Raw genomic sequence first — 115343 nt, 5'->3', positions numbered from 1 at the left:
AACACACTTCAATCCCTCAAGGCTCCGCCTGAGGCGCCAACACTGAAACCGATACTACCGTTCAAACGTGCGGAACGAAAAGAGAGCCCAGAACCACACACTGAAAAACTTTCCGACTCTTTTCGAAAGACCTTTCAATCGGTCAAGGTTCCGAAGCTCCGGAAAAGGTCAGTGACAAAGAAAACCCCCAAAGAACTGAAGCTGGCCGTGCCTCCAACTCACACACCTTTTACAAAAGCTGATCCGACCGAGAAAAAAGTTCAAAAACCTCCCATCAAACAGGAGCGTCTGGCCGATTCATTAAAGCAAGTTCTTGGGACAGTGAAAATCCCAAAGCTGCGACCAGTCCCAACTAAAGAGCCAAAACAAGCACGTGCGATTGAACCCAAAGCGCAAGCTCCGCAACCCAAACCCGACCCCACACGGACTCAATCATTAAAGTCCGAGATCGACCAGCAGCTTGCCAAGCTGATGATTCCGGACGTGGCACCAATCGAATCACTGAAAGAACGATTGCAGGTCCAGGTCGAGGCTGCGCCAGAAGCGGACTCTTCGTCTAGCGGATCGGGCACACCCAAAAGTTCCGCCGGCCAGAATCGGTATCTGGCATTGATCGAAGCCAAGATAGAGCAGCAGTGGGTTGCGCCCCGCGTCTCACTTAACGAAGATCATCCACAAGTCATCTTAAAGTTTCGAGTCCTGCCATCAGGCGACGTAATCAATCTTGGCATTAAACAGGGGTCGGGAAACGGATATTACGATGCGGCTGCCAAACGAGCCGTCAAAGCCGCAAGTCCGTTACCTCCCTTCCCTAAAGATATGAATTCATCATATCTCGACGTTCTTTATAAATTTAGAATAGGAGAGTCTCTCTCATGACTCGAATTGTCATCAGTCTTATACTCTTTCTTGCTGTATTGACCGTTGGGAAGTTCTGGATGATCCCTTCATCTCTTGCACAAGATGCGCTCCTCGAAGCCTCACGATCAGACTTTCAACGTATTCCAATCTGGGTCATGCAATTTGGGAGCGGCAACTTAGATGGCGCAACATCCCCCAAGATTCATCAGCAAGTCGTACCGGTACTCAAAGCTGACCTCACACGATCTCAGATATTTTCCCCTGTAGACCTTCCCCTCACCCCTGGGAAATTTTCTGAAAGTCAATGTGTTGGCCCAGAAAATCACGCTGAAGCGTCAAAGCAGGGAGTGACCGTTTCGACGTGGGGACGGGTTGGAGTTGGTCGAACCGAAAATGGTGGAATGGGCCTGGTGTTTGACGCCTGCGCTCATGATTCGGGTACAAAAGAGTTTCTTCTTGGGAAACGGTACTTTTCGCTCAAAGTGACGGATCCCCTCGTCCGTCTGATGGCTCATCGGTGGGCTGATGAACTGGTCTATCGTTACACTGGAGAGCCAGGGATCGCGAGAACCAAAATTTCCTACGTCTCCGAAGAGGGAAATGGACGAGAACTTTTTGTGATGGATTACGATGGGTATGGTCCACAGCAAGTCACAGCAGATGGTTTTTTAAACCTGATGCCCACATGGGCTCCCGATCGAAAATCCTTAGTCTACACGGCCTACCGCGAACGAAAACAACAAATCCTCCAGCGAACCTTATCCTCAGGCAAGGAAAAGGTCTTGGTTGAGCCAGCCAGCTTAAATATTACACCGGTGTTTTCTCCAAATGGGAAACACCTCAGCTATGCTTCGGCTCAAGAAGGAAATTCAGACATATTTATTCTGAACCTCGAGACCACGGATATTCAACAAATCACCTCTCATCGAAGTGCCGATCTCTCCCCCTCTTGGTCGCCAGACGGGCGAAAAATTGCCTTTACATCGGACCGTGGGGGACGTCCACAAATCTATGTGATGGATGCCAATGGATCAAATGTACGGCGATTGACGTTTAAGGGTGATTATAATGCCGCGCCAACGTGGTCACCCCGTGGCGATTGGATTGCATTTGTGTGTAGAATTTCAGGAGAAGGGTTTAAGCTGTGCCGCATGACTCCAGATGGCAGTCGGTACGTTCAGATAACCTCGGGACAAAGTATTGACGACTCTCCATCATGGTCCCCCAACGGTCGGCACTTGGTATTTAGCTCAATACGAAAAGGAAAAAGCCATATTTACCTCATTAATAGTGACGGGACAGGAGTCGAACAGATAACATCAGGTGGAACTCATCATAGTTCTCCAACATGGTCACCATTGTGACCGTTATTCAGCCATCGGAGTGATCTTCAGCAAAAGGAGCACAGATTATGCGTCCAACGTACCAAACATCATCAATCATACTTATTTTAGGCATACTGTTCCTCATCAGTTCTGGTTGCGGAAAAAAGCACCTTCACGTCTCGACGATGTCCGGTTCACCCGGAGAAGAAGAAGTGGCCATGGATCTGGATACATCTAATGATCAGAGTGGCATGGAAACTTCAGGACTCGATGAATCGGGGTTGGGAAATCAAGACGTTGACGATACGGCCTCTTCAGATCAAGAGATCGATGTGGCCGCCTCTCCAACCGACGACCTTGAGCCCCTGGATTTCACTCATGATGTCGCGCCGTTAGAGCAACCGTCAGACTCTCAATCGGAGAACGACCTGTTTGCAGGCCTTAATGACGGGACAACTTTACCTGACGACAATCAAGGACAAGGATTCGAAGACCCAGGACAAGGATTCGAAGACGCGGGACAAGGATTCGAAGACGCGGGACAAGGGATTCAGTCGCAATCTCCTTCATTCGACGATGGACTTGGCGGTTCAAATCTAAGCGATTCTGACTCTGACGACCTCCCACCTCTCGTCGAGTTCGATACACCAAGTGACTCAAACTCCTCAGCATTTGACAACCAAAATGAAGAATCCTCGTTACCGATCGAAAAAATGCCGGAAAATATCGCTGTGGCAAAAGCAGACCCGTCTGATACCTTTGGTGAACAATTTGAAAAAATTAAAGCTGAAGAAGCCGCAACCCTGGCCGCTGGTCTCACAGACATCTTTTTTGAGTTTGATAGCTGGACACTGACCTCAGAAGGACGACACGCATTGGAACAGGGAGCTGAGTGGCTTGAAGAAACTCATGCCGCCAAGCTTTTAGTGGAAGGGCATTCGGATATCCGCGGCACGCAAGCGTACAATCTTGTGTTAGGGAAAAAACGAGCTGGTGCCATTCGTGACTATCTCGTCGAGTTAGGCATAACACCGGAACGAGTTTCTATTATTTCGTATGGAAAAGATAAGCCATTTTGTTCAGACTCTACGGAAGTCTGCTACCAACTGAATCGTCGAGGCCATTTACTTGTTCAAAACCCATAATACAATTCGAGCCTATGTGGAGTAATACGCACTCATGATGAACTCGAGACTGATACCTGCACAAACCTATCAACTGTGTCCCAAACCGTATTCCTACCTCGTCGGATTTGCAGTCATCTTTTGGGCTCTACTGTTTTCGGGCTGCGTGGCTCAAAAAGCCGACCTTGCACGAGTGCAGAAAGACTTGGAAGAGCAGATCAAACAGTTAAATCAGGATAAGCAGGAACTCGAGGAAATCATTTCCACTAATCGGGAAGAAGCCGAATCATTACAGACGCAACAAAGTGCGGCCATGAAAGATTTATTTCGTGCACGCGCTGAAATACGGCAAGAACTCAAAGCCTTACGAGAGGCCGACCTCACGACATTGACTGGTGACATTGAAGAACTCAACTTTCGAGTCAAAAATGTCAGGCAAGATTTCGATGCGCAAACGTCACAAGCCAATGATCGATTTCAAACACTCGAAACTCAGGTTGGTGAACACGAAACGACACTTGAATCCAAAACAGGCTCCACCCAAGGTCAGCTAACCGCCTTGATCCAGCAGATTGACGAAGATAGTCAAACTCGAAACCAACAGCTCTCTGACTTTCAAACGTCTCTCTCTTCGTTCAAGGATTCGATGGAAGGACTTGGAAGTCAACTGGTTCAGGAAACGGAACGAGCCAGTCAAGCAAACACCGAGCTCCGCAATCAGCTAGATCAAAAAATCGATGAACTCAACACCTCAATCACCAGTCTGGATAACAAGTTCACCAGCTTGGATGACAAGTTCACCTCTTTGGAGACAGAGGTGCAAACTCATAAAACCAACCTTCAAGATGTATCTGAGTCTGTCGGGCAAATCCGTGGAGCACTGGAGAAATCCGGGACCCTTGTGGGAGGACAGGTTACGACCCTGGAAACGAACCTCAAGCAACTCGAAACCCATGTGAACTCACTCACGGAAAAATTAAATGCCGACACCCAAGCCTTGCGGGGGTATTTGGAGAAAGATGTCAAGGCAAGTATCAATTCTATGAATCAAACGCTGCAAAGTCAGGTTGAAAACATTGAAACTCAGACGCAAAGTAATACGGGACAAGTTGATGAGTTAACACAGTCAGTTCGCTCACTCAAAGAAAAGCAAGAATTTGTCGGGGGGCTTTTAGGTGAGCGAGGTGACAAATTTATGCAAGAGTCCGGACGGTTAAACGAACGGCTTAATCTGATGGAATCACATCAGTCAGACCTCACGCAAAAAATTGAAAGCAACACGCAAAGCGTGTCAAAACACCTCTCCGAGGTAAACTCGAGCGTCGCTTCCGTCACACAAGCTCTGGAGAATACCAATGCCTCATTGCATACACGACTTGAAAGCCAGGAACAGAAAATTCAGGATCTTTCCAAAACCATTGACTCGATTCAAAAAGTCAAAGGCGACCTTGAGGCCAATCTCTCTACTCTGGAAATGACTTCTCAATCCTCAAACGAAATGCGAAAAGCGTTACAAAAGATGAATACACGCCTTCAAGAGCTTGAAGTTCATCAATCAGGGTTAGTAGGCAAGCTTGATGCCGATGGGCAAGCCATGAACAACCATCTCTCCGAGGTCAATGCCGGTATTCAGTCTGTTGCGTCTGCCTTAGAACAAGTTGATAAAAATCTCCGATCAAAAATCAATGTACAAAGCAAAAAACTCAACCAAGCCATGACGGACTTCCAGAGTACTCAGGGCTCATCGGAAGACTCGCAAGCCAATATTGCGCATTTAAACCAGCTCACGAAAAGCCTCAATCAACTTCGAGATGTCGTCACGACGATTGGAACGAAGCTCGGTGGACGCGTCGATCAACATGAGTCTCGATTGTCCGAATTAGCAAAACGCGTCAATCTTCTTAGCAGTCGGGGCAAGAAGTAATAGTAGTAAGTTTCTATATTTTCCGTCGTGTTTTGGCATGAATGCCTCAATCCTTGAGCAAAGCACGGTGGATGATCTGCGCCATCCAATTGAGAGCCCTTTCTCTTTCTAATATCTCCTGCTAAAATCTTTATATACGGGCTTTTTTCATAAGACCAGCGCTTTTTTCATGAAACGATGGTGAAGAGATGAACTGTCAGCTAGACACACGCATAGGTCGATCCCTAAGCATACTTAGCAGCGCACTCTGTTTACTCGTAGGGCTAAGTGGGTGTGCGGCTGATCTCAATCTTTCTGATATCAAAAAACAAGTCGAAATTTTAGAGACACAACAGGGGGACTTCAAAAAACGGGAGCAGCAATACATCAATCGAATTGAGACCCTTGAGTCACAAGTCGATGAACATGATTTCTTGGTAGGAGAGTTGATAAAGACCGAAGAAGAGGCCAGTGTCGACACTCGGAATTTACTCGATAAACTTGAACGGACGAGTTCAAGCCTCCGAGAACAAATCGAGCAGTCTCGCGCTTCGGCTCAACGACGAGATCAAGATCTTTCCATTCGTGCCAAAGCCCTAGAATCCCGAATCGACAACATGCTTCAACAACAACGTAATGTTGCGACCAAACCGGTTGTTCTGTCTGACAAAAAGAAAAATTCTTCCGACCAGCAGACCGACCAAACGAACAACCATGTTAATGGGCAAAAAACCAAGCAAGGGCCTAACAGTCAAGCGTCGGTTTTTCGCTCTGCATACAAAGTATATTTGAATGGTCACTATGAACGTGCGACGGTCGAGTTCAGTCGTTTTTTAAAACAATACCCCACAGCGGTCTTAACCCCACAAGCGTATTATTACCTTGGCGATTCACATTACATTCGAAAAGAATATGATGCCGCCACGCAAGCACTTCAGCATTTACTGAAGGAATACCCAGAGAGCAAGTACGTGTCAATCGCTTTATTAAAGTTAGGTCTCGTCATGAAGGACAGTGACCAAAAATCGCAAGCTAAAGAGGTTTGGAGTCGCGTCATTCGTGAATACCCAGACTCGTCGGAAGCCGCATTAGCCAAAGAGCAAATTGAGAAAATCCAGTGAATCACAGACCAAAGACACCTCTATTCCTCATCTAACCTCTACCCTTCGTTACGACATCGAACACTGTGAAGACGACATCCTCTTGTCACATTCAGATTCTACCTGAAACCGTTTCCAGTCGTATTGCCGCTGGTGAAATCGTCGAACGTCCGTCTGCCGTCGTTAAAGAACTTGTTGACAACAGCCTAGATGCGGGCAGTAGCTTAATCACGATTACGGTCGAGCAAGGGGGACGGCAACTGATTCGTGTCACGGATAATGGCTCCGGAATGAGCCCAAACGATGCACAACTAGCCTGTCACAGATTTGCCACAAGCAAGCTGCGCCAAGAATCTGATTTACTAAACATCCAGACGTTAGGCTTTCGCGGAGAAGCACTCCCCAGCATTGCCTCCGTTTCAAGGTTCCGACTTCTTACGCAGTCCTCGGAAGCCGTCGTAGGAACGGAAATTCAATCGGAAGGGGCCGTTGCCTGGTCAAACCAAGAAAAACCGGCACCCCAAGGTACACAAATAGAAGTCAAAGATCTGTTCTTTAATACACCTGGACGATTAAAGTTTCTCAAATCTGTCGGAACAGAATTTTCCCGAATCTGCCTCGCCGTTCAGCAGGCAGCCATGGTCCATCATTCAGTGCATTTTCGCTTGATACATAATGCGCATACCGTCTTCGACTATCCTGAAACGCCTACTCGTCTTGACCGGCTCGTTCAAGTTTACGGTACCCGTTTGATCGACCGGATGCTGCCCATTCAATATGAAGAGGCCGGCATTCAAGTGACCGGATTGACCGTCAGTCCCTACCATACCCGGTCCAGTCGAACACCCCAAGAAATTTTTGTGAATCGAAGGGCGATTAAAAATACCACCATCACCCATGCAGGGTATGAAGCATATGGCTCATTTTTACCGAAAGGCCGACATCCAGCGTTTGTGCTCTTTCTTGACATCTCTCATGCTGCGGTCGATGTCAATGTTCACCCCGCAAAACGCGAAGTCAGGTTTTCTCAGGCCGATGTGATCCATGCGGTCATCAAATCGGCCATACGACAGCCATTAAAAAATCAGACGAATGCCAATATCGGACTTGAGCCTGCCGAGCCACCTTCTGGCCCGACATCTGCGATTCAACACACCACGACACCAGTTTTTTCTCGAAAGCCTGAACACGCGATAAATACTGAGGCAACGGCTTCCTTGTTCATGCCTGAGATGGTCAAAACCGTGACGACAAGCGGAGAAACGCTTCAAGAGATAACATCCCAGGAGTCTCAGCAATCCTATGCACAGAATCCAGATGAGCTACAGGTCGTGTCGCTTGGTCAAATTCATCAAACATTTCTCATCGCACAGGTTAATGGGGAACTTCAGATCATCGACCAGCACACGGCACATGAACGCGTCCTATTTGAACGGCTATGGGAAGCATGGCAGCATCGCCGAATTGAGACCCAACCCTTGTTGATTCCAGAACCCATCGATCTTCCACCACATCAGTGTGATCTCTTAGCCGAATACCTATCGGAATTGGCAAAACTGGGGTTAGAAATCGAACAATTCGGAGGCCGTTCGTTTGTCATTCGAGCCGTACCTGCCATATTCAGTGCAATGTCCTACGACACACTCATTCAAGATGTGCTTGAAGATTTAGCAGAATGGAAATCGCAAGACTCAATGGATGCCAAAGTTCGACCCGTCCTGGCCTCAATGGCCTGCCAAAGCGCAGTACAAGCCGGCCGGCCAATGAGCGAACCTGAAATAAAGGCCTTGGTCATCGATTGGGCCAGAGAGGGACATCCGATGACCTGCCCACATGGCCGTCGAATTGCTTTGCGATTTTCTCCCCACGAACTTGATAAAATCTTCGGTCGTGCATGAGAACTGCTCTTCACATGTGTTACAAACGATAATGTACTCCGTTTCATCTACACCCACATCGAAGCCCGTCATCGTGCTTCTGGGGCCAACGGCTATTGGCAAAAGTCGAATCGCTATCGAAATCGCCAAGGCCCTTGGGACGGAAATTCTGACCGCAGACTCCCGGCAAGTCTATCGGGGGATGGATATTGGGACGGATAAGCCGACCATGGCAGAACGCCAAGGCGTGGTTCATCAATTGATTGATTTGATCGACCCTGATGAACATTTTAATGTTGGCGATTATCGAAGACTGGCGGCATCGTCAATTGAGCGACTTCACCAACAAGGCAAAATTCCCTTGATTGCAGGAGGGACAGGCCTTTATATTCGAGCATTACTACACGGACTCTGGTCTGGACCAGCCGCCAATTGGAACTTACGAAAACAGCTCGATACCCAGGCGCAACAAAAAGGCGTTGCGTACGTCCATCAGCAACTGTCGCTGATTGATCCTGTCTTAGCCAAACAACTGCACCCTAATGATTACGTGAAAGTGCAGCGAGGGATCGAAGTCTATTACGCTCTGGGAATCCCACTTTCAGAAGCCCATCAACGTCATAGATTTCAAGAAACGCCCTACCAATCACTCGTTGTCGGGTTGAACATGGAACGCGAACATCTCTATCAACGCATTGAGGAACGTGTAGAATTAGAAATTAAAAAAGGCCTCATTCAAGAAACAGAACAGTTGCTGAATCAAGGGTTTCATCCTGGTCTAAGTTCCATGAAGAGCTTAGGCTATCGACAAATGGCAGAATTCATCACCGGCAACTGTGACTACAATGAAGCCGTTCTCACGCTCAAACGCGACACACGGCACTTTGCCAAACGTCAGATGACCTGGTTTCGAAAAGAACCTTTCGTCACGTGGGTTCACCGACAGAAACAGGAATCGACAACTCACATGACCGACCGTATCCTCGAACAGATACGAACATTTTTATCCACACTCAATCAGAGAGAGACCCAAGGGGCTCAGCACTTGGCTTCGTCAGCACGCTAGCGCCTAGCCGTCTATCTTTCGGCACTTCCTCATTATGGCTAAAAAATCTCAAGCAGATATCGCGATCATTGGCGGAAGCGGACTCTACCACATGAAAGGGCTTCAACGAGTTCGGGAAGTCCGGGTCAAAACACCGTTTGGCTCACCTTCCGACCGTATCGTCCTTGGCTTCGTTGAAGGTCGACGCGTGGCATTCTTAGCCCGACACGGTCGCGGCCACAAAATTTCACCAACCGCCATCAATTATCGCGCGAATATCTATGCATTGAAGTCGCTCGGAGTCACACAAGTTTTTTCCATTAGTGCTGTGGGAAGCATGAAAGAAACGATTAAGCCTGGGGACCTGGTCTTACCAGACCAATTCATTGATCGAACCACGCAACGTTTGAGTACCTTCTTCGAGCAGGGGGTCGTCGCCCATGTTTCGTTCGCTGAGCCAATCTGCTCAACGCTCTCATCCACACTAGGTAAAGCCTCACAGGAGGTTGGGTCCACGGTACACCGGGGAGGAACCTATGTGTGTATGGAAGGCCCACAATTTTCGACCAAAGCCGAATCAAAGCTCTATCGCCAATGGGGTGTTGATATCATTGGCATGACCAATATTCCAGAGGCTAAACTCGCACGGGAAGCCGAGTTGTGTTATGCCACATTGGCGTTGGTGACAGACTATGACTGCTGGCACGAAACAGAAGAAGCGGTGTCAGTGGGCGCCATTCTTGAAATCATGCACAAAAACGTCGAGGTCGCCCAGCAAGTGTTAAAAGCTTCGATCAGATTAGCTCCTGAAACGCCACAATGTTCATGTCAAACGGCATTAGAGCATGCACTTGTGACAGCACCAGAATCCATTACCACATCAGTCAAAAAACGATACCAACTTTTCTTTGCTCGACAATGGAGTAAAGCACAGACTACGAAGGGATAAGGTTATCATGGGAAATTTATTAGTGGTCGGTTCAATGGCATTCGATACGGTACGGACACCCTTCGGAGAGGCCAATGATGTCTTAGGCGGGTCCGCAACCTACTTTTCCACGTCCGCGAGCTTTTTTACAGACGTAGATTTGATTGCCGTTGTGGGAGAAGACTTTCCCGAAGAGCACCTCACGTTCTTGCGAGAACGTGGCATTAATCTGGCTGGCTTAGAAAGACGAGATGGGAAAACCTTTCGTTGGAAAGGTGAATACACCTACCAACTGAACGAGGCCCAGACTCTCGAAACTCACCTCAATGTCCTTGAAACATTTCGCCCTAAAATTCCAGAAGCCTATTGTAACCCCAATATGCTTTTTCTTGGGAACATTGACCCCGATCTCCAAATGGATGTGCTCAATAAGGTCACGCGGCCATCAATCGTCGCCTGTGACACGATGAATTTTTGGATTGACGGGAAACGTGATGCACTCTGGAAAGTTCTCGAAAAGATTGATATTCTAATCATCAATGACGGCGAGGCTCGCGCACTTGGGGAAGATCCCAATCTCGTTCAAGTTGCCAAACAGATTCTTTCGAAGGGGCCTAAACACCTGATCATCAAGCGAGGTGAATACGGAGTGTTGATGTTTACCGGCAAACAAGTTTTTGGCGCTCCGGCGTTTCCACTTGAACAAGTCAAAGACCCAACTGGTGCGGGCGATACATTTGCCGGCGGATTTATGGGACACCTGGCTTCAACGGGAGATCTGACGGACGAAGGGTTACGACGCGCCATCGTTTATGGCAGTGTCATGGCCTCTTTTAATGTCGAAGCTTTTAGCTTGGATCGTCTTCGTCATTTAGACCGAAAAGAAATTGACGACCGGTTTCGAGAATTTAAACGGCTAACCCATTTTGACGACCTTTCATGACGCCGTCGCAATTTTTGAGTATTTCTTGCCTTCTCTTTATCGACGAGAGATTGGCAACGTATACCGGGCCTAAGCACCGCAAAGTCCTAGCATGAGCAATCTCCAAGATGAACCTACGATGACCTCGTCCGACTCAATTGGGGTCCATCTCAAAAAAATTCGCGAAACCCAAGGTCTGAGCCTTGATCAGGTTGCCTCGCTCACGAGAATTCAATCCAAATTTCTTCAAGCCTTAGAAGACGAAGAGTTCCAGTTATTACCGGAACGAGTCTTTACGCGAGGATTTGTTCGAACGTATGCGCGGTCTCTTGGGATCAGTGAAGACGATACTTTACGTCGATTCTCGGAAAGCTCCAGTGAATATTACCAACAGGGGCAAAAGGCCCAGCATCAAGCTCAACTCCAAATTCAAGAAGAAAAGCGAGGAAAGCTCAATCGAAATCTGGTCATTATTATCTCTATCATTATTTTAGTTGCTTTAGGCTTCTTGTTACCCAGCCAGCAACAAAGCCTTCCACCGAGCCCATCACCAGATCAAGAACATTCGGAAATGGCTTCTCCCGATCTAGCCAATGTCGAGAAACCCAAGATTCAGCCAGAGGAAACGGAACTCAACAGTTTACCGCTGGAAGAAGAGAAGTTCCCCCTCACTGATCAAGAGTCTCAAGCTGATCTCGACCTGAGTCCCCTGACTCCACCTCCTGCCATTCCAGAAACGCCAACACCCTCTGCAGCCCCTGCAGAATCAATCTCGACGTCAACTGATCCTATTCGTCTTGAAATTCAGGCCACTCAACTTACGTGGGTTGTGGTCAAGTCTGATAACGATGATCCAAAAGAAGCCCTCTTACAACCTGGGCAGACGGCCACTTGGGAAGCACAACAGCAATTCACGCTTACATTGGGCAATGCAGCCGGATCTGTCGTCAAGCTTAATGGAGAACCTCGAGGACCATTCGGCAAACCAGGTCAAGTTGTACGTGAAGTTGTCCTGAAACCCTAAATGACGAGTCAGCCCACGACCCTCAGTATTAGCATTCTTTTCACGAGCTTCACGCTATTCGCTTTCACCACGGTCTTCGCCCTACCACCGGAACACAAACCACTCAAACCTCGCGTTCCAATCGAGCACCGTGCCTATTACAGAAGCCTGCATGCCCCGATGTATCAGGATTCACACGATGCCACAAGCGAAATACTTGAAGCCGGCTCAAACATCTACCAACGTGTCTGTGTCAACTGTCATGGGAAAAACGGCAAAGGCAACGGGATTTCCGCAGGATTCCTCCCAGTGCTCCCGCGTGACTTTACCAACTGCCTCTTTCAACATAAGCGAACCGATGGCGAATTATTCTATGTCATCAAATTTGGAAGCTGGCCAATGCCTCCCATGGTACCTTCAATTACCGAAGATGAGGCTTGGAGCGTGATTCCGTATATTCGAACCTTTTGTCCAAAATAGCCAAAAATCCTTTGAGAATTGGTTATTATTACTTATGAATAGTCCCTCATTTGCACGCAAAACACCACTGGTTGCATATTAAATTCAATATCGCAGCTCACTTTTAGATCTTTCCTTGACAGCAAGAAAATATGGTTGATATATTGGAAAGCCTGTGAGTTTTTCACGACTTACAAAGTCCTCATCTGACTCTAGACTTTGTGATGAAGTAAGATTTTATTGCTAACGTTGTTTCTATTTTTTAATGTTAAGTTAAGGAGGCCTTCATGAAGCTCTTTTTGCGTGCGACTGGGTTCTTGACTGCTGTGTTGTTTCTCTCTGCAGGTATGGCCATTGCCGGCCCTGAAAAGGATCCACTTAAGCCCCGCGTTCCAGCAGACCAACGCGGAGCGGCTAAAAAAATGAAAACAGATTTGTACAAAAGAGCCGCCAAAGCATCCGACGAGATTATCGCCGAAGGAAAGAAAATTTTTGAAGGAAAAGGCACATGCGTCAACTGTCATGGTAAATCAGGAAAAGGAGACGGACCAGCAGGAGCCGTGTTAACCCCAGGGCCTCGTGACTTCACGAATTGTAAATTCCACAAGAAACGGAAAGATGGTGAAATGTTCTGGGTCATTAAGAATGGCAGCCCTGGAACCGGGATGGTCTCCTTGAATCCAAGTGCCATCAACGATGACGAAACCTGGAAAGTCATTGCTTACGAGCGAAGTCTTTGTAAAAAGTAAAAGAATACTTTAATCGAGAATTGAAATCACGACAATACCCTCGGTTGAAATACGTTAAAAAAAACCCTGCCCAGTAATGAAGCTGGGCAGGGTTTTTTTATTGACTGTAACTCAAAAAATGTCCTCTCCTACTTGCCGATATTGACAGGTCCTGAATTTCTTGATTAGACTGCTAATAGTGCTTTCATTCGTCTCAATTCAATGTAGCTAAGGGAGTACCACACTCGTATGACTAAATCCAAGACACGCTCACTGGATGAAGACAGGCAAACGTTGCAAACGAAGATCCAAGAGCATAAAACAAATAATCAAGACACACAGGGAAACCGGACAGTTCGCTCACTTCGAAAACGCCTCAAGCGTATTCAACGAAAAGTTCGAAGCACAAATGCGAGAGAAGCCAAAGCGGCTGCCAAGAAAGCGCCAGCCGCAGAATCATAAATACAGGCGCGTGTAACGGCATCACGGATCAGAACAATCAAAGTTCATCTCAAAGAGAAGGTCATAGGACCATCACTAGCGGTAACAGATAGGGTGAAGGAAGGAATTTCACATGAGTGACGAAATTAAAGATTCACAAGATGAACCAGAAATAACAGAAGCTCAAGCAGACCCTACCGATCTCAATGTGAGTGACGAGTTTGTTGACGAAGTCGCTGATGCTGTCACTGCTGAGGACGACACGCCCCTCACCGAAGCCAGTGCGACGGAAGAGGGATCTGAGGAAGAAGCCGAGGAGGAATTTGAAGAAGAAAAAGTCAAAGATGAAATTGATATCCAGATCGACTTACTTCAAGACCCCGAATGGGTCGTTCGCCAAGAAGCCGTCATTACCCTCGGTGAAATGGGTGATGAGCGATGCATCGAACCACTCGCCCGATGCTTGCGAGATGGCGACTGGCAGGTCAGAGAAGCCGCAGTTGAAGCCGTAGCCATGATCGGTTCACCCGCGGTCGACATACTGCTGAGATATTTACGGGATTGGGACTCACGGAAATATGCGATCAAAGCCCTTGGCAAAATTAACGATGAACGTGTTCTCGACCCACTTATTTCTATGCTGAAGAATGATGAATTTAAAGATGACGCCACCAATGCGCTTGCGGAACTTGGACTTCCAGCGGTAGAAAAGCTCATTAAAGCACTCAATGATAAAGATGAGTTTGTACGAAAACAGTCGATTCTCGCACTGGGAGAGATCAAAGACCCAGCAGCAGTCGATCCCCTCATCGAAAACCTCAAAAATGATGATTGGTGGATTCGCTTAACCTCTGCGGCCGCCTTAGAAAAAATCGGTGACCCGCGGGGACGCGACGCGATCAAACCACTGTTGAAAGATCCTGATGTCGTAGTCCAAATGCGAATCGAGCGAATGCTGAGTGCTTGGAAAAAACAACCAGTGAATGCATAAGACAGGAAAAGAAAACTCAACAAAGGTGAACGTCAAATAGATACAGGTCCACCTTTTCTTCAAGAGAAACTACGGGAGTAATTCATCAAGCTTGGCCTGAACCAGGTCAAGCGTTTCTCGTGAAACACCCTCCCCTTGAACTAGACGTTGTTGCGCCTCAAGTATTTCGTACATAAGTTCTTCCACTCGTTTCCCTACGTGGCCATTGCCTTCAGCAGCTTTCGCATTACCTAAATGTTCAAACGCTAGACCCAATTCCTTAGCTGCATCCTTGTACTGATGGTCCAACAATTTAGATTTCCCTTCGATAAGCCGTGCCTTTGCCTGAAGAAACTCTCGTCGCAACGAAAGTTTCTGGTCTAATCCTATTGTCTGTTCAATCACGTCTCCTGATAAATCCCGTATCTTCTGCTTAATCTCGTCGGGACGTTGCCCTGTGTAGTATCCAAGGCTAAACACCGCGGCCAATACGACCAAAAAGAGCAACATCTTCACAAGACACCCCCGCATTACAGGACATTAGAGAAACGTGACATCATAATACACCATAAAGGGCCGTTATTTAGCGTTATCATGAAAATCTTAGAGGAATGGTTTTGGGAATGGCCACCATGAACTTCAGAGATTTGAGGCGCGAAATTACGCTGTCTTGGCTACTTTAGATTAGCTCGTTAGATGGGGACAGAGGCCTCAACATTAGCTCTCTCTTCGGTACATACAGGATTACCGAGTAAAGTAGCCAAGCTTCCTGACTCTTATAAATTAATTAGATTCGTTACAGATGTGTGAATTCAAGTATACCAGTATTAATTCGTCTATCAAGAATCCACTTCGAGAGCAGGACCAAGCACAATGCGATAACGACAAATCTCTTAGGAGGGCTAAGCATGCCCAACTGGTTGATCCCCGCTTGATTGAGCTAGCGATGCGACCACAGCAAAACGTTCTCCAATAATGCGAGTCACACGATTCATATGCTGAGTCAACTCTTTGGCTTCCTGTGGCTGAAGATCACGCTGAAACTGAGGGTGAATGCCCCACCACGAATCAATTTCTTCTCCTGAAACTTTTGACATCACACGAACGAGTTTAATGGTCTGAGTTCGCTCTGACCCATCCTGGGGAATCGTCGAAGACGAATCTGAAGGTTCACTGACTTCTGTCTCTACAGACTCTGTGCTCTTGGACTGAGACGATGAAGCTGTCGCATCTTCAAATAGTTTGCTCAATGCTGGAACAACGGAACTGACACATAACAACGCGGCAGATGTTAGCCCCTCACTACCTGAAGCTTCCATTTTGCCCGTAACTCGGACGGCAAAGGCTTGAAAAAAGGCATCACGCTCCTTACTTTCTTCAGTCACCACAAATTTATGTCGCTCATAAATCTGCCGACTTTCGGACACCGTCTTGCCAATCGCTAACGTCACCTCCATATCATCGATTTCAGTGGCACTCATGGTCGGTGCTAAATTCGTGCGCAACTGCGCGCTCACAGAATCTTCCAGACTATTCATAAACTCCGGTTGATCTTGAATAGGGATATGGAACGCGGACAAACGATCAATAAGATTAAATTGCACGCGGAGGAACTCTAAATAGACTTCCCACTCTTGCGTGCGATTAAGCTTCAACGAATGCTTCTGGTCGGTTCGCTTCATCAACGCAACCGACTCTCTAGCAACACCAAGCATGGTATCGGCAAGGTCCTTCAAGATAGGTCCATAGGTTTCAGTTAATTTCATAGCGCCGCCTTACATGAGAGATAGTAAAGCAAAAGTATACCGCATACTTTCTGGACCTGTCCAAGGTATCACGAATCCGTGCATTGAAGGCAGAGTTATGTATTTCTTCTATGACTCTCACGCTGATTTCCCGTGGAAATGGGTAGGCATCGTCGATGATACTGGACAGAGAAAGAATTCTTCGCCATAAATGAAATGCCCGAGAAAAGCCTGGTTATTCAAAGAGTATGGCTAGTATCTCATTGAAACTTTTAGGGTTCGCGGCAAGAATGACCAATCATTGCAACCCCAGAACTCGTATGCTATACACGCCACTAGAAGGAAAAAACGTATTTTGTCGCTTGTGGAAGAAAAAAATGTATCTCGTTGTTCGTATCTCGCATTTCGTGAGAAGATTTTTCTATTTTTTCTTTACGAGATACGATTCATGGGCAACGAACAACGCATGTCGAGACGAGCATCGATTTCAAATATTGGGGTCTTCATGACACGCGAGGCCTCACCCTTCACTCAATTCAGCATTTACGAGTATTTATGGATTCAGTAACTCCGGGCTCAAAACTTTATGTATTGAAACGTCCGGCGGCGGATGCCCCAGCACCAACACTATCTCTCAATTACGCCGAGGAGTTGAATCCTCAACAATTAGCTGCCGTCGAAGCCGTTAACGGTCCGGCATTGGTCATCGCTGGAGCCGGAAGCGGCAAAACACGGACGCTTGTCTATCGGGTGGCTCGGCTCATTGATTTAGGCATCCCCCCCGCCTCAATTCTCTTACTCACCTTTACACGAAAGTCGGCACAAGAAATGCTCGACCGAGTGGGGTATTTAATTGGAGGCAGAAGCGAACAGGTGGCTGGAGGCACCTTCCATTCCGTCGCCAATATTTTATTGCGGCGTTACGGTCGCTCCGTGGGACTCGAGCCAGGCTTCACCATTCTCGACCGTGGAGACTCAGAAGATCTCATCAACCTACTTCGCGGACAACTGGGCTTAAATGATGTCGGAAAACGGTTTCCCCGAAAACGCACGATCGCCGATATCTACAGTAAGAGTGCGAATACGCTTGAAAGTGCGGAAGATATTCTACTGAATGACTATGCTCACTTTGGTGAATTTTTAGAAGAACTCACCAAACTCCAGCAAGCTTATGAAACAGCCAAGCGTCAGCGTCAATTAGTAGATTATGATGATTTACTCGTCAAACTTCGTGAACTTCTCCACACTGACGAAACCGCTCGTCACAATATTTCTCAAGTTTTTCGGTATATTTTAGTTGATGAATACCAAGACACGAATCGGCTACAAGCCGATGTGGTTCGAAAACTGGCAGCCACTCACGACAACGTGATGGTCGTTGGCGACGACTCTCAATCGATCTATGCCTTTCGGGGAGCGACATTCCGAAATATTATGGAATTCCCGACATTATTTCCCGATACCACGATTTACAAACTCGAAGAAAACTACCGTAGCACTCAACCCGTGTTACAACTCGCTAATCGCCTCATCGAACAGGCTCCAGAAAAATATACAAAAGAACTCTTTACGAAAAAACTAGAAGGACCGCTCCCTGTTCTGGTGCAAGCCACTGGAGAAAATGCCCAATCACGATTTATTGCGCAAAAGATTTTGGAACTCAGAGAAGAAGGCATCGCGCTTGATGAGATCGCCGTCCTCTTTAGATCCAGCTTTAATGCCTTCGATCTTGAGTTAGAACTCACTCGTTGCAATCTTCCATTTGTGAAACGAGGCGGTTTCAAATTTATTGAGACCGCCCATGTCAAAGACCTCTTGGCGCATCTCAGAGTCATGCATAACCCACTTGATACGGTCAGTTGGAATCGCATTCTCCTGTTGATCGAAGGGGTCGGCCCGAAAAAAGCCAAAGATGTCCTCGTCGCACTCCTCAATACCGCGCGGCCTTACGAAGTCCTAAAAGGCGGAACAGGACGATCAGCTCATGGCCTTCGGCAACTGGCATCACTGCTCGAAGCTGTCGCTGAACACGACACCTTGACCCCAGCCGAACTCATTGGCGAAACCATGGAATACTATCTGCCGGTGCTCAAAGATCAATACGATGACTATCCTAAACGGATTCGAGACTTAGAGCATCTGAGCGTCATGGCTGAACGCTACCACCAATTGAGTGATTTTTTAGCAGACCTCACGCTCGAACCGCCAAATGAAAGTATCATCGACATCGAAGCCCCGGATCGTGACAACGAACGCCTCGTCCTCTCGACCATCCATTCAGCCAAAGGCCTGGAATGGCGATGCGTGTTTGTCATCTGGCTCGTTGATGGACGATTTCCTTCCGCCTATTCATTCGCTGAAGACGATGAACTCGAGGAGGAGCGTCGGCTCTTGTATGTCGCGATCACTCGTGCCAAACAAGAATTATTTCTCACCTATCCCATTAATGTGTACGACAAAATGACCGGATCGGTGCTATCAAAACCTTCACGATTTCTTGATGACATTCCGTCATCGTTTATGGAAACCTGGAATCTCATCGAAGAAGATCAATCGTATCATTGGAGCTAAGAAGAGGATGTGGAGACGACAAACAACCGCAATCATTCTATTCGCAATAACAACAAGCATTCTCGTGACAATTGCCCCTCAGTCCATATGGGCTGAAGAAGATCAGACGTCAGCTCGAACTCAGGCCCAACACCCATGGCCCGTACTCGTTGAACAGGCCGAAGCCCATGGTCTGCCAACGGAATTCCTCAAAGAAATTGACCCAAAATTTGTCACCGTGGTTTTTGAAGACCTCCGAACCTATGCCGCGGAATATCACCCGGAAGACCATCGGATGATCCTGAATATGCGGCTCTCGTTTAACAAAGCCGGCGGCGTCTTAGCCGAACTGAATCGTATGACTCACCATGACCTCGGCCTGCTGTATCATGAATTATTTCATGCATACCTGGACTTTCTTTTTTCCGCGCCCGATCCCCAAGCGCTCAGCCCGACAGGTCAAGCAATTCTCAATTTAGCCAACGATCAATTGCGCTGTCACTATCGTTTTGTCCGCATTAACCCCATTCGCCAACGAAAGGCGGCAACTGAACTAAGGTTTCTCTCTAAAGAAGATGCCTGGGAAGTGCTCAACGAAACATGGGCGGTCTTTGTCGGGTGGGCTGTCTGGAGTAAATTGGAAATCTTCAAAGGCGATATGACCAACGCCACCTGGAATCCTGAGGCAGTAAGAAACTGGAGCCAGCGACTGACACAAGCCTCACAAAGCGGTGAACTGCTCGGGTACTATGAACCTGACGACCCTGAAGAGCGTCGCGTAGCCAGAAAACGATTCATCGCCCCATCAAACGGTATGACTACCCAGGACGTCGAACGAATCCTGACGGATATTCTCAAATCGCCGCCAGAGATCGTCCAAGCCTCAACCGCCGTCATGGAGCAGGCCCAAGCCGCAGGCGAACCACCACCGTCATGTGAGTAAAGCGAAACCCAATAATACCAATCCGAACAATGCTGTCCGACACAACGCAGGTCATACAACAAAAGTTCGAAGAAATTTAGTCCGGCTTTAGGAATCGCATCTAGCTAGACTTCGATATTTAATCCATGCTAGCTTCAATTTGGCTTGGTCAAGGAATTTTGCGCCTGTAGCTCAGTGGATAGAGCACTGGCCTCCGGAGCCAGGTGCCGCAGGTTCAAATCCTGCCAGGCGCACCACAAAAGCGTGAAACGTTGCTCGTATCTCGTAAAAACTCTCTTTGCTTTTCACGAAATACGCTTCACGAATAACGAGATACGTTTTTTTATCCCTCTCGGTGGGTCGTTAGCTCAGCTGGTAGAGCAGCTGACTCTTAATCAGCGGGCCACAGGTTCGATCCCTGTACGACCCACCAATTTTTCAACGTAAGCGCAAGACACTGCCTGAGCATATAATAACTTAAGGTATGGCTGTCATATCGAAACACGCTGAAGAACTCCTCCACGACTCTATCCTCACTGAAATAATACAACGATTAACAAATGCATTTCACCCGGAAAGCATCTACCTGTTTGGTTCTGTTGCACGCGGAGAAGCAGGACCGCACAGCGACTACGACTTGCTTATGGTGCTTAAGGATTCATCGCTGCCGCGGTATCGGCGCGATCAAGAAGCATTCAGAGTCCTTACAGGAGTAGGGGCATCTAAAGATATTCTTGTTCTGACGAAAAAAGAGTTCGAGAGTCAACGAAAAGCGCCCTCTTCCCTCCCAGCCACTGTCGAGCGGGAAGGGATTCTTCTCTATGCAGCCTGAAACTACAGCCGAAGCGAAAGCGTGGTTTCAAAAAGCAGCCAACGATCTTCGCGGGGCCGATATCGATCTAGCGGCCAACCCACCACTTATCGAGGATGCACTTTTCCACTGCCAACAGGCTGCAGAAAAATCTATGAAAGGCTTCCTTGCAGCCCACGAGCAGGTTTTTCGAAAAACCCATGATCTTGATGAACTGGGCCAAAAGTGCGAAAATATTGATCCCAGTTTAATATCCATACTCACAACGGCTCGCGACCTTACAGTTTTTGCTTGGGAATTCCGGTATCCAGGAGACACCGAAATTCCAACAGAGGGGGAAGCTAAAGATGCACTTGCTACCGCCCAGTCGGTATTTGATGAAATCTTGTCGCGTCTACCTGAAAGTGTTCGACCCTAGCAAGTAATTGTGTGTTAACTAGATTACTTTTTGCATTTAAGGCGTCTCCAAACGAGTAAGGCAACGAAAAGGGAGAGAACACAGTATGGCGAAACACTCGGGAGATGAGATGCGTGCCGAATATGACTTTTCCCAATTGAAGGGTGCTGTCAGAGGAAAGTATTACTCCAGGGTGAAAACGGGCACGAATCTCATACTTATCGATCCCAATCTTGCAAAGCTTCCCAACAGCGAATTTGAAAAATGAATACGTCCCCCTTGTCCTCTTTGGCATTGTTAATTTAAGGTATATACGATAAACTCGTCTCCCTCACCTTATCATGGAGGCGACTATGCTGAATTGCCCTCGGTGTACGAGTCCCGACAAAGTGAAAAGTGGCTTCAAGAGCGGACGGCAACGCTACAAGTGTAAAGCGTGTGCGTTCTTTTTTACCGTTGCCCAGAAATCCGATACGGCCACTCCCGCCCAACGCCGTTTGGCATTGACCCTGTATTTGGAAGGCTTGGGGTTTCGATCTATTGGGCGAATCGTGGGCTTTAGCCATGTCGCAGTCTATCAGTGGGTGAAAGCGTTTGGGGAAACCGTGGAGTCGATCAAGCGACCGGCCGCTCAGATTGTCGAACTCGATGAATTGCATAGCTATGTGAGACATAAAAAAACTACTGTTGGGTCTGGCTTGCTGTTGATCGACTTGGCAAACGCTTCCTCGCTGCTGTCACTGGCACGCGAGGCGTCGTGACCGGAGCCCGTTTATGGAAGACCATCAAGCACCCACGGATTGCGCAAGTGATGACCGACTATTGGGAACCGTATGAACACTTCCTCCCGCCGACGAAGCATGTGCAGTCCAAAGCGGAAACCTTCACGGTCGAGGGCTACAATAGTTTGTTTCGACATTTTCTGGCTCGCTTCCGTCGGAAAACCAAATGTTACAGCAAAAGCGAAACGATGTTGCGGTATTCGGTGCACCTCGTAATGGCAAAATGGAACGGTGAGCTGAAAGATATCTTAATTTAACAATGCCTCCTCTTTATTATTCATAAATGGTATTTCGTGGGAAGTAAAGAAGCTCTTTATGCGAGATACGAGCGACGAATAACGAGATACGAATCTTAAATCAGCGGGCCACAGGTTCGACCTCTGTACGACCCACCAATTTTATCGATGGCTTATGTCTGTTTGACCTAATCCATTTTTATTGAGGCGGGCGAATCTGGGTTAGATCTTGCGCTGCAAAACAGCTTAGTGAGTTGACTCAACATCAAATCGAGTTTGACGTTTCCCCACATCCTTAACAGGCCTTTTCCGACCATTCGAGACTCCGTTAACGATAAGAACAATCGCTTCATTTAACTCTGACACGGTTCATTCCATATCAGCGGCCTTACATTTCATAAATCTTGATGGATTCACTTGACATCGTAAATAATTCTGCAAAAATTCTTATCCATATCTACTGTAGTTGGGGTTATCCAAGTTGTTTGAACCAGAGTAATTGCCATTTTTCAGCTCGACGTAAAGTAAAGAAATGACCAAAATCCAACTTCCAGCTGCACCGAAAATCTTTCACAGGAACCAGCGTTCGTCAGCTTGGAGCTCGCTTAGCATAAGATTAGAATTGCAAAATCTTCTAAAACCGATAAAACTAGATCTGACCCTAAGACTGTACACAAAACTGCTCACAAAGATCAGTTCAATTTCCAACAAATTAGACATAATCAAGAAAAAGTTACCGGAGAGTCTGTCCAACTAATTTTTCCAATTTTCTTGAATTCAAGTCAATCGCATCGAAAATTTATTGATCAACCGACCGCCGAAGTGCTTACAGTATCGGGCGCCCTACGAAGTCTTTCGCGAAGCCCGTGGTACACTTGACGGTTGAATGTGGGATCAGAGCAAAATCCATAAACAGATCCTACAACAGGTTTTCTCAAGAACTGGTGCTTATAACATATTAGAAAGTTGTTCCTTTAGTTCCCGTCACCTACTGACTCCTGAGCCTCTGAGGAAAACCAGGAAAAAGCTTATTCTCTTTTGTTGAAGAATCAGAAGAAAAGGGAAAGTATGGACTTAAGACTAGCAGATATTGAAATTCCAGAAGATAAACCGTTCAAAAATGATCAACTAGGTCGTAATAGAGAGATAGCTCAGCTTACCCAAATAATTTCTACTCTTGACCAACCTTCTGTCCTAGCCATTGATTCCAGTTGGGGAACAGGAAAAACAACCTTTCTTCGTATGTGGCAGGCTTCTATAAGAAAGGAATTTCCCTGCCTGATTTATAATGCTTGGGAAAACGATTTTACCGCAGACCCCTTAGTCTCTTTCATTGGAGAATTAGAAAAGGAACTTGATCTATTTGAAATAAGCGATCCTAAAGTAAAGAGAAAATTAAAGAGGGCACTGGGTGAAACGAAAAAAGCAGGTGGAACATTTCTAAAAAGAGCCCTTCCACTTATGCTGAGAGTTGCCTCAGGAGGCATCTTATCAGTAGATGGAAAAGTTTTAGATCAATTGACAAACCTCACCGAAGGACTTGCTGAGGATTTTTTCAAAGAATACGAAAAAAGTAAAAAGAGTATTAGCGCCTTTAAAGAAAAGTTGGAGGATTTCATTAATTATCTTGGAGAAACTAAATTCGAGGGAAAACCTTTTATTGTATTTGTCGATGAGCTTGATAGATGCCGACCGCCCTTTGCCATTCAGCTTTTAGAAAGAATAAAGCACTTTTTTAATGTTAAGGGAATGGTCTTTGTTCTGGCCATAGACAGAAAGCAACTTGGGGAATCTATGAAAGTCGTCTATGGCAGCGGAATGGATGTCGCAGGATATCTTAGGCGGTTTATAGACATTGATTACAAATTAAAACAGCAATCTGGACCTGAGTTTTCCAATTATCTCTTTCAAACGATGGGAACTAATTCTCTATTGAGCAGGCTGAGAATTGATGAACACAAAAACGAATTTTTGAATGAATTTAAAGACCTTTCTCAGCTTTTATCATTATCTTGTCGGGAACAGGTTCACTTATGTTCTCGGTTCAATTTATTCTTGCGAATGACCCAAGACGACAGTTTTCACCACTCATCATTCGCATTGGTACTTATAGCCATAAGGGTTAAAGAGGAAGATTTTTATCAAGAAATTGTGAAGGGAACTACTTCTCCGTATGACATACTGCTTAAAATAAATTCCCTTTCAGGTAGGGAAGATTGGCGTTTCAACTTGCAATGGGGCAGTAGCTTAGACGCCTTCCTCAGATCAGCCAAATACACCCCAGCTGCAATTAGGGAGGAATTGCAAAGATTTGAGAAAACACAAAAAGAAGAAAACTATCTCCAAAAACTGCAAGAAAACTTACAGTTAAGATACCAGGAAGGTGTATATACTACCTTGCGTAAGCTAGGTTCTAATGGGAAACAATTATTCGTTCAATTAGTCGATAAAATTGAACTCATTGGAAGGTTTGACTGGAATGATTAGGACTTGAAAGATGAAAAAATGTGCACTAATTATTCAAGTCCTTTAAAGGCTTAGGCGCTAATTCTAAGTGCAACACTTTCAGCTGGGATCGCTTAAATGTAAATGGGGTCAAATCTAAATGGGGTCAAATCTAGTTTTATCGTATAGAAAAATGTATACTGACGCATTATGGCTAGACCGTTACGAATAACATTTGACGGGGCGTGGTACCACGTGATGAATCGCGGGGCTGGGCGCAAGGCGGTCTTTACCAATAACGAGCAGCGCGAGTACTTCTTGGCTTTATTGGCCGAAACCTCTGACCGTTTCAACGCAGAGTGGCATGCCTACTGCCTGATGGACAATCATTACCATTTGCTGGTGCGCACGCCAGAGGCCAATCTGCAACGGATCATGCGGCACCTGAATGGGTTGTATACCCAGTTCTACAATCGAACGGAAGGACGAGACGGTCCCTTATTTCGAGGGCGGTATAAGGCCATCTTGGTCGAAGCCCAGGCGTATTGGACGCAATTATCCCGCTATATTCACCGGAATCCATTGGAGGCCGGACGAGTGAAACGGCTTGATCAGTATCGATGGTCCAGTTATCTCGCCTACATCGGCACACACACACGTCCGCCATGGCTTACCTGCGCCTATATCCTAAAATCCCTGTCCTCCAGGAGACCGATTGAGGCCTACAAAGCCTTTGTCGCGGAAGGCATTGATGACGAAATATTAGAGTTTTATGCCAAGAGCAAACAACCGCCGGTTCTGGGAAGTGATGCGTTTAAACAGACCCTTAAATTACGGAATAAAAAGGTTATTGATGTGCCAGATTTGCGAGAGGCACGGGTCAAGCCAACGGTTACACGCATCATCGAAGTCGTCGGTCAACGTCTGAATGTCAATCCCAAGAGCATAAGGACATTAAAAAGGGGGCGAACGTCAAACAACCCGGCCCGAGGACTCGCGATGTATCTGTGTCAACGGGAGGCGGACATGAGATTGGGAGAGATTGCCCAGCGATTTGGATTGAAACATTACGCCAGTGCGAGCAGCAGCATTCGTCAGTTTGAGACGCGGTTGGCCGAAACCCAATCGTTACAACGGCATGTGAGGCGTATTAAACGGGATTTGGCTCGTTCTTCCTCTCGAGACACGCGATGAAAGCTATAACCTTTACAGAACCCGGCGGCCCTGAGGTGCTGCAAGTGACTGACGTGCCAGACCCTCAACCGAAGGCCCATCAACTTCTCGTGCGCGTTCACGCTACGGCCCTGAATCGAGCCGACCTCCTCCAGCGACGTGGCCAATATCCGCCGCCACCAGGAGAATCTGACATTTTAGGCCTTGAGCTGGCAGGAGAAATTGAGGCATGTGGAAAAGCCGTGGAGGGATTTGCTCCAGGTGAGAACATTGTTGCCTTAGTCGGAGGCGGTGGGTATGCGGAACTCGCGGTGGTTGATTACCGGCTCGCCATGAAAATTCCTGAAGGGCTCTCGTTCAACGAAGCCGCCGCCATCCCTGAAGCCTTTTTCACGGCTCAGGAAACGGTATTGACTCTTGGAGGGCTTCAATCCAGAGAAACCGTGTTGATTCATGCCGCAGGCAGCGGCGTGGGGACCGCTCAGGTACAAATGGCAAAATCCATTGGCGCATACGTGTTAGTCACAGCGGGGACTACAGAAAAATTACAGATGGCCGCACAGCTCGGCGCTGACGCCGGCTGCAATTACCAAGAGCAGGACTTTGCCGAATGGGTACAAATGCAGACCGAGGGGAAAGGCGTCAATCTAGTCGTAGATCCCGTCGGTGCCGTGAATTGGCAAAGAAATTTGCACTGTTTAACACCGCTGGGGCGACTGGTGATTTTTGGACTGCTGAGTGGAGAGAAACAGGAAACCGACTTGAGACCGTTGCTAACGAAGCGGCTGACCGTGAAGGGCACAGTGTTACGGACGAGATCTGTGGATGAAAAAATTGCTATGACTCAACGCTTTGTGAAACGGTGGCTCGCGCATTTTGCCAAGGGCACGATTCGTCCCGTGATCGATTCCGTCTTTCCACTATCCAAGGCATCCGACGCGCATCGTTATATGGAAGCCAATCGGAATATCGGAAAGATTGTATTGGATGTCCGAAACTTCGAATAGCAAGCCTCTTTAACTATAGCGAATCCAAATAAGTTTCAGCTGGGCATGCCACCTCACGCAGTGCAAGTTTTCATCTCAAACATCCGAAGGTTCTACACGCTTGGATTATCGCGAATCCACATACGTTCAGCGAAATTATGAGGAATTTCACTGCGGTCCCCACGTTCATGGAATCGGCGATAACTGACCATGACCGACGTCTTCTCACACCTATTGGATCTCAAGATTAGACAAGTTGGCGCTTTATCGTTTCGGTATAACTGAGCCGGCTATAGGCTAACGAACATCTGTGAGAAACGAGGAGTCTAATTGTAGGGCGGCTGGTTTGGTGCTAGTGGGGAATCGAGCAACTGGGTGAGGCGGTCATACCACACATTCGCCATCTTGGTGTAACCGCTTTCGTTGGGGTGGAAAGCATCGACAAAATCTCCATCGGCATCTTGAAGATGGTAATCAATGTCTGCACCATTCTCCATGTCGACAACCAGGAGTTTATCGCCATTTGCTATACGAGTTTCTGCCATCGCTGTAAGCTGGGTATTATAGTGTGTGTAGATCGAGCTTATAGGCACCTTATTGATTATAAGAGCAAGGATCACAGTCACGTCTGAGCTGTACTGGTCAATTTCATCGAGGAGCTGACTCACTTCCATAACGATATCGCTTGGTTCTTGGCCAGACCTCAGATCATTCGTCCCGATGTGCAGAAGTACGATTTTAGCTGGATTCGCCTGAAGAAATACCCTGACTCTATCTCTAACCCAGTCAGCGGTCTTGTCATAATATCCTTCGTGCTCCCGGTCAAAATCAAATGGGATATCAGATGAGGCACAATCGTCTTGGGGATGCGTCTGACTTCCAACAAAATTCACCACATGATTCGCCTGACTCAGTTTGCGATAAAGAGAATACCTGTATCCGAGGTCACAAGCGGGAGGAGGAACGGGGCAACAGCCTTTCGTGAGAGAATCGCCAAGAGGCATGATAGTGTATTCTGCCGAAATTGAGTCCTTCCAAGATATGACTGCAATACTCGTCAGAAAAACCAAGCACATTACCAGAAGCACAATGGATACTCTTCCAGTCATGACTCCTCTCTCGTGTATGCGCGTCTAGTTTTTACGATCTACTAAGGATCTAGAAAACCTTACCCTCTATTATCTAACCCTCTTCAACACCGAGACAGTACGTCAGATTTCACATGGTCAACAAGCATTTGAGCCTGACGAGACGATCCGCTGCACCTTCATGTTGGCAAATTGGGAAAGATCAAACAAGACCTTTTTCACGGAACTTACCGATAATAGCGATCAACAGTTTCAAGTGGGTTTTATGTCGAATTGTTTTTTCTGATTTTTGTTCATAGTAAACAGACCTTTTCGGCTAATTCATCGATCAAGACTTTTTGATTTTCAGAATAATCAACCGGTACGTCAACCAAATGGACCCCACCCGTCTCAAACGCTTTTTCTAATATGGGAATCAACGCATCTGCCGCCTCAACACGATGGCCAGCGGCTCCGAAACTTTCTGCATATTTCACAAAATCGGGATTACCAAAATCCAGCCCCCAGTCCTGAAATCCCGACCCAGTCTGCTTCCAGCGAATCATCCCATAGGCGTTATCATTCAATACGACCACCACAAGACTCAGCTTTAACCGCACGGCGGTTTCCAACTCTTGACTATTCATCATGAACCCGCCATCACCACAAATGGCCATGACGCGACGATCCGGGAACAGCATGGCCGCCATCATCGCCGACGATAATCCCGCGCCCATCGTGGCCAAGGCATTATCCAAGAGCACGGTATTGGGTTGATAGGCTTTATAGTTTCGCGCATACCAGAGTTTATACATCCCATTATCCAAGGCAATAATGTCGTGTTCACCCATGACTTTTCTCGTATCGGCGACAATACGCTGTGGAATAATTGGGAAACGCGGGTCATGAGCGCCTTCGGTTATATGCGATTCTATTTCAGCACGGATTTTCTCGAAATAGGATGTCTCGCATGGCACTTCACCGCCAAGTTTGTGTTGTAGGCGCTGAATGGAACGAGCCAAATCGCCCACCACCTCGACCTGCGGGAAATACACTTGATCGACTCGCGCCGATTTATAATTCACATGAATGACGTTCTTCCCACCTACCTTCATAAAGAATGGAGGTTTTTCAACGACGTCATGCCCAACATTGATAATCAAATCGGCACGTTCAATGGCACAATGCAGATAATCTCCATCAGACAACGCCGCTGTGCCCAGGAACAGCTTCGAACGTTCATCGACCACGCCTTTACCCATTTGCGTGTTAAAGAAGAACAGACGCGTTGATTGCACAAAATCACAGAGTGCGTGACGCGCATGTTGGCGGTTGGCGCCAGCTCCGATCAGAATCAGCGGCATCTTAGCGTCGTGAATGAGCTCCACGGCTTTATCCAGCACCGCATCATCGGCGACGGCATAATAACGCTCATGGGGTTTCACGACTTGTTCGTCGGTCTCTTCCGCAGCAATATCTTCCGGCAACTCGAGCAACACGGTGCCAGGACGCTCCTCTTCTGCTAAACGAAAGGCTTCACGGACAATGGCAGGAATAGTATTGCCATGGACGATTTGTTTTGACATTTTGCAAATCGGCTCAAACAAACTCACAATATCAATAATCTGAAATTGACCTTGTTTGGATTTCTTAATTGGCTTTTGGCCGGTAATCATAATCAGTGGCATCCCGCCAAGATGTGCAAAAGCTGCTGGTGTCGTTAAATTTGTTGCGCCTGGCCCGAGGGTCGCTAAGCACACACCAGCCTTACCGGTGAGGCGTCCGTAGGTTGCCGCCATAAAGGCCGCACCCTGCTCATGACGCGTGAGCACAAGCTTGATACTCGATGACCGCAATGATTCCAGAAGGTCCAAGTTTTCCTCACCAGGAAGAGCGAAAATATATTCCACACCTTCCGCTTCCAGTGATTGAACAAACAAATCAGATGCCTTGACAGACGTACTCGACCGACGACCCTTGTGAGTGGACAAACCCATATGACTAGTCCTTCCTCGAACAGTTGCTACTCAGATGAAAAAAAGATAGGCATCCAATTATTCCGATCCCAATCGCGGTCTGCCTCGCGGGAGAGGAGACACGCGCCGATTCATTTTCTTAGCCAATCGGGTTTTAAAACGGTCACTGCCTAATACCCAAGCTTTATTGGTCGCCTCTCGGATTTCTTCTAACGTTTCCCCGCTCAGATGATGCCGAAACAATGCACGGTAGGCTTTCTGTCGTTCCACCGCTGTTCGTCCTAACCCGCGATATAACGCGTGAGGCGTCAAGAGCGGATCTCGTTTGCCATTCGCATGAGCATGATAACTCGACCACAGGTATTCTCGCGGATGAACGACCATGTCCGCTCGAACGGGGTTCAGCTCAATATACCGACAACAGGTGAGAAAATACGAATCACCATCGATCAACGTGGCTCGATAACGACCTTCCCATAATGTACCCGTCCGCTGATGGCTGGCATTCACATGCTGGACATACCGCCTTCCCAGCGATTGCAACGTCTTGGGCAAACTTTCAGGCTGATCAGGTGTCAGGAGCAGATGCACATGATTCGTCATCAACACATAAGAATGAATGGCACACCCGTATCGAGTAGCCGCCTCTGTTAGGAACTCCAGGTAGAGCGGATAGTCAGATTTTTTGAAAAACAGGGCTCCACGATTGTTCCCCCGCTGAATCACGTGAAGAGGATAGCCTGGAGCAAAAAATCGAGGCAAACGCGCCATAAAATCCCCCCTTAGGTTAAAGCCAAGACGGAGATATAACATAATGCATCAATCAAGTCGAGTCTGACCCCACTTATATTGTATTGTGCGCAGACTCATGGTATAAGAATAGAGTTGGATTATTGCTCACTTTCCGATCCTGACCTCCATGGCTAAGGCAAGTAAACGGAAACACTCAGACGCTTCAGGACGTGCGACAAGCCATGCCTCAACTGCTGAGTCGAAATCGATTCCCCCACTCAATATCGCCCTTCTTGTGCTGGTAACCGCTGGCATTCTTTTGACCTCTTACCTTACGTACGTCGCATGGTTCGAAGACCATCCGGCCTTTTGTAGTGAGGGATCTGGCTGCGATTTAGTCCAGGCCAGTCGCTGGTCGACACTACTCGGCATTCCCATGGCCTTCTATGGCCTGCTCACCTATATCTTGCTGGCTAACATCATCTGGAACAATCGAACTAAGTCCAAACACGGGCGGCCATTGGTGTTTGTCACAATCTGCGGGTTTGCCATTAGCGCCTATCTGACGATCGTGTCAGTGGTAGAGATTGAGGCCACCTGCCCTTACTGTCTCGCCTCGTTTGCCATCATTACGACCATGATGGTTCTGGCAATTGCTCAGCGATCGACCAACTGGGTGAATTCCGTCAAAGAGGCTTCTGTGGTGGCTCTACTCATTGTTGGAGTTCTGCACTTGCACTATAGCGGTCTTTTTAGTGCGGCAGCAGGGCCAGAAGATCCACAACTGCAAGCCCTGGCGGTTCACCTCGACAAAACAGGGGCCAAATTTTATGGTGCGTACTGGTGCCCTCGTTGTCAGGAACAGAAAGAAGTGTTTGAAGCCTCGGCAAGGCGGCTTCCTTACGTCGAGTGCAGCTCTGGCGGACGCGGAAGCGCTCTGACCCCACCTTGTGCCAAAGAGAAAATTCGAAGCTATCCCACATGGATTATCGGCGACCAACGCTACACGGGCCTACAGACCCCTCGCTCACTCGCCTCCGCCTCCGGCTTTACCTGGAAGGATGACTATAGCGAATCCAAATAAGTTCCAATTGAGCCATGGGATTTTCAACGCGGTATCTAACCCGTCAAGGGTACGGAAATTATTGAGTCGGCTATAGCTCAAGCCAGAGGCATTCTAAAAAACAACACGCAAGTATTAGGACTTACTGCTAGGTCCGTCAATTCTCTTATCCACGACATATGGTCGAAGACCGCCAACTTTTTTCATGACCTCATCAAACTCTTTCTGAGGGACCTTAAATTCCTTGAGGGTATTGGCGATATGTTTGGCCACAATATCAAATTCTTTGTCCGTGATCCCAAGACCTTCATGTGTCAGTTCCAACGGACGATTGATTTTCTTACAAGGCCCACCGGTATTGAAACAGAGTAAGTTCTTGTTCTTTTGTCGTAATTGATTTCTGGTATCGGTTCCCATACCAATAAAATACCGTCCAACGACCGGATCATCCCATATTCTTTCAAGAAACTCGTCAACGACAGCTGAAATCGCGTCGTAACCGCCAAGACGATCATAAAGTGATTTTTCTTGATCAGCAAAACTCACGGACTGAAACGCCCCTCCAATTAGACAAACTGCACTCAAACACACAATGATTCGATAACGGCGCAGAAAACTGTCAGTCATAAACATTCTCCTTAGATGAAAAAATAGGTTGCTCATGGATATATCATGACTCAGGGGAAATACATCATGTCTCCCTGTAAACTGTTGGATTTTGTCCAATAAGAGACCACAACACATGTGGTAAACCTCTATACCTTCATCGTACCATACAAATCCTCGTACTTTCCCAATCCTCGACTGACCTCACCGAACCTCTGACGGTTATCCGTGGGGCTCTCTTTAAAACCAAGGCGACCGTTCGGATGCGTGATCCCCCACCCAAACTATGACGTTCGAGCCTTTGCGAACGTGAGATAGAGCGACGCGGATATCCCGGATGATCCGAAAATCATACACATGACCATGATCTGATATTTCGTCGCCACAAGTGGGGAAACACCCGAGAGAATTTGCCCGGTCATCATCCCTGGCAACGACACCAAACCAACGGCAAATAACGAATTGATGACAGGAATCAGCGAGGAGTGCAAGGCCGCATTTCTCGCCTTGACATACGAACAGGCCTTTTCATATTCAGCCTCAAACCGTTCAGCGGCCAGGCTCACGGTATTCATACAACTGGCAAAGATCATTCCTGCAAGCGGCACGACATAACGAGGGAAAAACCACGGTTGCACCTCCAACACCAACTGACTCACTAGGACGAGCGTCGAAACTCCACCGATCACAATGGCACCTAAAGCATTTCGATACAAGTAGGGTTGCTTGTTCTTGAGAGGACGCAAGGCAATCCAACTGGCCGCACCCAGCATCACCATCAATACAAACACGATGACACCTGACTGCTCTGCCTCGAAAATATACGTCAGTACATATCCAATAAGCAGCAATTGAACGAGCATTCGTGCCACCGCATACACCGCCGTTTGTCCATCCATGGTCCATCGATACAAAATGACAATCACGATTATCGCTGGCACGAATGCCCACAGTAACCCCGAAAATGAGACAGCTTGGATAGACGTATTCATACGTATCGCACCTTTCGGCGTCAGGAAGTGGTCCAATGATTGCTTAAGATTGTCTTCTTGTCACTTGAGAATTCAATGAATCATTTCGCATATCTTTCAGGTAGAATTTCAAAAATTGCGAAAGTATCGATGAGTATGAAATTAACAAATGGTCGACTCATCTTAACGAAACCTATACTCTAGACGACTCACTCCCCAATCACTAGAGTATAGCGAAACCAAGTTAATGACCGGCCGAACTATATATCTTTCCAATATGCCCAATATGCGATGACAATTGCTCAAGAGGGAGTCTTCTCTGTGCGTTACCAATGTGACGGATATAGCCAGCTATAGTCGACCAATATTCATGTTATACAGCCAAATTACTTGCAGGCAGACGTTTGGCGAAAGAATCATACTCAACAACACAATAAATCAAACACCATGAATGACACGACCACATACCATGGCACAGCACTTTTGTCATACGGGTTTCGACCGTTCTTTTTATTGACCGCTTTGTTTGCCGGCCTCGCCATTCCTGCCTGGGCACTCATCCTTTCCGGTGCAACTGATATTGAATTTCTTTATCCATCCCGTGATTGGCACGTACATGAAATGGTCTTTGGGTTTCTGCCTTGCGTGATCACAGGATTTCTTCTCACAGCCATTCCCAACTGGACCGACCGCCCTCCAATAAGCGGGCTCCCATTAATGCTGCTTGTGATTGCATGGCTGCTGGGTCGTGCGGCCATCGCCACACACTGGCTTTATCCTCTTTTTGTCGCCATCACGGATGCCGCCTTTCTGACTATGGTGGCCGGAGTTGTGTGGTATGAAATCGTGACAGCGAAAGCCTGGAATCGGTTGCCGATAGGGGTCATCATCAGTCTGTATGCAAGTGCCAATATCCTCTTTCATGTATTAGCTCTTAGCCAAACCAACACTGACCTGGCCGCAAGAATCGCACTCGCGCTCATGATGATGCTCCTTACGCTGATTGGTGGACGTATCACTCCCAGCTTTACCGAAGACTTCTTTGATCAACATGGCTTATCAAATCGACCAGCACCTTTTTCTTATATTGACAGCATCTCGATTGCGCTCGTTGGGATCGCCGCATTGGCATGGGTTATCTCTCCAGAATCACTGGTGACTGGCACTGCATTGGTATTAGCAGGATTGATCAATAGCGTTCGCCTGATGCGCTGGCAAGGATGGGTCACATGGCCTGAACCACTTGTGTGCATTCTTCATATTGGATATGCATGGCTCGCGATCTCACTGTTCATCTTGGGAATTTCAACTCTTGGCATTGGGCTGTTGATCGAAGATGCCCTGCACGCGCTCACGACCGGAGCAATCGGGGTCATGACCTTAGCAGTCATGACCAGGGCCAGCCTCGGTCATACCGGTCGGCCCAAACAGGCAAATGCCGTAACCGTCCTGATCTACCTTCTGATCAACATCGGAGCAATTCTACGGGTATTCGGACCAAGCCTCCATCTACCGGAGCCCTTTTTGCTCAATGTCGCGGCAGCATGCTGGAGTGGAGCGTATGTGGTGTTTGCCATCGTCTATGGACCGATTCTTTTAAAACCGAGTCTGGACGAGCCATAACCCAATCCCTGATAATAGAGGTGTGAGTGCTTGAAAATACTATATAAAATGGCTACAAAATGAACCCCACTCACAACATTTAAAATATGGAGAAAAGCTTCAAGTGGATAATGGATGCCGCGTTCCCCCGTTCCATTCATGAAGCTTTCGGAGAATGACCTATGTTAACCCCATACAACCATCCATCACCTTGGGTTTTAAAATTTCTTTTCCTTCCCCTCGGTATGATCCTGCTTCTTGGAGAGAGCGGCTTAGCCTTTACGATTCTGGAGCCCACAGATTCCAGCACATTCAAGTCAGGGCAAGACATTACCGTTCGACTGGACCCGAACGATCTCAGCAACCTCATCCAGTCAAAATTCTATTGGTATCGGGAACATGAAGACATGCTTCTGGAATCAGTCGATGAAAATCTTGCGCGAACATCCACGCAAAAAGACGATCCGCCTTTTGGAGGCACGATCAAAATTCCAGAGACCGCTGTCGGGAAACTGCGTCTACTCGCCGTTGGCGAAAGGAAAGGCGGGCAGTTTCACGAAGAAAAATGGGCAATTTTTGATGAAGTCTTTTTGACAATCAAGCCGGAAGCCGAGTTAGTTGAAATAGATTTTGAAACCAATAAACCCCTTGCCTTCGGTCGGGCCGCTGCCGCGACTGTTTATGACAAAGTCGACTTCCTCGGAACCATCGCCGAGCTTCCAGTCATCGGCATTTTTGCTGACGGCATTACACGACCTCTCCGCTTTCAGTCCTCCGGAACCACCTATCATTCGTCCAACGAGAAGGTCGTGTTGATCAACTCAGACGGCCTCATGCAATTGGTTGGTAATGGAACCACAACGATTACAGTAAAGAACCGAGGAAAAGAAGCGACACTCGCCGTCATCGTTGAAATACAAGATGACCCCAATGAATCTCCAGAAGCGAACCCGGGAAAGAATCGATCAGTGCCATCAGGTTCGCGAGTCCAACTCAATGCCCTGAGCAGTTATGACCCAGAAGGCGGATCGCTTCAGTACTATTGGTCGCAAATTGGTGGGAGTAATGTCGCTCTTCTTGATCCATATTCAGCGAAAGCCAGCTTTCTTGCACCGTACGTCGAAGATACCAAAACATTCCGGTTCAAACTTCGAGTTACAGACATTCAGGGCGCCGATAGTTTTCCAGCCTTTGTCGATATTTCCGTCGAACCGTAGGGCCGTTTTTCGTCGCTCGTATTTCGTATCTCGTGTAAAAAGTTTTTTGTCTGTATGTTACGAGATATCGTGAAACCAAATTGACAGTAGCTCAACAGTCCAATGGCTCATGAACTCCAATTCTCTGATTGAAACAATCGACAGCATGACCGTTGGAATGATGAGAGTCAAAGTTAGCGCAATAATCCCAGACAGACGTTCGAAATTTTATTGAAACAGCTATATGCGTCGCGCCTGTGCTCCGTAGCGCTACTTCACACAGCTACGAGCAACAATTCAGGAACGACAACAGCTAGGGAATACCCATCACAGTGTTACTTATGTTGTTCTATTGGAGGGGTGAGAATTGTAAAGCGAGCCTCGCTGTTCAAAGCGAGACTCACCTACTACGATGAGAGTAAACTACGGAGCACTTTCGTGTTCGACATCCAAGATTTTCACATCAAAATTGAGGGTTTTACCAGCCAATGGATGATTGAAGTCTAAGACCACCACTTGGTCTTTCACCTCCGTCACACGAGGATGAACGACGCCACCCTGTGCATCTTTTCCCTGGAGCGTGGCACCAACTTTTCTCGCCTCAGGTGGAATTTTGTCGATTGGCACCTCTTGGATCGCTTCCGGTTGTGGATCTCCATAGGCATCTTTTGGCTCAATCGTCACTTGCTTACTATCACCTTTTTTCATGCCTTCAAGAGCCGTTTCCAATCCGGGAATAATTTGGTGGGAGCCTTGAGTAAACTTCAAGGGCTCTCTCCCGACATTTGTATCGACAACATCTTTATTTTCCAACGTTAACGTATATTCCATCGAAACCGTTTTTCCGTCAGAAACCGTCATCGCTGAACCGTCTTCTGCTGTTTCGGCCTGCACTGATGTCGCTAATGTTCCGGCTATGAAAATGGAACAACAGGCTACTCGAATGGCCAATGAATGCAGTGACATGATATGAGTCCTCCGTATTAAGGTGTGAATGTCGCGTAGACTGGAAAGGATCGCGGATTGGGAGTGGGGAAGGCGAACGGATCCAGACTAGGTACGATTAGATACACCAATTTATCAGATAATTTCGGGTATAGCTATGTAGGCAAATGAGGTCAGTCAGGTCTACAAGTCAATCCAAATTGGCACGAACGCAGGCTAACCGCATCGGCAATTTCCCTTATTTTCCTGTTGGATAGGAATACGTCACACAGAAAATGAACCTCTGATAAGATGGTGAACAAGTGACAGTATTCCCCTCAAGATGGATATAGGGGATTCTTGATAGGACAAAGGGATTTATATGGATTCGGTTACCCAACTGGCACTCGGGGCTGCAGTCGGAGAAGCGACCCTGGGGAGAAAAGTTGGCAACAAGGCGATTTGGTGGGGAGGAATCTGCGGCACCATTCCCGACCTCGACGTCTTCATTCCATTTAATGATCCCGTTACATCTTTTATTTCCCACCGATCGTTTTCTCACTCTTTGGTCATTCTGGGGCTCCTCACTCCATGTGTGGCGTGGATGATTCGTCGACTTCATCCACAATGTGCTGCACACATACGAGCCTGGATGGTCTTGGTGTATCTCGCCTTTGCGACACATGTTCTGCTGGATAGTTTTACGGCGTATGGCACACAACTATTTTGGCCTCTGTCCAATCATCCAATCATGTGGTCCACAATTTTCATCATTGATCCTTTGTATACAACACCCTTGCTCCTTGGAGTCATCGGCGCACTCGTGTTGAGTCGAGAGAAAGGACTGGGACATACAGCTAACACACTCGGCCTCATACTCAGTACGCTCTATTTATCATGGACTATCGTCGCTAAGTGGCATGTGGAGCACTTCGTCCAAGAACGTTTAGCCGCGCAACAAATACCCTATACACAGATACTCGTCCAACCAACTCCAATCAATTCGCTTCTCTGGAGAGTATTGATTATGGAAGAAGATGGCTACGCAGAAGGATTTTACTCGATTCTCAATCGACCCACAGATCTGCAACTCACACATTATCTGAGTGACAGACATTTCTTAGACACACTCACCGACCATGAACCAGTCAAAGGTCTTCATTGGTTTACACAAGGGTTCTGGGGGATCAGGCTGCAAGATAATCTAATTGTCATCTCCGATCTACGTATGGGAATGGAGCCAAATTATGCGTTTAGCTTTAATATCGGAGAAAATCGTGAAGCACAAATTTTGCCCATCACCAGCGAAAGACGAGTCTCGACCACCAATTGGGAACAGGTACTACGCTGGGTCTGGAAAAGACTATGGGATGCGTCCGGGGAGGATCAAACTCATCCTAAAAAATAAACTTTGGACCTGATGGGCAAATGCGAATGAGTGCGCATCTTACTTCAAGGGTCGACTGCGATTCTCATGTGAAACTAAGACATCAAAACCATCAAACCAAGCCCGACCACTTCATTATGACCTATTATTAAAGATAGTTGGTTCTTCTTAAACAAATCTTCGGCAACGGAAGCAGGAGCAACTAGGCGCCTCACAGCAAAGTTGACAGCGACCTGCGATCCTGACATTTTAGAATTAACACCTCTATCCTAGAAAAGGAGAGAATCGATGGGAAACAAACTTGACGGAAAAGTCGCAGTCATCACGGGAGGAAACAGTGGCATAGGGTTAGCAACCGCCAAGCTCTTTCAAACTGAAGGAGCGACCGTGGTGATCACGGGCCGCCGGCAAGAAGCCGTTGATAACGCCGTCAAAAAGATCGGGGGAACGAGTGCTGGGATTGTCTCGGATGCCGGCAATATGAATGATATTCAAGCACTCTATGCCTACATACAGAAGGACGTTGGGAAGATCGATGTGCTTTTCCTCAATGCTGGAGTGGCCACCTTTGGGCCCTTCACATCAATGGATGAAGCCACATTCGATCACATGGTCAACGTGAATTTCAAAGGCCTGTTCTTTAATGTACAAAAAGCCTTGCCACTTCTGAACGAAGGTGCATCGGTCATTTTCAATACGTCCATTGCCGATCAAAAAGGATTTCCCTCGACCAATGTCTACGCTGCCACCAAAGCCGCCGTGCGCAGTCTCGCCAGAACCTTGTCCGGCGAACTCTATGAAAGCAAAATCCGAGTTAATGCCCTCGCTCCGGGTCCGATCGATACTCCGATTTTTGAAAAAGTCGGAATTCCTCAAGAAGCCGTTGGAGATGTGAAAGGTGGATTTGCCAAGGAGAATCCTATGAAACGCATGGGTACCTCCGAAGAGATCGCCAAAGCTGCCTTGTTTTTGGCCTCAGATGATTCTTCCTACATCATGGGAATTGACTTGACCGTCGATGGGGGAATGACACAGCTCTAAAGAGGAAGGCAATCATTGAACTTGGATCAAAATCAATCATTAATCCAACCGGGATTTTTTAAATCCAATTCGAGATTGACTTTACCTATTAGAGAACGCAAGTTCCTATCCTTGACAAATTGTCTGGGTAATCCCCTTCCCAGTGGCTCGAATTACACAGGCGAGGAGGTCGTTCGGAACTTGGAGCGTGATTTTTTTGATTTTGCAACCATACCCATTCCTTCTTTGGGGAATCACCAACAATCTATATAGCAATAAACCATATACAACCCGTATCTTTTCACGGAATATTTCCGTATTGAGTTCAGCCCCAAACGGATCGTATCGAGTTAGCGACTTGACCTACCAATAATTATCTGCCTAGCAACACTCAGCAAGAACTGTAGCTATTTGCTGATGCAGATAATTTAATCGAGTCTGACCCCAAAATTAAATTCATCTCGAATTACTTCATTCCTAAGGCCTGCCGTAATGTGTCCACATCAGGGGTAAACGACTGCAGTGATGTATTATGTGCCTCGAATTGCCAAAACAACGCTTGAAGTCGTTCCTTGCCGGTTTCGGTCTTTGCTGCCTCTCGTGGAGTTTGAGATTTTAGGGCGGGCAGTGGTGTATCCAACCATGTCTGCCAATGATGTTCTGACATCTCTTGTAACTGCGCCTGAACTTCCGGCGTTTCCTGTAATTCCTTATCTGACTCATCACTCAAACTCGTATCCGGCGAATGGTTAGCGATTTCCTCAAGCATCTTTTCCGATGACTCTATCACCGCGTTGCGGAAGATCGCCTGATTGCCTAGGAGGAATTCAAGCTCTTGCTTGATCATATCGGCCCGTTCCTGCGAATTGACCTCAATGGTGAGCTGGTCGTGGTTAATGACAATGTGGCCCAAAACAGTGTTGTCCCAGCTCGCATGTTGCTGGCCCCCTTTCTTCAGCCAAGGAAACTCAATGGAAACCAGTTCTCCACGCTCATCCTGGTTCCCGTCTTGGGCCAACTCATCAGCGTCCTCTATCATTGATAGGGTGATAAGGGCATCTAAAGCCTGACGCGGTGTGCATGTCAGAGTGTAGGAAAGCTTGGTCAACTGCAAGTAGTCACCATCGGTATTGTGTAGTTGAGGTAAGGAAGGGTGAGAGAGTTCCTCCCGAATGTCGTAATACATGGTGCGCAGCTCTATGTCATACTCAAAGAGGAAACTTTGATCATCATTAGGAAATTTTTCTGCCAGGTTTTCCCGAACGTCAATGAAATCGCTATGGTAGATAGGCGGAATCACCGTGGGCGCACAGCCCACCATGATGGAGGCATCATCCATGGTGATGATTCGTGTGAAAATAATCGAGGCTTTGGGCAATGTAGATGAAGCTTGACGCTCGTGAACCGTCACCTCCCGACCAAGAATCAGATCGCGTAGCGTAAGAGACTCGCCTGGTTCAACATCCGTGACCATAAAGAAACTGTAGGCCTGTGAACAGATTTCCTTGATAAAACACTGTTGAAATTCATCCAGTCGTGAGCCCTTTGCCTCGAGATAATGCTGAGCCACCGGCATTTCAGGAATATGTTCTGTCTCCTCTATCTCCGCATTGTCAGGTATCCAGTTGAACACGAACCAAGGAAGAAACGCCGTGTCTAGTTCAGGCTGAGAACTCGGGTCCAATGGTACGTCGTCCCACAGGGAAAACTCATCCCATGCCTCCACAAGAGCTTCTGGGCCATAGTATTTGTCGGCATGCTTCAGCAGAATCGGGATAAGCTCCCCTTCCGTCCTGCGCATTTTCAACCAGGCTAAACTGGCAATTGGCGCACTCTCCTTGGTAAGGCAACATTTTTTGTATTTTTTCCCGCTGCCGCAAGGGCAGGCATCATTACGACCAAATTTCGCCATACGCACCTTTTAACCTACAGTTCGTCGGCTTACCCGAAAAGAAGAAGCCTCGCCCATATAACACCAATAGCTTGTCGATGCCCTGTTGCCATTTTCACTATAATGCATCCTGTTCCGCAACCATCAGCTCACTAATTTTCCCAGCCTGGTTCCTGAGAGTAGAAAGCGAAATGGGTCAATAAGTCACGATTCGTCGACGGAGAAATCACGTAGCTACAAATGAGAGAATCCTAGATCCTCGAACTTTTTTCAATGACAATAACGGTGAGAAATGGAACGTAGCTGATGCTTAAAGGAAAGTGAAGACATTCGCAAATAATAATAAGCCGTCATCTCATGAAGACAAACTTCGAGGCATGAAAGCAATTGGGAAGGCCTTTCCAGTGAAAACCAATAGATTTACCCCCGGCATGGCATGAATCCGTTCTTCAAGAAACGGAACAAAGAGTTCAATCTGGAAGTGATCAGGTACTTGATTGGAAAGAGGCTAAGCAAGAACTCCGAAAGCAATTTGAATGAAAATCAAGATCCCTATCCTCTGCCCTAGTAGAAGACTTGCACTCAAAACGACAGTTTTACGAATAAGTAAGGGGAGGGGGGTTGGTGAATACTACTTTGATGCCCTATTTTCTGATATCGACTCTTTAGCCTTTATGTAGGCTTCCCGAGCAAGCGTAGGATCAGTGACTGTAGGCTTTTTTAAGAAACTTCAAAATTGTCAGAATAAGGTAAAGTAAACGTATGGCTTGTATGTTTCCAGGCCAAGAAGACATTCATAAAACAGTAAATTGAGAATTTACTTTTGAGCAAGTAATCATTGGAAATATTGGATTTTTACAACTTCATCCCAATTTATTGACTCGGTATCTTTTCTTTTTTTGAGTCCGCAACCTAAATGAGGCTGGCAGGTCACTGTGCAGCCAGGTCGGCATAAAAATCCTTGCCCTCGTGATTGATGACGATGAAGTGGGGAAAAGTCTTCGACTTCAATTTTCCACACGGCTTCCATGCCTAGTTCTTCGTATTCCAGGACTTCGACTTTTTTGATGCGGTGTTCGGCCAAGCGGGCCGCGAAATCACTTGGCCCTTCAGAGGCTAATTGCTTTGTTGGGGCTGATAGCTGAGACTTGGTTATTCAACAAAGAGAAGGCAATTTTCTCAAGAGGTGGTAGATATCTTCTTTGGCTTGGTATCGAATTGAAAGTCTGAAAGGTTTATTGCGTTCGGACGTTTTGACAAATATAGCAACTCAACACCCACGACGTGATTGGAATCATCATAGTCGACGATCACACCAGGAGCAACTTCCTCTGACTCCTCTACCGGAACATCTACCAGTTGCAAATGCAACGCATCGGCATCTTCGTCAATTTTCAATCTCATAATTGATTCCTCATCTTACGATCGAAATACAAGGTAATGATCCGTAGCGGGTTGGAGTCTTTTTTGACCACCACTCGCAGTACCTGATTTTCATAGGCTTGAATACGGCCAAGACGGTGCTCCAGTTCAGGATCAATGCGGTCAGGTTCCACTTTTTGAGGTTTGTGATTACTTGTTCCATCCATCTATACGAATTGGTGATCGTTTTCTCAAACTTGCTTGCGCATGTTCGGTCAATTGATAATCCACTATTTTCTACCTATTGGCCACATTGGAAAGCATTTGCTTCTCATGTTTGACCTACTTCTTCTCCAGCTCTCCAACCTGCACCAACGCTGGAGGACGTTGGGCTGCAAGGTCCGCATAAAAATCTTTGCCTTCATGATTGACAACGATGAAGGCGGGGAAGTCTTCGACTTCGATTTTCCATATGGCTTCCATGCCTAGGTCTTCATATTCGAGGACTTCGACTTTTTTGATGCTGTGTTCAGCTAGGCGTGCAGCGGGACCGCCAATGGAACCTAGATAAAATCCGCCATATTTCCCGCAAGCATCCCGCACCTGTTTGGAGCGGTTGCCTTTGGCCAACATGATCATGCTGCCGCCTTCAGACTGAAACTGATCGACGTACGAATCCATGCGACCGGCCGTGGTGGGTCCGAAAGAACCTGAGGCATGACCTTCGGGCTTTTTGGCTGGACCAGCATAATAGACCGCGTGATCTTTCATGTATTGCGGAAGACCTTCACCCGAATCCAGTCGCTCTTTGAGTTTGGCATGGGCAATATCTCGTGCAACGACTAGAGGTCCCGTGAGCGACAGTCTTGTCGCAACCGGATATTTGCGAAGTTCTGCAAGAATTTTTGGCATGGGTTGCTTTAAATTAATCTTGACGACTTCTCCTTCGAGATCTTTTTCCATCACTTCCGGAAGATATTGTGCAGGATTGGTCTCAAGCTGCTCGAGAAACACACCATCTTTACAAATTTTTCCAAGGATCTGACGATCGGCTGAACATGACACGCCCAACCCTACAGGACAGGACGCCCCGTGACGTGGAAGTCGAATAACACGAACATCGTGGGCAAAGTATTTTCCTCCGAATTGTGCACCGATGCCCGTCTCTGTGCAGAGTTGTAAAATTTCCTGCTCCAATTCGAGATCACGAAATGCGCGACCCAAGTCGTTTCCAGATGTTGGAAGATCGTCCAGATAATGACAGCTGGCCAGCTTCACCGTCTTGAGTGTGAATTCTGCGGACATGCCTCCAATCACCAACGCCAAATGATAGGGCGGACATGCCGAGGTCCCGATCGTACGGATTTTTTCGGCGACAAATTTCATCAAAGATTTCGGATTCAGCAGAGCTTTGGTTTCTTGATACAAAAATGTTTTATTCGCCGAGCCTCCACCCTTGGCGATAAACAGAAACCGGTACTGCGAACCCGACTCGGCATAGAGATCAATCTGCGCCGGTAAGTTATTGCCAGTATTTTTCTCGGTGTACATGTCAATCGGAGCCATCTGCGAATAGCGCAAATTCCGCTGATCGTACGCCTCATAAATTCCACGAGAGAGCGCTTCCGCATCTTCACCAGTCGTAAAAACCTGTTGCCCCTTATAGCCAAGCGCAATCGCCGTCCCGGTGTCCTGACACCCGGGCAACACGCGGCTGGCTGCAATGTTGGCATTTTTCAGTAACTCAAGCGCGACAAACCGATCATTGTCCGAAGCTTCAGGATCATCTAAAATTTTGGCCAACTGCTGAAGATGACTTGCTCGAAGTAAATGCGAGATGTCATCCATGGCTTCGCGCGCCAAGAGGGTCAATGCGACCGTATCTACTTTCAAGATTTCTTTATCTTCAAAAGTCGTGGTGGAAACATAGTCAGACGTGAGTTTACGATATTTAGTTTTATCAACTGTGTGCTCAAAGATTTCTTGATAGTGAAATTCGGCCATAGTCGTGACTCCTTCAATAGACGTACAGATATGAGCTGCTGAGATTCTCTACGGTAATGGCTATCTAACATGCTTGGCAAGGCAGGGCGGAGATGAAACTCACGTTATGTCTATCGTGTAGAATGAAGAGAGTCTCGGAATCAAAATGTTTGAGAATCTCCTATTCCCCACTGCCATGACAAAATACCTTAGATTTATTGTTTTGGGCTCACTGCTGTGTTTTATCGTCCTCATCGCAGGGACGTATTGGACTGGAGCCTGGCTCACTGCTCCTGCCCCAGCCACGGTCGTTACGCCCTCGACTTTGTTACCGGCTCAATCCGTACATTTTTCTAATTCCAGAGGAAAGCGTCTGGCTGGCTGGTACATACCAGGACGTTCCGATTGTGGCACCGTGATCCTGACGCATGCAATTCGTAGCAACCGTGCGAGCATGGCGGGCAGAACGCCATTCTTACACAAAACCGGGTACTCGCAATTGTTATTCGATTTTCAAGCTCACGGGGAAAGCGAAGGGCAAACCATCACGTTTGGATATCTGGAGCAAGACGATGTCAAAGCCGCAGTGCAATTTGCCTTACAACAAAACTCATCGAATCCGGTCGGTCTCATTGGGTTTTCATTGGGAGGTGTCTCAGCAGTCTTAAATGGCCCCACCCTCAACGTAGATGTTCTGATTCTCGAGGCGGTAAATTCAAGACTCGAAAACGCTGTCATGAACCGCATTCGTCAGCGCGTTGGCACATTTGCGCCATTCCTAGCCTATCCCCTGCTCTTTCAGCTGCAGCTGCAATATGGTCTAGACCTAGAAGAACTTCGTCCTATCGATTCCATTCGTTCTCTAGAAGTCCCTGTCTTTGTGATAGGAGGCACACGCGATCAACATACACTCCCGTCAGAAACAAAAGCCCTCTTTACGGCGGCCAATTCTCCGAAAGAACTCTGGCTCGTAAAAGGAGCCCACCATCAAGACATATACCAGTTTGCACCGGCAGACTACGAAGCCCGAGTCCTGTCGTTTCTCAATACGCATTTGGCCTGTGCCTCTCCAATGACTAAATAGGAAATCTAGAGAATGTTGAAAAAGGCCTCCAGCGACGGTGCAGGTATGTCGTTCCTGAATTGTCGCTCGTTGCTCGTGAAGCGTATCTCGTGAAGAAAAGACAAAAGATTCTTCTTACGAAATACGCCTTTTCTTTCACTTGAAAGATATCCGAAGTGACTCATCGGCGGATGAGCGTGTAAACCCTTGAGCCACCACAACCGTACATTCCCGGCTGTACGTCAAAATGGACCATTTATGCACATCCACCTTGACATCATATAATCCTATTAGATCTGGATGCTGCTCTTTGATATGGAGCAGTGCTTTCTTGTAACTTCCGTCCCCCTTAGCCCCTGAAACACTCAGACGGTCTGTCGCGGAAAAGATAATGGGAATGGAGAGCCCATGCTGACAACTATCGCCCATGACTTCTCCTACTGAAACCACATCGTCAGGCCTCTCATTGTGCGTTAGGGTTTGATAGGATAGCGGTGCCTCAGAGTCATAATACAACACGAATCCTCCAACAAAAATCAGGCCAGAACGAGCTTCGTAGGCCGATCGTTGCAACGGGGAACATCCAGAGGCAAGCACACACAGCCCCATCAGCATGAGAACGACTTTCATACGGAGCCCACTTTTCCCGTCACGACAGTACATGTCTGCGTATACAAGCCAAAGACATACGCCGTGGCTTTGACATCGACATGCACATCATAAAGAATGGAACCAGTGGGTTCGTTCGCCAAGGCATTCTTGATAGCTCCCACATATCCGCCATTACCCCAGGCCACTAAAAATAACACGGCTCGATTACAACTTTCCCCAATCACCACGTTATCTGTGGCTTTGGCTTTTACATCGATCGGACTTGCCGAACGATACGCTCTCGGCACCTGAATATCGGTGTATAGACACCCACTTAGAAACATCGATGCACTCAAGATGACAAACATTTGTGTCAATTGTCGTTTCAGCATGATGCAGAACCTCCAAAATATAAAATCATTTCATCATTCCGACTTGGCCGTTCACCTGATGTTGTCCCCGACATCCCTTCCTACATATCGCTGGAGTGCTTCCTAGCTTAATTGAGAAACGGGACTGAAGAAAGTCCAATTTTAAAATCCTTCTACACTATATGACTAAGTAATTTAGTAAATGAACCATGTGAATACGGCTTCATCTTCACAAGCACTTGACTCCCAACACTTCCCATGTCAAATTTGAGATTCTTATTGGCCTCAGTCATGCAGCAGGACAAATTTCTAATTCGATAGAACACACATGAACTCCAAAAGAAGCAGAAGCCATCGATCGACCAATATTTGGCCTCGACGACTGGCGTGGTGCCTCGGAGTTCTCTTGTCCATAGGAGGCATGCTACCTCACATAGAAACAAGTCACGCAACAGACATCAAAGAACAAGCTGATTCCTCAACGCAGCCGAAACACCTTCATATCACACCTCAACCACAACAGCCAGCAGATTCACGCACACCTCACCCCGAAACCTGTCAGGGTAATATTCCCTGCTACAAAAATAAATTAGAAACCGTATTAACAACACAGGGGACCGAACAGGCACTTCATCTGATCGAGGAAATCGTCGGGAAGGACCTCGTGGCCTTACGTGAAGCCCATAATCTCACCCATTATGTTGGACGAATGTCTTATCACCACCTCAAAGACGTCACGACAGTGATGACCCAATGCACGCCCGCTCACCAATCAGGCTGTTATCATGGTGCACTGGAAGCCTATCTCACCAGTAAGCCGCGTATTCAATCAGACGATGTCGTCGCCATTTGCAGCCCCAATCTTGAGAAAGAAAAGGGTCGGTTCGCGTACTTCAATTGCTTTCATGGCTTAGGGCATGGCCTGACGATGCATCTCAATCATGACATTAAACAGGCGTTAGCCCTGTGCGACACGTTAAACACGGCTTGGGATCAACAATCCTGTTACGGCGGAGTCTTCATGGAAGGCGTGGTCACGGGCATTAATGGTTCGCAACAACATAGCGGACATCATGGAAAGGAGGCCCAGCACCACAAAACTAAACTCGTCGACCCGAAGAACCCTTTGTATCCATGTTCTGAACTCGATGAGAAGTATTTGCGAGAATGCTACATGATGCAAACCTCTATTATTTTACACCTTACGCAGTACGATTTTGCTAAAGGGTTTGGTGTATGCGATACCGCGCCGGAAGGCATGAAGCCAACCTGCTACCAAAGTATGGGACGAGACATATCCGGTCACACGCTGCGAAATATTGACGAGTCGATTCGTCTCTGTCAGTTGGGAGCGGCCACAAACCAAAATCGTTGTTTCATAGGTGTCGTTAAGAATTTCCTGAACGTTTCTGGTCGAGCCTCGGACAACGCCTTTGAATTTTGTCGACAAGCTCCCGAACAACATAAGCAAGATTGTCACAACGCCATAGGAGAGGAACTGCTCGTCCTCTATGCAGAACCCCAGCAGCGGACTCAAGCCTGTGCCCGGTCAGAAACTCAGTATATTCAGGATTGCCGTCAAGGAGCCCGCCTTATACACGAGCAATCTTCAACGTTGATCAGCCGTGCGTCACCTGTATCTTGAACGTTCTCTTCTACCCTTTCCATCTCTGCCATGAACGCACCCTGCGTCAGCTGTTAACAGAGTACCAGCACATCCATTTCCGAGATTATATGGCCTTGCAGTTGTCACCGATGATGGGGACGCTCGCGTTCCCTGACCGAATGGGCGATGACTATCCGGAACTGCTGAACGCCGGCCGAATTGTTCAGGGACATTCAGTGAGTGGAACTATGAGTCTGGACGTTGTCGAAGCCGTCGACCGAGATTTAGCTGATCAACTGTGGCGATCGTCTTTTCATGAAGCGTTAACGGGTAACCAGCAATTTCAGCGAGGGCTCGTGACATTTGCCCAAGACCGTCAAGGCAACAGTACCAAACCCGCAGATCCCACCAGCCTCTTGAAGCTACAACGGACAGAATGGGAGTCTACGCCATTTAGCGTTGAAGCGATCAAAGTCTTGAGCGGAAAACGTCTGTCTCAAGAAGAAGCCGATCACTATGATTACGGATTTGCCTTAATCAAAACTGCAGTCTCACTGATTTACACGATACAGCTCTGTCAGCAAATGAGTCTAGATGCAGCAACCGATTCGGTCTCCCATCATCGCTTGCTCACAAGGACATGCGGACGGGACAACGTGACTCTCACCAATCGACATATAAAGCGGGAAGGCTATTAGCTTCGCAAAACCGGGAAACTGACTCGGCATTACTCGGGTTGTTCATTTCGAATTCGCAAAAATACCGGAAAGCGGGGAACACCATTTTTTGTCAACCCTTGATAGCGAAACGTGATTCGGCTTTGCAAGGGCGGCGGATGGCTTCGTTGTTCATTCGTGAGTCCACTCCCGACATACAAATCTACGCCTTCATCGGTACGGACTTTGAGTGACCCCACTTGTCCAGCAAACTGACCTTTGCCTGGCCGATATCCAATCACCGTCGCTTCGGCATCCATAAACGGCTTCAGCTTCAGCACATCGTGCGTTCGACCACTCGCATACCGAGCCGTCTTTCGATGAAGCATCAAGCCTTCTCCGCCTTGGTCAAGAACTTCTGTTAGCCGCTGTTGTAATTCTTCTTCATTCTTTATCGTTTGCTGCTCAATCATGACGAGAAACGGGGAATGCGTGGGCTCTACCAGACGCTTCATCGCACTCACTCGCTGATCAAAGGTGCCACCATGCTCAGGCAGATCAAACATCATCAAACGAATATCTCGCCACCCTTCATGAGGCATGTGTTTTCTCACAATCGAAGAGGTCTCTTCATATCGTCCTCGTGCTATCCAGAGCTCGCCATCCAACGAGATATTCGGAAGGTCGGCGATAAACCAGGCGGGAGCCGCAAATGCATGTCCGCCTCGTGAAATGAGATGATTTCCATCCCAGCGAACTCGCACCCCATCAAGTTTTTCACTCACCCAATACTGACTGACATCAACCCCTTGCTGATACACTTCAGCCAACATCACCGACGGCTTATCTATGGCCTCAGCGACTGACCAAAACAGAACACCAACGAAGAGTACCGCTAACGCTAACAAGACATTCGCTAGCGGACGATGACATCGTGCAAGAGGTATCATACATTGAGAGACGACTGGGTAAATCAAACAGCAATCATTTCGATACTCTGGACTTCCTCCGTGGAGAGTTCAAACCGCTCGATATCGAGATCCTCTTTCATATGTTGCTGATTCGTCGTACCGGTTAACGGAAGCATGCCAATTTGCTGCGCAAATCGAAAAATCACTTGTGCGGGGCCAGTTCCTAACCGCTCAGCGATGGTTCTAAGCTGAGGATCGGCCCAAATATCCTGATTGGCCGTCAACAACGAAAACCCTTGGTAGATGATCTTGTGAGCTTCACAGATTTCTCTGACTTCTTTATCCCAACCCAATACGGCGTAGCATCGATTCTGCACGATCATGGGTTTGTTTTCCGCTTTCTCGCAGAGCAGACGAAGCTGTCCGGCATTCACATTACTCACACCAATGATCCTGGCTTTTCCTGATTGGTAGATGTTCTGGAGAGCCGCCCAGACTTCCCAATCTTCTGCACCTAACCCTCCGCGGGAATAGGGTCCATGCAAGACATACGAATCGACGTACTCCGTATGCAGATGCTCTAACGAACTCTGAAAGGATTGTGTGACCTGTGTGGTGATGTCGGTAGAAACATCATAGGGTGTCCGATGATCTTGTCCGCCGACAGGCGTAAATTTAGTTTGCAAGAAGAGCGTCTCCCGTTGGACTCCTTGCTCGGCCAACGCCAATAAGGCCTCACCCACTAAGGCTTCCTGATAATGAATAATCTGATTGGCTGTATCAATCGCCTTAAAACCTGATGTCACAGCTAACTGCACAAGTTGAGCCGTGGCATCTTTTTTCCACGCGGTTCCATACATGAACGACGGAACCGTGACATCATTATAGGCTGTACATACACTCATGAGTCCTCCATTCGTGTTAACTTGATCAGATGACGTTCGACATGTCTTGGACGACAAAACCCTCACGCATCGATAAAAGTTTCATTCATCATCGAACACAAGTATCTGATTTCGCCGGAGTCGAGGTCAAGTGAAAGAAGCGTGCGCTCCGTACATCAGGGCTTTGAAATTACGCATGATCATGGCACAATAGATTTCAACGCTTGCTTAGGTACGGTCCATTATCTCACCTGTTCAATCAAAGGAGAATTCCTATGGCTATGAAGCACCCGAAGTTTGAAGTGTTTAAGGGAAAGAATGGGAAAGCGTATTTTCGCTTAAAGGCTCGGAGTGGAGAAATTATTCTCGCGAGCCAAGGCTATCATTCACCATCGGGTGCTCGTCGGGCCATCACGTCAGTCAAAACCAACGCGAAGCTGTCCAAGCAATACGAAGAGAAGGTTGCAAAGAACGGGAAACACTACTTTGTCTTGATTGCCAAGAACATGCAGCCGATCGGTAAGAGCGAAATGTATGCCTCGAAACCCTCAATGAAGAAGAGTATTCAGGCCGTGATGACGGCTGCACCTGCCGCCGTGATTGAATTGGCTTGACTATAGCGAATCCAAATAAGTTCTAGTGGTGCCTAGGACACGAACGCTCAACACACTATTGACCTTGACGTTTCAATCTTTACTGAGAATCGCTAGAGTCACTCACTATAGTGGTCATAGTGGCCCTAGACCACGAACGCCCAATGGACTACGGGCCTTGTATGTTCAATTTTTACTGAGAATCGTTAGGGTCACTCACTATTGTGCTCATAGATGGCCTAGGACACGAACGCGTATCACACCAGTGCTCTTTGTCAGTCCAACTCTTACTGAGACGCACTCGGCAGACGAACCATGAGGGTTACAGGTGTCCTAGTAGCGACGATTGTTGTGTGATCCTACGTAACCTCAATAGGGAGCCGACGTCCAACGCGGTCTTGCCTTTGAGGTATAGACTTGAGGCCGCCAAGCCCGCGTGATGACTCACTTCAAACATTGGAAGGTTATACCAGCTTGGATTATAGCGAATACAAATACGCTCCAGCTCAACCATGAGGACTTTCAACGCGATATCCAATGTTTCAAGAGTACGAAAAATCATTGAATCGGCTATAACTGACAATGATTGACGGTTTCTCTCACGTATTGGATATCAAAATTGTACAAGTTAGCGCTTGCTCGTTTCGGTATAACTGAAACGGCTATAGCACCTATTGAGAATCATCCGCATGTGCCCATCCCTTTTCACTATTGGAAGAAAGGGGATCGAAGCCTCTCATGAGCGTGCACGTGAGAACGTAATAACGGCCGCCTCACGTTCCCAGAATAACAGAAGTCGTTTCTTTTCGATCACCATAAATGTCACTTCCCAACCCTGCCGACCGAGTTCATTCATGCGTTCTTCCATTCTTTCGATCGGTAATTTACTGGCCCCGAACAGTAAGCTGCCCAGAACGCCTTCCGTAATCACTTCAACCTTGTACTCACGAGCAATCGCCATAGCACCTGATTTCCTAGTTAAAACCCGTCAACGCACAATATCCTGCATTAGACTTTAACCGGCCTCTGGCCCTAGCGGTTTCCACACAAGAAGCAATGCCGCAAGTAATGTGAGATTGCTCATGAGTGCCGTGAGCATGGCCACCCCTGTCAACACACCAAAATAAATCGTTGGAATAAAACTTGAAAAAGCCAAGATTGAAAAGCCCGCTGTAATAATGAGTGACGTATAGTACATCGCGATACCGATACTATTATGACAGGCTTTGATTGTTTCTCGATAATTCTGATAGGTGGGATACTCCACTTGAAACCGGTGAACATAATGAATGGTGTCGTCCACTCCGATACCAATGGCAATGGCCGCAATGGTAATGGTCATCATATCCAGCGGAATACCAAGCCAACCCATGACTCCCAACACGACCCCCGCCGCTAGAATATTGGGAACGATGGCAATGAGAGAAATAGCTAGATTACGAAAGGCAATCATAAACATCACCAAAATACTGACAAACACCACTCCCAATGTCAGAATCTGAGATGTATAGAGACTCTGAAGTAAATTATTATAGAGTACGGCCATTCCCGTCAGATGTACATTCTTTTCAGAGAATTCCATCTCATCAATAAGATAGGATTTAATCTGTTCAATGAGTTGTTTTCGTTTAAGCGTAGGCGCCGATTCAATAAGACGCATGCTAATTCGAACCTCATTCCCATCGGGAGAGAGGTAGGGATTCATTAATGCGTCCTTCACATCGTCTGGGGTCCATTTTCGTAGAACAGCTAATTCATAATCCTCTGGAATTTTCTGATCGTTGAGTTGTTTAAACACTTTCATGCCGGTGGCGATCGAGAGAACTTTCCCAACTTCAGGCAGCTGCTCTAAGTAATCATGGATTTCTTCGACCACCGCTAACCGATCACCATTAAACCAATAGGTAATTTTTTCAGTATTTCCTTCTTCGGCAAAGGGATCGTCAAACGGATCATCTTGTTCCTGGCCTTTCCCTTGTGACGCATAAAATTCATCATCCGCTTCAATGATAATATCAAGAGGAATCGTCCCGCCTAATTGTGAGTCGATCAATTCCATGCCCTGATAAATTTCGGTCGAACTTTTAAAGTGGTCAATAAATCGGTTCTCCACTTCTAATTTCAAAATACCCATAATTCCAAGGAAAACGAGAACGGCACACCCAACAATCACCAACTTCGCATGATCAAGTGTCCATGACGCAATGCTAGCAGTGAATCTTCTGGTTAAGTCCCGCCGTGCAACAATCTTCTCAGGTTGAAGGAGGGATAAGACGGACGGGAAATAGATAAAATTGAGGACAAAGGCCACGGCAATGCCCATCGTCATCATCCAACCAAAATCAATGACCGGCCTGATATTACTGACGACGAGAGAACAAAAGGCCACAATCGTGGTCATCGCGGTAAAGAACGACGGCATGAGCATCGTGTTCATCGTCTCGAAGACAATAGCTTTCTGACTCTCTGCCGGTTGCTGTTCACGGAAAATCCGATATCGCACAATCAGATGAATGCTCAACGACATGGTGACAATGAGCAGCAGCGAGGTAAAGTTTGACGAAATCACCGTCACATGCCAGTCAAAAAATCCAAGTAACCCCACCATAAGACAGACAGAAATCAGACATGACGACATCGGAATAAGCACCCACCTAATTTTTCGAAAAAACAGCGCTAACGCACATATCAAGAGACCAGTCACCCCAAATCCAAATACGACAATATCGTGTTCAATAAAGCTAATCATATCCGACGTGATCATCTGAACTCCGCCGAGATACAGTTGAGCCTGATCACGGAATGGTTCCATAATTTCCCGTATGTGCCGAACGTTCGAACTTTGCATATCGACGATTTGTGCGTGGGCATCAGCAAATTCGACAGACAGGGCTTGGAGCTTGCTTTGCTCTTCAGCCGATAGCCCCGAGGCCACGTTCTTTTCTCGAAGCTGATTTCTCGCATTAAGCAGATTCTGGTACTGTTCATTCGTTTTAAAATTGACCTGAAGCACTGTTGTTCGTCCATCAGGGCTGACGAGATTGTTTTGATAAATGGGGCTTTCCAAGAATTCCTGACGAGCCAGCTCGATATCGACTCCAGGCGTTTCCAGCGTTCGAATCGGCGCTCCATCTGTCAGATCGGAAATCGTGACTTTCGGACTATTGAGTAACGGCACATCTAAGATGGTCACCACGGACTCTACGCGTTTGAGTTTCGACAATACATCACGCAGTGCCTTGAGTTGCGCAAGAGACGTTTCTGAAAACAAGTCCGCTTTAGGCGAGTAGGTAATGATGAGAAAGTCATCTGACCCATAGGTGTTGAGGGTTGAACGGTAATATTTCAAGTCTTGATCGTTTTCCAACACGATCGATTCCGATGAAGCATCAAGTTTAAGATCAGTACTGTATACGATGAAAAAAGAGAAAAGCAGAAAGACCGCCGTTAATGCGAACCACGGCTTTTCAATGACAGTCTTTTTGTAGAACCTCACGAACGTAGAAATCATAGAAGCGAAAATCTAAGCCCTCTTCTTGGAGTTAATGAAATTTTAAAGAGAAAAAAGGCGGAGCACACACGACCCTAAGAGTTCAAACTTGAGAACGCAGACTGCATTCTTTACCCACACCTTGCCATCCTCAATGACGGATGAACAACAGAAACGGCTAAGAGAGCATACATGCTGGAGAGTTTACTGTAACAGAACATTGCTCAAAACAGGGAATCTTGACACAAATAAATGAGAATATTTTCTGAACCCGATACTGTCCAGTCACTCCTAATATACACTAACGGGTCCATGCTTAATGAACACTTCTTTGCCTTCAATATAGGCACGGTCAGACCCCCACCAGTATTGAAATCGCTTCCAGCCATCACTTTTCGGCATGGGGATTTCGACACGAATTTGAGCCTCCGTCGTTGCGGCCAGGCTCGGCTTGAGCAGGATCAGTGTCAAATTTTTGTCATCCGAAATATAGGCCTTGAATTGACATTCCTGCGGAGCAATGTGAACAGGCTTGTAATCATATGCTGTCATCGTTGTCCCACCATACAGATAGGCAGCAAATAAGCAGGGTATAAGTGTGGAAAACATGATGTCCCTCACAGAGTAGGTGGATAATTCATGTTGTATTACTCACCAATGCGGCATGGCATTTTGAAACGAGAGGGGCAGATATTGTGTTAACCCCACCGTCCTCGTCACAGGTGTTTCCTTACAAGTGCATAAAGTGAACCACTTGAGCGGATCTCACTCGACTTCCACAAATTCTGAAATTCTCTTCATCACGATACCGCTATGCCGAAATACGCTATATTGAATGTCTACAAAGTAGAGATTGTCATCTCTCATTGGGACAGCAGTTGTATCGAATCAGATACACTCTCGTATGACAACAGATATTCCAGTGACATGAATAATGAATCAGTCAAATAGTCAAACACTGAAGATAAATCATCTTGCCCCCATAACTAATGAGAGCAATTCCTTCTGTAGCATAAAGATATGGATCTATTCTGCTGGGAAAAACAATCATAAAAGCTGCAGCGTTCCTTGACCGATCCATTACATAAACCACTGAGAGTTGAAAGGAAATTTAGGTCACAAGCGTGTAAGAATTTTCACCATACCTTCGCATTCGCGGCGCCCATCGTCCCTGCTTGACCAACCCGAACGTATCTCCTACCTCCCACACACAGAATGCCTCAACACTTCTTGGCACATGGGTTGCTCTGTACATACATTAGCGCGCATCAAGTTTCAGACTACGATGACATACACCAAGATCTGCATATTCGTTAAAGGAAGGACAGCATCATGAGACAGTCAAATCATAAAAAACATTTCGACACCTTCATCGGAATATTCTTTGGAGTCATATTGGTCACCGCCGTCCAAGGGCTGGAGTCAGCACGGGCCGGACCGGATGATTCATACGATCGTCACAATCAATGTGCTTGGGTCCATACATCGGACACGCAGACGTGGACGTCCGTTCGCAAGACCTTACACCCAGAACCAGAAGAAGATTTCCTAGTCAACGAAGATGTCAATATCATCACGGGCTTGTATACGAGATCGTATTCTTTGCAGCAAAATGGAACCATCGATTACAAAACCGCCCGTCAGATTGTGATTTCAGAATACAACGAATATTGGAATACCGTCGTCGAAACCAAAGAGTACCCTCTATTATATTGGGAAGATGGCGATCGTGACGGAGCATTTGATATGTGGATTGATCAACAAGGTGATGGATCTCCCTGTGATATTGTGCCGTATCACATCTATGAAAAGAACCAACTCACTCAGTCAGCAGGCTTCTAAGATTCTCTTTCACACTCACGTCTACCTCAATGTGAGTAGATGGTGGTGCCTGGACCAATAAACAAGATGTGAGTCATGTAAGAGATTGGGAATGATTGAACAAAACCAGTTTATCCTGAAGCGTACCCTACGGCTTACATCCCTTGTGGACGTAAACTCCACCCTTTTTTTTGCAGACAGTCTCTCACTTCATCTTTATAGCGTGGGATAAAGAAGACTAGGATCTGCGAAGGATCGATACGACTCTCTCCTCCCAACCCCAGACTTCTCCGGCATTCAGTTTCATCGCGACTAAAGTCTTCCTCTGTTCCTCCAGGTTTGTACAATCCGAAATCAACGCTGGCACAACTGCTGTTCAGCAGCGTCATCACCACAAGAGGCCAAAACCACTGCGGATAAATCTTGATTCGATGCTCGACTCGATATTTAATATGATTCCTCATCACAGCCATGCCTGCCATGAAGAAATCACAAATTGAACAACCATGATAAACATTGCTGGTCGTCTCGCACACATTTGTCTGCTTTTGGATAAATAGGTTTCAAAAACTTCCCCCACGACCAATGACCCTGTTGGAAATTTAGGAGTAACAATTCTTCATCGCTACGGGCGAACTCTCTTCACGCATTTGCTCAAAACTTAGGCAGTTTGCTAATCGAAATTTACGAGACATGATCGACCCTCTTCTTGTGACCAAGAGGAACATGCGGTTTCGAATAGCCAAGCACATGAAAAATAAAGTATATTTAACGAAACACGTGGCAGGCATTCTTCATGGTCCCTATCACAACGATTTGACGAGCACATAGGATGGTCCGTCATACTGAACATAGGAAAAAGCGAGTCCTCATCGTTGACGATGAACCTGCTGTTCGAAGGACTGTTCGAGCAGCGCTCGAGTCTGCTGGATATGAATGCGCGGAATCTGAGAATGGGGCCACAGGATTAGCCTGGATAGAAGAAAATCACGCGGACCTCATTATCGCCGACTACCACATGCCAGTGCTCAGCGGATTACGATTACTCGAACGACTCCATGGAAACCAAAATGGGACGGCCCCACCAGTGATTATGCTCAGTGGAGTCCTGAAGTCTAAAGATAAACAGAAGGCTTTAGAACTCGGGGCTTATGCGATTGTCGATAAACCTTGTAATTTTCGAGAACTGGTTCTCACTGTGGATGAAGCCATTGAATCTTCATCAACCTGACCTTCACAAAAAGACCTTCGACACAGCAAAAAGCTAGCACTTCCCAACCTCCAGCAGGCATGGCATCCTCGCCACCCTTTCGAGGCCTCTCAACACCGTTGATCCCAACGCCCTTCAAGGGCACTAGCGGGGCGGGCTAATTTGACGTATCCAACCACATGATGACTGGACAATTCCCTATAAAAATATTATAAGAGGCAATTAGGGTTAAGTCTGTACCTATTCATTACCTCCCCACTCGTTTCTCACAATTAAACAGTTCTTACCACCGAATACCGTATATGATGCATGTTTGTCGTCAACCAAGAACCTTCAACGAGATAACAGAGCCTGGTCACTCGCAACACGATCCTTTTGAGCTTTACACGATAGGCAAACTCTCGTCATGAGAAAATTTTTACTCCATGTTCGTCAAATAGGATATACATCGGCACTCTTGATAGTCTTTCTCCTGCCTTATAATATTGTCTACGCTGAAACACCTGCACCGCACGCTCATTGGGGCGGGCTCGCGTATCCAGACCAACACCCAACCTTGCAATTGGGACTCACATTAAATCGATTTACTGAATTTAATGGAGAAGGCGAGCGATTCAATGACATTCGAGAAACCATCGGCCTTAATCAAATCACATTCAGTTGGACTGAACATTTCGAACAGTTCAACGGTTGGAGCACGAACCTGACGGTTGGGGCAGGGCCAACCCGAGATCAACCCACGCGATATCTCCAAAACGAAATCGTTCATGAAGGACTGAAGAGGATTCCTAAAGTCCCAGTCGGTGAAAAACGACGACAAACAGATTTCATGATTACTGGGTCAGTGAATAAATGGATGTCGCTTGGCTCGCTCGACAGGATTGCGTTTGCCGGCCTAGGAGTGTCCTCCGGCAGTTTGTATCATGAAGTATTTGGACGACTTGGTATTCGCCGATGGTCACCCATCGAAATGCTTCATGGATCATCAAGCTCAGAAAAACCCTGGTGGGTTTCAGTTTTTGGACCGTTGCGATTTTCAGGGATGTATCGCTACTCACGGATATGGGAAGGGGCTGCGTTTCGTGCCTTAGCTCCAGAAACACACATCGCACAGGGCTCAGTCAGTTATGGGTGGATGCGGGATGATCATTTTCCACTTTTTGAGGTTGAAGTTGGTGTGACACTGGACTCCGGCATCTTCTTAGACGTATTTGGCGATTCGCTAGAAGAACGCTTTTACACACTTGCCATTCGTGCTCATCCCTTCACTCTTGAAACCTGGAACGATCAGCTCAATAGAAAAGACTTTGGCCCCACATATGGAGCTCGTTTAATGATCGAGCTATACACGTTTCTCCCTGATAGTTGGCAATGGCGCTAATCGAGAACTTTCGTGAGTCAAGTAGGATGACGCTCTCATTCTAAAGGATGACCCTTCAAGCAGCTATCTACTAACTCTTTCCCCAATCAATGAACCATTGAATCAAGATTATATGATTCATGGCGTCCGATCCTCGCCTTCGATTAATCGATTGATTCTGGTATCCGAAATCCACACTGAGAGAATCATTGAACCGGTGATTCATGCCGACAAAAAATCGATTTTGATCAAACCCGGACTCCGGTCCACCAAGGAGCGTATTGAGATTAATAAACACTTCATCATACACCACCACTCCCCATTGTTTGTTCGAATCAATAGGAAAATCTCCACGCACCATTTCACGAACTCTAAGAGCCGTACCTCTCGCATTCCGGATGAATCGCTCCTCTAAACGTGTACGACTAGATATCTTTAAATGTGTAAAGGCATGGCGATAGCTCAGTTGTTGATATAAACGATGCTCATCACGAAATCCCGGTTCATAATTCGTCACCCAGGCATACCCTTGCCAGATCGAAAAGGACTCGGAAAGCTTATAACCAAGCGCCGGGCGAAGAAGAAGTTGATCAATTTCTGACACGTTGTCACCAAATCTTGGATTCACTTCAACCCACCCCAAGAAGTTTCCTGGCAAGTGAAATCGATTATACAGAGGAAACCAGAGTTGTCCGTCATGCTCAGTTTCTGCATGTGAAACTCCCCCACCGACACTCCCAAATACGAGAAATGCCAACACAACAGACCGAAAGAACATCTTTAAAAACTTCCGATGCATATTCAATGATTCTCTCCTTTTCGAAAATATCGACTGGTGGATACAACCTCTAAATCTATCAGCCATTCAATTACACATCCCCAAGCAATTCCATGCATGCGATCATGAAGTGTCTCCAAGAACATTGCTGGCGAAAGATTCCTTTGAGTTACCTTATTCTTTTCGGTTACGAGAACTTTTTTAAAAGTCAGGCATATCAGTTTTTTCTGCACGAAACACATATTCCCTACTGAAATTGACGTAAAATCACAAGACCATGCACAACGGCAAACGTGGATATTTCTGTAAGTGCAAGCAGCTCTCTAAAGAAGAATGCCCATCAACGCTAGGAAATCAAGGAACTTCTGAGATGACGATAGAGGTGAGGCATTCGCGTATTGATGTCAGACATGGTCAGAGTCCCATGTACTGTCACCGCAACCGCACGAGCCGAACGAGGATTTGCCGAACAGCCCACTGAGAAAAACACCTTTACTGACCTCAATGCAAATTGACACAATACCTGCAATGTGAAGCATGAATGAATTTGTTGAATATCTCAAAGAAGTCTTCGTACATTTTGGCGCAATTGAGGCGCGAAAGATGTTCGGGGGATACGGAATCTATCACAAGGGAACGATGTTCGGACTTGTCGCCCAGGAGACACTCTACCTCAAGGCCAACGGTGGCTTGATCAAAAATTTCGAGGCGAGAGGGCTGAGGCCGTTTGAATATGAAAAAGGCAACAAGGCGGTCAAGATGTCATACTACCTGGCTCCTGATGAAATGCTTGATGATCCAGACGAAGCAGCCGTATGGGCTAAGCGCTCTTATGAAGCTGCCATTCAAGCGAAGACAAAGAAAAAACGAAATTCTTCCAGACGCACAAAGTAATTTCCCTCCCTTTTGTCTGAACTCATACCGGAACACCTCAGGAAAGCTGCCGAACTCCTAACGATCTAGCCACGGAGGTTGCGTGCTTCTCCACATTTTTTCTCTGGACAGGTTAGTTGGACTCTGCCAATAGCCGTTGGATTTCTCTCTCGGTTGTTTCATATTCTCCTTCACCTATTCGCGTGTATTGGATGACTCCTTTTTTATCAACCAAATAGAGCGTCGGCCAATAGCGATTTCGAAATTTACGCCATGTATCAAAATCATTATCAATCGGTACCGCATAGGATAGTTGTTTTTTCTTGATATACTCCTCAACTCGATTTACATCATGTTCATATTGAAACTCTGGCGAGTGGATGGCAATCACCACTAACCCCTGCTCTGCATATTTTTTATGCCAGGCCTTGACGTAGGGTTCAATATTACGGCAATTCCAACATCCAAAAGTCCAGAACTCGACCATCACCACTTTTCCGCGAAGATCCGCCAGCCGAAGCGGCTCCGAGTTTAACCACGTTTCATTGGTAATCTCAGGAGCTTGAGTGCCAACTCGTGCATGGACTTGCGGACTACTGGTCAACCCCATCACGGCACAAACACAACTAGCTAAGAATATTCCTGTCAACGTCAACCCTTGAGATCGCATTGCCAGTTCCTTTCATCATCTTTTAGGCTCCCTCGACAACCTGGGAAATTGACCCGATCGTGTCCAAGATGTTCAATACCGCCTATGAACCACATTCTCTGAGTATGGTCAAGAAAAAGGAAAATCCATTACAGACCTGCCGGAGTCTTAAGATTTTCCGATAAGGCTTTTCGCCTACGGTTCAGTCCTTTCCACTCGTGAGTCAACAGGATTCACCGTTAACACCTACGTATATAAACTCACTAAAAACAATAGACCTACGTAATTCCAATGACTGTGAATCCATTCAAAACTTGATTTTTATGAAGGGAGATCACGTACACCGCTCACACCACAAGCACCAACCAATACACTACATATCGTAGGCTTTAGCCTATTTTCAAACAATATCATCCGGATATTCACTTTCCTGACCGTGGTATTTAACTTGCTTTTGATTATACGTTGATACGAATTTGCGGGCCCCTCCTCTTTAGAAGATCGACAGCATACTCCAATTTATTCCCAGAAATGGATTGCAACAGCGTTCTCGTTCACATAACTTCTTCAGCCTTCATTCAAACATGATAACCACAAATCACACGTCTCAACTCAATGATGGCCCTTTTTCTCCTCCGCAATTACTACATTTCATTCAGGGGGTGTTGTCTTCATGCTTTTTCATGATCCCATTTTATCATTTCGCTCAGAGCCAAATAACGTTCCTTTACCTCCATCAGCAGAAGTAGAACGACCACGGATTCATGGGAAGTTTTTATACAGGGGCCATACCAAGTTATGGATTCGAGGGATTACTTACGGCACGTTTCGGCCCAATATGGAAGGGGACTTATTTCCGAATCCCATCGCGGTAGAACAAGACTTCATTCGTATCGCTTCGCACGGGTTCAATGCCATCCGAACCTATACATTACCCCCTCGGTGGCTACTGGATCTCGCGTATCACCACGGATTGCTTGTGCTCGTTGGCCTGTGGTGGGACCAGTTCGTCACCTTCTTAGATGATAAACAACTTGTCCATTCCATCAAACACCGTGTCCGAGAATCAATCCAACGTTGCGCTGGACATCCTGCTGTGCTGGCCTATTCATTAGCCAACGAAATACCTGGCCCGATCGTTCGCTGGTATGGTCAACAAAAAATAGAACGCTTTCTGGAACAGCTCTACACTATCGTCAAATCTGAAGATCCACAAGGGCTTGTTACCTATGTCAACTATCCCACAACTGAATACTTAGAGCTGCCCTTCCTCGATTTTATCTGCTTTAATGTCTACCTCGAACAACAAGACACGCTCATTGCCTACCTCGCACGCCTGCAGAACATTGCCGGCGATCGCCCTCTGGTCCTCGCTGAAATCGGGTTAGACAGCCTACGAAACGGGCAAGACAGGCAAGCCGAGGTGCTGGACTGGCAGATTCGTACGGTTGGAGCTGCCGGAGGTGCTGGAGCATTCGCCTTTGCTTGGACAGACGAATGGTATTGTGGAGGCCAAGAAATAGAAGATTGGGACTTTGGGCTAACCGACCGCTTAAGACAACCTAAGCCAGCCCTTGCGTCAGTTGAAGCCGCGTTTCAAGCTTTCCCGATTCTTCCCAAACAGGAATGGCCAAAAATTTCTGTCGTCGTCTGTAGCTATAATGGATCGCGGACGATACGTGATTGCCTCGAAGCCCTTCAGCGGCTGGACTATCCGCAGTATGAAGTCATTGTCGTCAACGACGGGTCAACGGACAATACAGAAGATATCGCGAATGAATACCCTTACCGCGTGATCAGTACGACCAACCAAGGACTCAGCAACGCCAGAAACACGGGAATGTATGCCGCTTCGGGAGAGATTATCGCCTACACCGATGACGATGCCTACCCCGATCCTCATTGGCTGACCTATCTCGCACATATGTTTCTCACAACGTCACATGCCGCCATCGGTGGACCTAACCTTCCACCAAAAGACGACGGCTGGATTGCAGAATGTGTGGCGCACGCTCCTGGTGGCCCCATTCATGTTCTACTCGACGACCAGCTTGCTGAACACATACCAGGATGTAATATGGCCTTCAGGAAATGTCACCTTCAAGCTATAGGCGGATTTGATCCACAATACCGAACAGCGGGCGATGACGTTGACATGTGCTGGCGCTTACAAGAACAGGGATGGACGATCGGGTTTCATGCATCCGCCCAGGTCTGGCATCATCGGCGAAACTCCATTCGCACCTATTGGAAACAACAACGCGGATACGGTCGGGCCGAAGCGTTGTTAGAAAAAAAATGGCCCCAAAAATACAATGTCGCTGGACATCTATCATGGAAGGGTCGGCTCTATGGCAAGGGCAGTGCAAACGCCTGTTCGTGGAGGGCATCACGCATATACCATGGCGTGTGGGGAAGTGCACCATTTCAACTGCTGTACCAGGGAAGTCCGTCAACGACCCTCTCCCTCGTACAAATGCCTGAGTGGAATTTAGCCGTCGCGGCACTCGCCATCCTTTCAATATTTGGCTTGATATGGACTCCACTTTCCATTGCCATTCCTCTTCTCGTCGGGGCGCTTGGCACCGGAGCGTTCCTGGCCTTTCGACAAGCCCACAAATGTCCGTTCGAAGTCCCACACTCACCGTTTCTTCGTCTTCGATCAAAATTCGTGACGGCAGGACTGCACCTGCTCCAACCGATTGCACGCTTAACGGGACGACTGTCTTCAGGCTTAACTCCCTGGAGAACACATCTCACAGAAAAATTGCTCCTACCATCAGCTCATAGATTTACCGCGTGGAGTGAACAATGGCAGGCTCCCCCTGATCGATTGGAGACAATAGAGAATATTATTCAGGAAAAACGAATGGCGGTACAGCGGGGAGGCGACTTTGATCGGTGGGATTTACATATCAAGCCTGGAGTGCTCGGAGGAAGCCGTGTTCGAATGGTGATTGAAGAACATGGCAAGGGGAAACAGCTGATTCATTGCCGAACCTGGCCAATCTATTCAAAAATTTCCGTCGCATGTATTGCCGCATTAGGACTGCTGGGAACATGGGCGCTGATTGATCATGCATGGATATTTGGCACTATCTTGATGAGCTCGTTCCTTTTACTCATGCTGAGAACTCAACAGGAATACTCGTCTGCGGCACTTGCCACCAAGGAAGGCTTGATGGCAACCATCGAATGTGATATGCGTCCGGAATCGGACGTGGACAATCAAGATTCGTTATTTCCTGAGCCTGCCGTACTTGTCAAATAGCCCGAGAGCTTCCTGAGAACCCACAATTGTTTGCCTATCCGCACATGAACCTATAGCCGCTTCTAATAACTTCCGATGCTTGAGGCGTAGTATTACGCTGTGGCAGTCTTAATAATTCAGCTGAAAATTAATTGGATTCGCTATAGATAAAAAATATATGTTCAACCTCATGGCTATCTGACAAATACACTGATGACGCAACACGATCACCCTCACACACGCCAGCACGCCAGCACATGGAAACTCTCCATCTGGCTCCTTCGTCTCTGTGGTCGTGGAGAAGAAGTCAATATCGTGCTGGGAGTTCTGCTTCTGCTTGGCGGATCCGCGTTTGCACTCCTGCAACCATGGCCCTTGAAGCTTGTCGTTGATTCAGTGCTCGGAAATCACGATGCCCCGGCGGCAGTCACCCACGTCACCACTTGGATCACACATTTGATGCCATGGCTATTGACAAACAACGAAATGGCTCTTCTGCTTATTCTCTGCACTGGAATTTTGCTCATTCAGCTCCTCATGGGCGGATTAACGGTCTTGAGCACCTATATCCTCGTGGCGATCGGCCTCCGTATGGTGTTTCGATTGCGATGTCGTCTGTTTGATCACCTTCAGAGACTCTCACTCACCTTCCATGATACGACAACAGTTGGGGACTCCCTGTATCGAGTGACATGGGACACCTACTGCGTTCAGGCCCTATTTAACACCGGCCTCATTCCGGCACTCTTGTCCTCATTCACATTACTCGGCATTACCGGCATCATGCTCTATGTTGATTGGTTGCTGACGCTGGTAGCCTTAGCTATCGGGATACCGCTCCTGATCCTGATTCGCCAATTGGATCGTCCCATGCGTGATCGATCATTACGAGCGGCACAACGAGACAGCGACATCAGTACCCGAGTCCAAGAAACCTTATCATCCATCCGTGCGGTACAAGCCTTCGGACGAGAAGCCTCAGAGAGCCAACGCTTCGGTCACGACGCAGACGCCAGTCTTCGTGCCAAATTACGATTGACGGTATTGCAGAGCGGCTCGCAAGCCATCGTTGGACTATTACTGGCTGTCGGGACAGCAGCCGTCATCGGCATCGGGGCATGGCGGGTTCTTCAAGACGTGCTTACCGTTGGAGACATCGTCCTGATCGTCTCCTATCTGGCCATGTTATACAAGCCACTCGAAACCTTGGCCTATACCGCAGCCACTGTGCAAAACGCCGCGGCAGGTGCAAGCCGGGTCTTGAATATTCTGAATCAAACCCCAGAAGTCAGAGATCAAGTCGGCGCAACCCCTCTTCCGGTAAAAACGGCAGGCCCAATCACATTCGACCATGTCAGCTTTTCCTACAACACGGGAAAGCGCGTGTTGAACGATATCTGCCTGGAGATTCCAGCAGGACAGACAATGGCGCTCGTCGGCCATTCAGGCGCGGGAAAAACTACATTAGTGAATCTCGTGATTCGATTTTACGATCCGACACAAGGGCATCTGCGACTCAACAGCACTCGCTTACAACATGTGACGTTAGAATCCTTACGGCAAAACATTGCCTTGGTGTTACAAGAGCCCGTCTTGTTTTGTTCAACCATTCGCGAAAACATTGCGTACGGTCGCCCACAAGCCAAGAATGACGAAATCGAAGCAGCAGCGCGAGCTGCCGGAGCCCATGACTTTATTCTGTCTCTTGAACATGGCTATGAAACACAAATTGGCGAGCGTGGCGTCACACTTTCTGGCGGTCAACGACAACGTCTCTCGATAGCGCGTGCATTTCTAAAAGATGCTCCAATCCTGATTCTGGATGAACCAACCAGTGCCTTAGATTCAACAACCGAGCAACAAGTCCTGGAAGCACTGCAACGACTCATGAAAGACAGAACAACACTGATCATTGCGCATCGCTTGTCAACCGTGCGCGATGCCGATCAGATTGTGGTCCTTCAAGACGGAAAGATTGCGGAACGTGGAACCCACACAGACTTGTTGAAACTAGAAGGACATTACGCACGACTCTATTGCACACAGGTCGGCATCCAATCATCTGCCACACGTGAAGTCCCAATCTAACCCAATTTTCACAATAGAACATGATGCTTGACGATTTAAAAGCTTTGATGTGCAGAAACTCCATGATGATTGATAGAAGACCATCAACACGATGAAGCAGCGACTTCGTATCATTGTCACTGGCCTGGTTGGTCTCTATCCGATTGGAGGGGTCGCGTGGGATTACCTGCAATATGTCATTGGTCTCGCACGATTGGGACATGACGTTTGTTACTACGAAGATTCATGGTGCTGGCCCTATCACCCTCTCAAAAAAACAACGGTGCCGGAAGGTACCTATTCAGCAGAGTTCATCAGTAATTTTTTTCAGCGCTATGCCCCGGATCTTAAAGAGCGATGGCAGTATTTCCACTTGCACGAAGAACGCTTTGGCATGGATCAAGGCGCGTTCAATGACATCGCCAAAACGGCTGATCTTTTCCTGAACGTCAGCGGTGCCTGTACGATTCCCGACAACCTTTCCCCACGGTGCCTCAAAGCCTTTCTCGATACCGATCCCGGCTACAATCAAATTGTCATGAGCGAACGGCCAACATGGTCTCAAAATGTCCAACAGTGGTGCGAAACGGTGGCAGCCCACGATAGGTATTTTACATTGGCCGAGAATATCCATTCTCACGATTGCCGTATTCCCAAGATGGGATTGTCCTGGCATATCACACGCGTGCCGATCGTTTTAGATGTATGGGAACACGTCTTGGCGAAACGTCTTCCCGAGTCGGCGTCATGGACGACGGTGATGACATGGAATCCATTTAAGGGAAAGCTGATGTACAAGGGCATCGAATATAAGAGTAAAGGGGCTGAATTCGAAAAGGTGTTTGAGTTGCCTCAGCGAACGGGCTTACCGTTCACGGTGGCTGTGGGGGACGACAAGGCCCCAATACAGCGACTGCTCAGTCACGGATGGCATGTGTTAGAAGGAGAAACGGTGAGCGTGACGCCGAACCAATACCAAGACTTCATCGCAGGATCATCTGGGGAGTTTTCTCCAGCCAAACACGTCTACGTGGCGATGCGTAGCGGCTGGTTTAGCAGTCGAAGTGCGTGTTATCTCGCAGCTGGCAAACCTGTTGTCACTCAAGATACCGCATTCTCTTCAAAACTTCCGGTCGGGAAAGGGCTTTTGACCTACACAAATCTCGAAGAAGCAGTTACAGCTCTGCGCGACGTTGAAGCAAATTATACACAACATGCGAAAGCTGCACGCATGATCGCAGAAGAACACTTTCATTCAGACATCGTACTTAGCCAACTGATCGAACAAGCACTCAATGATCCAGAGTCTCCAGATCATGACACATGATCATGACGGCTCTTCCTCTTGTGCAGCATGTATAAAATGACAACACTATTGTAAGGACGGAGGAACACCATGCTCAAACTGATGCCTGATCAAGTCAAAGAATTATGGCAACGTGTTGACCAGGATAACTTCAGCTCACAAGACTGCTACATCGAACAGGAACGCCTGCTCGATACCTATCGAAGTCTATGGAACAACGCCCTACGGTTAGAGAATCAGCCGGATCTTCAACAAAGCATTCTGTGGGAACTTGGACAATACATGGGGTGCGAAGACGCCGTTGAAATTAGAAACCGGTGCCAACTGGCGGTTCCAAACCTCAAAGCCGAATGGCAGAACAAGGTTGGATTGAGTAATCGAAAATCTGTCGAACAATATTATGACGAGAGCCACACGACGATCTATGAATTAATGTGGTGGCATACCTTAACCGAAGACTCCTCGCCACTCGCCTACGTCACCGCTTTGGAGTTTGCCAGAAACCATGGCTGTCAGCAGTATCTGGACTTTGGCGCCGGAGTGGGTTCTGGCGGAATTCTTTTCGCTCGTGATGGATGCGATGTCTCACTGGCAGACATCAGTTCTCCGCTACAACAATTTAGTCAATGGCGCCTTGAAACTCGAAAGCTGTCCGCGAAATTCATCGACCTCAAAATCAGCTCTCTGCCGAGCCACGCCTTTGATATGATAACAGCCCTGGATGTCTTTGAACATTTGGTTGACCCCGTTGAAACTATTGAGAGAATTTCTGATGCGTTAAAGCCTGGAGGATTCTTTTTTGCCCGCCTAGCCTCTGAAATAGATGATGACCGTCCACAACACATTGTTCAGGATTTCAAACCAACGTTTCAATGCTTGAAGCGTCACGGCTTCGTGCAAGTTTGGGAAGACGATTGGCTTTGGGGACATGTGGTCTTCCAGAAACCCTGAGTATAAAAAAACACATAACACGATACCTGAAACCTTGAGAGCATCGCTCGACTGAAGGCTTGTGCCCGATGAGTTGACTTGCCCCCTTGCCGACAACTCGTCAGACATGTCTTTCAAGATGCCCACATCTTGCCAGAATGTGAGGATTCTTCAAGTCATCTGAAACGGCCCTATGCCAACATCCACACGACATCCTCATTCTCAGTACATGCTGCAGCTCGATTCGCTACGTGCCTTTGCGGTCCTTGCCGTGCTTATTCACCATTTTTATCCGGTAAGCGAGTCCATGGGGCTGGGGTATTACGGAGTCAGACTATTCTTTGTCTTGAGTGGGTTCTTAATCACAGGCATTCTCCTTGATTCGCGAAACCGCACTGAACAATTAGGACAAGGGAAAATTTCTGCATGTTGTCAATTTTACGCACGACGCACACTCAGGATTGTACCGGTATATTATGTTGCACTGCTGTTGGCGATGGTTGCCGGAAATACGGACGTACTGTCTGGTGCATGGTGGTATGCGACATATATGTCAAACCTGCTCTTTATCAAGCTTGGGTTTTATCCCTCGACGACTGCACATCTCTGGTCATTGGCTGTGGAGGCCCAATTTTATCTCATCTGGCCATTTGTCATGTTGTGTATGGCAAAACAACGAATTCACTGGGTCATTGTTTTGACAATTGTGGCTGCACCGTTCTATCGATATATCGCAATCCTTGGATCTCATGAAGGCGTTGAATTCTATACATTCACCTTGTCTTCAATTGACAGTTTAGGGTGGGGAGCCCTTTTGGCTTGGCTTATTCACAACAAGAAAGACATTCCTGGACTGAAAAGTACTGGTCGTGGACTTTTCCTTTTTCTCCCGATGATGACTCCCCTCTTGATGGACACAACATATTTCTATGTGTTTGATAATACATTACTTTCTATCGCCTTTCTTTGGTTAGTCGCAGGAGCAGCCAAAGGTTTCACTGGACCAGTTGGTACCATCATGAATTGGAAACCTCTCCTGTATATCGGAAAAATCAGTTACGGCGTCTATCTCTATCACCTCTTCATACCATGGGCACTGTATGAGGTCTGGGGAATCACTCAAACCGAACACGTTCTTGTTAATATGGTGATGTTAATGATTTCCACAATTCTTGTCGCGTCACTCTCTTGGCACGTTCTCGAAAAGCCGATAAATAGACTCAAGAACTATTTTCCTTATCCAGAGGCAACTCCCCAAGCACACAAGAGCCCTGCCTCAAACCACAACATCAGGGATTGGGATTTTCAACAAAACTATAGTATAACCAAATAGACTTCCATTCATGTCTTTGACCATACGAAGGGACACGAAGCATGAGTGACGCTGACAATGTATTGGTTCGGCCCTATAGGAGCCAGACACTAAGGGCTGCAGTTTTTGATCCTCGATTAGAAGCACATGTTCAGCACATCACCTTGACCGATGTTCAATTTTTTTCTTTCCCCTCACCCCCGACTATCCCTCAACAGGTTATGCGCGATAGCTGCCATGGTTACCGCACTCTGTCTAACCATCCCTGTCCCCTCTAGTTATGCGCAGGTCGAGCCGCATCAAGTCTGTACGCCGTTTGACTGGAACATGATGCCAGCCAATGAATGGGTCAACGTATCTACCTGTGGTGACTCACCGAGAAAAGTGTTTCATGGGGCTTCGACTCTTGCCGCAGACAGAAGGACGGTCTTTTTCTTTGGAGCCGATACTCACGACAAGGATTACGACAACAGCGTCTATCGCTTCAGCCTCACGGACCTCCGCTGGAGTCAAGATTATGAAGCCGACTCGCTAGAGACGTATCGCGTCACGCTTCAAGGCTATCCGGCAACATCGACCAACCGTCCATGGGCGATGCATGCTTTTGATGGCTGGGATTATGATCCAACAACAAAAACTCTCGTACTTGTCGGGTTTCCCAAACATGCCACGCAAGCGATTCAACAGTTAAAAGATAGAGGAAAACTGAACCAATCCCTCAAACCTTCCACATGGCACTACAATCCTGACACACGTTCCTGGAAATTGATCCAAACGCAAACACCCCAGTTATTTGCCGGAGGATTCGCGTGGGACCCATCGGGAAAGCATTTTATTGGTCACGATGGTCAACGGACTTATCACTATGACCCTCAGTCTCACAAATGGGACACACACCGGGCACCCTCCATCCCTGGATATCACCTTCGACTGGTCTACGATACGTTTACGAACTCCTTGTTGTCTTTGGGGAACAATTATAGTGGTCAGGAACTGTGGAGTTACTCATCACAATCGACCCAATGGGAACGTATCAAGGTTAACCAACCACCCTTACCCGCCAATGGAGCCGCGGTCGCATACGGAACCCACCATCATGTCCTTTTATATTTGGCGAACGACGGACCTACGCCATACGAAAATTCATCAGGCAAAAGTGCAACGTTTCTCTATAAAAGCCAAAGGCATCAATGGGAGAGACTGCCCGTGAAGAGTCCGCCGTTATTCGGCATGAACTATCTCACGCAATATGACCCAGTTGCGAAAGTGTTTCTGCATTTTGAAAAACCCGCGATTACTGACGAACACATCGCTGTGTGGGCCTTTCGGTATCGTCCGACACCATCCAAATAGCTGCACTCATAGACGTGGGAAGGCTCATTCCGACTCGAAGATTTGCCGCAGGCGCTGATAGAAGACACGGGCGATATGGCGATGAATGCCCACTAACTCAGCGGCCATACGAGCGGTTGTACCTGCCACGAAATGTTCGAGCAGTCGATTGACCTGAGAAGGCCTGAGTTTGCAATATTCTTTGTACACTCTGCCGCATAGAAAATCTCAAGCTTCTGTGCCAGCCCTTGATTTTTCCATCGTGAATATGGAACGATCCTAGTCACCCCCCAAGGTTTCTGCATGACCCATAGATTGATGTAAAGCCCTCCAGGCTTTTCTGTTTCGATGAGTATCCACAAAATCTTTTTCATCACGGTAGCAGCAACTCTACTCTACGTCGTGTCAGCTGCTGCTGTACCAATACGAACCGAACCAGCAAATATTAAACTGGACAATTCTCAAGAAACTTCTTCCGCTCAGCAGAACCTTTCAGTAATCACCCTCTCCGCAGAATCCTTACCTCTAGAGCCTTCAAACAGGTTTGAGCCCGAACCATTCTCTCTCAACGAAGCCTCAAAATTTTTCAGCACACTTTTGTATTCATTAACGTATGAAATTAAATTTACTGCGCTCGGCCGCCTCTACACAGCAATTCCGCAAGCACTCAACGCCCAAGATCATCCGCTCTTTTCATTTCGTTTACTCCCTCACCCTGAAGTGCCCCAGTCGGCAGCGCTCTTGAATAACAATCATTTAGTGGTCCACGAGAAAGATGAGCCTGTTGCCAAAACAGAGGAAACAAACATCGTGAGCTCGATATTGTGGCTCAGCATGACGTTCCTTACACTCACTGGAGCTGTTGCCGCTATCATTTGGCACACCAGAAAAATCACTATTCTTCATATCTGACGAAATTACCGCCAAAGTTCATCCGAAAAGTAATTTGATTGGCCTGCCAGGACAGCACGATCTTCTACATTCCCCAAACCTCCTTGAATATTGTCCGGCTTAGGAAATTTTTTCTTTAACCGACATATTCTATAGAGATGAACAAAACCCACCTTCTCAGAAATTCGTTGAATTTCCAAACTCTGTGGCCACACAAGTGAGTAGCTATAGCGAATCCAGATAATGGCCAGTTGAATTATTAAGACGCCGCAGCGCAATGCCAAGCCTCAAACATCGGAAGTTATTAGAAACGGCTATAGGCGTGATGCCCCCCTCTCCTGCAACAGCATCTCCCTACATATCACCACTCTTGCGTCTTCGTTCAACCTATTACCGTTGTTGGTATGAAGTGTCTCGAGGATTGAAGTGGGTTCGCCGTCATTATCACGAACAGCCTGCCTGTACCCTGCCTAAATCACTGACAACCCAGCAACGACGTCGAATCGAGGCGCTTCAAATGAAATACGGAATTCAATTCGAAAACCAATTCCATATTTCGACGTCATTAGAAAATTATGAGTATCTCGACTTGCTCGATCAAACCAAGGAGAAATTCTGTTGGAATCCTGACCTTCATAAAGAAATGGTGGATGTAGGGTCACTAAATTTTTACTATGCCCCCGCCCTCCATGCCTTTTTTCAACCCCGGCAACTTCAGGGGATTGAACTCGAGGGGTACCGGATCTATACAAATTTCTATAGTCGGTTTGACTATGCGCAATGTTATATCCGTCCCTTCACCAATACCTCCTATACGGTCATGGACTTCTGTGACTACACAGGCTCAGCTGATGGGATTACCTGTTTTTATCCATTTGTCATACCTGAGCCATTGGTCGCCTGGAGATTGCCACTCAAAGTCTTTCAACCTGAACGCTTGTTTGAACGGATGACCCAAAGCCTCAGAAAGGAAGGGTTTGTTCTGATGATGAACCATGGAGAAGACGAGGCAAAGTGGGCCTGCGACTTTGCACAACGAAGTGGCCTACAATTACAGAGTCACCCCCTACCGATTCCACCACTATTCCCACGGGCTGAGATGCCTATAGTCAGCGTCTGGCATAAACCTTGACGTCATAACGCTCGGTTATTTCTTGATTTGCCAATTACAATGGTAAGAAGCACTTCACGTACCAAAATATTCAACGAATAATGCCCGACATATCAGGCTTTTACGAAATTCGAGATACGATTCCCGCTTGCGCGCCGGGCCTACTTCGCCGAAGTGGCTACGACGGCTGAAAGCGCTACAGCGCACAGGCACAAGCGACGCGTTCCAGTCTTACCCATTCCGCCTTGACAAACCTCGAAAGCGGGTGCTACCTCCTCTAGATGGTCCCGACTCTCGAACAACCCCCTAAGCCAGATACCGCACAATCGGTCTCGACCTGGACGGGACAAGCCCGCGAGCAAGCCGTTCAACGCATGTTTACGGCTATTGCCGGTTTTTATGATCTCAATAATTCGCTTCTGAGCTTTGGCCTACATCATCAATGGAAAAAACGAGCCATGCAGTGCATTTCGGCGGTCAGTGGTGGTCGAGCCTTGGATCTCGGGGCCGGAACGGGAGATTTAGCTATACTTCTCGATCAGCAGCTTGGACAGACCGGACAGGTCGTGGCCGCCGATCTCAACGAAGCGATGCTTCGAGTCGGCCTTGATAAGGTCAAAAACAAGGGATTATCCAACCGTATTTCCTGTTTTCAAATGAACGCGGAGCACCTGACCTTTCAGGACAAAAGCTTCGACACCGTCACAGCAGGATTTTGCATTCGAAATGTGGGAAATCGCTCACAAGCGTTTACTGAAATTCGACGAGTCCTCAAGCCCGGCGGACAATTTGTGTGCCTAGAATTTTCCCAGCCAACCACCTCGGTCCTGCGCAAACTGTATGATTGGTATTCCTTTCGACTACTGCCGTGGGTTGGAACCGTCGTCGCTCGAGATGGGACGGGGGTCTATGAGTATCTCCCGGCCTCAATTCGGACATTTCCCGACCAAGAACGACTCCGTGAGCTGCTACTGAAGGCCGGTTTCCAACGCGTTGACTACAAAAACCTCAGCGGCGGCATTGTAGCCATTCACATTGCGGTCAAATAACCTTTTATGAATTCAATTCTTTACGTTTTTCTCCCCTGTAAAAAAGTCTATCCAACAGGGATTACCTATCTTGCAGACTTTATCCACCGCCGACGACCCGAGGTACGGCAGCGTATTCTTGACTTGTCTTTGTATCCCTTGAATGAACGACAACAAGCATTGCAGGATGTCACCACCTCGTTTCAACCAGAACTCGTCTGCTTCTCCTGGCGCGATATTCAAATTTTTTCTCCACATGAAGGTGACGCCTCACTCGAACATGCGTTTAACTTTTACTACTCCAGTAATCCTTTCAAGCGAGTCCTCGCCTCATTTCAAGGACTGCACAACCTCTATCGCTATTACATGGATATTCGGAGCAACCTGTCCTATCCGTGGCTCATCCACAAAAAATTTCCTTCACTCCGAATGATGATTGGCGGCGGAGCGTTTACCGCGTTTGCCGATCAGCTCATCGGAAAACTACCAGAAGGGATCATTGGCATACTCGGCGAAGGAGAAGATGCCATCCTCAAGGTGCTGAATGGGGAATCATTAAGCGAAGAACGGTTTATCGTCAAAGAAAACGGCACAGTGACAAAAGGCACAAAGAATACGCCGGCGCTGCTCGATTCCCTGACTGTCGATATTCCGTATCTCACGACGATCTTTCCGCAATATCAAGAATACATTGGCGAATCGATTGGCGTGCAGAGTAAACGGGGTTGTCCTTACGATTGCGCCTTTTGCCTTTACCCTTACATCGAAGGTAAACGTGTGCGTTACCGGCCGGCAGAAAATGTCGTGAAGGATATTGCACAGTACTACCACCAATGGGGTGCCCGTCGGTTTTGGTTCACCGACGCACAATTCATCACCGGAAAAGATGCCTATCCCCAGTGTACGGAAATTCTGGAGCGAATTATTGATCAAAAATTAGAGATCGAATGGTCCGGGTATGTCCGAACGTCTCTCATCAATGCCGATCTCGCAAAACTCATGGTGAAATCAGGCGTTGGCGACTTGGAAGTCGCGATTACGGCAGGCTCTCAAAAAGTGCTGAACAGCTTGCACATGGGCTTCAAGTTGGAACATCTCTATGACGGATGCCGATATCTTAAAGAGGCAGGGTTTAACGGAAGAGTCATTTTAAACTATTCACTGAATTCACCAGAAGAAACCGAAGAAACACTTCTGCAGAGCATTGAATCGTATAAAACCGTCGCCTCGATACTTGGAGAAGACCGCGTCTTTCCGCTTATGTTTTTCTTAGGCGTGCAACCCAACACCGATTTGGAAGAACGATTACTCTCTGATGGCTATCTCTCTGCTGGCTATAATCCCCTCAGCCTCACACCGTGGAACATCAAAAAACTTCTCTACAATCCAGCCCCTCTCAATAAACTCATCGCCAAAGCCTGTCTCTCAGCCTGGAACCGGAAACACGGCTCGCGCGACCCGCGAGAATGGTCCGGCAGCCTCAGTCAACAAAGCGCCACCCAACAGCACGGCCACACCTACGCCGACTCCAGTCTTTCCAAAGGCATGGAAACCAATTCCGGCCGAGACGCATTGCTGACGCTCGAAGAAATTCTGCGGACTCGGAAGCCGAAAGACTCCAAACAGTCTACGCCATCTCCAACACCGACGCCTTCCTCCTAATATCTCATACAACGACAGTTTTCTTACTCCAAATTCTGCAGATCGATGTATGAAGTTATGTGAATATTCGGCGTAACGGAATAGGGTATGACCTGATATCTTTTGTTAAAATATGGAGCATAATAAAAATTGGCCTTCACGTCAGCCTTGTTATATGGTTTAAACGACATATACAAGAGGACTTCAGAACTATGGCAACACACGGCCTGTACCTTGACATTCTCCCATCCCCCCAACGCCGGTTGTGGGATGACCTGGTTAATCTACCAGGCTCATTTACCCTCTATGGTGGAACCGCCATTGCCTTACAAATCGGACATCGTCCTTCCATATTTGATTTCTTTGCCTTCCAAGAAGTCCAACCGCAAGACCTCACATCAACCATACCATTCTTACAAGACGCAGAAATTATACGACAAGCCCAAAATACTCTCACATGTCTTGTTGAGCGTGGTGGTCTGGTACAGCTCTCGTTTTTCGGCGTCCCAAACCTTTCACCAATCAATGATCCTCTTATCGCTCAAGATAATGGAGTGAAAATTGCCTCTTTACTTGATTTGGCCGGAATGAAGGCAGCCGTAGTGCAGCAACGGGCAGAAGCAAAAGATTATATTGATTTGTCTACAATGATTGAGAAGGACGCGACGGATTTGCCAACAGCGCTGACCGCCGCCAAGTTGATATACGGCCCGTCCTTTAACCCACAACTGACATTAAAAGCCCTGTCCTATTATGAAGATGGAAATTTGCAAACTGTTCCGATTCACCACAAAGAACGGTTACTGCATGCGGTGCGCACAGTTGATCTGGATCGGTTGCCCGAGCTTGACCGCAGTCAAGACCAGAGGCACAAACGATGAAAGCACTTTCTCTGACCGATGAATTAGTAAAGGTTGCAGAACGAGTCATCTGGTTTGAGAAACCGGAAGAAGCATTAACTGATCCAATCCGGCTTGTCACCTATGCAATGACATATGGAACGCATGAGGATATGAAAGTGATCAAACAGTATCTGTCCGATGATGACTTACGCGAAGTCCTTACCAAGGCTCCACCTGGGATTTTCGATCCCCGCTCCTGGGCCTATTGGCATTTAAAACTTGGCCAATATCCACCGCCACCACAACCAATCCGCCGTTTTGAATGATCGTCGTGTCACAATATATCAAACTCCGTCATATTTTGAGACTAATCTAAACTCAGGCTTGCAGCATGCCACGAATCAAAACCCTTTGTGTTTATTGAATATCGCCATCTTTGTCACACTTTTATTATAGAGGTACTGTATTTTCGGAGAAAGTCTGAATAGAACGCTGCATGGAATTGGAAATTCATAATTCGTACTCCTCCTGAGCAAAGGCTGACAGTCCCAGCCGAATTGGGACACAAGCGCAGTGCCTCACCTACGCAATCCAGTTTCCCCAAAGACTTTTAACCCAACTCCGACCGGAATGCGTTACTGACACTCGAAGAGATTATACAGACTCGAAAGTCAGATTCAGATCAGAACACTTCAACCACGACTCCAACGTCTTCTTCCTGATACCTCATATCCTGCAATATAAATATTGTAGGGTAGGCATAGCTCAACAGAACATTGTTCATTTGGCATTTTGGAGAAAATCGGTGAAGCAAAGGTGAGACAGCATACGTCTGAGCTTTAATTTTCTATAACCCGAATCTCTTGGGCAAATGTCTTGATCTCTTGGCTTTCTGTTGCATTTGGACCTCAATAAAACTTTCCCACTCAATAGTCGATGATCCAAATTTTTAATGATATGCGCCACACGATGACCAGCGATCAGCCCGGTCATGTTGATAGCTGCCCCTATCATTTCGAAAGAAAAAACTCGACTTATTGCAGTCAGCCCATGTTTTGTATCTCCAACTCAACCCCTTCTAGGTTGCCCTTGACCGTCAAGGTCTTTGGATGGCCTTTCCCCAGCAGATTCTTGAAGGCTTCATACGAGTGAATGAGCAACGTCTTGGCCTCCTCTAACTCGCCCAGGTCTTGCAGCACCAACGCCAGGTTGGATTGGCTGATCGCAATACTGGGATGGCCGGGGTCATAACTGTGCTCATGCGATTGCAACGCAGCCCGAAGCAACGTCTTGGCCTCCTCTAACTCGCCCAGGTCTTGCAGCACCAACGCCAGCTTGGATTGCCTGATCGCAATACTGGGATGGCCGGGGTCATAACTGTGCTCATGCGATTGCAACGCAGCCTGAAGCAACGTCTTGGCCTCCTCTAACTCGCCCAGGTCTTTCAGCACCAACGCCAGGTTGGATTGCCTGATCGCAATACTGGGATGGCCGGGGTCATAACTGTGCTCATCCGATTGCAACGCAGCCCGAAGCAACGTCTTGGCCTCCTCTAACTCGCCCAGGTCTCGAAGTACCACCGCCAGGTTGGATTGGCTGCTCGCAATACTGGGATGACCGGGGTCATAGGCCTGGCTGGCCAGCGCCAAGGCACGTTTCCCGACCGCCTTGGCGAGCTGATAGCGACCCCGTTTTCGTTCGTGCCAACTCATAGAGGTCGCTATGTCGATCGCCTGTTCGGGCTCAGCAATCTCAGAATCTAACAGGATTTGCCCATGGGGTAAGACCTTTTCAAGTTCAGTCAATGCGGCCATGTCGGTTTCAGCTTGAGCGCGTAAAAGTTCCGCCATCACGGCCCGGACAGCTTGTGTTTTCGTTTCTTCATCGTCTTCATAAGTTTGCGCACGAACAAACCCTCTCACCAGCCGGTGGATCTGTGGATCATAGTCTTCATCGAGTTCCACGAGCGAGACTCGTTCCAACGCAGAAATGCCATCATCGACAGGGTTCGTTAACGCAGAATCCGACGTATCACTCATGACCCGCTTGAATAACCGTCTTGGTGTCGGTGATGGCGCCCACCACGCCATCAGCCGCAGCAATTTCTGCTCGGCTTCTGCTACCAAGTTCCAACTCAATTGAAACGTGGCCCCGATCGCTTTTTCATGCCCTGTCGGGAGTTCATCCTTATAAGATTCAGTAAACACATTCAGAGTAGCGATTTCCCCGAGTTTGGTCATTTCTTCTAACAGGGCCTTGACCTCTAGTGCTGGCCTTCGATTGAGAAAGTGACAGGCAAGCTCAAGTGCGAGTGGTAAGCCACCCAGTGACTCAATCAGCGGTATGGCCTCAGAGCCAAACATACGGTCACCGCTGTTCAGCAGCTCGAGCCCTTCTTCTTGTGTTAAGAATGCGAGAGGGACCTTGCTATGGGCTAGATCCCTGCGACGCGTTGTCACAAGAACTTTCAGATTCACGACAACAGGAAGCCAAGGCGCTAACGGCTCCGTTTCTGAAAAATTATCAAACACAATGAGAGTGGAAGCATGCGTTTGGCCCAAGCTCTGCCAGAGTACTACGCATTGTTGCTTAAGTGGTAACGCACCATTGATGTCAATGCGCGCACTGTCGGCAATCTGTTGTACGACCGTGGCTAAACCTTGATCTGCGTCGGTCCAGAACACACCACCGGGATAATAGTTACCGAACCGATGCACATATTCAGTTGCCAATTGGGTCTTTCCTAAACCCCCGGCCCCACTCACAACTCCCACACCTTCGACAACGGCGGTATTGTCATGGTGAAGTATATCGTGAAGATTCCACAGCGGTTCGATCCGACCGGCAAAGCGACTGCCCAGAGAACGGTAAGGCATCCGATGGCGCGTCGGGAGAGTGACAATGGGTGGGAGTCTGCTTCTGTCCTTGGCGAGAGTCTCTGAACTCTGTCCACCTAACAGTGGTGCGACTGAATCGGGTGCTTGAATGTCCCGTGATCGTATGGGCGGCGCAGCTTCGGTTGTGTTGGTCAATCTTCGTAACAACAACGTATAGGCCTGGCGAAGATCGGTGTTGTCCAACCGCGTCAGGTCCTCGTACGGCAAGCCCTGCATGAAGGATGGCGCTGAAGTCGTCCACTCACCTCGTGCAAGTGCAGTCACTGCTTTGTTACGGGCATCTTGTGTGAACATCGCGCTGCCTAGCAACATGCTTTCCCAGCCCGACCCGGTTGAACCCCCACCATCCTCCATTGCATGCACTTTTTCTTGGTATTTCGGAGAACATAGAACAAGCACCTTGTCTGCCTGCCGTACCTCGCTGTTCATGAACTCAGGAATGGTTTGCCCTTTTTGCACATGCCAACGGTCAAGGCGTGCGTCAACACCATCCTCACGCAATTGTGCAGCCAACTGAGCCACCCAGTCACGATAGGTCTCATCCTCCCAGGCATAGGAAATGAACACACGTACCGGTGTATGGGGAGGGGGGGAACTCATGGTTCATTTCCACCAATAACGGTTAGAAATACATTCATATTCGTTTGTCGTGTTTGCACGCGTTCGGTAAGCCCCACACATTACTGTATGCATACGTCAACAATATCCAGTATGAAAATACCGGATTTGGTTAATTAGTCAAGCGGATGCAGCGATAATACATTACGTCTGTTTGGAGGATATTCTGCCGGTGCGGGTCTTACGATACTGCGGCTCAGCTTTCGACGCTCAACTCTATTACGCGAATAATTTTTTTGTACTACGTCACTTGTTCCATGCGGAAAACTCAGGCAATATGATCTAGTATAGATCCATATGGGAAACAATCCATGTCGACGAACATATCTCTCAAAAACGTGCCTGACCGCTTAATATTACGTCTTCGTCAACAAGCTGCGAAACATCACCGTTCCCTGCAAGGAGAGGATCCTGCACGACTCACACCATCACAAATATTGTCGCAAGTTCGGCAATTAGGGCTCAAGACTCCACGAGAAGCTGTCTCGATCATTCGACGAGACAGAAATTCGTCATAAAGTTACTGATCAGCATGAGCAATCAGATTGTTGACGAAAACTGATGCAGATGCGACATTGAAATTGCTCAAGAGACTAACTTAACTATCCTCCTGTTATGCTGGCTTCAAAATTAATCAAGACTGCTCATTCATTACACATATGAACGACGATACAACGACATCCAAGAACGAATAAACCCAGCCGACGAAGGCCTCCAACATTCATACTTGATTTCAAACACCATCGCCGGTTGCGTTCACAACATAAAATCCTTATCGTATCGCCTTTTTGTTGACCACTAATTGAGAGACTCGGAACTTAACGCTTTCAATGCCGAAACCCTTACGCCCTTGGATATCTCCGTTGCGCCCCTGGCAGGAAGAGGCCTTTCAATTAATCTCCTCTCATCCCACAGCGAACTTTTTAGCCGTCGCCACCCCAGGTGCAGGAAAAACGCGATTAGCCTTACGCGTCGCGCATGACGGTCTCGCTAGTGGAAGAGCGAACCGAGTGGTGGTCGTCTGTCCGACGACACATTTACGCGAACAATGGGCCAAAGCTGCCCACTTCGAAGGTCTCCACCTTGACCCGACGTCGTCCAACCAACAAGAACGGGAAGCGACTGACTTTCATGGGTTAGCCACAACCTATCAACAGGTCTGCCTCGAACCTCAACGTTATCGCACTCAATCCCTTCGAACAAAAACGATAGTAATTTTTGATGAAATTCACCATGCCGGTGAAGGGAAAGAATGGGGGGATGCCCTCCAAGTCGCCTTTGATTCGGCCGTTCAACGCCTCTTACTCTCCGGCACACCATTCCGCACTGACGATAGCCCGATCCCGTACGTCCGTTACGACAAGGAACGCCGCAGTATCGCCGACTTTCAATATGGCTACCCTGAAGCCCTTCGGGATAGTGTCTGCCGGCCCGTGATTTTCCCGTCGTATGAGGGAGAACTGGCTTGGACTTCCCGCGGCGAAACGGTACATGCGACGTTCAGAGATGGCGTCAAGAAACCGTGGCGTCGAGAACGGCTCCGAACCGCATTACTCCAGGAAAGTTGGCTGGGAGAAGTCATTCAGGATGCCAACGAACGTCTCTCCTCCGTCCGCACAGCAGGTCATGACCATGCCGGAGGGCTCATTGTGGCCATGACTCAAAATCATGCCCGTGATATCGCCTCCCTGGTTCAACGCTTAACAGGAGAGCGAGCACAGGTCGCCGTTTCGGACGATCCGACGGCGAATCGAACGATCCAACGATTTGCACAAGGTCGGCAACGATGGTTGGTCGCCGTCAATATGGTCAGTGAAGGTGTGGATATTCCTCGGTTGCGGGTTGGAGTCTATGCGACCAATGTCTTGACGGAAATGTATTTTCGCCAGGTTGTTGGACGATTTGTCCGAGTGAACGAAGACGGAGGGCGGGATGGGAAGTCGTACCTCTACATTTCACAAGATCCGACGATTGTGCACTATGCGAAACAGATTACCAAAGAACGCAGCCATGCATTAAAAGAACAATCGTCACTGTTTGATCTGCCGCTCGCTCCTACGGATCGACAGGTAAAGCAGGAAGATGATTTTGCCCCCTTAGGGGGAATCGCACACGCGGATGAGTGGATTGGAGGGAGCTTTTTCCTCACCCATCCTGAAGTTCCTGAGTCTCAGCAGAATTTCTTTCGGCCACAGCCTCCTCCCACTGAGATACTTCCAGAAGAACCGGCTACGCTCGCAACTCCAGAACCTGAACTGTCCCTCTTCGAGCAAAAGAGCCAACTTCGAGACCAACACAAACAACTCGTGTCTCAGCTAAGCAGGCAAGATCGCCTTAACCATTGGCAAGTCAATGCGGCATTGAAAGACGCAACCGGGACTGCGATTAATCAGGCCACCGTCAGTCAACTCAAGAAACGCTTGCGTCTCCTTGAGCGTTGGGTCGAACATGGGTTTAAAAAAGGACGACCCAGAACCTAGGCCCAACACAGAATGCATGTCCAAAAGACTCTTACCGCACTACAGGCTAATGGTGAACGTCATCGTCCCAATAATATTCGTGGCATGCAACGCTTGCCCAGGACTTCCATAATAAATCGTGACGAGATATTGACCCGGCTTCCACCTCTCGTCTGAGGGCGAAATGATGAAATACCCATACCGTTGATTCATTTCTAACTCAATGACATCTTTGCCTAACGGTTCCTCGCCAACAGGCTTCCCGTCGACAATTGGATGCCATGCGGCAGCAAACTGTCCAGGCGCATCAAGCGGTTGCCCCTCGAATACGATAAAAATTTCCTGGGTGTCCGGAGTAAACGTTGAGACCCCAGGATCAACAGGTTCGACATACGCATCATCGGTCAGCCAGCCTGGCCGACCGTGTGAATCCCACGGAGTTTGGTAGCCACGCGCCATAGCGATCCAGGAAAACACCCCTTGTGGCCGCTTCCAATTCTTTTGATCAAATGCCATGTCGTAAGAATTTTGCGTGAAGTCTTGAGGAGGCGGGGTTGCTGGCCCGAACGGATCTTCGGCTAACGCACTCTTGCTTACCATCAGGACAAGAACTACAGCACATAGCATGGCTCCTGCTATCAAAAGTCCATGCTGACGTTTGTGATATATGTGATTAGTGTACGATAACTTCATAGGCACCTCCCGACCTTCATCTGTGGAAGAGAAGGTCTGAAATATGACTTCTTGCTATTCATATATTACATCAAAAATCTTCTGTAATACGAGGACAGCACTCGCCTTACAGATTTCTCACGAAAATTTTACGGATTTATCGCGAGAACGAGGGTATGTCATTACGGTGTTGGTGCAGCAACACGGGCTTTTTCTACGCCTTGCCTCCGTTCTTCTATTACCCCGTTCGCTATTTCTTTGACATGCTGTTCTAAAATCAACCGCAAATGACTCCCTGCCCGATAATCCGCCGGAGCCATAAAATGCACGCGCTCAGCATGATGCGCCAATTGATAACATTTTTCAAATGAACGTCGAGAATCATCTTCCGCATTATAGACGGCCACCGCAAAACCCCCGTTTTTCTTCATGAGTGTAAAACAGGGAACATCCGTTGGCCCATCCCCGACGTAAATCATATGACGAAACGGCACACGCCGCATCTCTTCAGGCATATGATCGTTCACGTCTTGATCCAAATCTAATAGACCCTTATTCACACGAAACAGAAATTGTGTCTTCTGTGTATGGCTAATCGTCCGCTTTGGAAAACTGATATGTCCATCATCTTCATCAAACTCACAACCGAAAATTGCCTTCACATATTGCGCGATGTGACTCCCATCAAGAATGGCCTTGAGCCCTGAACTCACCACATAGTGCTCTAATCGAATCCCAAGTTCCTCATATTCTTGTGGAGTAAACAGGGCATTCAGTTCTTCAAAGCAGTCCGGCACCCCTGGGAAAAAGGTGAGATCGGCTCCCATGCTCTTCAAGTCCTGGTTCGACAGTGCACGAATGGCTTTATGCTCAAGCAATCGCTTCATATACGCCAACTCTTGATCATAGCCCTTTTCATGAATCAACGTTGTGCAACTCGGCCAGAACTCCTTTGGATCAATCCCGGCATGTCGCAGAATAGTGTGATCCTGCATATAGTGTGGGCTCAGCGTGTGGTCAAAATCGTAAACAATCGCAATAATGTTGTGTGGATGAGTCATGATCACGTAACCGACGCCTTTCCGGAAAAATGATATTGTCTGTCGCCTCTAGGAAAAATACCATATTACGTCAGACTCAAAAAAACGAGGCATACGATCCTTGGAGCTTTGTGCTGGAAATGGAGTGTAAGTTGAGAAGTAAATCGTGTCAATCGAGAAGGCGTGAGGAATTAGTCAGGAGCATTCACGTTTCACACATGACACTTCAGACCAGACTCAACGATAAAGGCATGGTCAACAATACCGACGGGTTGCGCCTACAAGTACCGCATCCTAGTCCCGTGTTGAAAGGAGAGAAGAAGCTCGTCCGGACTAATTTCTTTGGGAAAATATACTCCAGAAATATGCGCACCGTTAATGCTGGCACCCTCCAACTGCGATTGAGAAAAATCGATGCCGCGAAGGTCTGCCTGTCGAAAATAGGAACCGCATAAATTGAGTCCCTTGGCATCCAATCCACGCAGATCAACGTTTCGAAAGTCGCAGTTTGTCAAATCCACGTTTTCTCCGAGCGCCCTCCGATCATTAAAGTCTTTCACCTTACCTTCACGAAGCAATTGATACATCGGATCATTCAATATTTTCGGAATCATAGATTCGCTCCTTTGAATCATGTGACTCAAAACAATCCCACTCTTTCTTGTCGGAAAATTGAGAAGAAAATTAAAAATATTTATAGCAAATCCAATTAACCTCCAGTTAGAGACCTAGGCTACGATCGTTGCATGTCCCGGGTATCGCTGAAAGGCAGTCTACGTTGAACTCTTTTCTCCCTTTGAAGTGTCGATCGAAGTCGCCTTGTCGACGATTGTTGCGTAACTCTGCGCAACCCTAATAGGCAGCCGACGTTCAACCCGGTTCTACCCCTGAGGTGTCGACTTGAGGTCGCCAAGACAGCGTCATGACCCACATCAAACATCGAAAGGGTATACCCACTTAAATGTACTGACAATAATTGACGTTTGATATCACGTATTGGATATCAAAATTATACAAGTTGGCGCGTTATCGTTTCGGTATAACTGAAACGGCTATAACAGGAAAGATGGACTAAATCACACGAACAGCGCGAAGGCGGCACAACGCCAACGACGAGACAACCCCGGACCAAAAGAGTTGAGCGTACTCGAACCCCTTGACAAGATGGCTGAAAAAAGGTTTTTATACAGGGGATGATCTCTAGGTTCTTCAGGAAGCAACACATGCAACCGAAAAGTACTTGAGAGACGAATCGACTCATCACTGGTGGACGGAAGTACAAGAGACCTGCCCCACCGAGTGTTCACTGGTGATGCTGCGTGGAATATACCCTCACTACCGAAAATAAACGTACGATCATCACTCTTTGGGGCCGACTTGACTCGCGAAGGCGAGAAGAGTTTTTAACGGCGTTCCAGCTGGCTCAAGAAGCGAACACAGAAGAAATTGTGATCGACTTACAGAAAGTCTCTTTTATCGATAGCACAGCTGTTGGACTCCTGATCGTCGCTCACCAAAAGTGCCAGCACCCTCCAAAAGACTTACGGCTCTGTGTGATCGAAGGGTCGGTGAAACAAACATTAGACTTCCTGAAAATCACGGACATTATTCCAGGCATCACACCACAATAGCGCTTGGTCTGATCAATGCTCTTCCTACCGTTACTGTCACAATCAAAGTAATCCAGGCTAAAAAATGAACTCTAATTTTGATATTTGGATAGGTTGCGTCAACGTCACAAAACAAGACCAGGTACAAAACACACCCAAAAGGTATGAGTTGTTTGGCAGGAACAAATTTCAATTCTTTTACGGATTCGGGTCTGTCGTCTTCAGGAGATCCTGTAGTTTAAGACGAAGATTCGCAAGTTCTTTGGATCGAAAACTCCCTTTGGTCAATTGCAACACTTGGATCGTTTCGTAGATACCTTCGCGTAGTTGAAAATAGTCTGAAGTGATTGTCGCTTGAGAAGCTTTGGCTTGAGAATCCTGCCCTGGCAAAGATTGAGATCTTAAATGTTCTACAAGCTCTTGAAGCTGATCTTGCAGGCTCGGGAGGGAGGGCCGTTTAGAAACGGTACCTGTTGTTGATTGTTCTTCGCCAATATTCCCAAATGTCAGAAGCGCGGTCTCAATATCTTCCAATTGATCCAATCGTTCCCGAGCCAAGGTACGCACAGAATGAACTGTTTGTAATTGACGTTTGAACTGAACACCTTTTCGAACAGATTGGAGTAGGTGCGGATAGTCCACCGGCTTCACGATATATTCAAGAACGTTTAACCGAACGGAGTCAACGGCTGAAGCAAGAGAGGGATAGCCTGTCACCACTATCACGGGTAGAATCTTTGAGCGAGTCTGAATTTCATCTACCATCTCCATCACGTGATTTCCAGGCATCTTCAGATCTGTGATCAGAAGGTCATAACTCTTGTTCTCTAAAGCCGACGAGAGCTCTCGAACATCTCCTACGGTATGGCATAAAAATCCTTCATCCAGGAGAAGCGTCTGCGTCGCCTTCGCAAACGTCTCTTCATCATCTGCCAATAGGATCGTCCCTTCCGATTTCATCAAGAATCCTCCTTAGCCCTTCTTACTGTAGCGGCAACATCACCGTAAATATGCTTCCCTGTTTTCCATTTGATGTACAATCTAATGTTCCCCCCATCGACTCAATCAAACTCCGAGAAACCGACAACCCTAATCCAAAGCCCAGACTTTGCCCTTCCTGGCTACCCTTCGTCGTAAAAAACGGATCAAAGATATGAGACACGACGTCAGGATGAATGCCGCATCCCTGGTCAGAGACGGACAGGGCAAGCGACTTTTCGCACATTGCAATGTTCACCGTCACCACTTGCTCAGGCGCTGAGGCATCCAAGGCATTTTGGATCAAATTACAGAGTACTTGTACAAGCTCTGTCGAGACGCATGCAACCGAAATCATGTGACGTGGAAGCTGAGATCTCAGATACACATGACACTTCTCTCCAGCTGGTAGCATAATATCGATAGCCGTAATCACAATAGGCACGATATCCTGTGCGACCAACTCCGACTGTTGGGGACGGTATAAATCATACATATGTCGAACGATACTCGCCATACGGCGCACACATTCATCAATTCGTCCGATATACTCAAAATGCGGATGCGCCGGGTCGACTGCCTGCCTCACCAAGAGCATCGCTTGCCCGATAGATGCGAGAGGATTATTGATCTCATGCGCCACACCTGCCGCAATCTGAGCAAGTGATGCCAGTTTTTCAACCTGCATGCGCCGTTGTTCAAGCTCTTGAATACGTTCACTGCGTTGAGTGACTTCCGCTTCAAGGCCAGCCGTATATCGGCGAAGTTCGTCTTGTAGCTTTTTTCTTTCTTCAACTTCTTGTTGAAGCAGAGTATTCTGTCTGCTCAACACACTATGAGCCTCTTCTAACTCGCGTTCAGCCTGTTTCCGAACCGTCACGTCTCGATTCGCACCCACCGTCGCAATCATTGCCCCATCGGTCCCATACAACGGCACGACCACGGTTTCTGCAATACCATGCGCCCCATCTTTTTTAATAAACTTTATTTCTCCGCGCCAAAGCTTTTCTTGCTTGACCGACTCAATAATCTGATTCGTCAAAGCAGCGGCAACGTCTGGATGATGTAGCATGGCTGGAGTCTGGCCGAGCATTTCCTCTTTATCATAGCCAAATACCTCCGTGGCCCCCTGGTTCCAATCAAGAATCCGACCATCTAAACCTGTCAGTATGACCCCATCGGATATCGTGTCAAACACCAGCGCCTTCTGCTGAAGAGACTGCTCGGCTTGTTTGCGATCCGTCATGTCTTGGATCACATAGGCAAACCGAGGGCAGAGAGTCTCGCCCCAATCAATCTGCGTCACATTTACGGATAACCAATGCTTGCGCTCAGGAAGACCATGCCAATACTCGAAGGAAACCGGCTCTCCAGACCACATACACTCACGATACCGGTTCACCCACATCTTTAAATGCTCAGCTGAAACCCCTAACTCACTCCCAAAACGATCCTTCATCGTTTTATGGTCAACACCAAAAAACTCTCCGGTGGCTGCGCTATCGGAGATGTGAAGAATATCGTCACCGATCAGCTCCACAATCCCCATCATGACAGGAGAACTTTCGAAGAAACTTTTGAGCGTCATTTCACTAGCTCTAAGTGCGTTCTCAGCTTCCTTCCGCTTGGTGATATCTTCAAGCATCGACATGATGTACTCGACCGTTCCTGCGGAACTATACACACTATTGACATAGAGATTGGTATGAACAATATGGCCACGCTTGTGAATAAACCGTTTCTCAAAAGAATAAGATTCAATACTTCCTGACAAAATTTGCGCAAACATTTTTTGGTCAAGATCCAGGTCCTCAGGATGTGTAAACTCCTTCCAGTCTCTATCTTCTAATTCTTGACGAGTAAACCCAAGCATGTCGCATAAGCGATCATTGACCTCCACCCAGTCATTTCCCAATGATGAGATGGCCATACCGACTAATCCAGACTCAAAGTATTTTTGGAATCGGTTTTCCACATTGTGGAGTTCCTGTTCGGCATACTTTTTCTCCGTCATATCACGCAAGTGGACAAGCACTTCATGAACCTCACCCGCTTCGGAATAGAGAGGGGAATACGTCACCGACATATATCGCTTACCGGCTCGTGAAAAGGTAAACCATGATTCGTAGGACACTTCCTCCCCCGACAGTGCTTCATCAAATCTTGGTTTCACAAGGGTGAGAAAGGTCTCCTCACCAAGCATGTCTCGAACCATTGTACCTTCGATTTCTTCGCGAGGGACCCCATGCATTCGTTCATAGGCAGGATTGACTCGTCGGTAACGGTACTGCGTATCAACCAATGCAATTTGGCCAGGAAAACTCTCAAAGACCTGTTGAGTCAACAGAAAATCCTCGTTCATGTCCTGTTGATCAGTCTGATCAATTCCAACGGTCAGCACGCAGAGTTCCTGTGAAACATGACAAGGCTGCCTGACGAAGTCCACGATACGAATTCCCCGGTCAACGGTCGATACGTACTCATGCTGAATGTATTGACGTTGGAATGTTCTGAGTACTTCTTCGTCCATCTTCTCGTGGGTTATCCCGATAACTGGACTTGTCCACGCAGCTTGAGGATCCTTCATTACCATTTTTTCAACGGTAGTCCGGCAAACCTCTGCCATCGCTTGATTGGCAAATAAGATCTGTCCATTCGCCGACTGAAGAAACACACACTGCGGAATCATATCGACGACCTGCCTCAGTAAAGACCGTTCTTCAATAAGGTGAGTCATGCTGTTCTTATATTGGATCGTCAAGATAGCGGTCACCCAAATGGCATAGACCGCAAAACTTCGATTCACAATCACGACCCAATGTTCTCCGCCATCTGGCGACAATAAATAGCCAAGGATTGTCAGGCACGTGCAAAACATGGCCGCGCCAAGAGTCGTGCATGAACCCTGAAGCCAGAGGGTCACTAATACGACGGTCACGTAGAGAACCCCTCCAGCGACACCGAGCGGAAACATCACGTCCATCAAAAAAAATACAGCCGTCAACACCACAGATAATCCAATCAGGAATTCTTGTGTAAACGGCGTTCGGGAGATAGCCATCGTCTGCATTGTGCCCACCCCATAGTCTTGCCTAATACATACACATGTTTAGAGGGAGGAGGACTGTATCAAGATTTTGACCATGCCTCAAATTGAGCATAGAAAGGGTCTGCTCGATGACACTCGTTAGGACCACCACCAAACACGTCTTGTTGATGAATAGTGGAAGACTCTAGGAAAAGAAAGAGAAGGGGAGACTGGGAAGATGTTGGTGGAACGGCGAAATCGAACAGCACTTGAAGCCACTCCATAAACACAAGTATGAAAAGGATCAACAAGAATAGGACTGTTCAACAAAATCTCAAGAGGGTGCTGAGCATAACACTGCCTGTAAGGCAATCTCCAATCAGGTCAAGATGATAAAGAGAGACGAGTCCTGTCGTCTCTCTTATGACACAGACGATGGGCAATCATCTTTATCTCTTTCTTGATCGTCATGGATTGAGGATCATCCTGTTATTAGAAAATGGCTTTGACGAGTTCCTGAATGCTTCGTTGCATGTCTTGATCATCGGTAATCGGTCGCGTAACCGCCGCCTCACAGGCTCGATCTGGAGCCAGGCCTTGGCGAATTAACGTGCCGGCATAAATGAGCAGCCTCGTACTCACACCTTCCTCTAATCCATGGCTCCGCAAATTTCGAACCTTCTCACCAAGCTTCACAAGACGCCTCGCCACATCATTGCTGACCTTCGCCTCATGCTCAACAATTCGGACTTCAATCTCTTTGGGTGGATGAGAGAATTCAATCGCGACGAAACGCTGTTTCGTGCTTTGTTTGAGCTCCTTGAGGACACTTTGGTAGCCCGGGTTGTAAGAAATCACCAACATGAAGTCATCAACCGCTTCAAGGACTTGACCTTTCTTTTCAAGCGGAAGAAACCGACGATCATCACTTAACGGATGAATAATCACCGTCGTATCTTTTCGAGCCTCAACGATTTCATCTAAATACACAATCGCCCCATGCTTGACCCCTAAGGTCAACGGACCGTCAACCCACACGGTCTCCTCTCCCTTGAGTAAATAGCGACCAACAAGGTCCGAAGCCGTCAAATCTTCGTGGCAGGCAACCGTAATCAACGGTCGACCCAGTTCATGAGCCATATGCTGAACAAACCGGGTTTTCCCGCATCCGGTCGGACCTTTCAACATAACAGGCATTTTACTATCGGCGGCGATCTGCAAGAGAGCTTTCTCTCCGCTAACCTCTTCATAAAACGGCTTCTCCGTTACACGATACTGTTCAATATCTAATTCTTGACCCTTCATACCTGTATTCCCATCATGTCAAACTTCCCTTTCGTCAGAATCCACATCGATTATACTGAGGCCCTTAGAACCAGAACAAGGACCCAATTACGGAGTTACGAAATAATTGGGGACCATCTGAACCGGACGATAGGCCCGCTTGGAACAAGCGAGACTCGGGAGACCGGAATCATCCATCGTATTGATAAATGCATATGGTTCCATTTCCCGACAAAACTCTCGAAACAAAAACTGCGCGGCACCATAGACCGTCCGGTCCACGACCTCGACCAATATACAGAATACGTCTGAGGACCGCTCATATCCAAACGTGTATCCTCGAATCGTACCATCAATACACACAACTCGTCCGACTAACCCCAGGAGATTCGACGACTTCAAGATGACTTGATGCGCCGACTCCGCATCTTGCAACATGTATCGCGCAATGGAGTTTGAGGACGTTTCAGCCTCGGAGTATTGTGCCTTCTTCTGTAGAGCCCACCGATGAAAGAGTGCGAGGCATTCGTCTTGATCGGTCACCTCGTACGACCGATACTGGGCTTGATGCGAACGACAAAACCGGTTAAAGGATGCCCGGGGGACTTTATATTGATCCCCCTTCAGATCCACGAGGTCTTGTCGACGATAGAGATAGTCCGAATCCTTTTCCGCGACGGTAAAACCCAACTCCTGAAAGCCCTGCTTAAGCTCCTCCGGCACATTTTCAATTCGTGTCACAGCCGTACCTTGGTTTTTTACCCTCATGTATTCAACCACATGCTTCACCACATCCTTGAATGGATGGGAGGCCTGATGCTTACCATTTGGAATCGGACCCAGAGGCGGTAGCGGCATAAAGACTCCATCACCATATTCAGCAAAAAGGCACCACCATCCATCAATTTCAGCCCAGGTATAGGAAAACAGTTCCTGCCAAATGATGTGCGGAGCAAAAGCCCAGGTAGCCAGTGAAGTGGCCCCTCCCTCGCAAGTATGCAGCAATGCCTGGTCGAGTCTTACACGGTCATGTACGGTGAGCGGGGTCAAGCAGCGTGACACGTGCTGTAGGCTTTCAATGAGTGACAATCCATATTAACGTCATGGCACTCATTTAATGATCCACAAAACCAAGAGCCTGCGTGAGATGTGGTAATGGGTGGAGCACCACTACATCTACCTGAAACGGTGTCACAAGATGTGGATGAGCGACAATACGAGACGACAAATCACCATCCTCCAATTGTGCAAATATCTCTTGTGCGGCATCCATCATTTCAGCTGGTAATGTTGGGACAACGGGGAGACTCGACACATCTTGGAGGGGTTCAAACCCATCATCCACTGGCAATAAAAACGGACACTTGGTATCCCAGCCCAAGAGGACGGACTGATGCTCTTGATCCCACATTAAGACAAATGGATAAATTTGACAGTCTAAGGGCCGGACTTTATAAATACGGCACTCAGATGTCTCAGGGTCAAACGCGGGACAGAGGTAGCCTTCGCCTGACGGATGCGGTACCACATCCACTTGGCATCCCCCTAGATTTGAGAAAAACCTTGAATCTACTCCATATTCTATGGCCTGCCGTATTTCAAGTTTCATGAAAAACGGGCGAAGGAAACTCTCTCGTTCGGGGAATCGACAACACACATCACAGTTCAAGCAAATCTTCGATGGAACGATCTGTGGGATTGAGGATGCTGGCATAACCGCACTCATGTCATGAAATCGTGGGTTTTCTATGATGAAGTTATCCTAATCGCCGAGGCGCCTCTTGAGCAACAATCAATCTTCCTCCCACCCATTACCTTGTCTGATTTAGAAGTCACATGGTACGATCAGTCTATTAGCCTATCATGGTTATAGAGACGGATTCCCTCTGACTTGACCCAAAATGCTCGATACGTGCACATTGGGACTCAGCCCCTCACATCTCGACTCCATACGTTGAGGGGTTCCATCGTTTGAAATCCACTCATTCTTTTAGAAAAGCATAACCCTATGTTACCAACGGGAACAATTTCCCCAAGTCCAACTATCACTCGAGAATCCTCATCCCAGGGGTCTACTCGACATACAGTCATTCGTCATGCCCTGGTCAATGATGGACTCCTTCAAGAAGGCGAGGCCGATGTCTGGAGAATTGCCCGACATCCCTTTCAAATCACCTCAGCCGAAATCACATTTTTTGAACAACTCGGCCACCACTTACTCGCATTTTATCGAACACTGAATCGACTCTATCTAGAGAGCGTCAAGGGTCAGCAACCGGCTTGGATCCATCAATATTTTGATCAAGGCAAGCCTGAGTCCCTCCTTGCATATGCCAGGATGAACCGCTTTAAAAATGTCGTTCCTCATGTCATCCGTCCAGACATTATCCCCACTGACGATGGAATGATCATGACGGAGCTTGATTCCGTTCCAGGCGGCATGGGTCTCACGGGAAGTTTGGCGCGCACATATGGCGAATTGGGAGAACACGTCGTTGGGGAAGCCGATGGGCTACCTCAAGGATTCGCCGCCATGCTCCTGTCTCGTACAAAAGACACTCAGCCCACAATCGCCATCGTGGTATCGGATGAATCTGAGTCGTACCGTGCGGAAATGCAGTGGCTCACACTTCAGCTAAAGAACCAAGGATTAGCCGTTGCCTGCGTGCCTCCGCAAGATCTGCGCTTTAACGACGACGGGCTCTACCTCCCTGCTCAATTCGGAGAACGCCCGGTTTCTCTTGTCTACCGATTTTTTGAACTTTTTGACTTACCCAATATTCCGAAGTTTGAATTATTGATGTATGCTGCCAAAAAAGGGCTGACAACGGTGACACCACCCTACAAACCGTGGCTTGAGGAAAAATTGGCTTTTGCCATGATTCACCACCCAATGTTAGAACAGTATTGGAAGGCACACTTGTCTGGTGAAACGTTTCAGACGTTGAAAAGACTTATGCCACACACATGGGTGCTTGATCCTCAGCCGATCCCGCCCATGGGGGTCATTCCAGGCTTAACCCTGGGGGACCAACCGATTTCCGATTGGCGCGCACTAGGAACAGCAAGTCAAAAAGAACGCCAATATGTCATAAAACCCTCAGGATTTTCCGAACTGGCGTGGGGAAGTCGTGGCGTCTCCATTGGTCATGATCGTTCGCAAACTGAGTGGACACAGACGATTGAACATGGGTTGGATTCATTTTCGACAACACCGTATATTCTTCAGGAATTTTATAAAGGCCAACTCTATTCCGTTGAGTACTATGACGAGCAAACACAAGATTGGACTGCAATGGATGGACGGGCTCGCCTTTCTCCATACTATTGTGTCATTGGCGATGAAGCCAAACTCTCAGGGATACTGGCAACCGTCTGCCCAAAAGATAAAAAAATTATCCATGGCATGCGTGATGCCGTCATGGTGCCGTGCGGAACAGGACTAAATAAAAATCGTAACGTGCAAAACGAAAGATGACAAATTGTCCGGTCAACAATCATATGCCATTTCTAAATTTACATTTTTCACTATGGATATAATATGACGCTGTACCACGTCGGATGGTGCCCCGAATGTATTGAAGTCACGAAAAAGCTGGAGGATCTCGCCATCCCCTATGAAAGTGTGGTTGTTCCAGACTTTCAGCTTTCTCGAACGCAAGTTCATGATGTGTCGGGACAGTATTATGTTCCCGTGTTGGTCGATAACGAGAAGGTCTTAACTGAAACCCATGAGATCTTATCGTATCTTGATGACTATTCATCTGAGCAGCCCTCTGAAGGGAATTAGAACAACGTCGTCGAAGAGTCTGCAAACCATGATAGAGTGAGGAACTCAATATGGATGATTGGAAACGTGTTCTTGCCGAGAGCATCACGAAACCCGAAGACTTAGCCAAGCAGCTAGGCGTGGACCCCAAAGAAATCGAAGATGTGGTGGGTCCCTACCGCATGCGAATTACCCCCACGGTGCTAGCGACGATTAAGGAAAAGGGCGATGCGATTTGGAAGCAAGTGGTTCCTGAAGCCATCGAACTCGATGATATTGATGCGCCTGATGATCCATTGGAAGAGGATACCGACAGTCCTGTTCCCCATTTAGTTCATCGGTATCCCGATCGAGTCCTCCTCATGGTGACGAACCAATGCCCTATCTATTGTCGATTCTGTACCAGAAAACGCTTGGTCGGAAAGCCAGGGTTTTTGAAAAAAGGTGAGCTGGATCGAGCCATAGCATATCTCCGCGAACACACCGAAGTCCGAGATGTGATTTTGTCTGGGGGCGATCCATTGCTTTTGACAGATCCCATGATCGAACGTGTGTTAAAAGCCCTGCGGTCCATTCCCCATTTGGAAATCATACGGTTTGGCTCGCGTGTTCCAGGGACGCTTCCAGAACGCATCACGCCGGAACTCTGTGAAATTGTGAAAAAATATCATCCTATTTACATGAATTTACATTTTAATCACCCGGATGAACTGACGCCTGAGGTTAAAGAGGCTTGCGGACGCTTGGCAGATGCCGGAGTGCCATTGGGTGCTCAAACTGTCTTACTTAAAGGCGTCAATGACGATCCAGAGGTGATGAAACAGTTGATGCATCAGCTTCTGCTCGCACGCGTTAAACCGTATTATCTCTACCAAGCTGACCTGACCAAAGGCACCAATCATTTCCGTACGACGGTTGAAACTGGACTCAAGATTATTCAAGCGCTCCAAGGCCATACAAGCGGGATGGCCGTCCCTCATTTCGTTATTGATGCCCCGGGTGGAGGTGGAAAAATCCCAATTCTTCCAAGCGATTACCTCTTACACCTGGATGAAAACGGCGCGGTACTTAAAAATTACGAAAACAAGACCTATCATTACCCTCAGCCCGGCCCAGACACGAAGCGAGAACTTCCAATGGTTGGCGCACATACTTCAAATGGCTCCTGTAGCGCAGGAGCAATGGACGATCTGTAATGCCGGGCCCACGAAAACAAGGGATTCTTCCGTACCAGCGACTCAAGGAATTGGCAGCCGAGGGTGTCATTACTTCTACCCCTCCCATTACCGAGGGACAGTTTCAACCAGCCAGTCTTGATTTACGGCTCGGTCGAAAAGCCTATCGATTAATCAGCAGTTTTCTTCCAGAACACCCTGACACCTTTGGATCTCACTCACATTGGGAAGAGGCCTTTCAGTCGGATTTGGTGATGTATGACATGGACATTACCAATGGAGCGATTCTCGAAAAGGGTCATGTCTACCTGATTCCCCTGCTCGAACATCTTCGACTGCCTAAAACTATACGTGGGAGAACGAATCCTAAAAGTTCGACGGGAAGACTCGACATCTTTACCCGTGTCATTACCAATCGGAATGTGGGATTCGATGAAATTCGCCCTGGGTATGAAGGACCGCTGTATCTTGAGATCGTTCCGCGTTCTTTTACCATCCGCGTGCAAACCGGATTATCCCTGAACCAACTGCGCCTCAGCATAGGACGGCCGACCGTCTCTGATTCCGACTTGCGAGCTGTGCATCGAAAGACTCCGCTACTCTATCAAAATGGAGAAGCCAGCCGTCCCAATAAGCCGTTACCGACTAAAAATATCCACCTCAACCATGGGCTGTTTCTAAGTGTTGATCTTCAAGGGTCTCCTGATACAGGCGACACCATCATTGGCTATCGGGCCAAAAAAAATAGCCATGTGATCGATTTACAAAAAATTGGCTATTATTCGGCCTTCGACTTTTGGGAACCGATTTCGCGCCATGCCAAAAATACCCTTCTCCTAGAACCCGAAGATTTTTATATTCTCGCCTCCAAAGAACGAATCCAGGTCCCAGCGGGCTATGCCTCAGAAATGGTGGCATATGAAGCGGCTTGCGGGGAACTCCGCACCCATTATGCGGGATTTTTTGATCCTGGATTTGGCATGGTCACGGCCAAACGAAAAGGGACCCAAGTGGTGTTGGAAGTCCGCCCGCACGATGTCCCATTTCTGATTTATGACGGTCAAACATTTTTTAAAGTCATCTATGAAAAACTACTGAACCTACCCACGAAGTTATACGGATCGACCTTGGGGTCGTCGTATCACCAACAGGGATTAACCTTAAGCAAGCACTTTAAATGGTAACCATGACATCTGAATTAGATCCTCAAGAATCCACACCGTCATCAACTCCCCCATCACCGCCCATGCGGCAACCACGACCTCCAAGCGAAGAGGATGATGACAAAGAAAATCTCCAAATGCGTGTCGCCATGAAAATGATTGGATCGGCGATGGTGTTTATTGGATTTCTTCAAGTCTTTCTGGCCGCACAAACAGGTGCCGAAATTACGGTATTTCCGATGTTCATCTACTTTGGCGGCATGGCGCTTTGGGCTCACTCTTCGATCGAAAACTCGACGACTCGCTATCTCGTTATCGCCTTTTCACTGCTGTGCGGATTGGCATTTTTTCACTTTGGTGAAGTTCTCTTTTGGCATATCTATGTCATTTATTGGGGCACGGTGCTGATGGTCGTGTACTTCATGTTTAAAACGCAAAAGAATCCAACGTCCGGACAATAGTCGTACTCAGGAATTCCGAACAGATTCCTCTCAATTACGTATCTTCACTTTTCGCGCTACGACGATGACGATTGGAGTTATCATTCCCACGTTCAATGAAGAAACGATCATCTTGAACACCTTATCCATGCTTCCCCAACCACAGATGGATGAAGTCATCATTGTGGATGGAGGGAGTCAGGATCGCACCCGAGAAATTGCGCAAGCCTACATTGATTCGCACTATGCCCAAACTGGTCATCTGCTCACCTCCGCGAAAGGCCGCGCATGCCAAATGAATACAGGAGGATGGTTTGCACAATCTGATATTTTAATTTTCTTACATGCTGATACGCATCTCCCTCCGGAGGCTCGTCGTATCATCACAGAAGTCATGGACGGAGAGACCCATGTCGGAGGGCGATTTGATGTCCAATTCGAAATCGACCGCGGATATGCCTGGGTGATTAGTCGAATGATGAATTGGCGCTCACGTTGGAGTCGAATTTTCACTGGCGATCAAGCCATTTTTGTTCGACGAACCACGTTCCAACAGTTAAAGGGATTTTCAAACATTCCCCTCATGGAAGATATTGAATTCAGTTCCCGTTTGAAACAATCAGGATCGGTTATTCCGCTTCACTCGAAAGTCACAACCTCCTTTCGTCGGTGGGAGCACAATGGCCCACTTCGAACCATCCTTCATATGTGGACGTTGAGATTCTTGTATTGGCTGGGAATCAGCCCACACACCTTGCAACAATTCTATGGCACAATCCGCTAAGCCTCGAAACAAAAAGTTCCCCAATAAGACTCGTGGTCGAGGATCACCTCCTCCACAGTCGGCTCTGATAGTTTTCGCCAAATCACCAATTCCGGGATCAGTCAAAACTCGGTTGAGTCCGCCGCTGACACCAGACGAAGCCGCGACGTTACACGGAAGCCTGGTCATGGACACCCTAGAACAAACCAAGAATCTCGTTGAATTCGATCGTGTTCTTGCCTGTGCCCCTTCGAAACAACATCCGTTTTTTCAGGCCGTCTCGGCAAGACAGCACATAGAACTGTGGGAACAAATTCCAGATGACGATCTGGGAAAACGTATGGAGCACGCGTTTCGCGAGGCCTTTACACGGAATTATGCGTACGTGATGATGATTGGAAGTGATCTTCCCACTATTTCCAGCGATATGATCCAATCTGCACGGCATGGACTCCGAGAACATGATGTCGTAATTGGTCCATCGAAAGACGGTGGATATTATTTGATTGGCCTGAAAAAACCGGCGCCTGAGTTATTTACAAATATTCCCTGGTCAACCCATCAGGTCACCAACCGCACTAGAGAAAAAGCCAACGAACTAGGACTTTCTCTCACCCTCTTATCTCAACAACAAGACCTGGATACGATTGATGATTTACAGTTTTATATCAAGGAGTCTCCGCATTCATTGAAGAAAACGGTGTCTTCACGAACAAACCACGTCTTCAAAACTCTTGCGACCCGTTTAGTCAACCGGGAATAAGTTTCCATTCTACATTTGCAAGACAATTACGAGTTTAAAGTCTCAGAATTTTTGAACCTTTAACTTTAAACTCCTATACTGATCCAAGAATACCACTGGCGGTCGTCTTCACCATTTCCTGACAAATATCTTGAGACCATAAGGGAGCGAAGGTATGACTAATCGTGTCGCGTTAATTACCGGCGGAGCTAGAGGAATTGCCAGGGGCATTGCCTTGGAACTGGGAGCGAAGCAATGGTCGGTTGCCATTTGCTATCGGACAAGTGAACAAGATGCTCAACAAACCACACACACGATCGAAGAGTCCGGCGGTCGTGCCCTGGCAATTCGGTGTGATGTCTCTGACCCAAATGCCGTAAAAAATCTCGTCCGGCAGGTGGAGTCCACCTGGGGACAGATCGATGCCTTGATTAACGGTGCTGGGCCATATCACCGCGTAAACTTATTTAAAGAAACCCCAACAGGTTGGACTGAGATGATGCAGAACAACTTAGATCCAGTGTTTTACCTTGCACAAGCAGTTGCACCTGGCATGCGCACTCGAAAATATGGACGCATTATTTCTTTTGGAATGGCTAATGTTGACAAAATGGAAGCTCAACCCCACGTAACAGCCCATTATATTGCCAAAGCTGGAGTCGTGATTTTGACCAGAACCTTAGCCAAAATGTTGGCGCCAGACGGCATTACCGTCAACGCCATTTCGCCAGGGTACATTGATTCAGGCAGCGCTCCACCAGGAGAACTCGATGGTATAGAGAAGAACATTCCAGCCGGATACATCGGTGAGATATCAGATACGGTTTCAGCCGTTCAGTATTTACTTTCTGATGAAGCGCGATATGTCACAGGGGCGAATCTTCAGATTAGCGGAGGATGGGGAATATAGCCCGACTCCAACCTGCTCAGGACGAGACAGAGGAGCATGTAGCCGATGATGGGTGGACCAATTAAGTTGGAAGACGGCTAGACGTTTCTTTCCATTCGAGCCCAAAGACTTCAGCGAAATGATAGGCAAGCTGCTCTCTGATTTTTACCATACTGACCTGTTTCCCAAGATATTGTTGCATTGAAGTCACGTGGCAGCCATCAATCCCGCAAGGAATAATGAAATCAAAAGGTTTCAGATCGACATTTACATTTAATGCGAACCCATGCATCGTCACACCCTTCGTGATACGGACGCCAATGGCGGCGATTTTTTCAAGAACAGGGCTATCCTCCCCCACCCACACTCCAGGAAATTTATCCTTCAGCTTGCCTTGAATGTTCCATTCGGCTAAGACACGAATAATTACCTCTTGCAACATGCCAACATAGACCTTTGGTCCCTGACAGAAATTTCGCAATCGGACAATCGGATACCCCACGACCTGCCCGGGTCCGTGATACGTCACGGACCCGCCTCGTTCAATGGTATAGAGCGCAAACCCTTGATCGGTTAAAGACCGAACCTTTCCGTTCCAATGTTCCTCCTGAGTCGTTCGACCTAATGTAAACACGGGCTCATGTTCTACGAGCAGAAATGTATCAATACAACGATCTACGGCTCTCTCCTGAAGTCTCCTCCGCTGATAGTCCCAGGCTTCTTGATACGGAAGATGAGAGAGATTCAACAAGCTGCCAGAACGTCTCCCCTTTTCAGGTGTTTCAGTATTTGGCAATATTGACTCTCACAACACTTTGGTTCGTTCAGAATTAATTCCTGACCACAATGAACACGAAGCATTACCGGGGAAATTCAATTGGGGGAATCATCTGCCAGCCTTCCCCATTGAGAGACTCTAAGAAGGTCACAAGATCGTTCTTTTCAGTTTCCGTTAATTTTAATGGTTGCACAAGTGGATCCCTATGAGGATTCGCAATCCCACCTTGATCGTAAAAATCCACGACCTGTCTCAAAGTCGCAAAACGACCATCATGCATGTACGGTGCGGTTCTTGTAATTTCTCGCAACGTAGGCGTCTTAAATGCTCCCATATCTTTGGCATCTTTCGTCACCACATAACGCCCCAGATCCACGTGATCCGTATCCCAGTCCACACCAAGATTATGAAATTTTTCATCAGAAAAGTTCGCACCAGAATGACAGGTAAAACAGAGCGCTTTCCCACGAAAAAGTTCTAATCCATTTTTAGCACTGCTTGAAAGTGCTTCTGGGTCTTCACCTGAATTATACTGATCAAAAGGACTATTGCCTGAGAGAATTGTGCGCTGAAAACTGGCCATCGCCTGTCCTATAGTCTTCGCTGAAATGCCGGAACTAAACGCATTCTGAAACAGTTTCTTGTACCCTTCGATGTCATTCAGTTTCACCACGAGTTCGTCATGATTGACAAATCCATGTTCGACAGGATTGATTAACGGTCCGATTGACTGCTCTTCAAGCGTCGCAGCTCGTCCATCCCAAAACTGTGCTGAACTGAAGACACGATTAATGGCTGTGGGAGCACTACGCCCACCCTGTTGACTATTGATCCCTGTTGAGACAGGTTGGCCATCCGTAAACGCCAAACTCGGGATATGGCAGCTCGCACAGGCAATAATGTCATTCATGGATAGACGTCTATCAAAGAACAGTAGTTTACCCAATTCGACTTTTTCTTTTGTCATCGGATTATCGTCTGGAATCACCGCTAACTCTTTTTTCAATCCTAACGGAAATTTCAGTTCGTAAGGCTCTTCAGCGTGAAGTTGAGCCGCAAAACTTAAAAATAAACTCACGATAAAGACCGTATACAAGCCACCTTTTGCCAAAAATAGCACCCCCATCAAGTTAGTCCGCACTTCATTCATCGGTCTCATCGCAATCTCCTTTCTGAGACATATCATCAGTACCTATATAACGACATTTCACGTTCGAACTGTTTGACGTGTTCCTCGAAGCAGTATTTGCACTTGAGAGATTCGAAATTCTTTTTTCAACTTGGCCTTTACTTCAACAATTTCTGGCTCAATATCAATGAGTTGGCCGATCTCGTCATCAAAAAAGTGATGGTGATACTCAACATTCGAGTCATAAATCACTTTCGACGTATTCGGGAAGCGATATTCTTTTAAGAGCCCCGCAGCCACAAATGTGTTTAACGTGTTATAGACAGTTGTTACTTATTTTCGGAAAATTGTGGTCAGCCCAGTCTTTGATCTCTTCTTCTGTCGGATGACCAGCCTCACACACCATATATTAATAAATGGCGATTGGGTGTGCCGTTGCCTGAACACTGGCTTCTTCAAGTTTTGCTGCAATAAGCTTTGAATCTCGCATCGAAACACCTTAATTATAATTAATCTATGCTTCGAATAAATCTAAATATAATTCATGTCAAGACCATTCACCGTATCCATCAACTATTCAGGGAAATGTTAGTCGCAATCTTTCTGATTGATATTGCACCTACGATCCGTGAATACAATTTGATAAAAATACACAGCATCTCGTCCAAAGACCAGCATACCATCAAATTGCCTTCTGCGACTTGTCATTTTTGATAGAACGAACAGTGCTCACACTGGCCAGTGAAGAATCAGGCCTTTAAAAAACTTTAGGAGCCAGGAGATGACTCCTGGAAACCAAGACCATTGAGAAAGATGGGATTCAGACGCTTCACCTTTCCTGCGCCGTTCACGGCTACCAATGTCGCCGAACCTTCGACGACGACACGACGCGAATGACATTCGCGAATGATATGAGAAAAGGTCAAAGATATGCGACGATTAGCTGAAAGTGTGGTTTCAACCTGTAGATCGTCTCCGTACTTGGCGGCCGACTTATAGATGACCTCAGCATGCGTCACCCTAAACTCCGTGTCTTGCCCAATGAGTTCGGCAACTGAAAAACCGCGTTCTTCTAAATAATGCGTTCGAGCGCGTTCAAAGTACTTTAAATAATTCGCATAGTACACCACCCCACCACAGTCCGTATCTTCATAATAAATCCTGATGTTCATAACAAGAAAACTCGCGTTACAACGCCATGGGAGGGAACTGCGGAAGATCTCGTTCATGAATAGCAGATATTTTCAGCACCAAGTCATAGAGTTGGTGAAAACGCTCGGCCTTGACGGGTTCAAACCCTTGCCCCAAGACCGCATGATCAGCGGCATCAATAAGCGTTTTCATTTTTGGCCATTCTGAGAGAAACGTCTTTCCCATGATATCGTGGTGCTCGGCCAACACATGAAACTGAGCAGGGAATGGGAGTCGATGTTTGCCATCCACATCATTCAAATAACAATTTCGACAAATCTCTTGCAGGGATTTCGGGAGTTGTTCAAGTTTCACATCCCAACTTTTTATCTGATAGGTATGAAACAGACGAGCCTGCGCTGATGCGGTCAGGCCTCTGAGCAATACGCGTATGGCAATTTCGGCATCATGTTGTTGTTCGATCTGACGCTTCGCATGGGCCAATAAATCTTGTGCAAGCTTGCTTTTCACTTCGGCTGGATCCAAAACAATGTTTTCAAGAAATCGAACATTCTCTTTCACGCCTCTTAAAAAAGACGAAATCCCTGGAGGGCCACCCCAGGCAGAAGCCAAATCAAGAGCCTTACTCGCACTTTTTAATTTTTCCCAAGCCTGGCGATAATGAAATTGTTCCCATTGCCGATAGCCCTCTGAAATGTCCGACAGGGCTCGATACAAAGGCTTCAGTCCTCCGCTCACTCGAGCTTCGATGCGACGAAACACTTTCGCGGCAGCGACATATGACCCTTGATTGAAATAGCCTGAAGCTTCCTGTCGAATAGAGAAAGCCTCTTCATCCCATGGATTACTCTGAATCCAGGTTCTTGCCGTTTCTCCTGCCATCATCACTTTTGAATCCGATTGTCTTTCGGCACTCGCTATACTCAATGTTACGACTTTGGCCGTATAGGGAAATCCGACCAACACCATGGCCGCAGCCATTGGCGAGGTTGCCATCGTGATATCAATGACAAGTTCGCCAGGATTTACGTCCCAGGATTTCAAGAGTTTGGGTAACAATTCGGCTAGCGTTTTGTGAGACTGCGCAAAATTTTCAGGATCGGGCGTGAGTATCCAATCCCACTTCTGTGGCATGGTTGAAAGTTGAGGGTGGACATCAGACTCCACCAACTTCTTACTCGATTCTGGAAGAAAGAAACACAATCGCTCTGGGATTAAGCGTTGAAGAGAGCACACAGCTGGCGCAGGATCCTGCGCCATGGCGATAAGGAGGGCTTTGACTGGCCCGTCAGCACTCACAATGCACCAACTATAGCATTCTACGTACCAGGCAGCAAGAATTATACAGAGGTATTTGGCTTTCAGTATCACGACAATGTGCGGTGCGCATGATAAGATCACTCCTTCTCTCCTCACGAATTACACTTAGATAAGGGAGAGGAAGTTCGATGATTTCAGTAAGAAAGATGTGAATTTTATCGAATACCCTGCTAGAATCTACTGATCATGGATAAACAGTTAGTGGTCGAGGCCTTTGAGTCAAGTGCCGATATTAAATGTCGGTTCGTGCAAACCTATGCTCAACAAATCATCGACATCGCCCAGATTATCATTCGGGCATTCCATGACAACCGGAAAGTCTTGCTTTTTGGGAATGGGGGCAGTGCAACGGATGCGTCTCATATCGCAGCCGAGTTCGTTGGACGGTACAAGCGCGATCGTGCAGCTCTTCCTGCCTTGGCCTTAGCCACTGATATGGCAGCGCTCACCTGTATTGCTAATGACTACGAATATACCGATATTTTTTCCAGACAGATTGAGGCCCACGGGAATAAAGGCGATGTCGCGATTGCCATTAGCACAAGCGGAAATTCACCAAATGTGCTGAGGGGTATTCAAGTCGCTCATGAACGAGGTCTTGTCACAATTGGCTGGACAGGCCAAACGGGAGGACAATTAATGGACCTGGTGGACTACAGCTTTCAGGTTCCCTCAACGGTGACGGCTCGAATACAGGAATGCCATATCACTCTTGGCCATGTATTATGTGAAATCATAGAAGAGCGACTGTTTGCCCAAACGACGTAATTCGCCCACAACGTCCGTTAAACCGCTGAACCTGTCCAGGATTCAGACGTATCCGCTTTCCTCGCGTCACAGCAAGGTCAATATTGCCGACTTCGCGGTATCTTGGCGCCGGGGCAAAAGCTTTCGAAGTTTTCTCGATACCCTTCCAGACTTTCTTGCTGTGAAATCACTTCGTGCTGTCGTTCGTGCTATCGTCCGCGCACGGGGACGAGGAAAACCTGTCATCCTCGGCATGGGAGCCCACCCGACAAAAGTCGGACTCAATCCCATTCTGATTGATCTCATGAAGCGGAACATCATCACAGCCGTCGCCGTGAATGGAGCCGTCATTATCCACGACTTTGAACTCGCCTACCTTGGACACACCTCAGAGGAAGTCGATGCAGAAATCGACTCTGGCCGATTCGGTATGGCCGAAGATACAGGACATATCTTAAATTCTGCCATTCTTGAGGGGTGGAAGACTGGGCTCGGAATCGGAGAGGCCGTTGGTCGCTATATGACCACACACCCAAGACAATTCCCACATCGTCAAAGAAGTCTATTGGTAACAGGCCATAGATTAGGGATTCCGATTACGGTACATGTCGCCATGGGAACTGACATCATCCACATGCATCCATCAGCCGATGGTGCGGCCATTGGAGGAGGATCGCTCGTTGATTTTCGGACACTGGTCTCTCTCGTGTCTGACATGGAAGGAGGGGTCTATATCAATCTCGGGTCGGCGGTGATGCTTCCTGAAGTGTTTCTCAAGACCGTAACCTTGAGCCGAAATCTCGGACGTTCATTAAAGAATATTACAACGGTGAATATGGATTTTCTTCCTCACTATCGTCCCATGACCAATGTGGTGCGTCGTCCGACTCAAAAAGGCGGACAGGGGTACTCACTCGTTGGTCATCATGAGATTATGGTTCCATTGTTAGCCGCAGCCATTATTGAACAGATCACCTCCTAGTGATCTAAACCCTAGAGCACCACCTTTCTCCATACCCCCTTTGCATCATCGATCTTTAAAAAAAGACTTGCAAGATTGTTCCGTTTGCGACAGACTATAGCGAATTCAAATAAGTTCCAGTGGTGCGCTGAGGCCATGAACGTTCAATGCACCACTCGTCATATCTGGTCAACCTTCACTGAGAATTCGTATGGCCACTCAATATTGTGATCATAGATGGCCTCAGTAGATACGATCATTCACAAGACCAAGCGTAACTGATGGTCAGTCATAAGTGGCGACTTATAGCCATTTCAAATAATTTCCGATGTTTGAGGCGTAATATTACGTTGTCTAGGCAACTCTAATTAACACTCCAGAGGCAAACAGGTCTCACAATTGGTAAGCATCTTTTATGCTGCGAGAGGTATACAACAATCGTCGCCAAAGTCACCACTGGAATATTAATCGGATTCGCTATAATCCTTTTGGTGCCACCATTACAGGTATCCATGTAACCCAGCGTCATGACCTCCTTCAGACAATATAGAAGTTAATTGAATCGGCTATAGAAAAATTATACGGCGTATTTATTGCATCTATTTCATTTTTATAGCTCTTCACGGTTTCTCTTCATGACTGCTTAAGAGGGATATGCCATGAAAAAGAAAATTCTTATCGTTGATGATGACCCAGATATTGTTCTCATGCTGACGGACCGTTTGGAGGGACAAGGATATACCACCGTGCCGGCGGCAGATGGGAAACAGGCCATTGACGCCATTGAACTTGAAACCCCCCACCTCGTTCTTCTCGATCTGACTCTCCCCCGTATGTCCGGGCTCGAAGTCCTTCATCATCTGTTCCCCCACGGTGATCAGCCACACCAATCTAAAGACCAGGTGGCATCGGAGACGGTGACACAACCCTTAGACCTTCCAATTATCGTGATGACAGCCAATGCCACCATTGAAAATGCCGTAGAGGCCATGAAGACTGGAGCTTACGATTTCCTCACGAAACCAATTGATTTTGACCATCTGGAAATCGTGGTCAAAAAAGCTATGGAACGGGAAGTCCTCAAGCAGCAAGTCACATCACTTCGGACAGAAGTGGAAAGCCGATATAACACCATTGTTGGCGACAGTCCAAGCATCCAGTCCATCATTGAACTTGCCCAACGTGCCGCATCTTGCGACGCAACGGTCTTACTTTTAGGAGAGAGTGGGACTGGGAAAGAATTGTTTTCTCGATCCATTCACAAATGGAGTCCTCGTCATGCTATGCCATTCAGCATTATCAATTGTGTGGCGTTAAACGAGACACTCCTCGAAAATGAACTTTTCGGACACGAAAAAGGAGCCTTTACCGGGGCCGACTCTCGACAAAAAGGTCGGCTCGAAGAAGCAGATGGAGGTACACTCTTTCTTGATGAAATCGGTGATATGCCATTGACGCTACAAGCGAAACTCCTCCGGCTCCTTCAAGATCACGAATTTCACCGAGTGGGTGGAAGCCGCCTCGTCAAAGTGAACATCCGAGTGCTGGCCGCGACCAACAAAGACCTCAAACAGGCAGTCAAAGAAGGACGCTTTCGTGAAGACCTGTACTTTCGTTTGAATGTCGTAAGTCTCTCATTGCCTCCACTACGGGAAAGGCCTGATGACATCAACCCATTGGCTGAGTTTTTCTTAGATTTTCATCTTCGAGAGATGAAACGACCACCTCGAGTGTTCACGAAAGAGACCATCAAGGCCATGCGAAGTTACAGTTGGCCAGGAAATATTCGAGAACTCAGCAATGCCATTGCTCGTGCCGTCGTTCTCGGCGTCGATGAAGAAATCGTTCCTGAACAATTAGGGTTAGGTCCGTGGGGAGTCGATCCATTCCAAGGTGGCGAAAACCTGCCCTACCATGAGGCTATCGAACAATATAGCCGGCACATTCTTGAACAAGCACTTCGGCGAAGCAATTGGAGTCAAACAAAAGCCGCGGATCTCTTACAACTCCAACGAACCTACCTTTCCCGTCTACTCAAACAAAAGGATATTCAACTCGAACCTACCACAAATTCATAACAGAGGAGTTCTTTCGTAGGGTTACTGTCGCAGATGCAGGTCAACACCGTACCACTAACAACTATATCCTCATTCTCATACCGTCGCGACCGTGGCAACCGGCACTGTAAAGAAAAACTGACTGCCTTCTCCAACCTCACTCTGCACCCAGATCTTTCCCCCGTGGAGCTCCACAAGGCTTTTGGAAATGGCCAGTCCTAATCCCGATCCTCTAGCTTCCACTACCACTGACTCGCCACGATAAAACCGTTCAAAAATATGAGGAATTTCATTGACCGGAATCCCACAACCAGAATCCCTCACACACACCTCAACCATGTGATCATCTCGTATACGTCCTCCGACTTGGACATCCGTTCCCGGCCTTGAAAACTTCATCGCGTTGTTGATCAAATTTGTGAGCACTTGATCGAGCTTATCTCGATCTCCCAGGATAGTTGGGAGAGGCGCATTCACATCGAAGACCAGATTCAGAGATATTTGCCTTGCGACCGGTTGCATAACTTCAACAACTTCATGGGCGAGTTCTTCCACAGATAGGGGAGCACAACTGAGTTGCATGACTCCAGCATCAATTTTTGAGAGATCAAGCAGGTCATTACTCATTCGTGTCAGCCGTTCAAGATTCCGCTTCACACGCGATAAATAGAAGGATTGACGTTCATTGAGGGTACCGGTGAGACCATCGAGCATATTGTCGACTAACCCCTTCATGGATGTCATAGGTGTGCGAAGTTCATGGGAGGCAATCGAGACAAACATGGACTTGAGACGATCATGTTCACGAAGACGTTCATTGGCTTGCTGCAAGGCCTCGGTCCGTTCCTGAACTCGGTCTTCAAGCGTTTGGTTGAATTGCCCAAGCGCTTGATAGGCGCGAGCATTATCAATAGCTACTGATACATGATTCGCAATGGTCATGAGGACATCTAAGTCTTCCTGAGTACAGGGGATAATACCCCTGTCAGCTCCCAGATATCCAAGGATACGATCCTGACTTTTCAGTGGTGCAACGATAAAGGAAGTAACACCAACTTCTCGGCAGGCTCGTAAGGCAGGAAGATACATTCGATTAGTTACGGTCTCGATATCCTTGACAAGGACAGGTTTTCCACGAATTAAGAGATCCGCACTAATTCCATCATTTCCGTCTATAGGGATTTCAAATTCTTTCACAAGGTCCTCAAGTTCCTCTGAAACTCCCGTGACCTGAGACACGAGGCCAATACGACGCTCCGAGTCATAGAAGACCAAGGCCATTCTTACAAACCCCAAGTTCTCGACCAAGAGCTTGAGGACCGTTGCCAACAATCGGTCGACATCCAAGGTTGACGCGATCGCAGCCCCCGTCTGATTCAGAGTTGAAAGTTGTGAGACCTGCTTTGTTATCGTCTCGACATATGTCGAAATTGCCTCTTCACGCTGCCTTAAGGAGACGGTCATCTGATTGATGCTCGTCGTCAGTTGCCCAACTTCGTCTCGAGTACGAGCTCTGACTGAGTGCGACAAATCTCCAGCGGCAATGTGCTTCGCCACCCCTGCTAATTTACGCAATGGTCGAATGATTTGGTTAGCCAGCATGACTGTCAAGACAATGCCGACGATCATGATAAAGACCGCCATGACCATAACATTCCAGATCATCGTATCAACGGTTTTCATCATCAACGATTGCGTCAAGCCCACATGGATAACCCCATACACCTCAGATTGTTGCCTGGGCTCAGGCATTGAAAAAGACGACTCTTGGCCTTCTAATGACAAGGGGCCAAATTGTGCTTCAGGACTTGTTTGTCGCCTGACAGAAAGCGCAAAATCATACAGCGTTTCCCTCGTTCTTCCCGATTTGGTCAGCCTTGATCCCGCATTCACAGGACTGCTTAAACCGCCTACTTGTTTTTTATTGGACACGGTGAATACCGTGACAATCGGTTGATCGCCAGGTGCCGAAAGAGCCGCGGTTGTCAAAGACGGGCTTGGAAGCAACGGTCGGTCCAGAGCTCGTTTCTCAGGGTGCGCCACATTCAAGCCTCCTTTGGACTGTTCGACTAATCGCTCCCCTGTTGGCCCTGTTACAACAACATACACGACTTCATCGACCGAGAGGGCACCTTCAACAACCTGCTCGAGAGAAACCGTATCTTGCGTGATGAGACCATAGCGACCGTTATGAACAAGGTTTTTGATCAGGATTGCTCCGGTTTTCCGTAACGCCTTCTCCATTGATGAGGCCTGTTGGTTGACGAAATACCAGCTTAAGCCTGAACAGACCCCAATGATAATTAAACTAATAAACAGGACGAGTTTGGTTCGAAGACTACTGAAGAATATTCCTGAGGAAGGAGGAGTACCCATAATTCCATTCGCGCTCGTTTCATAGAATCAATACATTTTATGAAACCTGGTCAAAATATTGGGTGCAACCGTGATGCCTAAAAAGTTTGCCGTTTTCAAGTTAATGGCCAATCGCAAAGGTTCAGGAGACAGGACAACCCCCGGCGTAAATTTTTGTCCAGTGAGAAATTTTTCGGCTAAACGTGAAGCTTGTTTTCCAACATCTTCATAATTGAAATGCACACTGAGCAACGCTCCCTTACGAACAAGATCAGAAGAAAATCCAATGACAGGAATATTCGCCTCGAGAGTGGTCCGCAAGAGAAAGTCAAAAGACTCTGGAGTCACGACCGTACTATCCGGAAGTAACCATAACGCATCAATGTTATGAACAATGGCACGAAGAGAGGCAGGCACGTCTTTTTCAGACGAAACCATCCTTGACACCAATTCCATCCCTAGAGCGTTCGCTTGGGACGTCGCTTTCTGTACAATCCTCCCGGTTTTCTGGGAATTGTAAATAACTCCCACACGCTTGACCGTTGGCACCACATCCTGCAGGGATTGAATTTGGTCTTCGAAGGGGATCTCTAAGGCAATTCCAGCCATATGCGATTTCGTGAGGTTGTACTTCACAGGGTCTAACACCATGCAAAAAATGCTAGGAATGGATGGCAGGCCCTGCCGAACAACAAGTGCCGCTTTTAAGCCCACGGCGACGATAATGTCTGCCTGTAACGATCGAACCTTTTTAACTATGGGCTCTCCATGAGTTAAATCTCCATGGAGCGAAAGCCGTTCGACATGTCGCACCGTCGGCGAGATATTTTTCAGGAAGGCTTTGACAGTTTGATCATAGGACTTAATATCTGAGGACTGGACTATGACAACTGTTTTGGCAAACGCTGAAGGTGTGATGACGTTCCAGTGACATCCAAGAAAAACTAGAATCACAACCAGGAGGGAAGGACTCCCTTTCCGAAAAAACCAATGACCGATATTCAACAGGTCATGAATACGTGATCTAGGAGCAAGAAATGAAAAAATCCAGTCCTGATGAGGGCTTCTAGGTACATTCTTTCGACTCTCTTGAAGCGGGGAATCCAATGTCTTTACTCCATGACGGTTCCGTGAATCGGATTGTTACTCTGACCATTCTACATGGTCCCGCATACTTGTACATACCATCCTGCTACCGGAACAAGTCCTGAGCCATAATCTCATCCGAACGCTTCGTCATCAATATCACTAAAAAAATCTGGACAAACGTCGATGACTGTAATGTGCTATGTCTGACCATTCAGTTTTTATAGATTCTCTCATTGTCCTATCCCATCTCTCACCTCACTCAAGACCTACCGAAGAAAGAATTATGAGACCAAGTCAGTCGTGCAAAATTGCGCTGTCAGACGACGAATTGATCTCACTTCGTCGCTCTCAGTTATCACTCGCGTTCCCCACTGTGGTTGCCATCCGCAATTAATACATCGGATGTCGTTTTTCGTTGTGAGATCAACAACTTGAGCCGTCAGCAATCCTCGACATTTCGGGCACCGTCTCGCAGCGGGGGAGTGAAGACCATGCAACTTTACATTAGCAGTCCATGTCGTTTGTGCCTCGGTTACGGGAAGTACACCAGGGATTGACCGAGTTCGACGTTTTCGGGGTAAAGATGGTTTAGATAAAGACTTTTTTTTCATCAAATGTTCTCCTTCTTTCAAGACTATTGAGGGATCCCGACACTCAAGCTTTCATAAACCAATGAGGAGCTGTGCCCCGATAGGAAGAAAAAGCAAGGCTGATGCCGAAGCGGTTTTTCCCAAGAAAACAGCTGAAAGAGAACGGTTCTTAAAGGGTTTTCAAAATTCCAGAACAACGCATCTCGAACTCTTTGATCTCAACGAATCTGTTTAGATACACTTGTTATCTAAACAGATACACAGCAAAGTTCTCGCCATGAGCAGGGAGGAATCACTATTTCAATGTCATGAGGTCAATCGAAAGATAAGAGAAGATGGCAATCTGAGGAACAGAAGGAGAGCAGAGAGATCAGCTCGAAACGAACATATTAATTTGAACAGGAGGTTTGGAAAAGCTTTCGATCTTCAAGCCGAAGTGCGGTCAGAGCCTGTCCCCAGACACATCCACTATCAAGGCCAAGGAGCTTGTCATGAATAAACAGTCCCAACGCTGACCAATGACCAAAAATGACGACTTCATCACTAATCGATCGCCCAGGGGCTTGAAACCAGGGAACCAAGCCCTTCTCAGCTTGATCAGGCGAGCCTTTGAAGGAAAAGTCTGGCACACCATCGGCTGAGCACATCCGTAACCGCGTTAACACATTCGTTGAGAAACTCAACCGATTATGATACGACAGCTTTTTAGACCAGACAAGGTCAGCCTGGCGAAAATAGAGGAAAGGCAGCAACTCAACAAAATTCTTACTTCGCAATGCAGCTTCCACCTCACGTGCCAATGTCACAGCCTGCGTTGCAGTCCATTGAGGCAAGAGTCCGGCATGCATCATCAAATACCCGTTTTCCAAATGTATCATCGGACGAAAGCGCAACCAAGTGAGCAACTCATCACAATCCGGTGCAGACAAAACCTCTGCCAAGGTATCCTTATGATGTAACTTGGCGACACCAGCCCATACCGAAAGTAAATGCAAATCATGATTGCCCAGCACCGTGACCGCTGCCGGCCCAAGTTCTTTAATATAACGAAGCACAGCGAGCGAGTCCGGGCCACGATTAACCAAATCTCCAACCAACCACAGTCGATCGCCTGTGGCATCAAATTTGATTCGCTTCATCAGCTTGCGTAAGGCTTTAAAGCATCCTTGAATATCGCCTATCACGTACGTGGCCATAGCATCTCATTCAATTAATATTTGCAATAATGATGATAACAACGTAGCGTGATACGAGCGAGGAAACAAGCCCCTGAGAAGAAATGAGGAGTGAGAAATCCTTGATGTTTGACAACATCTTTGTCTTTCAACCATCTCCCTGGAACGAACAGCAATGGAGACACATCAGCGGCCTTCCACTCGAAGAGGTGTGGCTGACCGTTGATTCAGATATACATCTGTATAGTTGGTATGTTGATGCAGGACCTAAGCAGCCAGTGCTCTTGTGGTGCCATGGCAATGCTGGAAACATCAGCCACCGCCTCTCAAACATTTCCGAACTCCATCGACGTGGCATTTCTGTCATGATTTTTGATTATCGAGGATATGGAAAAAGCACGGGAGTTCCATCAGAAGCGGGATTCTATCAAGATGCCCTGACCGCTTATGACTTCCTACGCACACACAAGAAAGTCAATCCTAAACGCCTCGTGATCTTTGGACGTTCATTAGGAACATCTGTTGCTGGCGAAGTCCTCCGTCAACGTTCCGCTGCCGGACTGATTTTGGAAGGGGCCTTTCCCTCTCTTCAATCGATGGCTGATCATCACTATTTCGGGGTACCGGCCCACTGGTTTCTGAATTCACAATTTAATCTAAACGAAAAACTTCCTGACATTTCACGGCCACTCCTCGTGATACATGGAGAAAATGACACCATTGTTCCAATTAAGTTCGGGAAACAAGTCTACAAAGCGGCAAAACCACCCAAACATTGGTATCCCGTTCGAGGAGCCAGTCACAACGACGTCCCTGTTGTCGGCGGACGAGCGTACTTTCACCAACTGAAGATCTTCATTCAGAACATCGTTTCATGACAACCCAGCGTGAGCTGCTTGACGCGTTTTAAGAAGACTCGCTACCATCTCACCTTGTAGAACAAGCCTTCTAGATGCAGAATGTCCAGCATAGACCGAGTCCTCATGTTCAATGAAGACAATGCCCTGATGGAGACAGATATATGAATCGCTTACTCGAGCCTGAGTTGATGGATGACCCAGAACAAGCACAAATTTATGCCTCCGCAAACTTTTCAAAGGAAAATCAAGATTTTGTCGATCGTTTTCTGCAATCCCATGGCCACGAGTTAGAGAACGCCCATGTCGTTGATCTGGGGTGCGGCCCGGGCGACATTCCCATTCGTCTGGCTCAGGCTCATCCGACTTTACGAATCACAGCAATTGACGCATCCCAACCGATGATTGACATTGCCAAGCGCATGGTTGCTGACGCAAAGTTAAGTGAACGGATCGAACTCCGCTGCCAACGTTTTCAAGATGCGACATTCTCAAGCCCAGTCGACGCAATCATTTCCAATAGCCTC

Annotated in this window: 104 protein-coding genes, 2 tRNA genes and 2 pseudogenes (2 of these 108 only partly in view); 66 read left to right on the top strand and 42 right to left on the bottom strand. The window is 47.4% G+C overall.

Translation table 11 applies throughout. From position 1 onward, the window contains the following. The 14 genes from ACWQXP_RS17140 to ACWQXP_RS17075 form a co-directional block, all read left to right on the top strand. Window positions 1-879 carry the 3' portion of a TonB family protein gene (locus tag ACWQXP_RS17140; RefSeq protein ID WP_454064081.1) on the top strand. 666 nt of this gene lie to the left of the window's left edge, so 879 of the gene's 1545 nt are visible here — the last part of the coding sequence; its start codon lies beyond the left edge, outside the window; it ends in the stop codon at window positions 877-879. Further along, window positions 876-2225, top strand: a complete 1350-nt coding sequence (tolB, locus tag ACWQXP_RS17135) for a Tol-Pal system beta propeller repeat protein TolB (RefSeq protein ID WP_454064080.1) — start codon at window positions 876-878, stop codon at window positions 2223-2225. Before ACWQXP_RS17140 ends, tolB begins: the two co-directional genes overlap by 4 nt. A 47-nt stretch (window positions 2226-2272) precedes the next feature. Then, window positions 2273-3331: an OmpA family protein gene (locus ACWQXP_RS17130; protein ID WP_454064079.1), complete on the top strand. Its 1059-nt coding sequence runs from the start codon at window positions 2273-2275 to the stop codon at window positions 3329-3331. Window positions 3332-3365: 34 nt separating this feature from the next. Next, complete coding sequence (locus ACWQXP_RS17125; RefSeq protein ID WP_454064078.1) at window positions 3366-5234, top strand: hypothetical protein; 1869 nt, start codon at window positions 3366-3368, stop codon at window positions 5232-5234. Window positions 5235-5422: 188 nt separating this feature from the next. Beyond that, the gene (gene ybgF, locus ACWQXP_RS17120; RefSeq protein ID WP_454064077.1) at window positions 5423-6334 is read left to right on the top strand and encodes a tol-pal system protein YbgF; all 912 of its coding nucleotides are present in this window, start codon (window positions 5423-5425) and stop codon (window positions 6332-6334) included. 65 nt (window positions 6335-6399) lie between these two features. Then, on the top strand, window positions 6400-8211 hold the full coding sequence (gene mutL / locus ACWQXP_RS17115; protein WP_454064076.1) for a DNA mismatch repair endonuclease MutL: 1812 nt from the start codon (window positions 6400-6402) through the stop codon (window positions 8209-8211). A gap of 16 nt (window positions 8212-8227) precedes the next feature. Continuing rightward, window positions 8228-9256 (top strand): tRNA (adenosine(37)-N6)-dimethylallyltransferase MiaA, encoded by a 1029-nt coding sequence (miaA, locus tag ACWQXP_RS17110; RefSeq protein ID WP_454064075.1) that lies wholly within the window; start codon window positions 8228-8230, stop codon window positions 9254-9256. A gap of 34 nt (window positions 9257-9290) precedes the next feature. Continuing rightward, window positions 9291-10184, top strand: a complete 894-nt coding sequence (gene mtnP / locus ACWQXP_RS17105) for an S-methyl-5'-thioadenosine phosphorylase (protein WP_454064074.1) — start codon at window positions 9291-9293, stop codon at window positions 10182-10184. Window positions 10185-10191: 7 nt separating this feature from the next. Then, complete coding sequence (locus ACWQXP_RS17100; RefSeq protein ID WP_454064073.1) at window positions 10192-11106, top strand: PfkB family carbohydrate kinase; 915 nt, start codon at window positions 10192-10194, stop codon at window positions 11104-11106. 118 nt (window positions 11107-11224) lie between these two features. Then, window positions 11225-12109: a helix-turn-helix domain-containing protein gene (locus ACWQXP_RS17095; protein WP_454064072.1), complete on the top strand. Its 885-nt coding sequence runs from the start codon at window positions 11225-11227 to the stop codon at window positions 12107-12109. After that, entirely contained in the window at window positions 12110-12568 is a 459-nt protein-coding gene (locus ACWQXP_RS17090; RefSeq protein WP_454064071.1) for a c-type cytochrome, read from the top strand. Window positions 12569-12834: 266 nt separating this feature from the next. Beyond that, complete coding sequence (locus tag ACWQXP_RS17085) at window positions 12835-13296, top strand: c-type cytochrome (RefSeq protein ID WP_454064070.1); 462 nt, start codon at window positions 12835-12837, stop codon at window positions 13294-13296. 228 nt (window positions 13297-13524) lie between these two features. Beyond that, the gene (locus tag ACWQXP_RS17080) at window positions 13525-13737 is read left to right on the top strand and encodes a hypothetical protein (RefSeq protein WP_454064069.1); all 213 of its coding nucleotides are present in this window, start codon (window positions 13525-13527) and stop codon (window positions 13735-13737) included. Between the two features lie 112 nt (window positions 13738-13849). Further along, a complete protein-coding gene (locus ACWQXP_RS17075) occupies window positions 13850-14707 on the top strand; it encodes a HEAT repeat domain-containing protein (protein ID WP_454064068.1) in 858 nt (285 codons plus the stop codon). Window positions 14708-14776: 69 nt separating this feature from the next. Here the strand turns inward: ACWQXP_RS17075 and ACWQXP_RS17070 are convergent, their stop codons facing one another. Both ACWQXP_RS17070 and ACWQXP_RS17065 read right to left on the bottom strand, forming a co-directional pair. Next, window positions 14777-15202 (bottom strand): hypothetical protein, encoded by a 426-nt coding sequence (locus tag ACWQXP_RS17070; protein WP_454064067.1) that lies wholly within the window; start codon window positions 15200-15202, stop codon window positions 14777-14779. Between the two features lie 386 nt (window positions 15203-15588). Then, window positions 15589-16452, bottom strand: coding sequence for a hypothetical protein (locus ACWQXP_RS17065; protein ID WP_454064066.1), 864 nt, complete (start codon window positions 16450-16452; stop codon window positions 15589-15591). Between the two features lie 534 nt (window positions 16453-16986). Here ACWQXP_RS17065 and ACWQXP_RS17060 point away from each other — a divergent pair. From ACWQXP_RS17060 to ACWQXP_RS17010, 11 genes are all read left to right on the top strand, one after another. Further along, window positions 16987-19002, top strand: a complete 2016-nt coding sequence (locus tag ACWQXP_RS17060; protein WP_454064065.1) for an ATP-dependent helicase — start codon at window positions 16987-16989, stop codon at window positions 19000-19002. Between the two features lie 64 nt (window positions 19003-19066). After that, window positions 19067-19924, top strand: coding sequence for a hypothetical protein (locus ACWQXP_RS17055; RefSeq protein ID WP_454064064.1), 858 nt, complete (start codon window positions 19067-19069; stop codon window positions 19922-19924). 160 nt (window positions 19925-20084) lie between these two features. Next, a tRNA-Arg gene (locus ACWQXP_RS17050) sits at window positions 20085-20160 on the top strand. Window positions 20161-20260: 100 nt separating this feature from the next. Then, window positions 20261-20336, top strand: a tRNA-Lys gene (locus ACWQXP_RS17045). Window positions 20337-20387: 51 nt separating this feature from the next. After that, the gene (locus ACWQXP_RS17040) at window positions 20388-20735 is read left to right on the top strand and encodes a nucleotidyltransferase domain-containing protein (RefSeq protein ID WP_454064063.1); all 348 of its coding nucleotides are present in this window, start codon (window positions 20388-20390) and stop codon (window positions 20733-20735) included. Next, the gene (locus ACWQXP_RS17035) at window positions 20725-21132 is read left to right on the top strand and encodes a HEPN domain-containing protein (protein WP_454064062.1); all 408 of its coding nucleotides are present in this window, start codon (window positions 20725-20727) and stop codon (window positions 21130-21132) included. Before ACWQXP_RS17040 ends, ACWQXP_RS17035 begins: the two co-directional genes overlap by 11 nt. Window positions 21133-21217: 85 nt before the next feature. Continuing rightward, window positions 21218-21379: a hypothetical protein gene (locus ACWQXP_RS17030; RefSeq protein WP_454064061.1), complete on the top strand. Its 162-nt coding sequence runs from the start codon at window positions 21218-21220 to the stop codon at window positions 21377-21379. A gap of 88 nt (window positions 21380-21467) precedes the next feature. Then, a protein-coding gene (locus tag ACWQXP_RS17025) for an IS1 family transposase (RefSeq protein ID WP_454064725.1) occupies window positions 21468-22150 on the top strand; the annotation gives its coding sequence in 2 pieces (ribosomal slippage) (window positions 21468-21791 and window positions 21794-22150; 681 coding nt in all). Window positions 22151-23197: 1047 nt separating this feature from the next. Beyond that, window positions 23198-24616 (top strand): KAP family P-loop NTPase fold protein, encoded by a 1419-nt coding sequence (locus ACWQXP_RS17020; RefSeq protein WP_454064060.1) that lies wholly within the window; start codon window positions 23198-23200, stop codon window positions 24614-24616. 168 nt (window positions 24617-24784) lie between these two features. Continuing rightward, entirely contained in the window at window positions 24785-25768 is a 984-nt protein-coding gene (locus ACWQXP_RS17015) for a transposase (RefSeq protein WP_454064059.1), read from the top strand. Then, window positions 25765-26754, top strand: coding sequence for an NAD(P)H-quinone oxidoreductase (locus tag ACWQXP_RS17010; protein ID WP_454064058.1), 990 nt, complete (start codon window positions 25765-25767; stop codon window positions 26752-26754). Before ACWQXP_RS17015 ends, ACWQXP_RS17010 begins: the two co-directional genes overlap by 4 nt. 305 nt (window positions 26755-27059) lie before the next feature. On the opposite strand, the gene ACWQXP_RS17005 is transcribed toward ACWQXP_RS17010, so the two are convergent. The 3 genes from ACWQXP_RS17005 to ACWQXP_RS16995 form a co-directional block, all read right to left on the bottom strand. Next, window positions 27060-27737, bottom strand: coding sequence for a GDSL-type esterase/lipase family protein (locus ACWQXP_RS17005; protein ID WP_454064057.1), 678 nt, complete (start codon window positions 27735-27737; stop codon window positions 27060-27062). Between the two features lie 377 nt (window positions 27738-28114). Continuing rightward, window positions 28115-29797: an acetolactate synthase large subunit gene (locus ACWQXP_RS17000; protein ID WP_454064056.1), complete on the bottom strand. Its 1683-nt coding sequence runs from the start codon at window positions 29795-29797 to the stop codon at window positions 28115-28117. A 57-nt stretch (window positions 29798-29854) separates the two neighbouring features. Beyond that, complete coding sequence (locus tag ACWQXP_RS16995; protein ID WP_454064055.1) at window positions 29855-30547, bottom strand: transposase; 693 nt, start codon at window positions 30545-30547, stop codon at window positions 29855-29857. A 148-nt stretch (window positions 30548-30695) separates the two neighbouring features. Between ACWQXP_RS16995 and ACWQXP_RS16990 the strand changes: the two genes are divergently transcribed. After that, window positions 30696-31592 (top strand): vitamin K epoxide reductase family protein, encoded by an 897-nt coding sequence (locus tag ACWQXP_RS16990; RefSeq protein ID WP_454064054.1) that lies wholly within the window; start codon window positions 30696-30698, stop codon window positions 31590-31592. A gap of 114 nt (window positions 31593-31706) precedes the next feature. Here ACWQXP_RS16990 and ACWQXP_RS16985 read toward each other — a convergent pair whose 3' ends face one another. Beyond that, on the bottom strand, window positions 31707-32198 hold the full coding sequence (locus ACWQXP_RS16985) for a group I truncated hemoglobin (RefSeq protein WP_454064053.1): 492 nt from the start codon (window positions 32196-32198) through the stop codon (window positions 31707-31709). Window positions 32199-32461: 263 nt separating this feature from the next. Beyond that, on the bottom strand, window positions 32462-33169 hold the full coding sequence (locus ACWQXP_RS16980; RefSeq protein ID WP_454064052.1) for an ABC transporter permease: 708 nt from the start codon (window positions 33167-33169) through the stop codon (window positions 32462-32464). A gap of 426 nt (window positions 33170-33595) precedes the next feature. On the opposite strand from ACWQXP_RS16980, the gene ACWQXP_RS16975 reads away from it, so the two are divergent. Further along, window positions 33596-34771: an NnrS family protein gene (locus ACWQXP_RS16975; RefSeq protein ID WP_454064051.1), complete on the top strand. Its 1176-nt coding sequence runs from the start codon at window positions 33596-33598 to the stop codon at window positions 34769-34771. 161 nt (window positions 34772-34932) lie between these two features. Continuing rightward, entirely contained in the window at window positions 34933-35967 is a 1035-nt protein-coding gene (locus ACWQXP_RS16970) for a PKD domain-containing protein (RefSeq protein ID WP_454064050.1), read from the top strand. Window positions 35968-36369: 402 nt separating this feature from the next. Here the strand turns inward: ACWQXP_RS16970 and ACWQXP_RS16965 are convergent, their stop codons facing one another. Then, window positions 36370-36912: an FKBP-type peptidyl-prolyl cis-trans isomerase gene (locus tag ACWQXP_RS16965; protein ID WP_454064049.1), complete on the bottom strand. Its 543-nt coding sequence runs from the start codon at window positions 36910-36912 to the stop codon at window positions 36370-36372. A gap of 340 nt (window positions 36913-37252) precedes the next feature. On the opposite strand from ACWQXP_RS16965, the gene ACWQXP_RS16960 reads away from it, so the two are divergent. Further along, complete coding sequence (locus ACWQXP_RS16960; RefSeq protein WP_454064048.1) at window positions 37253-38278, top strand: metal-dependent hydrolase; 1026 nt, start codon at window positions 37253-37255, stop codon at window positions 38276-38278. 267 nt (window positions 38279-38545) lie between these two features. After that, entirely contained in the window at window positions 38546-39298 is a 753-nt protein-coding gene (locus ACWQXP_RS16955; protein ID WP_454064047.1) for an SDR family oxidoreductase, read from the top strand. Window positions 39299-39743: 445 nt separating this feature from the next. On the opposite strand, the gene ACWQXP_RS16950 is transcribed toward ACWQXP_RS16955, so the two are convergent. From ACWQXP_RS16950 to ACWQXP_RS16930, 5 genes and pseudogenes are all read right to left on the bottom strand, one after another. Continuing rightward, window positions 39744-41189 carry a YecA family protein gene (locus ACWQXP_RS16950; RefSeq protein WP_454064046.1) on the bottom strand — a complete coding sequence of 482 codons (1446 nt, stop codon included), beginning with the start codon at window positions 41187-41189 and terminating at the stop codon, window positions 39744-39746. 909 nt (window positions 41190-42098) lie between these two features. Continuing rightward, window positions 42099-42261, bottom strand: a pseudogene (locus ACWQXP_RS16945) (fumarate hydratase C-terminal domain-containing protein); the annotation flags it as partial. A gap of 86 nt (window positions 42262-42347) precedes the next feature. Further along, window positions 42348-42572 carry a DUF2283 domain-containing protein gene (locus ACWQXP_RS16940; RefSeq protein ID WP_454064045.1) on the bottom strand — a complete coding sequence of 75 codons (225 nt, stop codon included), beginning with the start codon at window positions 42570-42572 and terminating at the stop codon, window positions 42348-42350. Beyond that, on the bottom strand, window positions 42569-42757 hold the full coding sequence (locus ACWQXP_RS16935) for a DUF4258 domain-containing protein (RefSeq protein WP_454064044.1): 189 nt from the start codon (window positions 42755-42757) through the stop codon (window positions 42569-42571). The genes ACWQXP_RS16940 and ACWQXP_RS16935 overlap by 4 nt, the downstream gene beginning before the upstream one ends. Window positions 42758-42872: 115 nt before the next feature. After that, window positions 42873-44534 carry a fumarate hydratase gene (locus tag ACWQXP_RS16930; protein ID WP_454064043.1) on the bottom strand — a complete coding sequence of 554 codons (1662 nt, stop codon included), beginning with the start codon at window positions 44532-44534 and terminating at the stop codon, window positions 42873-42875. Window positions 44535-44679: 145 nt separating this feature from the next. On the opposite strand from ACWQXP_RS16930, the gene ACWQXP_RS16925 reads away from it, so the two are divergent. Next, window positions 44680-45597 carry an alpha/beta hydrolase gene (locus ACWQXP_RS16925; RefSeq protein WP_454064042.1) on the top strand — a complete coding sequence of 306 codons (918 nt, stop codon included), beginning with the start codon at window positions 44680-44682 and terminating at the stop codon, window positions 45595-45597. Between the two features lie 135 nt (window positions 45598-45732). Here ACWQXP_RS16925 and ACWQXP_RS16920 read toward each other — a convergent pair whose 3' ends face one another. Together ACWQXP_RS16920 and ACWQXP_RS16915 are read right to left on the bottom strand one after the other, a co-directional pair. Next, a complete protein-coding gene (locus ACWQXP_RS16920) occupies window positions 45733-46206 on the bottom strand; it encodes a hypothetical protein (RefSeq protein ID WP_454064041.1) in 474 nt (157 codons plus the stop codon). Further along, window positions 46203-46559, bottom strand: coding sequence for a TRL domain-containing protein (locus ACWQXP_RS16915; protein ID WP_454064040.1), 357 nt, complete (start codon window positions 46557-46559; stop codon window positions 46203-46205). Before ACWQXP_RS16915 ends, ACWQXP_RS16920 begins: the two co-directional genes overlap by 4 nt. A gap of 400 nt (window positions 46560-46959) precedes the next feature. Between ACWQXP_RS16915 and ACWQXP_RS16910 the strand changes: the two genes are divergently transcribed. Beyond that, window positions 46960-48183, top strand: a complete 1224-nt coding sequence (locus ACWQXP_RS16910) for a hypothetical protein (protein ID WP_454064039.1) — start codon at window positions 46960-46962, stop codon at window positions 48181-48183. Window positions 48184-48272: 89 nt separating this feature from the next. Then, on the top strand, window positions 48273-48842 hold the full coding sequence (locus ACWQXP_RS16905; RefSeq protein ID WP_454064038.1) for a hypothetical protein: 570 nt from the start codon (window positions 48273-48275) through the stop codon (window positions 48840-48842). A gap of 29 nt (window positions 48843-48871) precedes the next feature. On the opposite strand, the gene ACWQXP_RS16900 is transcribed toward ACWQXP_RS16905, so the two are convergent. Together ACWQXP_RS16900 and ACWQXP_RS16895 are read right to left on the bottom strand one after the other, a co-directional pair. Further along, on the bottom strand, window positions 48872-49750 hold the full coding sequence (locus ACWQXP_RS16900) for a DNA ligase (RefSeq protein WP_454064037.1): 879 nt from the start codon (window positions 49748-49750) through the stop codon (window positions 48872-48874). 23 nt (window positions 49751-49773) lie between these two features. Continuing rightward, the gene (locus ACWQXP_RS16895) at window positions 49774-50616 is read right to left on the bottom strand and encodes an aldo/keto reductase family protein (protein WP_454064036.1); all 843 of its coding nucleotides are present in this window, start codon (window positions 50614-50616) and stop codon (window positions 49774-49776) included. A gap of 254 nt (window positions 50617-50870) precedes the next feature. On the opposite strand from ACWQXP_RS16895, the gene ACWQXP_RS16890 reads away from it, so the two are divergent. Continuing rightward, window positions 50871-51209, top strand: coding sequence for a YegP family protein (locus ACWQXP_RS16890; protein WP_454064035.1), 339 nt, complete (start codon window positions 50871-50873; stop codon window positions 51207-51209). Window positions 51210-51510: 301 nt separating this feature from the next. Here ACWQXP_RS16890 and ACWQXP_RS16885 read toward each other — a convergent pair whose 3' ends face one another. The 4 genes from ACWQXP_RS16885 to ACWQXP_RS16870 form a co-directional block, all read right to left on the bottom strand. Continuing rightward, a complete protein-coding gene (locus ACWQXP_RS16885) occupies window positions 51511-51750 on the bottom strand; it encodes a hypothetical protein (RefSeq protein ID WP_454064034.1) in 240 nt (79 codons plus the stop codon). 174 nt (window positions 51751-51924) lie between these two features. Beyond that, window positions 51925-52149: a DUF4177 domain-containing protein gene (locus ACWQXP_RS16880; RefSeq protein WP_454064033.1), complete on the bottom strand. Its 225-nt coding sequence runs from the start codon at window positions 52147-52149 to the stop codon at window positions 51925-51927. Between the two features lie 54 nt (window positions 52150-52203). Then, on the bottom strand, window positions 52204-54699 hold the full coding sequence (locus ACWQXP_RS16875) for an efflux RND transporter permease subunit (protein ID WP_454064032.1): 2496 nt from the start codon (window positions 54697-54699) through the stop codon (window positions 52204-52206). Between the two features lie 270 nt (window positions 54700-54969). Beyond that, window positions 54970-55287, bottom strand: coding sequence for a hypothetical protein (locus ACWQXP_RS16870; RefSeq protein WP_454064031.1), 318 nt, complete (start codon window positions 55285-55287; stop codon window positions 54970-54972). Between the two features lie 723 nt (window positions 55288-56010). On the opposite strand from ACWQXP_RS16870, the gene ACWQXP_RS16865 reads away from it, so the two are divergent. Further along, window positions 56011-56520, top strand: a complete 510-nt coding sequence (locus ACWQXP_RS16865; RefSeq protein ID WP_454064030.1) for a hypothetical protein — start codon at window positions 56011-56013, stop codon at window positions 56518-56520. Window positions 56521-56654: 134 nt separating this feature from the next. Here ACWQXP_RS16865 and ACWQXP_RS16860 read toward each other — a convergent pair whose 3' ends face one another. Next, complete coding sequence (locus tag ACWQXP_RS16860) at window positions 56655-56963, bottom strand: hypothetical protein (RefSeq protein WP_454064029.1); 309 nt, start codon at window positions 56961-56963, stop codon at window positions 56655-56657. A gap of 368 nt (window positions 56964-57331) precedes the next feature. On the opposite strand from ACWQXP_RS16860, the gene ACWQXP_RS16855 reads away from it, so the two are divergent. Beyond that, window positions 57332-57730: a response regulator gene (locus ACWQXP_RS16855; RefSeq protein ID WP_454064028.1), complete on the top strand. Its 399-nt coding sequence runs from the start codon at window positions 57332-57334 to the stop codon at window positions 57728-57730. A 385-nt stretch (window positions 57731-58115) separates the two neighbouring features. Next, on the top strand, window positions 58116-59090 hold the full coding sequence (locus ACWQXP_RS16850) for a hypothetical protein (RefSeq protein WP_454064027.1): 975 nt from the start codon (window positions 58116-58118) through the stop codon (window positions 59088-59090). A 70-nt stretch (window positions 59091-59160) separates the two neighbouring features. Here the strand turns inward: ACWQXP_RS16850 and ACWQXP_RS16845 are convergent, their stop codons facing one another. After that, window positions 59161-59868, bottom strand: coding sequence for a DUF2490 domain-containing protein (locus tag ACWQXP_RS16845; protein ID WP_454064724.1), 708 nt, complete (start codon window positions 59866-59868; stop codon window positions 59161-59163). 516 nt (window positions 59869-60384) lie between these two features. On the opposite strand from ACWQXP_RS16845, the gene ACWQXP_RS16840 reads away from it, so the two are divergent. Then, complete coding sequence (locus tag ACWQXP_RS16840; protein ID WP_454064026.1) at window positions 60385-60741, top strand: TfoX/Sxy family protein; 357 nt, start codon at window positions 60385-60387, stop codon at window positions 60739-60741. A gap of 112 nt (window positions 60742-60853) precedes the next feature. Here the strand turns inward: ACWQXP_RS16840 and ACWQXP_RS16835 are convergent, their stop codons facing one another. Then, window positions 60854-61390 carry a redoxin domain-containing protein gene (locus tag ACWQXP_RS16835; RefSeq protein WP_454064025.1) on the bottom strand — a complete coding sequence of 179 codons (537 nt, stop codon included), beginning with the start codon at window positions 61388-61390 and terminating at the stop codon, window positions 60854-60856. Window positions 61391-62042: 652 nt separating this feature from the next. Between ACWQXP_RS16835 and ACWQXP_RS16830 the strand changes: the two genes are divergently transcribed. The 12 genes from ACWQXP_RS16830 to ACWQXP_RS16775 all read left to right on the top strand — a co-directional run bounded on the left by ACWQXP_RS16830 (window position 62043) and on the right by ACWQXP_RS16775 (window position 77405). After that, window positions 62043-64640, top strand: a complete 2598-nt coding sequence (locus tag ACWQXP_RS16830; protein WP_454064024.1) for a glycosyltransferase — start codon at window positions 62043-62045, stop codon at window positions 64638-64640. 192 nt (window positions 64641-64832) lie between these two features. Then, window positions 64833-66707: an ABC transporter ATP-binding protein gene (locus tag ACWQXP_RS16825; protein WP_454064023.1), complete on the top strand. Its 1875-nt coding sequence runs from the start codon at window positions 64833-64835 to the stop codon at window positions 66705-66707. A gap of 91 nt (window positions 66708-66798) precedes the next feature. Next, window positions 66799-68013 carry a glycosyltransferase family 1 protein gene (locus tag ACWQXP_RS16820; RefSeq protein WP_454064022.1) on the top strand — a complete coding sequence of 405 codons (1215 nt, stop codon included), beginning with the start codon at window positions 66799-66801 and terminating at the stop codon, window positions 68011-68013. 69 nt (window positions 68014-68082) lie between these two features. Beyond that, on the top strand, window positions 68083-68943 hold the full coding sequence (locus ACWQXP_RS16815; protein WP_454064021.1) for a class I SAM-dependent methyltransferase: 861 nt from the start codon (window positions 68083-68085) through the stop codon (window positions 68941-68943). Window positions 68944-69115: 172 nt separating this feature from the next. Beyond that, on the top strand, window positions 69116-70255 hold the full coding sequence (locus ACWQXP_RS16810) for an acyltransferase family protein (RefSeq protein ID WP_454064020.1): 1140 nt from the start codon (window positions 69116-69118) through the stop codon (window positions 70253-70255). Between the two features lie 216 nt (window positions 70256-70471). Then, window positions 70472-71587 (top strand): hypothetical protein, encoded by a 1116-nt coding sequence (locus tag ACWQXP_RS16805; protein ID WP_454064019.1) that lies wholly within the window; start codon window positions 70472-70474, stop codon window positions 71585-71587. A 327-nt stretch (window positions 71588-71914) separates the two neighbouring features. Further along, window positions 71915-72478 carry a hypothetical protein gene (locus tag ACWQXP_RS16800; RefSeq protein ID WP_454064018.1) on the top strand — a complete coding sequence of 188 codons (564 nt, stop codon included), beginning with the start codon at window positions 71915-71917 and terminating at the stop codon, window positions 72476-72478. 256 nt (window positions 72479-72734) lie between these two features. Then, on the top strand, window positions 72735-73589 hold the full coding sequence (locus tag ACWQXP_RS16795; RefSeq protein ID WP_454064017.1) for a hypothetical protein: 855 nt from the start codon (window positions 72735-72737) through the stop codon (window positions 73587-73589). Between the two features lie 260 nt (window positions 73590-73849). Further along, the gene (ubiE, locus tag ACWQXP_RS16790) at window positions 73850-74617 is read left to right on the top strand and encodes a bifunctional demethylmenaquinone methyltransferase/2-methoxy-6-polyprenyl-1,4-benzoquinol methylase UbiE (RefSeq protein ID WP_454064016.1); all 768 of its coding nucleotides are present in this window, start codon (window positions 73850-73852) and stop codon (window positions 74615-74617) included. 6 nt (window positions 74618-74623) lie between these two features. Continuing rightward, on the top strand, window positions 74624-76258 hold the full coding sequence (locus ACWQXP_RS16785; protein ID WP_454064015.1) for a B12-binding domain-containing radical SAM protein: 1635 nt from the start codon (window positions 74624-74626) through the stop codon (window positions 76256-76258). A gap of 191 nt (window positions 76259-76449) precedes the next feature. After that, window positions 76450-77118 (top strand): nucleotidyl transferase AbiEii/AbiGii toxin family protein, encoded by a 669-nt coding sequence (locus tag ACWQXP_RS16780; RefSeq protein ID WP_454064014.1) that lies wholly within the window; start codon window positions 76450-76452, stop codon window positions 77116-77118. Beyond that, the gene (locus ACWQXP_RS16775) at window positions 77115-77405 is read left to right on the top strand and encodes a hypothetical protein (RefSeq protein WP_454064013.1); all 291 of its coding nucleotides are present in this window, start codon (window positions 77115-77117) and stop codon (window positions 77403-77405) included. The genes ACWQXP_RS16780 and ACWQXP_RS16775 overlap by 4 nt, the downstream gene beginning before the upstream one ends. Before the next feature lie 717 nt (window positions 77406-78122). Here ACWQXP_RS16775 and ACWQXP_RS16770 read toward each other — a convergent pair. Further along, window positions 78123-80576 carry a tetratricopeptide repeat protein gene (locus tag ACWQXP_RS16770; RefSeq protein ID WP_454064012.1) on the bottom strand — a complete coding sequence of 818 codons (2454 nt, stop codon included), beginning with the start codon at window positions 80574-80576 and terminating at the stop codon, window positions 78123-78125. 329 nt (window positions 80577-80905) lie between these two features. On the opposite strand from ACWQXP_RS16770, the gene ACWQXP_RS16765 reads away from it, so the two are divergent. Next, window positions 80906-81112, top strand: coding sequence for a FitA-like ribbon-helix-helix domain-containing protein (locus ACWQXP_RS16765; RefSeq protein ID WP_454064011.1), 207 nt, complete (start codon window positions 80906-80908; stop codon window positions 81110-81112). 312 nt (window positions 81113-81424) lie between these two features. Then, the gene (locus ACWQXP_RS16760) at window positions 81425-83074 is read left to right on the top strand and encodes a DEAD/DEAH box helicase (RefSeq protein WP_454064010.1); all 1650 of its coding nucleotides are present in this window, start codon (window positions 81425-81427) and stop codon (window positions 83072-83074) included. 39 nt (window positions 83075-83113) lie between these two features. Here ACWQXP_RS16760 and ACWQXP_RS16755 read toward each other — a convergent pair whose 3' ends face one another. The 3 genes from ACWQXP_RS16755 to ACWQXP_RS16745 form a co-directional block, all read right to left on the bottom strand. Continuing rightward, window positions 83114-83746 (bottom strand): hypothetical protein, encoded by a 633-nt coding sequence (locus tag ACWQXP_RS16755; RefSeq protein WP_454064009.1) that lies wholly within the window; start codon window positions 83744-83746, stop codon window positions 83114-83116. 161 nt (window positions 83747-83907) lie between these two features. Next, window positions 83908-84786, bottom strand: coding sequence for an HAD family hydrolase (locus ACWQXP_RS16750; protein WP_454064008.1), 879 nt, complete (start codon window positions 84784-84786; stop codon window positions 83908-83910). 257 nt (window positions 84787-85043) lie between these two features. Further along, the gene (locus tag ACWQXP_RS16745; RefSeq protein WP_454064007.1) at window positions 85044-85379 is read right to left on the bottom strand and encodes a pentapeptide repeat-containing protein; all 336 of its coding nucleotides are present in this window, start codon (window positions 85377-85379) and stop codon (window positions 85044-85046) included. Between the two features lie 705 nt (window positions 85380-86084). On the opposite strand from ACWQXP_RS16745, the gene ACWQXP_RS16740 reads away from it, so the two are divergent. Continuing rightward, a complete protein-coding gene (locus ACWQXP_RS16740; protein ID WP_454064006.1) occupies window positions 86085-86396 on the top strand; it encodes an STAS domain-containing protein in 312 nt (103 codons plus the stop codon). A 177-nt stretch (window positions 86397-86573) separates the two neighbouring features. On the opposite strand, the gene ACWQXP_RS16735 is transcribed toward ACWQXP_RS16740, so the two are convergent. The 5 genes from ACWQXP_RS16735 to ACWQXP_RS16715 all read right to left on the bottom strand — a co-directional run bounded on the left by ACWQXP_RS16735 (window position 86574) and on the right by ACWQXP_RS16715 (window position 93379). After that, complete coding sequence (locus ACWQXP_RS16735) at window positions 86574-87335, bottom strand: response regulator (protein ID WP_454064005.1); 762 nt, start codon at window positions 87333-87335, stop codon at window positions 86574-86576. Window positions 87336-87357: 22 nt separating this feature from the next. Next, window positions 87358-90414 carry a PAS domain S-box protein gene (locus ACWQXP_RS16730; RefSeq protein ID WP_454064004.1) on the bottom strand — a complete coding sequence of 1019 codons (3057 nt, stop codon included), beginning with the start codon at window positions 90412-90414 and terminating at the stop codon, window positions 87358-87360. Window positions 90415-90873: 459 nt separating this feature from the next. Beyond that, entirely contained in the window at window positions 90874-91686 is an 813-nt protein-coding gene (locus ACWQXP_RS16725; RefSeq protein WP_454064003.1) for an AAA family ATPase, read from the bottom strand. A gap of 87 nt (window positions 91687-91773) precedes the next feature. Further along, window positions 91774-92727 (bottom strand): phosphatidylglycerol lysyltransferase domain-containing protein, encoded by a 954-nt coding sequence (locus tag ACWQXP_RS16720; protein WP_454064002.1) that lies wholly within the window; start codon window positions 92725-92727, stop codon window positions 91774-91776. Between the two features lie 52 nt (window positions 92728-92779). After that, entirely contained in the window at window positions 92780-93379 is a 600-nt protein-coding gene (locus ACWQXP_RS16715; protein WP_454064001.1) for a YkgJ family cysteine cluster protein, read from the bottom strand. Between the two features lie 294 nt (window positions 93380-93673). Here ACWQXP_RS16715 and ACWQXP_RS16710 point away from each other — a divergent pair, with 294 nt between their 5' ends. The 8 genes from ACWQXP_RS16710 (at window position 93674) to ACWQXP_RS16675 (ending at window position 100627) form a co-directional block, all read left to right on the top strand. After that, complete coding sequence (locus tag ACWQXP_RS16710; RefSeq protein ID WP_454064000.1) at window positions 93674-95143, top strand: hypothetical protein; 1470 nt, start codon at window positions 93674-93676, stop codon at window positions 95141-95143. Window positions 95144-95206: 63 nt separating this feature from the next. Then, on the top strand, window positions 95207-95455 hold the full coding sequence (locus ACWQXP_RS16705; protein WP_454063999.1) for a glutathione S-transferase N-terminal domain-containing protein: 249 nt from the start codon (window positions 95207-95209) through the stop codon (window positions 95453-95455). 50 nt (window positions 95456-95505) lie between these two features. Continuing rightward, on the top strand, window positions 95506-96630 hold the full coding sequence (locus ACWQXP_RS16700; protein WP_454063998.1) for a KamA family radical SAM protein: 1125 nt from the start codon (window positions 95506-95508) through the stop codon (window positions 96628-96630). Then, the gene (locus ACWQXP_RS16695; protein ID WP_454063997.1) at window positions 96630-97793 is read left to right on the top strand and encodes a 2'-deoxycytidine 5'-triphosphate deaminase; all 1164 of its coding nucleotides are present in this window, start codon (window positions 96630-96632) and stop codon (window positions 97791-97793) included. The genes ACWQXP_RS16700 and ACWQXP_RS16695 overlap by 1 nt, the downstream gene beginning before the upstream one ends. A 2-nt stretch (window positions 97794-97795) precedes the next feature. Beyond that, entirely contained in the window at window positions 97796-98233 is a 438-nt protein-coding gene (locus tag ACWQXP_RS16690; protein ID WP_454063996.1) for a hypothetical protein, read from the top strand. A 64-nt stretch (window positions 98234-98297) separates the two neighbouring features. After that, complete coding sequence (locus tag ACWQXP_RS16685; protein WP_454063995.1) at window positions 98298-98996, top strand: TIGR04283 family arsenosugar biosynthesis glycosyltransferase; 699 nt, start codon at window positions 98298-98300, stop codon at window positions 98994-98996. Continuing rightward, window positions 98980-99738 (top strand): TIGR04282 family arsenosugar biosynthesis glycosyltransferase, encoded by a 759-nt coding sequence (locus tag ACWQXP_RS16680; RefSeq protein ID WP_454063994.1) that lies wholly within the window; start codon window positions 98980-98982, stop codon window positions 99736-99738. Before ACWQXP_RS16685 ends, ACWQXP_RS16680 begins: the two co-directional genes overlap by 17 nt. Window positions 99739-99892: 154 nt before the next feature. Further along, window positions 99893-100627 carry an SDR family NAD(P)-dependent oxidoreductase gene (locus ACWQXP_RS16675; protein ID WP_454063993.1) on the top strand — a complete coding sequence of 245 codons (735 nt, stop codon included), beginning with the start codon at window positions 99893-99895 and terminating at the stop codon, window positions 100625-100627. A 61-nt stretch (window positions 100628-100688) separates the two neighbouring features. Here the strand turns inward: ACWQXP_RS16675 and lipB are convergent, their stop codons facing one another. The 5 genes and pseudogenes from lipB to ACWQXP_RS16650 form a co-directional block, all read right to left on the bottom strand. Further along, the gene (lipB, locus tag ACWQXP_RS16670) at window positions 100689-101357 is read right to left on the bottom strand and encodes a lipoyl(octanoyl) transferase LipB (protein ID WP_454063992.1); all 669 of its coding nucleotides are present in this window, start codon (window positions 101355-101357) and stop codon (window positions 100689-100691) included. Between the two features lie 109 nt (window positions 101358-101466). Then, window positions 101467-102543 (bottom strand): cytochrome-c peroxidase, encoded by a 1077-nt coding sequence (locus ACWQXP_RS16665; protein WP_454063991.1) that lies wholly within the window; start codon window positions 102541-102543, stop codon window positions 101467-101469. A 48-nt stretch (window positions 102544-102591) separates the two neighbouring features. Next, window positions 102592-102831, bottom strand: a pseudogene (locus ACWQXP_RS16660) (transcriptional repressor); the annotation flags it as partial. A 449-nt stretch (window positions 102832-103280) separates the two neighbouring features. Continuing rightward, window positions 103281-103685 carry an acyl-CoA thioesterase gene (locus ACWQXP_RS16655; protein WP_454063990.1) on the bottom strand — a complete coding sequence of 135 codons (405 nt, stop codon included), beginning with the start codon at window positions 103683-103685 and terminating at the stop codon, window positions 103281-103283. A 16-nt stretch (window positions 103686-103701) separates the two neighbouring features. Next, window positions 103702-105066, bottom strand: a complete 1365-nt coding sequence (locus tag ACWQXP_RS16650; protein WP_454063989.1) for a TIGR02710 family CRISPR-associated CARF protein — start codon at window positions 105064-105066, stop codon at window positions 103702-103704. 105 nt (window positions 105067-105171) lie between these two features. Here ACWQXP_RS16650 and ACWQXP_RS16645 point away from each other — a divergent pair, with 105 nt between their 5' ends. The 3 genes from ACWQXP_RS16645 to ACWQXP_RS16635 all read left to right on the top strand — a co-directional run bounded on the left by ACWQXP_RS16645 (window position 105172) and on the right by ACWQXP_RS16635 (window position 108771). Then, window positions 105172-105753: a D-sedoheptulose-7-phosphate isomerase gene (locus ACWQXP_RS16645; RefSeq protein WP_454063988.1), complete on the top strand. Its 582-nt coding sequence runs from the start codon at window positions 105172-105174 to the stop codon at window positions 105751-105753. Beyond that, a complete protein-coding gene (locus tag ACWQXP_RS16640) occupies window positions 105737-106714 on the top strand; it encodes a hypothetical protein (protein ID WP_454063987.1) in 978 nt (325 codons plus the stop codon). Before ACWQXP_RS16645 ends, ACWQXP_RS16640 begins: the two co-directional genes overlap by 17 nt. A gap of 638 nt (window positions 106715-107352) precedes the next feature. Next, entirely contained in the window at window positions 107353-108771 is a 1419-nt protein-coding gene (locus tag ACWQXP_RS16635; protein ID WP_454063986.1) for a sigma-54-dependent transcriptional regulator, read from the top strand. 75 nt (window positions 108772-108846) lie between these two features. Here ACWQXP_RS16635 and ACWQXP_RS16630 read toward each other — a convergent pair whose 3' ends face one another. The 4 genes from ACWQXP_RS16630 to ACWQXP_RS16615 all read right to left on the bottom strand — a co-directional run bounded on the left by ACWQXP_RS16630 (window position 108847) and on the right by ACWQXP_RS16615 (window position 113980). Beyond that, window positions 108847-111126 (bottom strand): ATP-binding protein, encoded by a 2280-nt coding sequence (locus tag ACWQXP_RS16630; protein WP_454063985.1) that lies wholly within the window; start codon window positions 111124-111126, stop codon window positions 108847-108849. Window positions 111127-111153: 27 nt separating this feature from the next. Continuing rightward, window positions 111154-112212 (bottom strand): ABC transporter substrate-binding protein, encoded by a 1059-nt coding sequence (locus ACWQXP_RS16625; RefSeq protein WP_454063984.1) that lies wholly within the window; start codon window positions 112210-112212, stop codon window positions 111154-111156. 263 nt (window positions 112213-112475) lie between these two features. Next, window positions 112476-112805 carry a hypothetical protein gene (locus tag ACWQXP_RS16620; RefSeq protein ID WP_454063983.1) on the bottom strand — a complete coding sequence of 110 codons (330 nt, stop codon included), beginning with the start codon at window positions 112803-112805 and terminating at the stop codon, window positions 112476-112478. Between the two features lie 368 nt (window positions 112806-113173). Then, window positions 113174-113980: a symmetrical bis(5'-nucleosyl)-tetraphosphatase gene (locus ACWQXP_RS16615; RefSeq protein ID WP_454063982.1), complete on the bottom strand. Its 807-nt coding sequence runs from the start codon at window positions 113978-113980 to the stop codon at window positions 113174-113176. A gap of 104 nt (window positions 113981-114084) precedes the next feature. Between ACWQXP_RS16615 and ACWQXP_RS16610 the strand changes: the two genes are divergently transcribed. Continuing rightward, window positions 114085-114837: an alpha/beta hydrolase gene (locus ACWQXP_RS16610; protein WP_454063981.1), complete on the top strand. Its 753-nt coding sequence runs from the start codon at window positions 114085-114087 to the stop codon at window positions 114835-114837. A 143-nt stretch (window positions 114838-114980) separates the two neighbouring features. Next, on the top strand, window positions 114981-115343 hold the 5' portion of the coding sequence (locus ACWQXP_RS16605; protein ID WP_454063980.1) for a class I SAM-dependent methyltransferase. The gene runs 300 nt beyond the window's last position; the window shows 363 of its 663 coding nt (coding positions 1-363); its start codon is at window positions 114981-114983; its stop codon lies off the right edge, out of view.

Source organism: Candidatus Nitrospira salsa, assembly GCF_965152625.1.
The sequence above is the reverse complement of the archived record's forward strand: the minus strand, read 5'-3'. Positions and strand labels throughout refer to the sequence as shown.

Excerpts from the sequence above, each read along its gene's own strand:
- tolB (WP_454064080.1), top strand. The coding sequence starts at position 876 with ATGACTCGAATTGTCATCAGTCTTATACTCTTTCTTGCTGTATTGACC.
- ACWQXP_RS17130 (WP_454064079.1), top strand. The coding sequence starts at position 2,273 with ATGCGTCCAACGTACCAAACATCATCAATCATACTTATTTTAGGCATA.
- ACWQXP_RS17125 (WP_454064078.1), top strand. The coding sequence starts at position 3,366 with ATGATGAACTCGAGACTGATACCTGCACAAACCTATCAACTGTGTCCC.
- ybgF (WP_454064077.1), top strand. The coding sequence starts at position 5,423 with ATGAACTGTCAGCTAGACACACGCATAGGTCGATCCCTAAGCATACTT.
- mtnP (WP_454064074.1), top strand. The coding sequence starts at position 9,291 with ATGGCTAAAAAATCTCAAGCAGATATCGCGATCATTGGCGGAAGCGGA.
- ACWQXP_RS17100 (WP_454064073.1), top strand. The coding sequence starts at position 10,192 with ATGGGAAATTTATTAGTGGTCGGTTCAATGGCATTCGATACGGTACGG.
- ACWQXP_RS17095 (WP_454064072.1), top strand. The coding sequence starts at position 11,225 with ATGACCTCGTCCGACTCAATTGGGGTCCATCTCAAAAAAATTCGCGAA.
- ACWQXP_RS17090 (WP_454064071.1), top strand. The coding sequence starts at position 12,110 with ATGACGAGTCAGCCCACGACCCTCAGTATTAGCATTCTTTTCACGAGC.
- ACWQXP_RS17085 (WP_454064070.1), top strand. The coding sequence starts at position 12,835 with ATGAAGCTCTTTTTGCGTGCGACTGGGTTCTTGACTGCTGTGTTGTTT.
- ACWQXP_RS17080 (WP_454064069.1), top strand. The coding sequence starts at position 13,525 with ATGACTAAATCCAAGACACGCTCACTGGATGAAGACAGGCAAACGTTG.
- ACWQXP_RS17075 (WP_454064068.1), top strand. The coding sequence starts at position 13,850 with ATGAGTGACGAAATTAAAGATTCACAAGATGAACCAGAAATAACAGAA.
- ACWQXP_RS17065 (WP_454064066.1), bottom strand. The coding sequence starts at position 16,452 with ATGAAATTAACTGAAACCTATGGACCTATCTTGAAGGACCTTGCCGAT.
- ACWQXP_RS17060 (WP_454064065.1), top strand. The coding sequence starts at position 16,987 with ATGGATTCAGTAACTCCGGGCTCAAAACTTTATGTATTGAAACGTCCG.
- ACWQXP_RS17040 (WP_454064063.1), top strand. The coding sequence starts at position 20,388 with ATGGCTGTCATATCGAAACACGCTGAAGAACTCCTCCACGACTCTATC.
- ACWQXP_RS17035 (WP_454064062.1), top strand. The coding sequence starts at position 20,725 with ATGCAGCCTGAAACTACAGCCGAAGCGAAAGCGTGGTTTCAAAAAGCA.
- ACWQXP_RS17030 (WP_454064061.1), top strand. The coding sequence starts at position 21,218 with ATGGCGAAACACTCGGGAGATGAGATGCGTGCCGAATATGACTTTTCC.
- ACWQXP_RS17020 (WP_454064060.1), top strand. The coding sequence starts at position 23,198 with ATGGACTTAAGACTAGCAGATATTGAAATTCCAGAAGATAAACCGTTC.
- ACWQXP_RS17015 (WP_454064059.1), top strand. The coding sequence starts at position 24,785 with ATGGCTAGACCGTTACGAATAACATTTGACGGGGCGTGGTACCACGTG.
- ACWQXP_RS17010 (WP_454064058.1), top strand. The coding sequence starts at position 25,765 with ATGAAAGCTATAACCTTTACAGAACCCGGCGGCCCTGAGGTGCTGCAA.
- ACWQXP_RS17005 (WP_454064057.1), bottom strand. The coding sequence starts at position 27,737 with ATGCCTCTTGGCGATTCTCTCACGAAAGGCTGTTGCCCCGTTCCTCCT.
- ACWQXP_RS17000 (WP_454064056.1), bottom strand. The coding sequence starts at position 29,797 with ATGGGTTTGTCCACTCACAAGGGTCGTCGGTCGAGTACGTCTGTCAAG.
- ACWQXP_RS16995 (WP_454064055.1), bottom strand. The coding sequence starts at position 30,547 with ATGGCGCGTTTGCCTCGATTTTTTGCTCCAGGCTATCCTCTTCACGTG.
- ACWQXP_RS16990 (WP_454064054.1), top strand. The coding sequence starts at position 30,696 with ATGGCTAAGGCAAGTAAACGGAAACACTCAGACGCTTCAGGACGTGCG.
- ACWQXP_RS16985 (WP_454064053.1), bottom strand. The coding sequence starts at position 32,198 with ATGACTGACAGTTTTCTGCGCCGTTATCGAATCATTGTGTGTTTGAGT.
- ACWQXP_RS16980 (WP_454064052.1), bottom strand. The coding sequence starts at position 33,169 with ATGAATACGTCTATCCAAGCTGTCTCATTTTCGGGGTTACTGTGGGCA.
- ACWQXP_RS16975 (WP_454064051.1), top strand. The coding sequence starts at position 33,596 with ATGAATGACACGACCACATACCATGGCACAGCACTTTTGTCATACGGG.
- ACWQXP_RS16970 (WP_454064050.1), top strand. The coding sequence starts at position 34,933 with ATGTTAACCCCATACAACCATCCATCACCTTGGGTTTTAAAATTTCTT.
- ACWQXP_RS16965 (WP_454064049.1), bottom strand. The coding sequence starts at position 36,912 with ATGTCACTGCATTCATTGGCCATTCGAGTAGCCTGTTGTTCCATTTTC.
- ACWQXP_RS16960 (WP_454064048.1), top strand. The coding sequence starts at position 37,253 with ATGGATTCGGTTACCCAACTGGCACTCGGGGCTGCAGTCGGAGAAGCG.
- ACWQXP_RS16955 (WP_454064047.1), top strand. The coding sequence starts at position 38,546 with ATGGGAAACAAACTTGACGGAAAAGTCGCAGTCATCACGGGAGGAAAC.
- ACWQXP_RS16950 (WP_454064046.1), bottom strand. The coding sequence starts at position 41,189 with ATGGCGAAATTTGGTCGTAATGATGCCTGCCCTTGCGGCAGCGGGAAA.
- ACWQXP_RS16940 (WP_454064045.1), bottom strand. The coding sequence starts at position 42,572 with ATGAGATTGAAAATTGACGAAGATGCCGATGCGTTGCATTTGCAACTG.
- ACWQXP_RS16935 (WP_454064044.1), bottom strand. The coding sequence starts at position 42,757 with ATGGATGGAACAAGTAATCACAAACCTCAAAAAGTGGAACCTGACCGC.
- ACWQXP_RS16930 (WP_454064043.1), bottom strand. The coding sequence starts at position 44,534 with ATGGCCGAATTTCACTATCAAGAAATCTTTGAGCACACAGTTGATAAA.
- ACWQXP_RS16925 (WP_454064042.1), top strand. The coding sequence starts at position 44,680 with ATGTTTGAGAATCTCCTATTCCCCACTGCCATGACAAAATACCTTAGA.
- ACWQXP_RS16920 (WP_454064041.1), bottom strand. The coding sequence starts at position 46,206 with ATGAAAGTCGTTCTCATGCTGATGGGGCTGTGTGTGCTTGCCTCTGGA.
- ACWQXP_RS16915 (WP_454064040.1), bottom strand. The coding sequence starts at position 46,559 with ATGCTGAAACGACAATTGACACAAATGTTTGTCATCTTGAGTGCATCG.
- ACWQXP_RS16910 (WP_454064039.1), top strand. The coding sequence starts at position 46,960 with ATGCTACCTCACATAGAAACAAGTCACGCAACAGACATCAAAGAACAA.
- ACWQXP_RS16905 (WP_454064038.1), top strand. The coding sequence starts at position 48,273 with ATGGCCTTGCAGTTGTCACCGATGATGGGGACGCTCGCGTTCCCTGAC.
- ACWQXP_RS16900 (WP_454064037.1), bottom strand. The coding sequence starts at position 49,750 with ATGATACCTCTTGCACGATGTCATCGTCCGCTAGCGAATGTCTTGTTA.
- ACWQXP_RS16895 (WP_454064036.1), bottom strand. The coding sequence starts at position 50,616 with ATGAGTGTATGTACAGCCTATAATGATGTCACGGTTCCGTCGTTCATG.
- ACWQXP_RS16890 (WP_454064035.1), top strand. The coding sequence starts at position 50,871 with ATGGCTATGAAGCACCCGAAGTTTGAAGTGTTTAAGGGAAAGAATGGG.
- ACWQXP_RS16885 (WP_454064034.1), bottom strand. The coding sequence starts at position 51,750 with ATGATTTTTCGTACTCTTGAAACATTGGATATCGCGTTGAAAGTCCTC.
- ACWQXP_RS16880 (WP_454064033.1), bottom strand. The coding sequence starts at position 52,149 with ATGGCGATTGCTCGTGAGTACAAGGTTGAAGTGATTACGGAAGGCGTT.
- ACWQXP_RS16875 (WP_454064032.1), bottom strand. The coding sequence starts at position 54,699 with ATGATTTCTACGTTCGTGAGGTTCTACAAAAAGACTGTCATTGAAAAG.
- ACWQXP_RS16870 (WP_454064031.1), bottom strand. The coding sequence starts at position 55,287 with ATGTTTTCCACACTTATACCCTGCTTATTTGCTGCCTATCTGTATGGT.
- ACWQXP_RS16865 (WP_454064030.1), top strand. The coding sequence starts at position 56,011 with ATGAGACAGTCAAATCATAAAAAACATTTCGACACCTTCATCGGAATA.
- ACWQXP_RS16860 (WP_454064029.1), bottom strand. The coding sequence starts at position 56,963 with ATGAGGAATCATATTAAATATCGAGTCGAGCATCGAATCAAGATTTAT.
- ACWQXP_RS16855 (WP_454064028.1), top strand. The coding sequence starts at position 57,332 with ATGGTCCGTCATACTGAACATAGGAAAAAGCGAGTCCTCATCGTTGAC.
- ACWQXP_RS16850 (WP_454064027.1), top strand. The coding sequence starts at position 58,116 with ATGAGAAAATTTTTACTCCATGTTCGTCAAATAGGATATACATCGGCA.
- ACWQXP_RS16845 (WP_454064724.1), bottom strand. The coding sequence starts at position 59,868 with ATGCATCGGAAGTTTTTAAAGATGTTCTTTCGGTCTGTTGTGTTGGCA.
- ACWQXP_RS16840 (WP_454064026.1), top strand. The coding sequence starts at position 60,385 with ATGAATGAATTTGTTGAATATCTCAAAGAAGTCTTCGTACATTTTGGC.
- ACWQXP_RS16835 (WP_454064025.1), bottom strand. The coding sequence starts at position 61,390 with ATGCGATCTCAAGGGTTGACGTTGACAGGAATATTCTTAGCTAGTTGT.
- ACWQXP_RS16830 (WP_454064024.1), top strand. The coding sequence starts at position 62,043 with ATGCTTTTTCATGATCCCATTTTATCATTTCGCTCAGAGCCAAATAAC.
- ACWQXP_RS16825 (WP_454064023.1), top strand. The coding sequence starts at position 64,833 with ATGACGCAACACGATCACCCTCACACACGCCAGCACGCCAGCACATGG.
- ACWQXP_RS16820 (WP_454064022.1), top strand. The coding sequence starts at position 66,799 with ATGAAGCAGCGACTTCGTATCATTGTCACTGGCCTGGTTGGTCTCTAT.
- ACWQXP_RS16815 (WP_454064021.1), top strand. The coding sequence starts at position 68,083 with ATGCTCAAACTGATGCCTGATCAAGTCAAAGAATTATGGCAACGTGTT.
- ACWQXP_RS16810 (WP_454064020.1), top strand. The coding sequence starts at position 69,116 with ATGCCAACATCCACACGACATCCTCATTCTCAGTACATGCTGCAGCTC.
- ACWQXP_RS16805 (WP_454064019.1), top strand. The coding sequence starts at position 70,472 with ATGGTTACCGCACTCTGTCTAACCATCCCTGTCCCCTCTAGTTATGCG.
- ACWQXP_RS16800 (WP_454064018.1), top strand. The coding sequence starts at position 71,915 with ATGAGTATCCACAAAATCTTTTTCATCACGGTAGCAGCAACTCTACTC.
- ACWQXP_RS16795 (WP_454064017.1), top strand. The coding sequence starts at position 72,735 with ATGCCAAGCCTCAAACATCGGAAGTTATTAGAAACGGCTATAGGCGTG.
- ubiE (WP_454064016.1), top strand. The coding sequence starts at position 73,850 with ATGGTCCCGACTCTCGAACAACCCCCTAAGCCAGATACCGCACAATCG.
- ACWQXP_RS16785 (WP_454064015.1), top strand. The coding sequence starts at position 74,624 with ATGAATTCAATTCTTTACGTTTTTCTCCCCTGTAAAAAAGTCTATCCA.
- ACWQXP_RS16780 (WP_454064014.1), top strand. The coding sequence starts at position 76,450 with ATGGCAACACACGGCCTGTACCTTGACATTCTCCCATCCCCCCAACGC.
- ACWQXP_RS16775 (WP_454064013.1), top strand. The coding sequence starts at position 77,115 with ATGAAAGCACTTTCTCTGACCGATGAATTAGTAAAGGTTGCAGAACGA.
- ACWQXP_RS16770 (WP_454064012.1), bottom strand. The coding sequence starts at position 80,576 with ATGAGTTCCCCCCCTCCCCATACACCGGTACGTGTGTTCATTTCCTAT.
- ACWQXP_RS16765 (WP_454064011.1), top strand. The coding sequence starts at position 80,906 with ATGTCGACGAACATATCTCTCAAAAACGTGCCTGACCGCTTAATATTA.
- ACWQXP_RS16760 (WP_454064010.1), top strand. The coding sequence starts at position 81,425 with ATGCCGAAACCCTTACGCCCTTGGATATCTCCGTTGCGCCCCTGGCAG.
- ACWQXP_RS16755 (WP_454064009.1), bottom strand. The coding sequence starts at position 83,746 with ATGAAGTTATCGTACACTAATCACATATATCACAAACGTCAGCATGGA.
- ACWQXP_RS16750 (WP_454064008.1), bottom strand. The coding sequence starts at position 84,786 with ATGACTCATCCACACAACATTATTGCGATTGTTTACGATTTTGACCAC.
- ACWQXP_RS16745 (WP_454064007.1), bottom strand. The coding sequence starts at position 85,379 with ATGATTCCGAAAATATTGAATGATCCGATGTATCAATTGCTTCGTGAA.
- ACWQXP_RS16735 (WP_454064005.1), bottom strand. The coding sequence starts at position 87,335 with ATGAAATCGGAAGGGACGATCCTATTGGCAGATGATGAAGAGACGTTT.
- ACWQXP_RS16730 (WP_454064004.1), bottom strand. The coding sequence starts at position 90,414 with ATGGCTATCTCCCGAACGCCGTTTACACAAGAATTCCTGATTGGATTA.
- ACWQXP_RS16725 (WP_454064003.1), bottom strand. The coding sequence starts at position 91,686 with ATGAAGGGTCAAGAATTAGATATTGAACAGTATCGTGTAACGGAGAAG.
- ACWQXP_RS16715 (WP_454064001.1), bottom strand. The coding sequence starts at position 93,379 with ATGCCAGCATCCTCAATCCCACAGATCGTTCCATCGAAGATTTGCTTG.
- ACWQXP_RS16710 (WP_454064000.1), top strand. The coding sequence starts at position 93,674 with ATGTTACCAACGGGAACAATTTCCCCAAGTCCAACTATCACTCGAGAA.
- ACWQXP_RS16705 (WP_454063999.1), top strand. The coding sequence starts at position 95,207 with ATGACGCTGTACCACGTCGGATGGTGCCCCGAATGTATTGAAGTCACG.
- ACWQXP_RS16700 (WP_454063998.1), top strand. The coding sequence starts at position 95,506 with ATGGATGATTGGAAACGTGTTCTTGCCGAGAGCATCACGAAACCCGAA.
- ACWQXP_RS16695 (WP_454063997.1), top strand. The coding sequence starts at position 96,630 with ATGCCGGGCCCACGAAAACAAGGGATTCTTCCGTACCAGCGACTCAAG.
- ACWQXP_RS16690 (WP_454063996.1), top strand. The coding sequence starts at position 97,796 with ATGACATCTGAATTAGATCCTCAAGAATCCACACCGTCATCAACTCCC.
- ACWQXP_RS16685 (WP_454063995.1), top strand. The coding sequence starts at position 98,298 with ATGACGATTGGAGTTATCATTCCCACGTTCAATGAAGAAACGATCATC.
- ACWQXP_RS16680 (WP_454063994.1), top strand. The coding sequence starts at position 98,980 with ATGGCACAATCCGCTAAGCCTCGAAACAAAAAGTTCCCCAATAAGACT.
- ACWQXP_RS16675 (WP_454063993.1), top strand. The coding sequence starts at position 99,893 with ATGACTAATCGTGTCGCGTTAATTACCGGCGGAGCTAGAGGAATTGCC.
- ACWQXP_RS16665 (WP_454063991.1), bottom strand. The coding sequence starts at position 102,543 with ATGAGACCGATGAATGAAGTGCGGACTAACTTGATGGGGGTGCTATTT.
- ACWQXP_RS16655 (WP_454063990.1), bottom strand. The coding sequence starts at position 103,685 with ATGAACATCAGGATTTATTATGAAGATACGGACTGTGGTGGGGTGGTG.
- ACWQXP_RS16645 (WP_454063988.1), top strand. The coding sequence starts at position 105,172 with ATGGATAAACAGTTAGTGGTCGAGGCCTTTGAGTCAAGTGCCGATATT.
- ACWQXP_RS16635 (WP_454063986.1), top strand. The coding sequence starts at position 107,353 with ATGAAAAAGAAAATTCTTATCGTTGATGATGACCCAGATATTGTTCTC.
- ACWQXP_RS16630 (WP_454063985.1), bottom strand. The coding sequence starts at position 111,126 with ATGGGTACTCCTCCTTCCTCAGGAATATTCTTCAGTAGTCTTCGAACC.
- ACWQXP_RS16620 (WP_454063983.1), bottom strand. The coding sequence starts at position 112,805 with ATGAAAAAAAAGTCTTTATCTAAACCATCTTTACCCCGAAAACGTCGA.
- ACWQXP_RS16615 (WP_454063982.1), bottom strand. The coding sequence starts at position 113,980 with ATGGCCACGTACGTGATAGGCGATATTCAAGGATGCTTTAAAGCCTTA.
- ACWQXP_RS16610 (WP_454063981.1), top strand. The coding sequence starts at position 114,085 with ATGTTTGACAACATCTTTGTCTTTCAACCATCTCCCTGGAACGAACAG.